The sequence below is a fragment of the Uliginosibacterium gangwonense DSM 18521 genome (assembly GCF_000373965.1).
GTDB classification, from domain to species: Bacteria; Pseudomonadota; Gammaproteobacteria; order Burkholderiales; family Rhodocyclaceae; genus Uliginosibacterium; species Uliginosibacterium gangwonense.
Genome location: NZ_KB892838.1, coordinates 1 through 115,343, shown reverse-complemented (window position 1 = coordinate 115,343; position 115,343 = coordinate 1). Strand labels below are relative to the sequence as shown.

Sequence of the window (115,343 nt, the reverse complement as noted above, 5' to 3'; positions counted from 1 at the left end):
TTTTGTTCGACCAGGGTTTCATACCGGGCGATCTGGTTGCGACCATTCTTTTTGCAGAAATAGAGCGCTTCGTCCGCACGCCCCAGGATTTCGGCAGGGGTCAAGGTGCTGTTGATGCGCACATAGCCCAGTGAGCAGGTGACCTGCCCTACTTGCGGAAATTCATGTTCTTCAACGGCTGCGCGGAAGCGCTCGAAAACCTGTTCGGCGTTTTCAGCCGTCACAAAACGGAGCAGGATGACAAATTCTTCCCCACCAAAGCGGAAGAGCTTGTCGCTGCCGCGAAAACTCTTCTTCATCAATTCAGCAACACGGATCAGGACTTCATCGCCGAACAGGTGACCAAAGGTGTCATTGATGCGTTTGAACTTGTCGATGTCTGCAACGCCCAGCCAGCAGTAACGCTCGGTATTCTCGGTCTGCTCAAAAGCGTCGGTATCCTCTTCCTGGCGCGAAGCCGCCTTCTCGGCCATGCTGATGAAGCGGTCAAAATTCTCGTCGAAGGTTTTGCGGTTATGCAGCTTGGTCAGCGTATCCAGTTCGGCGTAATCCAGCAGGCACAGGTGCTCGGCATAGATGCCCAGCAATTCATGCACGCAATCGCGCAAGTCGTCATTGGGGTGGGCATCACAGTGAACTTCGACAATGGCTACCGGCGTGCCTTGCTGGCCGATGGAGAATGCCAGCGTGCAGGCGTCTGGCGTGTCTTGTTGTACGAAACCCTCTGGGGCGAGCGCGCATTCTTCCAGTAATGGCTCTGCGTTCAGATGGGTTTCTTCAACGTCAAAGTGATCAAGATTCGTGGTGGCGGACTCGCCCCCGGCCACCGCCCAGGCCAGGGGCGCGGTCACGTATCCATGGGCCGTTGCACGAAAGCCGTGGAGGAGGGCGAAGCGGGCGTCCAGAATTTCCAGCGTTGCGACGACGACTGATTCGGCAATGCTCAGACGATCACGGGAGGCTTCCAGCGATTGGAGTTTTTTCAGCAAACGCAGTAGCGCGACTTCGGTTCTCATCTGATAGGGCTTGTACTTGAGTTGAAAAATGAGATCGCCACCAATATGGAACTTTATCGACCCCGGGTATACAAACCTTTACCCTGCAATCGGGAAAAATCGTAAAACGGCGATATAGCCGTTTGGCTGATGTCGTATGAAATTCTATTCCTGAAATATATGTTTGCTTGCTGGCAAAAGGGTAGGCACAGGGGAAAAGTGCACAGCTTGTAGAGCTTTTTTACAAAGAAAAATCGGCTACCGCCTGATAACAAGGGGTAGCCGATGTATGAGTGAAGCAGATTTTTACTGTTTTTCAGTCGATTTGCCGCCGCAGTACGCCAATGGGAGGTGCCCAACTGTCTGTAGGCTTCTTTTTCCGCGTCACCAAGGTCAGTTGTGCCGGTTGAAATACATTGGCATTGTGGGTGACTGGCGTGGTGATCAGGTACTGTGCCCGCGTTGCTCGCAGGAAGGCCCCCACTCGGTCGATATTGGCCACGTCCAAGTGGGCAAAGGGTTCATCGATGAACACAAAACCACCAGGGCGGGCATCATCCATGAGCAGACCAATCAGCAGGATCAGCGATTTCATCACCTGCTGACCACCCGAGGCTTCGCCGTCGTTGAGGGTCTGCGCACCTTTTTGGTCGAAGTCAAAAGCGACTTCCAGGCCAGCAGAGGTGAGCGTGACATCGTCGTTTTCCAGCATCGGAATCGGGCATTCCACGCCCACGCCGGCCAGCTCACCCAATGCGCGCAGGTTCTTGCCATATTGGCGCACGGTGGCGCGCAAGCGGGCAATGTAGGCGGCGCGAGCGTCGTCAACCATGGTTTTGGTGCGCTCGGAATAGGCCATGCGCTGGCCGTAATCACCTTCGCGCTGGCTTAACTCCAGGCCAAGCTTTTCTTTGACGATCAACACACTCTCATCCTGCGGCCATTCACCTTCGTTCAGGCGACGTTTCAGACGAGAAAGTTCGTTGCGGGCACCTGCCAGACCACCGTAGTGTTCAGCCAATTCGGCCAGCGCATCCGCTTGCAGCCATTGGCGCGATATACCCCTGCGCTTGTTGCGCAGCCGTTGCAGACGGGCTGCCTGTTCCAGACGCTGCGGGCGGGATTCTGCCGAGAGGCGCTTGAGCACGTCTTTGGCATGGCCCAGGTCACGGGAGCGACGGTCCGCTTCGATTGCGATGCCTGCTAGGCGTTCCTTACAGTGGTCAACTTCACCGCGTGCAGCGTTCAGATCTGCTTCAGCACGGCTCAAGGCTTCCTGCAAGGTAGGTTTGTCTTGTAAGGCAGCCTCGAATTCTGTGGCACGGGCCAGCAAAAGTTCTGCGGCCTGCATACCGAGCAGTTTTTCGCGGGCGCCTTGCATGGCGGCTTCGTGTTCGTCCTGCTTTTTGCGTGCCCAGGCCAGCTGTTTATCCAGCTCGGAGACTTCCTTTTGCAGCCCTTCCAGGCGGGTTTGGCGTGCCAGTTCGCCAAACCAGAAGTCATGAGGCACGCCCAGGTGGCGGGCGCCACGGCGCTCACGGTGGTAGCCCTCGCGGGTGATCCAATCCTGGTCACGCGGCAGTCGTGAAGCAGATTGCGCATTGTCGACACGCCGGATGCGGTTGAGCAGTTCGGCCAGCCACTTCGGGGGTTCGCCTGCAAAGCGCACGATCTCAAGCAGACTATCTGGCTGGGCCTCAGGGCAGGGCGTGCGATCGGAGACGATAAAATGGCGGAATTTTTCGCGTTCGCCCAATGCCCAGGCTTCGTGGCGCTGGCCTTCGTCTTCCAGCAGGATCAGCGAGCGGTAGGGGCGCAGAATGGCTTCCAGCGCGCCTTGCCAGCTCGGGTCCGTGACTTCGGTAATCTCCGCTAGCAGGCGGTGCGGGATATTTGCTTCATCCAGTGCCGTGCGGAAACGCTGGACTTCCTGATCCTGTGGCGACCCCGTCTTGCCCTGGGCTTCTCGCAGACGCGTGGTGACATCCTCAAAGCGGGAAGTCAGTTCCTTGACCTTGGCGCGTGCGGCCTGCCAGTCGTTATAGGCGGTAGCGGCCACATCTTCGGAATCCAGCGCGGCTGCACCGTGTTCCTTGGCTACGCGTTCGCGCAGTGCGTCGCGCTCAGCCAGTTTTTTGTCGATGTCGCGCAAGGTATCCCGAGCCGAAAGCCAAGCCGTATTGACATCATTCAGGCGAGTATTGGCTTGGTTGAGTTGTTGCTCGGCCTGAGTTCTTTCGCCTGCCAGAGCCGCCATGCGGGTGTCCGATTCCTTAACCGTCTGTGCAGCTTCCGCAACATCCAAGCGTACATGACGAAGCTTGTCGCGCCATTGGCCGATCTCGTTTTGCAGTTCGGCGACTTCCAGGCGTGGCACCGCTTCCGTCTCAAGTGTTGAGGCCTCGGTCTGCAACTCGCGCCACTCCAGGAAGCGGTCAGCCTCAAGGCGTTTGGCCTCGACCTGGGCTTTCAGGCGCTCCAGATCAAGGGCGAGGGCTTCCAGTTCGTGCTGGGCTGTTTTTTGCTCTTCGCGCGCGGCCTGATAGTTGTCCAGCACTTCCTTGTCGCCAAACACGTCGAAAACGAGGTCGAGCAAGGCGCGCGGGGAGTATTCGCAAAGTTTGTCAGTGTCGCCCTGTTCTAGTGAGAGTACCTTGGCAATGGCGGGAGTCAGCCCTGCGTAGGCGAGGCGGGACTGATAATCCCGCAGGCCGATGAACTGGGCGCTTTCTTCCAGTTGCTCGACGCTGACCAAGCCGTCTTCAATACAATACTCCCGCGTCCAATCCCCGCCTGCGCGCTTGACACGACAGGCCAGGGTGACATTGTCTTTTAGGCAGGGGAAGAATGGGCGTTTACCGGTGCTGCCAGGGCGATTCGATACGGTTGAGCGAATCCACGCAAAACCTGTATTGGAGCGGCGCACATAGCGACGGAAATCCCGTTTGCCTGAGCAGCGCAGGGCAAACAGGGTGCGCATGGCGTCCAGCAGGGTGGTCTTGCCCGAGCCGTTCGGGCCAACGATGGTAATGATCTGGGCATCCAGCGGCAGCGTGAAGCGGCGCCAGAAATCCCAGTGTACGAGTTCAATTTCGCGGATGTGAAACATCTTGGGTCCTGCGTTGGGTGATGGCCGCTTATGGGCGGCCAGATTCCTCTTCTTCGCCGAGTTCGAGGTCTTCCTCTTCCTCGGCGGTATCTTCGGTCAGACTGGCAGGCAGGTTGCGCCCGGCTGCGGCCAGCACATCGGCCAGAGTGCCGTTGATGATACGGTCTGCCAGGATGCGGTAGTCCAGCAGCACATCCAGTAGCGGGCCTTCAAAGATGAAACCGTTGCGGCGCTCGATGAAGCCAAGACGGGCGAGTTTGCCCAAAGCAAAGTTGCGGATCTTGGTACGCCCGCCCAGTTGTGTGCCGAAATCGGCCAGCAAGGATGCTTCGGAGAAGGCGCCCGAGACTTCTTCACCGTGTACGATGGGCTTATCCTGACCAAACATATCGTTCTGACCATCATCCCCACGGGTGCGGCGGCCAAGCTGACGTTCGCGCTTGGGCAGGATGATGAGCGCCCAGATTACGATCAGCAGCGCAATCTCATCCCGCGTGAGGTTCATGGTGCTGGCCTGATAGTCACGGCCGCCAAACACGACGTCAATGACTTCATTACGTAGCCCCACGGCGACGTGTTCAGCAAAGGGGTTGTCCAGCAGCTCCAGGCCGACAGCCGCCAAGCGGCTTTCGAGTTCGGCGCGGAAGGTTTCGTCCACCAGGGCGCGACGGACCTGCGCGTCCGAACGTGGCAACCAGCGGTGCGCGAGCAAGCGTGCCGTCAGAGAGGTGATATCGGTATTCATGACTGAGACTCCATCGTCGTGGTATCACGACGTACAACATTGCCTGCCGAGATGTGGGAGATTTCATCTTCCATCACTTCAACCAGGTAATCTTCAAGCAACAGGTCGTAAGGCATCTGGGTCAGGTTGGCGACCGGGCCTTCGGCCTGGGCTTCTTCATTGCCCAAAAGAGAAAGCAGGGAGAGGCGATAACTGGCCGGGCCGAAACCGCCGCCCAACACCAGCTTGCTGGCTGGTGTTGAGGCGGGGATGTCGACCAGGCGCTCGGCCAGCCTGACCAGCAGGCTCAAGTCCTCAGTAGGGGGCACTTCGTTTTCGGGGGCCTGCTCTGCGCTGGGGAGTGAGCTGTCGGCTTCCATCTGTCGTACTTCTTCAGACAGGGCCGATTCGGCACGGTCCAGCAGTTCATGCCCCCCCGCCAGGAATTGTGTTTGTGGTCCGGCGCCCAGGGCACCTTCAGCCAAGGCCGCAATGCGTCTGGAGTCCAGGCCACGCAACCATGCGGCAGCATCCGAAGATGACACCCCGGAAGCGCCCAGCGTGACGCGTTGTGATTCGATTTTGTTCAGCGCCCGCTGGAAGGCTGCATCAACCCGCGCCAAGCGGCTCTGGGCCAAGCCGATTGCATGGGCGATACGACTGGTTTCCGGGCTGATTTCCTCTTCGACGAGCAGACCACGCAGAACAGTTGTCCCTTTTTCCAGCCAGCGCACATTACTCGATAGATGCGAACGGGCTTCCAGAATGCGGAATTCCGAGCCTGAGGCGATGGCGTCCTCAAACGAGGCGGCCAGGGCGTTGAGTTTGGCCAGCAGGTGTTGCAGCACTTCAGGTGTTACCGTACCCGTGGCCTGCATGCCTGCTAATTGTGTGGTGAGAAAGCCCAACTCTGCGTCTTCGTGATCTTCAAAACGCAGGAGCATGGCCATGGCTGCAACCGCGTTGCGGCCTGCGTCCGAGAAGCGGTAGGCTCCAGCTTCGCCATACACCATCAGGCCGTTGCCGCGCAGGCGCCCCAATACGGTTTCGAGCTTGATCGGGTCAATATACGAAAAATGCCGCCGCAGCTCCTCGGGTAGCCAGGAAGGTTGATCCGCACGCGCACCAATCTCACGCAGCACATGCAGGCGGATGAATACCTCTTCCTCACCGCCCCGGAACAGGGTGATGAAGGTGTTGATCAACTCCCGTGAGCGCACCAGCGACCATAGGGCCGGTACGTCATCAAGGGCTACTTCCGGAATCAGGAAACTGGCCAGATTGAAATGGTCATGAACCAGTTGGGTTTCACTCATCGTTACTTGTGTCCTCTGATGCATCATCCTCTTCATCTGCCGGTTTGCGTTGTGCATCAGCGCGCTCACGCAAAGCAGGCATTTCACTCATGAACTGGTCCAGGGATTGATCTCCCCGGATGCGCAAAGCAGGGTCGTAGAGGGTATCCAAGGTATCGGTATCGAGCAGGCGATGCTCACTCTTCCAGGTATTCAGCGCCAGGAAAGTTGTTGGCAGCGCCAGCAATGCTACCGCCAGAGGGAAGTTCAGGCGCGGCCAGCGCATCTGCGCCAGAGAGAGGTGGCGATGCAAGGCCCATATACCGACGACCCCCATCAGGACTTTGCTTCCTTGGGCCAAGAGTGCCCATGATAGGGAAAACGCAGCAAGGGTACACAACAGGCTGCCCCAATAGATGCTCAGGTAGCTCCATCCAGCAATCGCCAGATGGGCGATGAATTGCGCCCGTCCGGCAAAAATCCGCCCCAATATCGACCAGAAAGCTGCCCACCCCAGCAGTAATGCGCCAAAGCCGAGTGCCCCACCCAGCCAGATTGTGGCGGAGATCGCCTCTAGATGGGAGAAGGGGACGTCGGCCAGCGCGGTTGCCACCGACAGGGTGAACAGCAGGATGGCTACTGGCTGCGAGAACATGCGCGAAGCGAACAGATCGATCCGCTCTGGCGCAACCTGTTCCTGAACGTGGCGCAGACGCAAGGTGGTGTGGCCGAAGCTGATTGTCTCGCCACAGCACAGACGTATCTGGGCTACACGCTTGCCATCTTTCTGCAGGCCGTTGCGGCTACCCAGATCTGTGACCAGGATGGCACCGTCAGCCTCCGGGGCGATTTCCAGGCGTAGGTGCTGGGCCGCTACATAGGGGTCATCAACGATGAAGTCGTTGTTGAGTGCCCTTCCTACTGTTGCAGGTAGTTCCCCCAGGGACTGGCGGAACAGGAATTCTCCCGCCCGGCTGGCAAATTCGATGATGTAGCCTTCTGTCATCGCAATGCCTCCAGGAAGCGGCGTGTGGCAAGGCTGGCGTCTTCAAAGCTGGCGCTGGTAACGCTCAGGCGTGAGGACAGGGCCTGGCGTTCGCCTTGGGCATCGGGTTCGCGTCGGTCCATCGAGACCGCGACCAGACGCAACTGATAGAGTTTGTCAAAACGGCGCAAGGCCCGTAAACAGCGGCCTACGCGCCAGCTATGCTCACCCAGGCGCACAAACTGGTCATCGCAACGTTCCTGCCCCGCTTGTGAAGCAGGAATCCAGGTGGTGGGTAGTTCGTACAGACTGCTTGCCAGCGTTGCGAAACGCAGACGCGACAGGGCGTTGCTGTGAACCCGGACATGCTCAATGCTGACGCTGCCTGCGCTCAGGTTGTTGCCCAGGAACAGGTCGGCGTCGACTTCACAGTTCATGCTGTCACGGGCGTAAGGCCGTGTTGCTTTTTGTGCATCGGCTTGCGACCAGCATTTGAGCAAAGGCGGCGTTTCTGCATTGATGCTGAACGGGCCTAGTTTGCGGGTGGGCAAGGCTTGGGCAAACAGTTTGCCGAGCAGCAGTTTCTGGCGGGCTGCCAGTTGCTGGTTCATCGCATTACGCAGTGCATCTGCGCTTGGCGCCGTTTTGGGGATGTTTTCCAGCAGTGTGCGGGCAAAATGTGCAGGCACCAGATAGCTGATCAGATCCCCGCGCAGATTGCGGGCGACATTGATGCCAAACACTTCGCCTGCCTGATTGACTGCCGGGCCACCACTCATGCCTGCGTTGATGGCGCCGGAGAAGTGGTATTGCTCGCGGAAGTCTCCTTCCACCAAACCGTTGTGAGTTCCTTCAACGATGTTGAACCCCAAGTCAAGCGGTCGTCCTAGCGAGAATACCCGTTCTCCCCGGCGCGGCTCGTCCGCTGCCAGCGCGTAAGGCGTATGAGCGGGTATTGCGCCCTTGAGGCGGATAACGGAAAGGTCGTGCGCAAGGTCAATCGCCAGTACTTCCGCAGGGCCGTGCTGATTATCGGTGCTGACCCATTCAAGCTGATAGCGCGTACTGGCGCTGATCCATTCCGATACGACATGGAAATTGCTCACTGCCAGATCGCTGCCAACCAGGAAGCCTGAGCCGATCACGTACTGCGACCCTCCCGAACGCGTGAGCGTGCGGATTTGCAGCAGCCGTGGGCGGGATTCCTCAAAAATGCGTTCGGCATCCGCCGAGCGTGGGGCAGAGGGCGTTGTGGCCTTGCCCGCCGCAGGTTCTGCAGCATGCGCCATGCCGCCCAGCAGCATGGCGAAACCCAGACAGATCAACAATCGGCTCATTGCGTACAGACTTCTCCGGTGCGGACGAGTGATTACACGCCTTGCTTGAGGCTGGCTTCGATGAAGTCGTCCAGGTCGCCATCAAGCACGCCCTGGGTATTGCCGACTTCGTGGTTGGTACGCAGATCCTTGATGCGGCTCTGGTCAAGCACGTAGGAACGAATCTGATGGCCCCAGCCGATATCGCTCTTGGCGTCTTCAAGTTTCTGCTGCTCAGCCTGACGTTTGCGCAGTTCCAGCTCATACAGGCGGGCGCGCAGCATCTTCCAGGCTTCGTCGCGGTTGCGGTGTTGCGAGCGGTCGTTTTGGCACTGCACAACAATACCGGTGGGAACGTGAGTCAAACGCACGGCGGAGTCGGTTTTGTTGATGTGCTGGCCCCCCGCACCGGAGGCGCGATAAGTATCGGTACGCACATCTGCGGGATTGACATCGATTTCGATGGAGTCGTCCACTTCCGGGAATACAAACACCGATACGAAGCTCGTGTGACGCCGTGCATTGGAGTCAAACGGGCTCTTGCGTACCAGACGATGCACACCCGTTTCGGTGCGCAGGTAACCGTAGGCGTATTCGCCCGTGATCTTGATCGTGCAGCTCTTGATGCCGGCCACGTCCCCTTCGGACTCTTCCATCAGCTCAACCTGAAAGCCTTTGCGCTCGCAATAGCGCAGGTACATGCGTTCGAGCATGCTGGCCCAATCCTGGGCTTCTGTTCCACCCGCACCAGACTGGATTTCGATGAACGCAGGCTGGGGGTCCATCGGATTGTTGAACATGCGGCGGAATTCAAGCTGGGCAATACGGGCGTCCGCATCGGCTACATCGGCCTCAACGGCCACAAACGTGTCCTCATCGTCTTCGAGGCTGGCCAGTTCAAACAATTCTGTACAGTCAGCCAGTTTTTGCCCGATGCCTTCCAGAGTGAGTACCACGCCTTCCAGCTCTTTTTTCTCGCGGCCCAACTCAAGGGCGCGTTTCTGGTCGTTCCAGACGCTGGGGTCTTCGAGCTGCTTACTGACTTCGATCAACTTTTCTGCTTTGTTGTCGTAGTCAAAGATACCTCCGAAGGTCTTGGACTCTATCCTTGAGTTCAGACATCTTGTTGGTGATCGCGTTAAGGCGTTCTGCTTCCATGGTGACAGTCCCTTGAATTCCGGAAAACTCATCATTATAGCCGGGGGCGGGAGTTCCGCCGAATTCTTTGCCGAGCGGTGTTGGATGTGTGTGTCAGGCATCCGCCTGATTCAGGACTCAAGGTATAAACAGGAAAACAGAGGAGACAACACCCATGCAGGCTTTTCGTACCGTTCAGTCCTGCTCGCCCGATGCGCGCGAGGCGGTGCGTGAAATTCATGAGGGCTTTGCTGGCACCGACCTGGCTTTGCTGCTGTTCTTTTGCTCCAGCGCTTACGATCTGGACACTTTAGCCGCGGAGATCAATCAGCGCTTCAAGGGCATTTCCGTGTTAGGGGGGACTTCGGCGGGCAGCCTGGGGCCCTTGGCCTATGGGCAAACGCAATCGCTGGTGGGCATCGGATTCCCTGTGCAGACCTGCAAGGTGGCGAGCGCCCATATGGAAGGTTTGCAAGACTTTAGCACGGCCCAGGCGCAACAAATGGTGAATAGCCTGCGCCAGCAATTGGAAAAGCAGGTGGCGCCTGTCAATGTGAGCAACACATTTGCCTTCCAGTTGATCGACGGGCTGTCGGTGCGCGAGGAAGTGGTGACTCGTCTGATCCAGGGGGCATTGGGCCCCATTCCCTTAGTGGGCGGCTCAGTGGGTGATAATTTGCATTTTGAACGCGCCATGGTGTTTGTGGAGGGGGCGTTTTGCCGCGATACCGTGGCTGTGCTGGCAGTTGCGACAGCGTTGCCATTCGAGATTTTCATGACCCAACATTTCATCCCTGGTGAAGAGCGCCTGGTTGTGACCGAAGCGGATGAAAAGCATCGAATCGTGCGGGAGTTCAATGGCCTGCCTGCTGTTGAAGAATATGCCCGCTGTGTTGGTGTCAGCGCGGGGGATGTCTGCGCCAGCCTGTTTGCCGACAGGCCCGTCGTAGTCAACATCGGTAACAACCATTATGTACGATCCATCCAACGAGTGCTGCCCGACAAAAGCCTGAAATTTTTCTGCGCCATTGAGGAAGGGGTTGTACTACGCGTTGCCCATGGTGCGGATATGGTTGAGAACCTGACGCAGTGTTTTGGGCAGATTCGTGAAAGAATTGGGGCGCCGCTGCTGATACTGGGCTGCGAGTGTGTGCTGCGTCGCCTGGAGGTGGAGCGCCATCCTTTTGCAGACGTGATCCAGAAACTGTACCGGGATAACTCGGTGGCGGGGTTATGTACCTTCGGTGAACAATATCGGGGCGTGCACATCAATCAGACTTTGACAGGGGTTGCAATTGGATCGCTTGCGGAGAAGGTGTGTGATAGAACCGCTTGAACCCGTGGAGACAGAAGAACTGAATCGGCTCAAGGCCGAGTGCGTGCGTCTGGGTAAGGTGGTGCGGGTGCTGATAGATAGGGCCGAGCGTAGTACCAGCCTGCAGGGGTCTGATTTCAACCTGTTTCAGACCACGGTGATGCTTGAAGAACAAGTGCATAAGCGCACTGCCGAGTTACGCACGGCATTGGCAGAGAATGAGAAGGTTAACCGTGCCTTGCAACAGGCAAAGTTCGAACTGGAGCAAGAGCAGGCCCGCCAGCAGGCCTTGATTGAGGAGCTGAAAGCCGCGCACATCTCATTGCGGTGTTCCGAGGCTGAGGTGCGTCGCCACCGCGATCATCTCTCGGAACTGGTGGCGGCCCAGACTGCTGATGTGATCCACGCCAAGGAAATTGCCGAGCGCGCCAATGCGCTCAAAAGTGAGTTTCTAGCGAATATGTCGCATGAATTCAGAACGCCCTTGCACGCAATTATTTCCTATGCCTGTTTGGGCATGGAGCGCATCGATACGGCGGGCCTTGAAAAACTCAAGAATTATTTTGAGCGCATTCATCAGAGCAGCACTCGTCTGAGCAGTCTGGTGATGGATCTGTTGGACATTGCCAGGCTGGAGGCCGCGCCCTCTCGTCCTCAGGCCATACCTTGTGATGTCGTGGGTTTGGTGTCGCGGGTTGAGAGCGAACTTGGTATCCTGATCGAAGCAAAACAGCTTAGGCTGGAGCACAGGGTATCCACCCTGGATACCCACGCCTGCGTGGAGGCGGAACGCTTCTTGCGGGTGGTGCTGAACGTGTATTCCAATGCGATCAAGTATTCGCCCAAGGGTGGTGTGCTGGAAGTGATGCTGGATGAAGCGTTTTTGCCTGGGGATGCCAAGGCCATGCGTCCAGCCTTGCGTCTGGCAATCAAAGATCAAGGTCCGGGGATTCCAAGTGGTGAGGAAGAGCTGATTTTCGACAAATTCATGCAGAGTAGTCGCACCAAGACGGGTGCCGGTGGCGTAGGCCTGGGGTTGGCCATCGCCCGGGAGATAGTGTTGCAGCATGGCGGGCAGATCAAGGCGCGTAACCACCGGGATGGGGGCGCGGTAGTCGAGATTATTGTGCCACGTTGAATGCGTGGAACACCTAGAGTTCAACAACAATAGCACCTCAACATACTGAGGCATGGGAGTTTGATGAGTTTTCGCACCTTGGGCCTGCGTGCCAAACTGATCCTGATCTTTGTTGTCATCAAGGTGGTGCCTTTGGTATTGCTGGCTTGGATGGCATGGTCGGTGGCTAGCCACCTGGGCAGCAAATTGGGCGTGCGCGCTGCAGGCATGGCTGACAACATGGTCGGCACGATCCGCCAGGTGGGGGACAAGGTCACCGGAGATGCGATCCAGGCATTGGATGATCGTTCGCGCGAATCCATCGAGCGGCTGACGACAGATACTGCACGGGCCATTGCCAACTTTTTGTACGAGCGGGATGCGGATGTTTTGCTTGCCGCCCAACTGGAGCCCACGGAAACAAGCTTCCGCAATTTCATTGCCAATCGGGTGCGCCCCCAGTATATGCACGGGGCCTGGAAACTTGCCGCCGATGGTCGGCATTGGGAAGCGGTCAAGCCCAAGGTGGCGGATAGAGCCTTGGCGGCAGACCCCAAGCAGGCTTTGCCCGATAACGCCAAGGCCTTCCACGCCCGGCCACCGGAATATCTGGGGGAGATGTCGCTTCAGCCCCTGTATGTTGAGATTACCTTCATTGATCTGCATGGCATGGAACGGGTCAAGGTAACGCATGGCGATCTCATGCAGCCAGGTTTGCGCGATGTGACTGTGCGGCAGAACACCTTTGTGAAGGCAGAGCATTATTGGCCGGAACTACAACGCCTCAAACCTGGGCAGATCTATGTGTCCGACGTGATGGGGGCCTACGTGGGCAGCCATGTGGTAGGCCCGTACACACCAGAGGCCGCAAAAAAAGCGCATATTGCGTACGAACCTGAGAAGTCTGCCTATGCGGGGACCGAGAATCCGGTTGGGAAGCGTTTCAGGGGTATCGTCCGCTGGGGGACGCCGGTTGTACGCGCCGGGAAGATCATCGGGTATGTGACCCTGGCCCTGGATCATGACCATATCCGCCAGTTTACCGACCGCATCAGGCCCACCAGCGAGCGTTATGCTTCAATCATTGATGCCACATCAGGCAACTACGCGTTCATCTGGGATCACAACAGCCGCGCAATTGCACATCCGCGCGATTACATGATCCCCGGCTACGACCCGGCCACGGGCGAGGAGGTCGCCCCCTGGCTGGACCAGCAAACCTACGCAAGCTGGCAGGCGTCCAAAAAGCCCTGGCGCGAGTTTTCGCGCCAGCTCAAGCCGTTTGCCGGACAATCGTTACAGCGTCAGGCGGCCCCTCAAATGTTGGTGGCAGGCACGATTGGCCTGGATTGCCGGTATTTGAATTTTTCGCCGCAATGTGCCGGTTGGAATCAATTGACGGAGAAGGGCGGTTCGGGCTCGTTCGAAATCTTCTTCAGCGGTTTGCACAAACTCACCACGGCGGCGGCCATTCCGTACAACACGGGTCAGTATGCCAACTCGCCACAGGGGTTTGGGTTTGTGACCATTGGCGCGAATGTCGAGGACTTCCACCACGCGGCAACAGAGTCTGCGCGGCAGATCAACCAGACGATCCAGGAGAAGGACCAAGCCTTCCGTAGAGATCGCCAGGGCTTGCTCGATATGGTGGATCAATCCATGCGGGAGATGACAAGGTCATTGGCAGGGGCAACCTTGCTGATGGTGGTATTGGTGATTGGTATTGCCGTCTGGGTGGCAGGCTTTTTGGTGCGTCACATTGCAGAGCTGGTTCAGGGAATCAGCCGTTTTGAGGCGGGGGACCTGACTCAACGCTTCCAGGTTCGCTCGCTGGATGAAATGGGGCAGCTTGCCCAGGCGCTCAACCGCATGGCCAACAGCGTGGAAGATTCCTTCCGACGCCTGAAGGACGCACGTGCCAAGGCAGAGGAAGCCAACCAGATCAAGACGGAATTTCTGGCAACCGTGTCGCACGAACTGCGCACCCCGTTGAATGGGATTCTGGGTTTTGCCGAATTGCTGGAGATGGACCTCTCCGACCCGACGCAACTTGAGCACGTTGTCACGATCAAGAATTCCGGCAAGCACCTATTAGGGGTGGTGAATGATCTGCTGGATATGGTCAAGGTGGAGTCTGGCAAGATGGTGCTGCACGTAGAGCCCTTCCCATTGGCTACTTTCCTGATGGATGTGCTGCATGCCCACCAGACACACGCCCACTCAAAGGGTGTGACACTGGATCTGATGCTGGATGAACGTGTGCCGGAAACCCTGATTCTGGATAGCCTGCGACTGCGCCAGATCCTCAACAACCTCATCAACAACGCGATCAAGTTCACCGAGGCTGGCTATGTCCGCCTGAAAGTCAGTGGGGATGATCAGCGGGTGTGTTTTGCTGTAACAGATACCGGCTGCGGGATTGCTCCGCAGGATCAAAAAGCTGTATTTGAGAAGTTTGGCGGGGTAGGGGGGAAAACCCAGCGTGACAAGGGGGGAACCGGATTGGGGCTCTCGTTGGTGCTCAAGCTCACAACCCTGATGGATGGGCATATCCATCTGGTTTCTGCGGTGGGGAAAGGCTCCACGTTCAGTGTGGACCTGCCTGCCCGGATCGATCCCTTGCAAGCAGGTCCTGCGGCGACGCTTTCTGCGCAGAATCAGTAGATTTCGCGGGTTTCCAGGAAGGTCACGTTCGGATGGCGTTCCTGGGCCATTTGTAGATTGACCCGGTTCGGGGCGAGGTAGACATAGTCGCCCGAGCCATCCAGTGCCATGTTGGCAGGTGCCTTGTCGAGCAAGGCCTTGATGTCTTCATCCTTGCCGCGTAACCAGCGTGCAGTCACCCAGGTACAGTGTTCAAAGACGACTTCGACGCCGTACTCGTTTTCCAGGCGGTGGGTTACCACGTCAAACTGCAGCATCCCGACTGCCCCCAGAATCAGATCGTTCCCAGCCAAGGGTTTGAAGAGTTGGGTCGCGCCTTCTTCCGCAAGCTGTTGCAGCCCTTTTTGCAACTGCTTCATCTTCAGCGGATTCTTGATCTGGGCGCGGCGGAAAAGCTCCGGGGCAAAAGAGGGAATGCCGGTGAATTTGAGGTCTTCCCCTTCCGTGAAGGCGTCCCCCAGGCGGATCGTGCCGTGGTTGGGAATCCCGATGATGTCGCCGGCCCAGGCTTCATCAGTGGTATTGCGGTCTTGCGCCATGAAAGTAATGGCGTTGTTGATGGCCATCGTTTTGCCTTGGGACACCTGCTTGATCTTCATGCCGCGTTCAAAACGCCCGGAACACACACGCAAGAATGCAATCCGGTCGCGGTGTTTGGGATCCATGTTGGCCTGGATCTTGAAGACAAAGCCAGAGAACTTGCCCTCGTTGGGCTCCACTCGACGGCTTTCCGCAGGGCGGGCCAGCGGAGCGGGGGAGAGATCGACGATGGCGTCCAGCACCGATTGCACCCCGAAATTGTTCACCCCGGAGCCAAAGAACACGGGGGTCTGCTTGCCGGTGAGGTAGGCGTCCTTGTCAAAGGTATGCGAGGCGCCCCGCACCAGTTCGACCTCGATGCGAAGTTCTTCGGCCTGATCACCGATCAGTTCGTCCAGACGTGGGTTAACCAGCCCTTCAATGATTTCCGAGGTGCCTTTTTCAGCATGCGGATCGAAGAAGAAAATCTTGTCACTGTAGAGGTGGTACACCCCACGGAAGCGTTTGCCCATGCCGATGGGCCAAGTCATCGGGGCGCACTGCATCCCCAGCACCGACTCAATTTCGTCCAGCAACTCAATGGGCTCACGGCCTTCACGGTCGAGCTTGTTGATGAAGGTCAGAATGGGCGTGTCGCGCAGGCGACAGACGCTGAGTAGCTTGATGGTCTGTGATTCAACGCCATTGACCGAGTCGATCACCATCACGGCGGAGTCGACCGCAGTCAGTGTCCGGTAGGTATCTTCCGAGAAGTCTTCGTGCCCCGGAGTGTCGAGCAGGTTGATGATCGCGTCGCGGTAAGGGAACTGCATCACCGATGAGGTGACGGAAATCCCGCGTTGTTTTTCCAGCTCCATCCAGTCAGATGTGGCGTGACGTGCTGCCTTGCGGGCGCGCACTTCACCGGCGACCTGGATGGCGCCGCCGAACCAAAGCAGCTTTTCGGTCAGCGTGGTTTTCCCCGCGTCAGGGTGGGAAATGATCGCAAAGGTGCGACGACGCGAAAGTTCGTGTTCGAGGGTGGTCATAGCATGCAGCTTTCGGACAAGGGGCGGATTATACGGCCTTGGCCGACAATACGGATGCTCTGACTGAGAACCAGCGCGTGATCTTGCTGCAAGTGGCGGTGGCCTGACCCCATTACTCTGGGCGCGCGAATAGGGCAGCGTCTGTTTCACGCAGGCGCAGCAAGGCTCGCACGAAGCCATGATCCGAACGGCGGCGGTCGTGCCCTTCGTTGAGGTGATCGTTAAAATAATCGACCCGGCGCACATCTCCCATGGCATAGCGGCTGCCGGCTACAAATTCTTCCGAGACCCAGATCTGGTCGAGCACTTCGGGGTTGCCCTGGTGGATATGGCTATAGCCGACATCGTGACTGAGGGCCTGCCCCGTCTGCACATCACGTGCATGCCAGAGGGCCACATCGCGGGCACTGCGGTCAAAGGCGACGATCGAGGTGGCAGCGATGATCTGGGAGGTTACAGATTCAGGCTCGTCGTTCAGGTCTCCCGCCAGGATCAGCGGTGTCGGCGAGCCTTTGAGCAACTCATACACCTTGACACGCAATGCGGCACTCTCGGCGCCCCGCATGATCAGAGAGCGTAGTGCTGCACGTGCGGCAACGCGTGGATCGTTACGATCTTCAAGTGCATTGCCTTGGGCATCAATCAGGAATTTAGGCCGCTTGGATTTCAGGTGCACGACCAGTATGTGAACCTCGGTGCCTTTGCGGGTTTGCAGCGTGGCGTGGAGCACAGGACGCTCATACTGCTCGATCAGGCCGATTTCTGGAATCTCCACACCCATACCAGCGGGGAAAGTGGTGAGCGATTTGCAGGACAGCAGTTTCAGTCGTGTAGCCAATCCTACGCGGGGCGTGCCATGGGCGCCTTGCTCTGCGCCAGGAACGGTCACATGGGCATAATGCAGCCCAGAGGCACTGACAGCATCAAAAAGCGCAGATTCGTCCCAGATTTCTTCAAAGCAGGCAATATCTGCATTCAGCCGCTTGAGTTGCTCCCCGACCCAGGTCACTTTATGGGCGTACTCTGCGGCCTCATAAGGTTTGTCATTGGCATAGAACGCATGCCCTGGGGCGGCAAAGTTGAGCAGGTTCAGATTGGCGACCTGCAGGGTGGTCCATTGCGGTGCGGTACCGCGCTCATCAAGCTGCAAAGGCATGGCAGAATTCCTTGGCGGTGCCATCATCAAATGATGATGGATAGGCATGCAGCCAGACACCTGTCTGACTGCGCCTACTCTATAGAAACCGCTCCAGGCTGGCTATTCAAAAGCGCGACCGTCAGGGTTTTCGGGCCCAGTGTTCGCCTTTTTCATCAATTAATTCATTGTCCTGGATGTTGAACTTGAGGGACATGCTGATGCCAAGTTCAAGCTGCAGGGTGTTGTCCTGCTTTTGGAATGTACCGCGATATTCACGACCATCCTGATGCAGCACGCAGCTCCCATCTGCATTCAGTTCAATCGTTTCGGAATTCCCCTTGTGCAGATAGGTGCCCCCGATTGATTGGCTGCTGCCTTGTGAGCAGGCGACCAGGGTGGCAAGAAGCCAGAAGGCAAGAAGAACAATTCGTTTCATGGCAGGCTCCGAAGCAGAATTTCTTTTGTCATATATCTAGGTGGTTTTGATCAAAACAAGGAGGAACCTGATGCAATGTGGCCTATACCTCTTTGGAAATAGTTGATTGGGTGTTGGCGGGCACTGATACAGCAACAGCAAATCCTGACGTCTAGTATGGTAGTACTGCATTTGGGCAACAAATAAGGATATTCCTGCATGCCCAATTGGCTGCTGTGTGGTTTTCCCCAGCCGTGTGGCGACTTCGCGCTACACTGCGCACTTTGCTGTTTTTGGATGTGATCGTTCTCATGATTTCTCGTCAATCCATGCCTCGGGCTGGGCTTTTCCTGTTGATGATTGTTGTACTGGGCTGGGGGGTGAGCTGGACAGTCATCAAGCATGCTGTTTACGAAATTCCTCCCCTAACTATCCGGGGGGTATCGGCGGTCATGGGGGGCGCTTGCCTCATGCTCTTGACCCGCTTGCAGGGTGTGTCTCTCGTTGTACCCAGGAAGCACTGGTTGCGCCTATCGGTGCTCGCGCTTTTCAATATTCTGATCTGGAATGTGCTCTCCACCTACGGGGTGCTTTACCTCCCTTCGGGCAAGGCAGCCTTGCTGGCTTACACAATGCCACTGTGGTGTGTACCGCTGTCCATCTGGATGCTGCATGACATGATGAGTGTGCGGCGCGCTGTGGCGCTGTTGTTGGGGTGCTGCGGGGTGGCTGTTCTGCTCGGACGCGAGGCGCTGGATCTGGTACATGCGCCAATCGGGGTGATTTTGATGCTCGCCGCTGCGCTGGTGTGGGCCTGTGGAGTGGTGATGATGAAACGCTGGTCTTTGCCCCTGGATGCGGGCGTGATGACTGCCTGGATGCTTTTACTTGGGGGCTTACCGCTGTTGCCTGCTGCGGTGATTGTAGATGGAATACCTTCTCATATGCCAAGCGCAAGTGCTCTGTTCGCTGTGTTGTTCAGCGCTGGCGTGACCTTCATGTTATGCAATTGGGCTTGGAATCGCCTAGTAATGCTGGTGCCCGTCTCTGTGTCGTCACTATCCTCGCTGCTGACTCCGTTGGTGGGCGTGGCCTCGGGTGCTGTTTTTCTTGGCGAGCGCCCTGGCTGGTCAGAAGCCCTGGCCGCCATGTTGATATTAGGCGCTGTTGCCGTGATCAATACAGCGCCCAAACCAGCTGCGGCAAAGGCCGTTACGGTTTGAAACAATCTTTCGTGATGCGGGTGTGTGCTCCTGCGAACGTACTCATGCGTTAATACTCTAAACATCCAAGTTGTTTGAAGCTAGACTCTAAATGAGTCGACGGGGAACGGTTCCAGCAGATCAATAACCGGGTTGACCCGAAAGTGAGGCTTAGCATGAAATACCTGATCCTGGGTTGTGCACTTGCTGTTTCGGCCATCAGTGCACAGGCAGCGGAGTATGGACATGTGATTTCCAGTGTGCCGGTTGTGGCGCAGGTTACATCGCCCCAACGGAGTTGCTGGACAGAGGAAACCGTGGTGCGCCAGCCGAATGGGCACGGTGGTGCTGTCATTGGCGGAATATTTGGTGCGCTACTGGGCAACTCTTTTGGCCGTGGCAGCGGCAACGTTGCGGCGACTGCCGCAGGAGCCGTGCTGGGGGCAACCGCTGGCAGCAGTGTGGATGATGCCCGTTCGGATGTGCAAACAGTGCGTCGCTGCGAAGTGACCAACAGCAGCGAGCAGCGCGCAGTGGGTTATGACGTGACCTATGAATACGCGGGGCAGCGTTATACCACACGCATGGCAAACGATCCTGGTGAATGGGTACCGGTCCGGGTCAGTGTGGAAGGCGCCTCTGTGCCCGAAACGCAGACCACCGTGGTCAGACCCAGCCAAACCGTGACAATCGTGCAGGATGATCCTGTGGTTGTTTATCGTCCCGCCCCCGTCTACATCGAACCGCCAGTGTACTTTGGTATAGGGTGGGGTTTTCATCGCTATTGGGGCGGTGGTCCTTACTGGCATCATCGCTAGTCGACACTTCCCCCATCCAGGGGCGGATTGTTCAACGGGGCTGGTTTGAGTGACTAGCCCCGTTTTGCATTGAGATGTTACCGATATTTACCTATAAACGAGTGCTTTTTGGGTATGGCAGGTTGTTTTGTAGTGGCATGACCGTACATACTTAAAAATTATTTATATCCGCGCAGATCTCATTGTATGTGCCGATTTGCGCGCACAGGTGGAGGTGTTTTTTGAATCGACGTGCAACCATTTCCGACGTGGCGTTATTGGCCGGGGTGTCCAAGCAAACCGTCTCAAGAGTGGTGAACGGGAGCGACAAGGTGCTACCTGAAACACGTCAGCGTGTTCAGGCGGCCATTGATGAACTGGATTTCCGTCCCAACATGGCAGCACGCCAGCTCTCGCGTGGGCGCAGCTTTACCCTGGGCATCGTGGGGCGTAACCGCAATTACGTCAGTACGCGGTCTTACTCCGGGGCTGCCACAACGGCAGATGAAATGGGCTATGCCCTGATCATGAAAGAGCTGGAATCCGGCGATATAGATTCGGTTCGCCAGGTTCTGCTGGCGCTGCAGGATCTGCAATGCGAAGGGATTTTGTGGACCATCCCTGAAGTGGATCGTAGCTACGCTTGGCTGGAGCAGGCCGGGATGCTGGAATTGAAGATCCCTTTGCTGTTTTTGAATGTGCGCCCGCGTGCGACGATCAAAACCGTGAGTTTCGACCACTACTACGCGGGCAAGATTGCCACTGAGCACCTTTTGAGCCTCGGGCGGCAACGGATTGCCCACATCTCTGGCCCTGATGGCTGGTGGTCGGCAGAAAGCCGGAGGCGGGCTTGGGGGGACGCATTGCTACAGGCGAAAATGCCAGCTCCCCAGGAGGCTTGCGTGATCGCCCAGAGTTGGCAGGCCGCTGCAGGGTATGAGGCGTTTAGCCAGTTGCTGGAGAATTATCCGGGTATGGATGCCTTGTTTGCCTGTAATGATCAGGTAGCGTTGGGGGCGATGCTCAAGGCACATGAGCAGGGGATTCGTATCCCTGAAGATGTTGCCGTCATTGGTGTCGACAATCTTCCAGAAAGCGCTTTCTTTTTCCCACCCCTGACTACGTTGGAGCAGGATGCCCGCCAGCTTGGCTGCAATGCGGTCAGAAAGCTGGTTGGGATGGTGGAGAGGGGATTTGGCACGGTGCCTGAGCGTAGCAACGAGGATGACAACGAGCTGCTGCGCCATACTTTGGTGGTACGGCGCAGTACCGCAGGCTAATCTGCAATTGTTGGCTTGTTCGTAAAGAAGCGCTCGGCCAGCGCTTCCAGCCCCGTTTCTATCAGCAGCGTTTCCAGGCGCTTGGCCGCCTGGGCGCGTGGCTGATTCTTGTAGCTGGCGATGATGAGTTCGTTTTTCATCGAGTGTTCCCAGCCGACCAATTCAGTCACAGTGACCTGATAGCCGTGTGCTTCGAGTTGCAGGCAACGCAGTACGTTGGTGAGGTGGCTGCCAAATTCGCGGGTATGAATGGGGTGGCGCCAGAGTTCGGCGAGCGCCGATTTACCCACGGCAGCACCTTTGGTCTTGCGCAATTCGGCAGCAACTTCTGCCTGGCAGCATGGAACGAGCACAATGAAGTGAGCCTTGCGTGCAAGTGCAAAGCGGATGGCATCGTCTGTGGCAGTGTTGCAAGCGTGTAGCGCCGTGACGATGTCGATTTGTGGCGGAAGCGCTTGGGATTCGATTGAGTCTGCAACCGAAAGATTCAAAAAGCTCATGCCGTCAAAGCCCAGCCGCGTGGCCAATTCGCGTGAACGGGTGACGAGTTCCTCCCTGGTTTCGATCCCCCAGATGTGTCCTTGGCGTGCCACCAGTTTGAAAAACAGGTCATAGAGGATGAACCCCAGATAGGATTTGCCCGCGCCATGGTCAACAAGGCTGATATCCGGGTGATCCTCGGCCACGGCTTGGAGCAGGGGCTCGATAAACTGGAACAGGTGATAGACCTGCTTGAGCTTGCGGCGGCTGTCCTGATTCATCTTGCCGTCGCGGGTCAGGATGTGCAGTTCTTTGAGCAGCTCAACAGATTGCTCGGGGCGGACTTCGTAGGTTTTATTCATGATCGGGGCTACCTGATAATCCGTGAATTATCGCACGCTGCCGGGGCTTGGATGGCTATCCCTCAAGTGCGTTGCCGGAACATGTTAGAATTCAAGGCCTAACAATCTTGCGCTGGCGGTGGTCTCGATGTCTGGAAGTATTTTCGGCTCTCTTTTTTCCGTGACTTCTTTCGGTGAGTCGCATGGCCCTGCCATTGGCTGCGTTGTTGATGGCTGCCCACCGGGGCTGGCGCTGACTGAGGCAGACATCCAGCTGGAACTGGATCGCCGCAGGCCCGGTACTTCCCGCCACGTGACCCAGCGCAAAGAGCCCGATACGGTCGAGATTCTCTCTGGTGTGTTTGAGGGTAAAACCACCGGAACCCCGATTGCCCTGCTGATCCGCAATCAGGATCAGCGCAGCGGTGATTACTCCAAGATTGCGAACACCTTCCGCCCTGGCCATGCTGATTACGCCTATGAACACAAATACGGCGTGCGTGATTATCGCGGCGGGGGCCGTTCTTCCGCCCGCGAGACCGCTGTCCGGGTGGCGGCTGGCGCAGTCGCCAAAAAGTGGTTGCGTGAGCGCTATGGCATCGTGATCCGTGGGTACATGAGCCAGTTGGGCGAGATCAAGATCCCCTTCCTGAGCTGGGATGAGGTGGGGCAGAACGCTTTTTTTGCCCCGAATGCGCAGATCGTGCCGCAACTGGAAGCCTACATGGACCAGATTCGCGCCGAGCGGGATTCCATTGGCGCCCGCATTGAGGTGGTCGCCAGTGGTGTGCCTGCTGGTTGGGGTGAGCCGGTATTTGATCGGCTGGATGCGGATATTGCTTACGCGATGATGGGCATCAACGCCGTCAAGGGCGTGGAAATTGGCGATGGCTTTGGCTGTGTCGCCCAGCGTGGCACTGTGCATGGCGACGAACTGTCGCCGGAAGGCTTTTTGTCCAATCACGCAGGCGGGGTGCTGGGTGGCATTTCCACCGGGCAAGACCTGCGGGTGTCTGTGGCCATCAAACCGACTTCCTCCATCCCACAAGAGCGTCGCTCGATTGACCGGGCAGGTAACCCTATCCTGATGATGACCACTGGGCGGCATGACCCCTGTGTGGGTATCCGCGCCACCCCGATTGCCGAGGCGATGCTGGCGCTGGTGCTGGTCGAGCATGCCTTGCGCCACCGTGCGCAATGCGCCGATGTGAAGGTGCAGGTGCCCGCAATTGCCGGCTTGGCACCCAATGCTGAGCAGGAGATTCCCAGCCCGCGTGATTGAATATGATCGGCGGTGGGTTCAGACATGTCTCCTTATAGTCGGCTGATAGCATTCTATTTTTTCTATTACGCTTTTTTTGGCATACACACCCCTTACTTCAGCCTGTTTTTGCAGCACCGTGGCTTTGGTGCTGCACAAATTGGTTTGCTGACCTCCATCTACCAGTTCACCCGGGTCTTTGCGCCCAACGTCAGCGGCTGGGTGGCTGACCGTACCGGCAAGCGTTTACAGGTGGTGAAAATATCCGCCTGTATGACACTGCTGGGCTATGCCCTGGTGATGCCTTCGCACAGCCTGCCTGCCATGGCGTTGGCGCTCGGGCTGGCGGGTTTCTTCTGGTCTTGCCAACAACCGATCACCGAGGCGCTGACGCTTGCACACCTGCGTGACGAGCCCTGGCGCTATGGCGGGGTGCGTGCCTGGGGCTCATTTGGCTTCATTGTGCTGGTGCTGGGCATGGGCTGGTGGCTGGAGCGCGCCAGCATCAATTCTGTGTACTGGGGCACGATGGGCCTCTTGGTGATCTCCCTATTTTTTGCATGGATGCTCCCCGAGATCAAAATCACATCCTCTCGCCGTGAGGCGCATGCTGGGGGTGTGTTGGCGATTCTGCGGCAAAGAGAGGTGATGGGTGTGTTTGCCGCTTGTATGCTGATGACAGCGGCACATGGCACGCTCAACGTGTTCTACTCCATCCACCTTGCCGCCGCAGGCTACAGTAAATCCGTGATAGGTGTGATGTGGACACTGGGCGTGATTGTTGAAATCATCGTGATGATGATGAGCCCACGCCTGTTGGCTCGTTTCCCGGTGCACTGGATTTTTTCGTTCGCGTTTATCTGCGCCATTGTGCGGTTTCTGGTGATCGGCTGGTGTACTGAGTGGCCTTTGGTGATGGCACTTGCACAATGCATGCACGGCATTACTTTTGGCGCTTGCCATGTATCGGCCATCAGCGTGGTGCATCGCCGCTTTGGCGAGCAGCATCAGGGGCAGGGGCAGGCGTTTTACGGCAGCATCTGCTCGGGTTTGGGCGGAATCATTGGCTCAGCACTCAGCGGCGCGATGTGGGATCGGATTGGCGCGGGCTGGAGCTTTTCCTTCAGCTCTGCTCTGGCTTTACTCGCAGGCATTGTGTATTGGCAGATTGCCCGGCCGCGTGCCAGCGCCAATGCATGATTTGTGCATCGGCGAGCAAGTGCGGGCGCGGGGCTGGGAATCGGCGTTATAATCCAAAATTCGCTGGCATCAGCCAAAACAGGCTGATCATGTTGAATCACAACCTTGCATGGGACTGATTGATGAAGATCTGTGTTCTGCCCGGTGACGGGATTGGTGTTGAGATCATCGCTGAAGCGGTGCGTGTACTCGAAGCGCTGAGAAGCGACGGTGTAAAGCTGGAGCTGGAATACGCTCAGCTTGGCGGCTGTGCGGTAGATGCCACCGGCTCCCCCTATCCGGAAGCAACGCAGAAACTGGCCCGCGCTGCTGACGCAGTGCTGCTTGGCGCCGTGGGTGGCCCGAAGTGGGACGTGTTGCCCCGCCCGCAACGTCCCGAGCGTGGTCTGCTGGGCATCCGCAAGGATCTGAACCTGTTCGCCAACCTGCGTCCGGCCATTCTGTACCCGGAACTGGCCAATGCCTCCTCGCTCAAGCCGGAAGTGGTGTCCGGGCTGGACATCCTGATCGTGCGTGAACTCACCGGTGACATCTATTTTGGTGAGCCGCGCGGCATCACCATCGAGGATGGCAAGCGCGTGGGTCGCAACACCATGATCTACAACGAAGACGAAATCCGCCGCATCGGCCGTGTCGCCTTTGAAGCCGCCCGCAAGCGCGGCAAGAAGGTCTGCTCGGTCGACAAGATGAATGTGCTGGAAACCACTCAGCTGTGGCGTGACGTGATGATCGAGCTGTCTGCCGAGTACCCGGACGTGACCCTGTCGCACATGCTGGTCGATAACGCTGCCATGCAACTGGTGCGTGCGCCCAAGCAATTTGACGTGGTGGTGACTGGCAATATCTTTGGCGACATTCTTTCGGACGAAGCCTCCATGCTCACCGGTTCCATCGGCATGCTGCCCTCGGCCTCGCTGGACGAGAACAACAAGGGCATGTATGAGCCGAGCCACGGGTCGGCCCCGGATATCGCTGGCAAGGGCATTGCCAACCCCCTGGCGACGATTCTTTCCGCTGCGATGATGTTGCGGTATAGTTTCAACAACGAAGCTGCTGCTGTACGCATTGAAAATGCTGTCAAGAAGGTGCTGGCCCAGGGTTTGCGCACGGGCGACATTTGGGAAGATGGCTGCAAGCGTGTCGGCACGCGTGAAATGGGTGATGCGGTAATCGCCGCCCTCTGATAGGAACTGGAATGCGACTGGACACGAACATGATCGCTGCACGCACCATCCGCACTGCGGAGGGGGCTGCTCGCGTCGTGTCCGTCGCTACTACGTTCACTACCACTACGACCAAAAAAACCACCACTACGGTTTAGTCCTGCCTCGTCGCTTATGTCTCCGCGGCGACGGAGACAGGGCGAAATCCAAGCGGAGGCGGTTCTGTCAAAGGTAATCAAAATGAAGCGAGTAGGTATTGTTGGCTGGCGCGGCATGGTCGGCTCTGTGCTCATGCAGCGCATGCGTGAGGAAGGCGACTTTGCACTGATTGACCCTGTGTTTTTCACCACATCCAGCATCGGCGGCAAAGGCCCGGATATTGGCCGTGATGTGCCTGCGCTCAAGGATGCCAAGTCCATTGATGACCTGCGGCAGATGGATGTGATCATCACCTGTCAGGGTGGCGACTACACCAATGAGATCTTCCCCAAGCTGCGTTCGGCTGGCTGGCAAGGGTACTGGATTGACGCGGCTTCTTCGCTGCGCATGAAGGACGATGCGATCATCGTGCTCGACCCGGTTAACCTCAATGTCATCAAGGATGGCTTGAGTCATGGCGTCAAGAACTACGTAGGCGGCAACTGCACTGTCAGCCTGATGCTGATGGCGCTCGGCGGTCTGTTCCAGAACGATATGGTCGAATGGGCAACGTCCATGACCTATCAGGCAGCTTCTGGCGCGGGTGCGCAGAACATGCGCGAACTGATTGCCCAGATGGGCAAGATTCATGAATCAGTGGCCGATTTGTTGGCTGATCCGGCCTCTGCGATTCTGGAAATCGACCGCAAAGTGGCCGAAACCATGCGTTCTGCTGAAATGCCGGTACAGAACTTCCGTGGCGTGCCACTGGCAGGCAGCCTGATCCCCTGGATTGACGTGCCCTACGAGCACGGCCAGAGCAAGGAAGAGTGGAAGGGCGGGGCAGAATGTAACAAAATTTTAGGGAAGCCCGCTTTCCGTACCCCTGGCAGCGTGCCGATTGATGGTTTGTGCGTGCGCATTGGCGCCATGCGTTGCCATAGTCAGGCGCTGACTATCAAGCTACGCAAGGATGTGCCGTTGGATGAGATCACCGAGATCATCGCCAACGCGAATGATTGGGTGCAGGTCGTTCCCAATGAACGTGAGCGTTCCGAGCGTGAATTGGCGCCCAATGCGGTGACCGGGCGACTGCATGTGCCCATAGGTCGTCTGCACAAAATGGCTATGGGTAATGACTATCTTGCTGCCTTCACGGTGGGGGATCAGTTGCTCTGGGGGGCAGCAGAACCCTTGCGTCGCATGCTGAGGATACTGCTGGAAGCCTGATTTCCAGTGTTCATGCGGGCTGCAGGGAAGCCGATTGTCGGCTGCCCTTGTGTATTTTCGCCATTTGTACAGAATCAGTCGGTCTGCCATGCTTAGGTTCAAGCCTTTGTCTGGCAGGCCGATATTGTTTTGAGGGGGCTGTTGTATTTATGAGTGCTCGTTTGTCGGCTGGCGATACTCATGAAAAGCATTAGCTTGCGACGATAACTTGTTGATGTTATTTTGATCTTACATCTCTAACTTTAAGAGACGGTGGTTGCTGTCGGCACCATTCGTAATAAATATGAAAACACCAATGCTTCGTAGCTCTTTGATTGCAGCGATGATGTTGGCCTTCTCCGGGGGCGCTGGCGCTGCAGGACTTGGCCGCATCAATGTGTTGAGCGCCTTGGGGCAGCCTTTACGGGCGGAAATCGAGATCTCCGCTTCGGGAGATGAACTTGAGTCGATGTCGGCCAAGATAGCTTCGTTGGAGGCTTATCAACGAGCCAATATCGAATACTCCAGCGTGTTTTCTGCCGTTCGAATGTCGGTTGAGAAGCGCTCTGGCAAGGGGGCCGTGCTGCGCATCCTCTCGTCCAAGCCGATCAACGAACCCTTCGTGGATATGCTGGTGGAGCTGAACTGGGCAGGTGGGCGCTTGCTGCGCGAATACACCTTCTTGCTTGACCCCACGCAGGAGCAGCCAGCAGGGCAGAGCCCCATCCTGGCAGTCGACCAGCCAGTCGCCAAACCCTTGACTGCTGCTGAGAAACGTCGGGCTGCCCGCAAGGAAAAGGAAACGCCGCCTCCCAGCTCGACAACAGCCGCCGCTGCTGCAACACCTGAGCCAGAAGCAGAGCGCAAAGCTCCGCCCGCGGAAAGTGGTGGGGCCTACACCGTCAGACGTGGGGATACACTCTCCAAGATCGCGGCCGAGGTCAAACCGGTTGAGATCAGCCAAGAGCAGATGATTGCAGCGCTCTACAAAGCCAATGCGCAGGCTTTTATGGGCGGCAACATCAATCGTCTGCGTACCGGCCGGGTTTTGCATGTTCCTGACGCGGAAGAGGCCAAACAGGTTAGTCCTCGGCAGGCTCGCAAGGTTGTCCTCAAAGCCTCCAATTTCGAGGACTATCAGCAGAAGGTGGCGAGCAGTGCTGCAGCCGCCCCAGCAAAGGAAACTGCTGCCAATCAGGCTTCTTCTGGCAAGGTAGAACCCAAGGTTGAAGACAAGGTTCCTGCCCAGACTGCGCAAAAGGATAAGGTCAAGGTCACCTCCACGCAGACGGCCAAGGCTGCCAATTCTTCCCCTGTAACGGATGATGCCGGTTCCAAGGCCCGCGTTCAGGCTCTGCAAGATACGCTGGCGACACGTGATAAGGAACTCAAGGAAGCCAATTCCCGCATTAAGGATCTCGATAAGAATATTACAGAGCTGAAGAAGCTTATCGATCTGAAGAATCAGGATATGGCCGATGCCCAGCGCAAGGCGGATGAGGCCATAAAGGCCGCAGCTGCCAAGGGCAAGAAGGGTAAGGATGCACAGGCGCCTGCAGTGGAATCACCCCCAGTGACCACTGCGGCAACGGATGCCAACAAGCCCCCGGTAGTGGAAGCCTCTGCTGCTGCGGCGACTGCAGACTCTGCACCTGCTGTGGTGAGTGCATCGGAGCCTGCTGCTGTGGATGCCACCGCGTCTGCTCCGGCAGAAGTGGCAGCTTCGGCTCCTGCTGTTACGCCCAAGGCTAAACCGATCACACCTCCGCCCCCACCGGAGCCGGAAAGCGATATCCCCTACATCCCGATTGCTGGGGGTGGGGCGCTGGCGATCCTGGCGATTCTGTTCGTATGGCTGAAGGCTCGTAAGCGCCGCAAAAGCACTGATCTGAGTCAGTTGAGCGAGGTTTCGACGGCAAGCCCAAACTCCGTGTTCGGTAGTGCAGTGGGTCAAACCATTGATACAGGTGGCACCAGCCTGCTGCATACCGATTTCAGTCAGTCTGGCATGGCGTCTATTGATGCAGATGAAGGGGTTGATCCGGTTGCTGAAGCCGATGTCTACATGGCCTATGGCCGCGATGCCCAGGCAGAGGAAATCCTGCTGGACGCATTGAAGACTGACCCCAACCGCAACGCGATCTACATCAAGCTGCTCGAAATCTACGCTCAACGGCGTAGCCTGAAGCAGTTCGAGAACATCGCCGCCGAATTGCACACCCGCACGAACGGGGTGGGTGATGATTGGGCCAAGGCAGTGGCCTTGGGGATTCAACTGGATCCCAATAACCCCTTGTTTCGTTCCCAATCCGCTCCGGTAGCGGCGCCAGCTGCCGCCGTTGTTCCTCCTCCGCCTGCAGCAGCCCCCGCGCCTGTTGCACAGGCAGTGGAAGCAGCCGCAGCGGCAGCAGGGCCTGTCACCTTCGGGACGAACAATGTCTCGCAGATGCGTTCGACTTGGACGGTGCCTGGCGAGATTGACCAAATCAACACGACTGCGGGCCCAGGTGAGATGCCTGTGGTAGATCTGTCGCAAGTCGGGACCGCCTCTGTGCCTGATTCTCTCAATCTGGATTTCAATTTGGATCTGGATTCCGCTGAGGTTGAGGAGCAACCGACCCGCATTGAACCACGGAAGGTTCCGGCTCAACCGGCTGCAGCCGCTCCCGCACCCGAGGTTCCGGTAGCGTCTCCTGCTGCTGAAATACCGCTTGAGTTTGATATCGGTTTTGACGACAGCGCGGATCAAACGGGTGGCGTGGCCGCCTCGTTGCCGGCCGAACACGCTTTTGAACCGCCTTCCGCAAACATCAAGCTGCCGTCACTGGGCGGTGAGCAGGATGATATGGATGTGGGGATCGAAAGTGCCCATCAAAGCAAGTTCGCAGAAGTTGATCTGGAAAAGACCAATTTCGAAGGAAGCTTGCTTGATTTTGATTTCGAGTTGGGTGAAGAAGAGCACAAACCTGCGCTGGATCTATCTGGCGTTGACCTTCGTGCTTCTGGCGCACCGGCTGCTGCTTCTGTAGTGAGCGCACAGACTCCGGCGACCGTTGACCTGCCTGATCTGGGTGATGATCTTGATGTGGGTGACGAAATCGGTACAAAACTGGAACTGGCCCATGCTTACGAGGAAATGGGCGATGTTGAAGGTGCCCGGGAGCTGCTTGAAGAAGTGGTCGCTGACGGTAACGCTACGCAGAAAGATGAAGCGAGAGCAATTTTGCAGCGCTTGGGAGCTTGATCGCGGCTCGATAGTGCTACGGAATTTCTTCTCAAACAGACATCCGGCCGTTTTTGTAATGGCCGGGTTTTTTTTTATATATCTTGTCCAGGTGAGCGAGGCTTGGCCTTTGTTCATCTTCACCCTGGTGCTGTGTCTTGCAGCACTTGCCTGGGCGTATAGACACTGGCTTAAGGTGCTACGGCGTCTGAAGTTTGTGGCCTTGGCCATCTGTACTCTCTTTGCTTGGCAGACGCCGGGCATTCAGGTTATTCCTGCATTGCAGGCATTCAGCCCGACCTACGACGGCCTGATGTTGGCGCTCCCCCCCTTATTGCGCTTGATGAGTGTGGCGGCGGTGGTTGCGCTGCTTAAGGAACAGCTGAATCCAGATGCTTGGGTAGGTAGCCTGTATGCTTTGAGTTGGCCATTCAAATACCTGGGGCTGGCGCGTGAGAAATTGGCGATCCGCTTGCGGTTGGTGCTGGATTATGTGGAAGAGAACGATCTGGATTGGCGAGGGCTTTTGCATTCTGCATCGGGCTCTAGCGAAGAGGCCGTGATCGTGCAGTGTGAGATCTACCCCATGTCGAGTGTTGATCGCATTTGGGTGGCTGGATTTTTGTTGATGATAATTGGGGTAGGGATGTGGTGAGAATCGCCCTGGGTGTCGAATATTGCGGCACGGGTTTTGAAGGGTGGCAGACCCAGCCTCATGGGCGCACGGTGCAAGACGCGTTGCAACATGCGCTGGGTGTGATTGCTGCGGGCCCGATAGAGGTGATCTGTGCAGGGAGGACAGACACAGGGGTACATGCCTCAGCCCAAGTCGCCCACTTTGATGTGGATGTGCCACGCCCCTTGACGGCCTGGGTTCGCGGCGTGAACGCCAACTTGCCTGCGGGGATTTCGGTCAATTGGGCGCAAGAGGTGGATGATTCTTTCCATGCCCGTTTTTCAGCACAAACACGGCGTTATCGTTACCTGCTTTTGAATCGTCCTGTACGGCCTGCCATCTTGCATGGCCGGGTAGGGTGGTTTCATGCGTCCCTGGATGTGGAGGAGATGGCTGCAGCGGCGCAATACCTGCTGGGGGAACATGATTTTTCCAGCTTCCGTGCGGCAGCCTGCCAAGCCAAGTCCCCGATCCGCACAATGTCGGATGCACGCGTTGAAGCCTGTCAGGACTGGGTGATCTTTGATTTTGAGGCGAACGCTTTTTTGCACCACATGATTCGTAATCTGGTTGGCGCCCTTGTCCATATCGGCAAAGGGGAGCAGCATGCGGATTGGATGCCTGAGCTGATGGCGGCAAAGAACCGCAAATACGCCCCCCCCACATTTTCGCCCGATGGCCTCTACCTGTGTGGTGTAAGCTATCCACCTCGGTGGAACTTGCCAGGGGATGGGCGTATCATCGCGCCCCTGTTTCTGCCCTCATCTTTGTGAGCTATGCGCACCCGAGTAAAAATTTGTGGCTTGACGCGAGTGGAAGATGTGCGGGCCGCCGTGCGGGCGGGCGCTGACGCCATCGGATTGGTGTTCTATCCCGCCAGCCCACGTGCGGTTAGCATTGAACAGGCCCAGGCATTGTGTGCGGCTGTGCCACCTTTTGTGACGATTGTTGGCCTGTTTGTCAATGAAACGCCACAAAGAGTGCAAGCTGCGCTTTCTGCTCTGCCGCTGAGTCTGCTGCAATTTCACGGTGGCGAAGATGCAGCTTACTGTGAATCTTTCGGGCGTGCCTATATCAAGGCTGCGCGGGTGAGGGTGGGCTTTGATCTGATAAACTATGCCGCTTCTTACCCAAGCGCGAGTGGCCTGCTGGTCGATGCCTGGGTAGATGGATTTGGTGGGGGCGGAGAGGTCTTTGACTGGTCTTTGCTACCGCCGGAATTTGATCGTCCCTTGGTGCTGGCAGGTGGGCTGACCCCTGCCAATGTTGGCGCAGCCATAGATCTTGTTCACCCTTGGGCTTTGGATGTGAGCAGTGGTGTTGAGGCGGCGAAAGGCATCAAGGACCCGGCGTTGATCAACGCCTTTATTGCTGGAGTTCGTAATGCAGATGGCTGGAAAGAGTGCTGAGCAAACCTACGACATGCCCGATGCCCATGGGCATTTTGGTCAGTTTGGCGGCATATTCGTTGCCGAAACACTGATCCCCGCGCTGGATGAATTGCGGGTCGAGTACGAAAAGGCCATCGCTGACCCCGAATTCATGGCTGAGTTCAATTATGAACTCAAGCACTATGTCGGTCGTCCCAGCCCCCTGTATCACGCCAAGCGCTGGTCAGAAGTGCTGGGTGGTGCGCAGATCTACCTCAAGCGTGAAGACCTCAACCATACCGGCGCGCACAAGGTTAACAACACCATCGGCCAAGTCCTGTTGGCGCGGCGTATGGGCAAGAAACGGGTGATCGCGGAGACTGGCGCGGGTCAGCACGGCGTGGCAACGGCTACCGTGGCTGCCCGTTACGGCCTGGAATGCGTCGTCTATATGGGGGCTGAGGATGTTAAGCGGCAAGCGCCCAACGTTTTCCGTATGAAGCTGCTTGGCGCGAAAGTTGTGGCCGTGGAAAGTGGCTCCAAGACCCTGAAGGACGCAATGAATGAAGCCATGCGCGATTGGGTCACCAATGTAGATTCCACCTATTACATCATCGGCACCTGTGCCGGGCCACATCCTTACCCGATGCTGGTGCGGGATTTTCAGTCCGTGATTGGTGAAGAGTGCAAAGTTCAGTGCGCCGAGCAGGTCGGCCGTCAGCCGGATGCGGTGCTGGCCTGCGTGGGTGGCGGCTCGAACGCCATTGGTATTTTTTACCCCTATATTGATGTGCCCGGTGTTCGTCTGATTGGGGTTGAAGCAGGTGGGTATGGCGTGGAAACGGGCCGCCATGCCGCACCTTTGACAGCAAATGCCAAGCCAGGCGTGTTGCATGGCAACCGCACTGCCTTGATGCAGGACGAAAACGGCCAGATTATCGAGACTCATTCGATTTCCGCCGGTTTGGATTACCCTGGCGTGGGCCCTGAGCACAGCTACCTCAAGGAGATTGGCCGGGCTGAATACGTTGCTGCTAATGATGATGAGGCCATTGCTGCCTTCCACGACCTGTGCCGATATGAAGGCATCATTCCTGCACTGGAATCCAGCCATGCGCTTGCCTATGCCAAGAAGCTTGCGCCTACGCTGAGCAAGGATCAGGTCATTGTGGTGAATCTGTCCGGCCGTGGTGACAAGGATATTCCCACGCTGGCGCGTCTTTCCGGTATCGAGCTCTGAACCGCTAACCTTTACGATTTGGCGTAAAACGACAATGGCTTCACGCATTCAAAATATCTTCGCAAGTCTCAAAGCGGCTGGGCGCAAGGCTTTGATCCCCTATATCACAGCGGGAGACCCGAACCCGGGTGCTACGGTGGGGTTGATGCATGCCTTGGTGCGCGGCGGCGCTGACATCATTGAGTTGGGCGTACCTTTTTCTGATCCCATGGCCGATGGGCCAGTGATTCAGAAGGCTGCCGAGCGCGCACTTGCATTTGGAGTGAGTCTGCGGCAGGTGATCGGCATGGTGGCCGAGTTCCGTAAGACAGATGGCAAAACGCCCGTGGTACTGATGGGCTACGCCAATCCTATCGAAGCCATGGGCTACGAAGTCTTTTCTGCGCTGGCCGCTGAAGCTGGGGTGGATGGCGTGCTGACTGTCGACCTGCCTCTGGAAGAAGCTGTTGAGCGGGTGGCTACGCTCAAGCGCCATGGCCTGGACCCGATTTTCCTGCTGGCGCCCACTACGCCCGCACAACGCGTGGCCATGATCGGCGAGCTGGCCAGCGGCTACATGTACTACGTGTCTTTGAAGGGCGTGACTGGCGCCGCGCATCTGGATATCGACAATGTTGCTGATAAGATGCGCCAATTGCGGCACAATACCGCCCTGCCGATAGGCGTAGGTTTTGGCATCCGTGATGCCGAGTCTGCCGCTGCCGTGGCCAAAGTGGCTGATGCAGTGATTATCGGCTCACGTATCGTGCAGGAATTGGAACAAGGTGAGAGTGGTTTGCAGGATCGTCTTGTGGCTTTTCTGTCCGGAGTGCGCAGCGCTGTTGATGCAGTGCGCGCTTGATGGAACTTAAAAGGAGGTAAGCTCATGAGCTGGTTGACCAAACTGTTGCCACCCAAGATCAAACGCGATCAACCCGCGCGAAAATCGATCCCTGAAGGGCTGTGGATCAAGTGTGAGGCCTGCGAAGCGGTGCTGTATCGCTCCGACCTGGAGTCCAGCCTTCATGTGTGCCCGAAATGCGGGCATCACAAGCGCGTGCGCGCCCGGCAACGCCTGGATATGTTGCTGGACCCTGAAGGCCGTTTTGAGATCGGCGCTGAGGTGCTGCCACTTGATCCGCTCAAGTTCCGCGACAGCAAAAAGTATCCTGACCGTTTGGCCGCAGCCAACGAGGATACAGGTGAGTCTGACGCACTGGTGGTGATGCAGGGCGCCATCTGCAACGTTTCTGTCGTGGTGGCCGTATTTGAGTTCGATTTCATGGGCGGCTCCATGGGGTCTGTGGTGGGTGAGCGCTTTGTGCGCGGCGTCAACGCCGCACTGGAGCAGGGTTTGCCATTTGTGTGCATGACCGCTTCGGGTGGCGCCCGGATGCAGGAAGGCCTGCTGTCCCTGATGCAGATGGCAAAAACCACAGCATCCGTCACCCGGCTTTCAGCCAAAAAATTACCCTTCATCACGATCCTGACCGACCCCACGATGGGTGGTGTTTCGGCCAGCTTTGCCTTTATTGGCGACGTGGTGATTGCCGAGCCAGGCGCCTTGATCGGGTTTGCTGGTCCGCGTGTGATTGAACAGACTGTGCGTGAAAAGCTGCCCGATGGCTTCCAACGCTCTGAATTCCTGTTGGAAAAAGGCGCTATCGACATGGTTGTGGATCGCCGCCAGATGCGCGAGCGCCTCTCCCAACTGTTGTCTCTCTTGACCCGCCAGCCTTCTCCGGTCGCCTGATTCATGCCTGTAGCATTCGCCACGCTGGCCGAGTGGCTGGCGTATATTGAAGGGCAACACACCCGCTCGATTGACCTCTCTCTGGAGCGGGTGTCCAAGGTATATCATGCGCTGGCAGCGCAAACTTCGGCGGTGGTCATCACCGTTGGTGGCACCAATGGCAAGGGGTCTACCTGTGCCATGCTGGAAGCCATCCTGACTGCGGCAGGCTACCGTACAGGTCTGTACACTTCCCCTCATCTACTGCATTACAACGAGCGCGTTCGTCTGAACCGCTCCGATGCCAGCGATGAAGATCTCTGCGCGGGTTTTGCGGCGGTTGAGCGTGCCCGGGGGAATGTGCCGCTGACTTATTTCGAGTACGGTACGCTCGCTGCCTGGTGGCTGTTCTGCCAACACAATCTGGATGCAATTATTCTGGAAGTTGGGCTAGGCGGGCGGCTGGATGCCGTCAATCTCTTCGATTCGGACTGTGCCATCGTCACCGGGGTTGCCATGGATCACATGGATTACCTTGGCGACACGCGGGAAGCCATTGGTTTTGAAAAGGCCGGGATCTATCGCGCAGGCAAGCCAGCGCTATGCGGTGACCCCCATCCGCCTGTGACCTTGCTGGAGCATGCCCAAAAAATTGGTGCCCGCTTGCTGGTGCAGGGGCGGGATTACGGTTTCAAAGGGGACAAGCAGCAGTGGAATTTCATTGGTCAGGCACAAAGGCGTAATAGTCTCGCCTATCCTGCCTTGCGTGGGGCCAACCAGTTGATGAACGCTTCGACTGTCCTGATGGCCTTGGAGACACTGGAAGAGCACTTACCCGTTCCGATGCAGGCTGTGCGCCAAGGGCTGATGGCGGTGGAACTCCCTGGGCGCTTCCAGGTCTTACCCGGGCGTCCCAGTGTGGTGCTGGATGTAGCCCACAATCCCCAGGCGGCTGGCGTGCTGGCTGAAAATCTTGCCAGCATGGGTTTCTACCCAGAGACCTGGGCGGTGTGTGGCATGCTTTCTGATAAGGATATCGCTGGAAGTCTTGCCCACCTGAGCGCTAGGGTGGATCACTGGTTGTTGTGTGACCTTCCGGGGCCTCGTGGTGCAAAGGCTGAATATTTGGCGCAGACTTTGCTGAGTCTGGCAGCCAAGGGGACGGTGGAGTGTTTTTCAAGCCCCGCACAGGCTTTTGGGGAAGCTCGAAAGCGTGCAGGTGAGGGTGATAGAATCGTAACCTTTGGTTCCTTTTTGACCGTGGCTGACGTGATGAACGCGGCCAGTGCGGCACGGTGAGCACAGTGGCGGAAAAAGATCCTCAACAGGAGTTGAAAAAGCGTGCTCGGAGGCGTCTGGTCGGTGCTGCGGCCATGGTGCTTGCAGCCGCGATCGTGTTGCCAATGGTAATGGATCGTGAGCCCAAACCCAGTGGCAACGAGTTGCAGATCCGTATTCCTAGCCAGGAAGGGGGCAACTTTACCTCGCGCACCATTACGCCTCCCAAAGTATCGGTCTCGCAGCCAGCCTCATCTGCGCCGACTTCAAATGCACAGAGCAAGCCTGCCCCGGCTGTCAGCGAACCGGTTGCTACAGCCTCTCCTCCAGTAGTGGAAGCCTCCAGTCCCAGCAAGCCCAAGCCCGCTGTGCAGGAGACCAAGCCTTCAAATACCGTAGGCAATACTGCCCAGCCAAAGAAAGACAAACAGGAAAAGCCTGAGCCCAAGAAAGACAAGGAAAAAGAAAAGGCAGAGGCCAAGGCACGGGAAGATGCACGCGCGCGTGCCATTCTTGAGGATCGGGCCAATGAATCCGCCACGGAGCCCAAAGCGGGCAGTTTCTACGTCCAGGTCGGTGTCTATCACGACGAAGAAAATGCTCGGGAAGCGCAGACCAAAGTGTCTCAGGCCGGTTTGAAGGGGCTCCTTGTCAAAGTAGGTTCCAATACCCGGGTCCGGGTGGGGCCATTCGCTGACCGCACCGCCGCAGAAGCCGCCGTGGCCAAGCTCCGGCAAGTGGGTCTGTCAGGTTTCGTGGCTGCCAAGTGACAGGCTTCGATTACGCTTTCCTGCTGATTGCAGCGCTGAGCTGTCTGCTGGGCGTGTGGCGTGGTCTATTGAGTGAAATCTTCTCCTTGTTTGGTTGGCTGCTCGCCTTGGTGGCCGCATGGTATGGCGCGGCCTTTGTGTCGGGCCTGCTGGTGAGCCACATCGCCAGTGAAAGCATGCGCTGGCTGGCAAGTTTTGCGCTGATTTTTATCCTCACATTGATCCTTCTTGCCGTGATCCGGGTTCTCCTTAAAGGGATGATGACCGCGATTGGCCTGAGTGCAGTGGATCGTCTGTTGGGGGGCTGTTTTGGATTGGTTCGCGCAGTCATTCTGGCTGTGCTGCTGGTGATGGCGGGGGGCTTGACCAGTCTACCCCGCGAAACTTGGTGGCGCGATGCGGTATTTGCGCCTCCCTTGGAAACGGCTGTCATTGCTCTGCGGCCCCGGCTGCCGGTGGCAATCGCCAAACGAATCAAGTATCGATAAACAACAGGTGAGCGTATGTGTGGAATTATCGGCGTCATGGCTACAACGCCCGTCAATCAACTGCTCTACGACGGTTTGCAAGTGCTGCAACACCGTGGGCAGGATGCTGCCGGCATTGCTACGGCAGAAGGGGGGCGTTTTCACATGCACAAAGGCTCGGGCCTGACGAGCGAGGTTTTCCGCACCCGTAACATGCGCAATCTGGAAGGGAACTGGGGTATCGGCCATTGCCGGTATCCCACCGCAGGTTCTGCTTCCAACCCAGCCGAAGCCCAGCCTTTTTACGTCAATTCTCCGTTTGGACTGATGCTTGCCCACAACGGCAACCTCACCAACTCGGACGAACTCAAGCGCGAGATGTATCTGGGCGATCTACGCCACATGAACACCAATTCGGATTCCGAAGTGTTGCTCAATGTGTTGGCGCATGAATTGCAGGTGGCCTCCAACGGCCATTTCCAGTTGGACGAAGAAACCATTTTTACCGCTGTGGCAGGCGTGCACAAGCGTGCCAAGGGTGCTTATGCCGCCGTGGTGATGATTGCGGGCTACGGCATTCTGGCTTTCCGTGACCCCTGTGGGATTCGCCCCTTGGTGCTGGGTGAACATCAGACGCCCCAGGGTACGGAATACATTGTGGCCTCGGAAAGCGTGGCAATCGACGTGCTGGGCTTCAAGCTCATCCGTGATATTGCACCGGGCGAAGCTGTGTTGATCGACAAGCACGGCAACCTGTCTTCACGCGTCTGCGCCGAAGGCAAACCTTATGCTCCTTGCATGTTTGAATACGTCTATCTGGCACGGCCGGACTCGATTATCGACGGTATTTCGGTGTATGAAAGCCGGGTTAAGATGGGGGTCTATCTGGCCGAGAAGATCAAGCGTGAGTTCTCGCATCTGAGAATTGATGTGGTGATTCCGATCCCGGATTCGAGCCGATCCTCTGCCATGGAATTGGCGGCACATCTGGGTGTGTCGTACCGTGAAGGCTTCGTCAAGAACCGCTATATCGGCCGCACCTTTATTATGCCCGGTCAGGCTGTGCGGCGTAAATCGGTGCGCCAGAAGCTCAACGCCATGCACCAGGAATTCGTGGGGAAGAACGTGTTGTTGGTCGATGACTCCATCGTGCGGGGCACCACCAGCCGCGAGATCATTAATATGGCCCGTGAAGCGGGTGCTACAAAGGTGTTTCTGGCTTCTGCCGCACCGCCAGTGCGCTTCCCCAATGTGTATGGCATTGACATGCCAACCCGTGCCGAATTGATTGCCGGTTTCCGCTCAGAGGAAGAGGTTGCAGCGGAAATTGGTGCCGATGCGCTGATCTATCAGGATATCGAAGACCTTAAAAAAGCTGTTGGCGGCCTGAATACGAAGGTTCCCCAGTTCGAATGCTCGTGCTTCGATGGTAACTACGTGACCGGCGATGTGACGCCTGAGTATCTGGATGCAGTGGAAGGTAATCGTGGCGCAGCGCGAAAGCAGAGCGATGAAGACGAACAACTGGATCTGACCCCAATGGGCGGCGAGACGGTTAATTAAGCTAAGCTTGAAACGCCCGCTTGAGACACAAAAATGCCGCTCACTGAGCGGCATTTTTATTGGCAGACGAATACAGAGTCAAGCGTTACAGCGTGCGTGTTTGCAGCCCTTGTTCGCTGGCTTCCAGCCATGTTGCCTTGCCATGCCAGTCGGATAGCACCCAGCGTTCGCAGCTTTGTCCATCAACATTCACTTGATGGGTGGCCGGGCGATGAGTATGGCCGTGGATCATCAGGTTGGTGTTATGCGTTTTGAAGCAAGCTTCTACCGCAGCGGCGTTGACGTCCATGATTTTGCTGGCTTTTTCCTGTTTGCCCATTTCGCTTTTGGCGCGCAACTCTGCCGCGAGCTTATGGCGTACCGCCACGGGCTGCGCCAGGAACTGCGTTTGCCAGGCCGGGTTACGCACCATGGCGCGGAATTGCTGGTAGGCCACATCGTCAGTGCACAGAATGTCACCATGCAGCAACACCGTGCGCTTGCCATACAGATCAATGCAGATCGGCTCGGCCACCAGTTCCGCACCGGCGGCCTTGGCAAAGGCTTGGCCCATCAGGAAGTCCCGATTGCCAACGACCACACGCACCTGGGTGCCCGTAGCGCTCAAAGCGGCAATGGCAGCAACCATTTCGGTATGGAACGGATGGGCAATATCTTCGTCACCTGTCCAGTACTCGAACAGGTCGCCCAAAATCCACAGCGTTTGTGCCTGCTTGGCCGGGCCTTGCAGGTAAGCCACAAACGCCTTGGCCGTTTCCGGCTGGGTTGGGTTTAAATGAAGATCGGAAATAAAATGCTGCATCAGGCGATTTCCGCTTTCTCAATCACAACTGCCTCGGCTGGCACGTCTTGGTGCGGGAAGGCAGACTTGGTCTTGACTGCGCGGATCTGATCGACCACATCCAGGCCTTCAACCACTTTGCCAAACACGCAGTAGCCCCAGCCGCTTGTGGATTCGCTCTTGAAGTCCAGGAAGCTGTTGTCCACGGTGTTGATAAAGAATTGGGCGGTCGCGGAGTGCGGGTCGTTGGTACGGGCCATGGCGATGCTGCCGCGCACATTCTTCAGGCCATTATTGGCTTCGTTCTTGATCTGGGCTTTGGTCGGTTTTTGGTTCATGTCGGCCGTCATGCCACCACCCTGGATCATGAAATCCTTGATCACGCGGTGGAAGATCGTGCCGTTGTAATGGCCTGCTTCGACATAGGCGAGGAAGTTCTTGACAGTTTCGGGTGCCTTGTCGGCGTCCAGTTCAAGGGTGATGACGCCGAAGCGGGTGTGCAGCTTGACCATGCAATTCTCCAGTAAAGCGCGTCGCTCTTGGCGACGCGGAAAAAATGAGTTTTTTGTTTCTTACTTCTTGGCTGCGGCCACTACGTGGACGCTCTTGATGACGACCGCCGTGGCAGGTACGTCCTGATAGGGGCCGATATTACCGGTTTTCACAGCCTTGATGCGATCTACCACATCCATGCCATCCACAACTTTGCCAAATACGCAGTAGCCCCAGGTAGCAGGGTTGGGAGCCTTGTAGTTGAGAAAATCGTTATTGACGACGTTGATGAAAAACTGGGAGGTGGCCGAATGCGGGTCGTTGGTACGGGCCATGGCTACGGTGCCACGGTCGTTCTTCAGGCCGTTGTTGGCTTCATTTTGTACAGGCGCACGCGTGGGCTTTTCTGCCATGTCGGGGGTCATGCCGCCCCCCTGGATCATGAAGCTCTCGATGACACGGTGGAAGATCGTACCGTTGTAGTGCTTGTCTTCCACATATTTGAGGAAGTTTGCCACCGTTTTGGGCGCCTTGTCCGGGTAAAGCTCCAAGGTGAAGTTGCCCATGGAGGTTTCAATCATCACATGTGGGGCAGGGGCCGGTGCGGCGGCAAACGCTTGACCGGCAAACAGGGCGATGGCACAGCCCACGAGCAAAAGACGACGACGGGTGGAATTGATAAAAGACATCTTCAGGCAGCTCCTTCAAAAATGATTTTCCAGTGACCGTCTTCCTTGATCCAGTACTGGAGTTTGCGAGATACATTGCTCAGATTGTTACTGCGGTAATCCTGTTCAAAACTTACCTGGATCAGCTCATCCTTGCCAGGGCTGCGGAAGACGCTGAGTTTGTTGAGGCTGACCTTGACCCACGTTTTTTGCGCATTGACGCTGCGTTTCTGGTTTTCCCAGGCTTGCAGATTCTGGTCTGTGCTGCGGAAGTTTTTCGAGTAGTGACGCATGTAGCGGTTGGTATCCCGGCTTTCCCAGTCCTGCCGCCATTCTTCGATTTCCTTGTCGAGCGTGGCACGCTCATGCTCCCAATCGTTGAGCTTGAGCCATTCCACGCCAGAGCTGATGATGACCGGGGTGACTCCGATCTGCATGTACGGAGAAAGCGCGGTCAGATCCTGGTTGGCCAACACCACGCAACCTTCGGATGTTTTGGGTGGGCGGGCGTAAGTATTGGCGGGTACGCCATGCAGCCAGATGCCATGACCATTGCGCCCCTGGATGCGATCCCATTCATTCGGGTAGTTGAGTGGGAAGGCATGTTTGCCGTACTCGTCACCAATTTGGGATGCGGATAGCTCAGAGGTGACGTGATAGACGCCGACGGGGGTTTTCAAATCGCCTTCACGCTGCTTGAAGTCTCCCGCGCGGCCTTGGCTGGCATAGTAATCCGCAATTAACATGGGGCGGCCCTTGTCATTGCGAAACAGATACAGGCGTGATTGCAGCGTGTCGACCACAATGGCGTAAGCCTGATCTGGCTGTAGCTGCACCAGATTGCGGGGGACGTATTCCCGAGTGGGCTTGTTTTTAAAGCCACGTAGCCGGGCGAGTGCTTCGTCACGCAGGTCTTTCAGGCGATCGGGGGGCGCATTTGGCACATTACCAAAGCCCGTGATGGCCTGACTGCGGGCGAGCAACAGATCGCCCTGGATCAGATTTGCCAAGCGAAAGTTGGGATAGAGCTTGAGCAGATTTTCCGTCCGCGCCAAGGCCACATCCAGTTTGTTTTGCGCAATATCCCGATAGATGAGCATCAGCGTGGCATCTGCCCCAGCATCCGAGACCCCCGCCATGACCCCTAGCGGGGCCCTGGCGTTATAGCTGACAAAGATTCCCAGGCAGATTGCCAGCCGGGAAAAAATGCGAAAAAGTAGCTTGAATGACATCCGTCTTAACGCCCAATCCGCTCCTGCTGGATTTGCCAGCGGCCATTGCGCTGAACCATGATCAAAGTCTTGCCACTCGATGAGGTAAAGGAAGCCGAAGTGTAGTTTTGCTTGAAGCGCACGGTAGCCTGATCGCCCTTGATGCGGATATCAACGTCAGCGAGCGCCACCTTGATTTTGCCGGGTTTGTCGATACGCTCAGTACGTTCCTTCTCCCAGGCGCTGCGCGACTTGCCATCCGGTACACTGAAGTCCTTGGCGTAGACATTCAGATAAGCGCGAACTTCCTTGTTGGACCAGGCAGACGCCCAGGCATTGACCGCCGCATGCACGGCCTTGCTTTCGTCTTTGGCTTCCACAACAGGTTCAGATTTGGCTGGCTTGGCAGGCTCTGCTTTAACCGGTTCCGACTTGGCAGGCGCCTCAAGCTTGGCGGGCTCAGGTTTGGCAGGTTTTTGCGGTGTCGCAGCCACCACCGGTGGTTGAGGTGTTGCGACAGGTTTTGTCACAGCGGGCGGTGGTGCTACAGGGATGACCTGCACGCCCGGCTTGGCGACGGAGGCTGCTGTGTTTTGAGCAAGCACGGTTTTCTCTGGCGTACGGGCTGTGGTCGTGCCTGGGCGGGAACTGACAGAGATAATATCCCGGATCAGGTTGAGCTTGGTCTGGGCCGTGGAATTGCCTGCGTCGATCTGCAAGGCACGGTCATAGGCTTGGCGAGCCATCTTGGCGTAGAGGTCCCCCAGGTTCTCATGCGCCACAGCATAGGAAGGATGGGTGCGGATGGCCATTTCCAAGGCTGCCCGTGCCTTCTCGTATTGCTTCTGCTGTGCGTAGATGACAGCGAGGTTGTTATAAGGCTCTGGGAGTTCCGGTGCTTCTTCACTGAGTTTGATAAAGACGGCGGCGGCATCGTCGAGCTTGTTCATCTCTGCCAGAATCACACCTTTGAGAAAGCGTGCCTGCCGATCTTTGCTGTTGGCAGCCAGAACCTTGTCAACCTGCTCAAGTGCCTGGGCATGCTGCCCTTGTTGAAGATAGGTTTGGGCTTCAGCCATACCAGCCATGGCGGCGTGTGGGAGCAGGGCACAAGAGGTGGCGATAGCGACACCGATGAGCAGGCGAAGACTGGAATAGGGTGGGCGGAGCATTGTGGTAGAGTTTTTGCCAAGTAGTTCGTCGTAGAATCTCAATGATTTTACTTTACAACGGCCCTGAATTCCCAACCCATTGTTAGCATTGGGTGACTGAAGGTGGCTGTGAGACCACGATAGTTTCGAAACATTCAAAAATTTAGAAATGCTCAAAATCTATAATTCGCTGGCGCGTGAAAAGCAAGAGTTTGTACCGATCGAACCCGGCAAGGTGCGCATGTATGTGTGCGGGATGACGGTGTATGACTACTTCCACATCGGTAACGCCCGTACTTTGACCGTATTCGACATGGTCTACCGTTGGCTCAAGGTGGTGGGATATGACGTTAAATTCGTGCGAAACATCACGGATGTGGACGATAAGATCATCGAACGTGCTAATCGCAATGGTGAGACGATTGCCCAGCTGACCGAGCGCATGATTGCCGCTTTGCATGAGGATGGCGAACGCCTGGGGATTTTGCTCCCCACGGTGGAGCCCCGCGCAACCCGCCATATCGACAACATGCTGTCCCTGATCGGGCAGTTGGTTGAGAAGGGCAAGGCGTATCCGGCAGATAACGGTGACGTTTATTACGCTGTTCGTGAGTTTCCTGGTTATGGCAGACTTTCGGGCAAGTCTATTGATGATCTGCGCTCGGGTGAGCGCGTGGCAGTGGATCAGCACAAGCGTGACCCGCTGGACTTTGTACTCTGGAAGGCGGCCAAGCCGAACGAGCCGCACTGGTGCTCCTGCTACGGGGAAGGGCGCCCCGGCTGGCACATCGAATGCTCGGCCATGAGCCGTGCAGAGTTGGGCGACACCATCGACATTCACGGTGGCGGCTGGGATTTGCAGTTCCCGCACCATGAGAACGAAATCGCCCAGAGCGAAGGCGCCTCAGACAAGCCTTTTGTGAACTACTGGATGCATGCGGCTTTCCTGAACATGGATAGTCAGAAGATGTCCAAATCGCTCGGCAATGTGTTCACCACGCGTGAGATTCTGGCCAAGCTTGATCCGGTACAGGGCGGCGAGGTGGTGCGCTACTTCTTGCTGCGTGGCCATTACCGTTCAGAAATCAACTACACCTGGGATACGCTGCAAGACGCGCGCGCCTCTTTGCTGGCGATCTACACTGCCTTGCGTGATGTGCCCCCGGCAGAGGTGGCACTGGATTGGAGCAACCCCTTTGCGGCACGCTTCAAGGCGGCCATGGATGATGACTTCGGCACACCGCAGGCTGTGGCGGTGCTGCATGAATTGCGTGGTGAAGTGCAGCGTACCCGTTCGGCTGAACTGGCCGGGGTGATGAAGGCACTGGGCGGCTGCATCGGGTTACTGCAGGCTGATCCGGCTGCCTTTGTACAAGGCGCTGCGCAAGGTGATGATGCGGTGGAGATTGATGCCATGGTCGTGGCACGCAATGCCGCCAAGAAGGCGCGTAACTTTGCAGAGGCAGACCGCTTGCGTGATGAGCTGAAAGCGCGTGGCATCGTTCTGGAAGATGGTGCGCAGGGGACGACCTGGCGTAGGGCGTAGCACTTTGATCGGGAGGTAGGGTATGGGGGCGAATGTGGTCTTGGTTGCCAATCCGAAGGGTGGGGCAGGCAAGAGTACGCTGGCCACCAACCTTGCCGGGCTTTTGGCTGTACGAGGGCGTGAGTGCGGGACGATTCAGGTCATGCTCGGCGACGTGGATCGCCTGCAATCTTCCCGCCATTGGCTGGAGCGCCGCTCGGCCAGCGCTGCCCCTGTGTCGGGTTGGGACTGGACGCCCGGCAACCCGGCGCGTCCGCCCAAAGGCACCACCCACATCGTGCTGGATACGCCTGCCGCATTGCATGGCGATAAGCTTAAGGAGCTGTTGAAGCTTTCCTCCTGTGTGATGGTGCCGGTGCAACCTTCTGTGTTCGATATGCAGGCGACCGAGGGTTTTTTGGCACAACTGGCTGAGATGAAATCTGCGCGTGGTCTGCCAGTAGGTTTGATCGGAATGCGCGTGGATGCCCGCATACGCTCTGCCGAGCAGCTCCAGCAGTTCGTGGAGCGCCTGGGCCTGAGTTTGCTGACCTGTCTGCGGGATACACAGAACTATGTGCAGCTGGCCAATCAGGGTTTGAGCCTCTTTGATGTGCCTGCTTCCCGAGTCGAAAAAGACTTGGCGCAATGGGAGGCGATTGAGCGCTGGATCTTCCCGTTCTGATCCGGGACGCGACTGAAAGGGCTATTCCGGGCTAAAATGCCAGACTTTCGTACCTTCTGGCATCGTTTAGCATGAGTACCCCTGTCCGCACCCGCTTTGCCCCCAGCCCCACTGGGTATCTTCACATTGGTGGCGCACGTACTGCGCTATTTTCCTGGGCGTTTGCCCGTCGTCATGGCGGCAGTTTCGTGCTGCGCATTGAAGATACCGATGTGGCCCGTTCTACGCCTGAGGCGGTTCAAGCCATTCTGGATGGCATGAAATGGTTGGGTCTGGAGCACGACGAGGGGCCCTTCTACCAGATGCAGCGCATGGACCGGTACAAGGAAGTGCTCACCAAGATGCTGGCAGAGGGCACTGCGTACTATTGCTATACCTCGCCCGAAGAGCTGGAAGAAATCCGCGAAGCCCAGCGCACCCGTGGCGAGAAGCCGCGTTACGATGGCCGCTGGCGACCCGAACCCGGCAAAACCTTGCCGCCGGTGCCTGCTGGCATTGAGCCCGTGGTGCGCTTCAAGAACCCGAAGGATGGCTTGGTGAGCTGGAACGATCTGGTCAAAGGCCATATCGAAATTGCCAATGCCGAGCTGGATGACTTGATCATCGCCCGCCCGGATGGCACCCCGACCTACAACTTCTGCGTGGTGATTGATGACTGGGACATGGGCATCACTCACGTGATTCGGGGGGACGACCACGTCAACAACACCCCCCGCCAGATCAACATCCTGCAAGCGCTGGGCGCCACCGTGCCGGAATACGCGCATCTGTCGATGATTCTGGGTGACGATGGCCTAAAGCTCTCTAAGCGTCGCAACTCTGTGGCAGTGACCGATTTTGATGACAAGGGCTATCTGCCTGAAGCCATCATCAACTATCTGGCCCGCTTGGGCTGGAGCCACGGGGACGACGAAGTTTTCTCGCGCGAGCAGTTTGTCGAGTGGTTCGATCTGGATCACATCACGCCTTCGGCTGCGCAATTCAACACCGAGAAGCTGAACTGGCTGAACGCCCACTACATCAAGCAGGCCGATCTGGCGGTGCTGGCCGCTGATATCAAGCGTCGTTTGGCCGCGCGTGGCGTGAATCTGGAAAACGGCCCTGAACTGGAGCCCTTGATTGCACTGTACCGTGAGCGCGTCTCCACGATGGTGGAACTCGCCGATGCGCTGCAAGCGTTTTACGTGCAACCGGAAGTGAGTGAAGAGCTGGCAAGCAAGCATTTTACCGAGCCCGCCATTGAGGCGCTGGCGGCTTTGGCCACCAAGCTCAAAACGGTGGAATGGGAAAAAACCGCGCTGAACGCAGCGATCAAGGAAATCTGTGCCGAAAAGGGCTTGAAGATGCCCCAGGTGGCGATCCCCTTGCGCGTGCGTTTGCTGGGCGTGCCGCAAACGCCGTCAATTGATGCTGTGCTCGAAGTCATGGGGCGTGACCGGGTGTTGGCGCGTTTGTCTGCATAATATACAGACAGTCAAAAGCCGACCTTCGGGTCGGCTTTTTTATGCTCGCGCTGGCGCGTAAATCAGGGGCACTTCAGGCCATGAGCGCGGAAAATCAGTTTGGCATCCTGCGTTTGCTGTGGTGTGGGCGTGGCAGCGTCTCCCAGCTCGTACTTCATCTCCATCTTCTCCCACTTAAATTTTCCAAGTTGATGGAAGGGGAGTATGTCGACGCGTTCAACATTGCCCAGCGTGGCGACAAATTTGGCGATGCCTTCAATGTTTTCCGGCGCATCCGTGTAACCGGGCAGCAGCACAAAACGAATCCAGGCTGGGCGTTTGCGTTCAGCAATCCGGCGGGCGAAATTCAGAACCGGTTCGACAGGTTTGGCCGTGACCTTCAAATGAGTTTCCGGGTCCCAGCTCTTGATATCCAGCAGGAAGAGGTCAATGTCATCCAGATCGGCGTCTGATAGGCGATCACCCAGGAAGCCATTGGTATCCAGTGCGGTGTGAATCCCCATGGCTTTGGCGCCACGGATCAGATTCATCACAAAAGGTGCCTGCACAAGTGGCTCTCCACCTGAGACGGTAAGGCCACCGCCGGTGAAGCGCAGATAATCCTTGTACTTCTTCAACTCATCCAGCAAATCATCTACGCAGGTGAGCTGGCCGTTCTTCATCTTCCAGGTGTCGGGGTTATGGCAATACAGGCAGCGGAATTCGCAACCCGTTGTCCAAAAGACCACGCGTATGCCTGGGCCATCGACGGCGGAGCCGGTTTCTTCTGAGTGTACAAACCCCCAGCGGCCTTCATGGGTGAGGCGATCTACGTCGGCGTCGTCCATCGAATTGTCGACCTTGCGCAATTCGAAACGGCTGCCGATGAGAGAAGTGTGATGATTGCTGTCGGGTGTTGTCATGAAAGTCGGGCTCTAGTAAACAAAAATCCCGGCACCACAAGCGCAGTGCCGAGATTGGATTGTGGCGGTTTTTTGAATCACCGTCACGAAAAATGGGGTAACGCCTGGTTACCCCATCAGTCTGCCGGCTTACATCAGGCCGTGGAACGTGCGGCTGATTACGTCTTGTTGCTGCACCTTGGTGAGCTTGATGAAGTTCACCGCATAGCCCGAGACGCGAATGGTCAGTTGCGGGTACTTTTCCGGGTGATCCATAGCGTCCATCAGCGTGTCACGGTTGAGCACGTTGATGTTGGCGTGGAAGCCGGTGATACCGAAGAAACCGTCCAGCGAACGAGCCAGGTTGACGATCTGGTCTTCACGGGTGGCACCCAGACCGCTCGGAACAATCGAGGAGGTCATGGAGATACCATCCTGGCACTCACCATACGGCAGCTTGGCAACCGACATGGCCGAAGCAGCGAAGCCCAGCTTGTCACGGCCGTGCATCGGGTTGGCACCCGGTGCGAACGGTTCGCCCTTGCGGCGGCCGTCCGGCGTGTTACCCGTGTTCTTACCGTACACCACGTTGGAGGTGATGGTCAGGATCGACTGGGTATGCATGGCGTTGCGGTAAGTCGGATGCTTACGCAGCTTGTTCATGAAGGTTTCAGCCAGCCAGGTAGCGTATTGGTCGACCTTGTCGTCGTTGTTGCCGAACTTGGGGAAGTCGCCTTCGGCCACGAAGTCGGTAATCAGACCGGTTTCGTCACGCACAACCTTGACCTTGCTGTACTTGATGGCAGATAGGGAGTCAGCCACAACCGACAGACCGGCAATACCGAATGCCATGGTGCGCAGTGGGTTGTAGTCGTGCAGCGCCATTTCGATGCGTTCGTAGGCGTACTTGTCGTGCATGTAGTGGATGCAGTTCATTGCATTCACGTAGGTACGCGCCAGCCATTCCATGGCGATGTCGTACTTCTTCATCACGTCGTCGAAGTCGAGGTAATCACCCTTGACCGGTTCGAACGCAGGCATGATTTGTTCGCCGGTGATTTCGTCGCGGCCGCCGTTGATTGCGTACAGCATGCACTTGGCGAGGTTCACACGAGCGCCAAACAACTGCATTTGTTTGCCCACGCGCATGGCGGACACACAGCAGGCGATGGCGGTATCGTCGCCCCAGGCCGGACGCATCAGTTCGTCAGATTCGTACTGGATCGAGCTGGTGTCGATGGAGACCTTGGCACAGAACTTCTTGAAGCCTTCGGGCAGCTTCGGGGTCCAGAACACGGTCAGGTTGGGTTCCGGAGCCGGGCCAACGTTGTACAGGGTTTGCAGGTAACGGAAGCTGTTCTTGGTCACCATCGAACGGCCGTCTTCAGACACGCCACCGAGAGATTCAGTCACCCAGGTCGGGTCGCCAGAGAACAGATCATCGTATTCCGGCGTGCGCAGGAAACGGACGATACGGAGCTTGATGACGAAGTCATCAATGATTTCTTGGGCTTGCGATTCGTTCAGGGTGCCTTCGGCCAGATCGCGCTCGAAGTACACGTCCAGGAAGGAGGACGTGCGGCCCAGTGACATGGCAGCGCCGTTTTGTTCCTTCACAGCGGCGAGGTAGCCGAAGTACAGCCATTGCACGGCTTCCTTGGCGTTGGCAGCAGGCTTGGAAATGTCAAAGCCATACTTTGCAGCCATCTGCTTGATTTCGTTCAGTGCCTTGAGCTGTTCAGACAGCTCTTCGCGGTCACGAATGATTTCGTCGGTGGAGTGAGCGCCGTCGATGGACTTCTTCTCAGCCTTCTTGGCTTCGATCAGGCGATCAACACCGTACAGCGCGATGCGGCGATAGTCACCGATGATACGGCCACGGCCATAGGCATCAGGCAGACCGGTCACGATGTGGGAGGAACGGGCCTTGCGCACGTCATCCGTGTAGGCATCGAACACGCCATCGTTGTGGGTCTTGCGGTACTTGGTGAAGATTTCCTTGATCTTGGCGTCAACCGGGAAGCTGTAGGCCTTCAAGCTGGTTTCAACCATGCGCCAGCCGCCATTCGGGAAAATGGCGCGCTTGAGCGGAGCATCGGTTTGCAGGCCAACGATCACTTCGTTGTCACGGTCGATGTAACCAGCGTCGTGAGCGGTGATAGAAGACGGAATCTGCGATACGTCGAGCACGCCGCGTTCGCGCTCTTGCGCGAACAGATCGCTCAGCTTGTTCCACAGAGCGGTGGTACGAGCGGTGGGGCCAGCCAGGAAGCTGTCGTCACCTTCATACGGGGTGATGTTCGATTGGATGAAGCTACGCAGATCGATCGCTTGTTGCCATGCGCCCGGCTTGAAGCCGCGCCATGCCTGTGCAACCGCGCTATCGAGGGAGAGATTGTCGCGTTCTGACATTAAAGCCTCCTGTGTATTGTGGTGTTGTGTCTGAACCAGTTTGCCCTGGTAAGGCTATTTTTCCGGCGGCCTGTTGTGCAAACAGCCGAAACGATAATCTGACATTATCATAGGCCTACAACTGCAGTATTTTTGACTCACATCAAGAATACTCGGGCATCGCCTGTCTGTTTGCAAAATTAATGATTTTGTACAATTTTTCCTAATTAAATTGCTCAGGAATTATTGCTCGTAGACCATCATTTTTGTGTTGGCAAGCGGCTTGACCGTAATCGTAGTAGGTGATTGGTCTTATGCCGAATTGAATGTTCGGATACTCTGATAAAGGATTGTGAAGGTGCACTGCACAATTGTTTAGGGCGTATTAAGATCTTTTTATTTCTATGTTTTTTTTATTGCGGTTTGCGGTGCAGCAAAATTTTATACGTCTAAATCATCGGTAGTAAGACTACTTTTAAAGTTGTCTTACTTTTGTTTTTCTAGCAATTTTTTAAAGTTTAAAAGCGCTCGATTTTCAAGTATCGCAACGCCTATTTGTGTGCGCTGAAAGCAAGCCCAAATGGGCAAGGAAAATATATTTGTGATGGTCGTTTTAATTGCGGGTGGCATAAAAAAGTAAAAAAAAACGCCAAGGCCCGCATCCGGTCTTGGCGCTTGGCTGAATTTTGATTGTTGATCAATTAAATCAGCCAGTTACAAATTCCGTAAAGAGTCTTCCTACATGGCGATCAGTGTCTGCCTTCCCCACCAAATCCCGCCTGCTGCAAGCTCGATGGGCGTTTCAATTGCGGCGGCTTCCACGCAGAGCATGCGGCGAAAATCCTTGGGTGGCATGTCGGTAAAATTCTTGACGCTATGTTCCCAAGGGTTCCAGACCACGATATCAGGCATGTTTTCCGCATTGATGCCGACAGATTGACGGGATTCCCGTAGTAGCAGAGGGCGCTCTACCTGATGGTAGATACGGTCTGTTTCGGCTTCAACGGCCAGGAAAACACCGGTATCGGTACGCTGTGGGCGCGCTGTATCGGTGCAGTCGGTATACCGGTGACCATTTAATCCTTCCAGGTGCGCCTCTTCCACCTCTTTGACGCGCAGGTAGGTGTGAAGCGCACAGGTGAAGGTGAAGGCGTCCTCCCCCTCGTTCTGCACTTCGAGTTCTATATCAAAACGATTACCTGTAACGGAAATAGAGAGTTCCAATGCAAAAGCATGGGGCCAGATGGCTCGGGTGCTTTCATTGGCGGCAAGACGCAGGGTGAGCATCGCATAGTCGGCCTCTGCGCGAAGGGATTGCCTTTCCCATGCCTGGGTACGGGCAAAACCATGCCGGGGGAGGGGGCCAAGGGTGGAGAACTGTGGGAAAATCACCGGGATCCCGCCGCGCACGGCTTTGCCGGGGGCGATCTGCGCCAGTTCCGACATGTAGAGCCGTTCCTGGCCCCCAGCCGGAATCCAGGAGACAACCTGTGCGCCATGCAGCAGGATGATGGCACTGGCACCATCCGGGGATTGCAGACGTAGGGCTGGGGCATCGTGATAGAGAATGTCTTCAACAGTGGCTTGAGGCATGATGGGTCAGGTGTACTCAAATGGAGTCAAGGGTGTGGGGGCTGGCTCAAGGCCAGGATTTCATCGTGACGATAGCAGTCCGTGGTGTGGTCATTGACCATGCCGACGGCCTGCATGAAGGCGTAACAGATGGTTGTACCCACAAAGCGGAAGCCGTGCTTTTTCAATTCTTTTGAGAGCGCATCAGAGACCGCCGTGGAGGCGGGAACTTCTGCCATGCTCTGCCAGGCGTTCTGAATGGGGGTGTGGTCGACACACTGCCAAAGCCACGCGGCTACATCGCCATGTGTGGTGCGTAGCGCGAGCCATGCGCGGGCATTGCCAATGGCTGCGTTGATCTTGGCACGATTGCGAACGATACCGGGATTGGCAAGCAGGCGCTCAACATCCTGTTCGCCAAAGGCAGCAATGACTTCGGGATCAAAGTTGCAGAAAGCCTCACGATAGGCTTCGCGTTTTTTCAGGATGGTGATCCAGGACAGCCCAGCTTGCGCACCTTCCAGCAGCAGCATCTCAAAGAGATGATGTTCGTTGTGGCTGGGCACACCCCATTCTTGATCATGGTAATGGCGATACAGCGGATCTGCTGCGCCTGCCCAGCTACCCAGCCAGGCGCATCGATGATGGTAGGGGTCTTTCATCAGGACATTTCACTCAGTGGCGTGAGTATACGGATGTCTGGCAGGCCTTTGACCTTGCCTATCAGCATGAGTACCCCACGCCCCACCAAAGTTGAGTTGAGGTGGCGGGCATGGGCATCAAGGCTGTCCCACACTTCAATGGTGTTGAGCCGACATGGATGGTTGGTGTCACAGTACAGGTCAAAACGCAAACACCCCTCTTCCTGGCGGCAGAGTTCCGCCAGCTCGCACAAAACCGACAGCACCTCTTCCCGGTATTCTGGCAGGGCTTCTGCCACGGTTAAAACGTGTACGGGGGGGAACAAGGGCATGGCAGCAGTTTCAGTGTGTTGAGGGCGAGATTTTCAGGCGTTCTTCTGTACTTTGGCAAGGCTCAATATGCCATGTTTCATAGTGGGGTCCTCTGGATCGCTATGCAAAACAAAGCCCAGACGTTCCACAAAACGTAACATATGGTCGTTATTGGCAAGGAAGATTCCTTTCATGACCCGCAACCCACGTTGTCGAGCGATATCAATCAATGTTCGCATCAGATGTTTGCCCAGCCCAGTACGCTGATGGGCATCGGCCACGACGATTGCAAATTCGCAGCTTGCCCCATCGGGGTTGGTAGCGTAGCGGCATACCCCGATCATGTGCTCTTCTTTCTCACCCGGGCTGAGCGTGGTGGCAATCAGTGCGATTTCCCGGTGATAGTCAATCTGTGTGAGCTTGGCGAGCATGGCGGGCGATAGCTCACGCATGGCACTCATAAAGCGCAGGTATTTGGTCTCTGCCGATAGCCCGCGCACAAAGTTTTGATTCATTTCGGCATCTTCAGGCTTGATTGGCCGGATGGTGACGGGGCTGCCATCACGTAGTTGCCAATGCGAAACCAAGTCCGCAGGGTAGGGGTGGATTGCCATGTGTTCATACCGCCCGTGGTGATGGGCGATCTGCCCCACCTCAATACGTGCGTCGACCACCACGGCATCGCGGTCATCCACATAGAGGGGATCAAGTTCGATGGAGCGCAGCCAGGGTAGCTCGCAGAGTAGCTCCGAGAAGCGCAGCATCAGGTTTTCTACTGCGGTAATGTTGGCTGCGGGCATACCGTTCAGGGAGCCAAGCAGTTTGAATGCGCGGGTGTCATGCATCAGATCGCGGACGAGGAAGGCATTGAGCGGCGGTAGGGCAATGGCGCGATCCGGCCAATAGCTGGGGTCCAGGCTCCGCTCCCCGAAGCCGATGACCGGGCCGAAGACCGGGTCGCGCCAAGCGCGCAGAGAGAGTTCCCGGGTGTAAGCGTTGAAGTGAGTGGACTCAATGCAGACGCCTGCCTCCACCGCGCTGGGCATGCGCAGTTCAAGTTCGGAATGGAGTTTTTCGCAGGCAAGGTGAAGTGCTACGGCACTGGCAAGGTTTTCCCGGCTGCTGCCATATTGCAGGCGCGAGCCGGTAATCGGCGCGTTGGGGCGGATTGACACCGGGAAGCCCAGGCTCATGGCAATTTCAAGCGCTTCCTCACTGCTGTGGGCCACTTTCAATGGGATAGTGGGGATGTGGAAGGCTGCCAGCAATTCCATGGCTTCATGGCGCAGCAGTACCGTACGGCGCATGCTCAGTGCCTGCTCAATGATGGCCTGCGCACCACGGATATCTGGCGGGCGGTCATCACTCAAGGGCGGGGGAAGCTGTGAGAGCAGTTGTTGGTTGCGATAGTAGGAACTGATGTGGGAGAACACGTCTACCGCGCTCTCCGGTGTGCGCAGGGTCGGGATGTTGGCCGAGCCGAAAATCTCGCGTGCCTGTTTGCAGAGGTCGTCCCCCAGCCAGCAGGTGAGGATGGGCTTATCGGTTTGCGTGCGCAAGGCAACAATCCGGTCTGCCACCTCATTGGGATGGCTTTGTGCTAGTGGTGCCAGCAGGCAGACCACGCCATCGACGCCATCGTCGGCCAGCAGAATGCTGAGTGCCTGGGCGTAGCGATCTGGCTCCCATTCCCCAACCAGATCCACCGGGTTTTCTCTCGACCAATGCGGGGGCAGGATTTCACCCAGGCGGTTGATGGATTCCGGCGACAGTTGTGCCAGGGGGATGCCCAGATCTCCGGCCCGGTCGGCAGCCATTACGCCAGGACCGCCGCCATTGGTGATGATGGCCAAGCGATTGCCACGCGGGCGGATGCGCCAGAAAAGCCCCTTAAGGTTGCTATAGAGCTGGGTCAGCGTTTTGAGCCGAACAACTCCTGAGCGGCGTAACGCTGCTTCGAATACAGCATCGTCTCCCGTGATTGCCCCGGTATGTGCCTGCGCCGCCCGTGAGGCCATGGGGTGACGCCCTGCCTTGAGCACCATGACGGGTTTTACCCGGGCGGCGGCACGCAATGCACTGAGAAAGCGCCGGGCATCCCGGATGCCCTCCACATGCACCAGGATTGCGCTGGTGCGATAGTCCGAGACTAGGTAATCAAGTACTTCGCCAAAGTCCAGTTCGGCAGAAACCCCCAGGGATACGATGCAGGAGAACCCCAAACGGTTGGCGCGTGCGTAGTCAAGCACGGCTGCGCATAGGGCGCCAGACTGTGAGACAAAGCCAATTGAACCCGGGAGTGCAGAGCCTTCGGCCAGTGTGGCGTTCAAGCCAAGCCAGGGACGGGCGACCCCAAGGCTGTTGGGTCCAAGAATGCGCATGCCATGCAGCTTGGCTGTGTGGAGCATCTGTTGCTCCAGATACAGACCTTCTGCGCCACTTTCACTGAAACCCGCTGAGAGAACGACCGCGCAGCGCACCCCCGCGTGGGCACATTCTTCTACCAGTGCCGGGACACTGGAGGCAGGAGTAGCGATGACGGCCAGATCAACTTTTTCCGGGACTTCGGAAATATGATGAAAGCACGCAATGCCGCCAATCGTGCTGTATTTCGGGTTGACCGGGTAGAGGTGACCACGATAGCCCGCACCCTGCATGTTGTGCAGCAGCACGGCCCCCAATGCGCCCTCGCGCTCTGTTGCGCCAAGAATGGCGACACTCCGTGGTTCGAACAGAGGCGAAAGATAGTGTTTCTCGTCCATTGCCGAATCCTCGTCTGCAGGGCTGGAAGGGCTGTTTGGGTTGGATCTTGTTTTTGTTCGATCTGATGCTGTCAATTATGCTGGGTTGTGCACTGCACATATAGCCTTGACGGAGGCCATAGCCAATCATTCAATCGCAAATATGACCAAAATCCTTGTTACGGGCTGATCAAGAGAGTTTGCGCTTTTGATAAAAGGCTTGGATCTCTGCCACGATATCCGGCAGCGCGTTGGCAATGTCGTGTTCCCACTGGGCCAGATTCTCACCATCTGCTACGAGGGCTTCACGGGCCTCATCGTCTGAACAATCAAAGATCGGCTCAAGTAGGGCGCCCGAGTCTTCGTCGTCCAGAAGGGCTGTCCAGGCTTCTTCCTGCAGCCAGATGCCTTGGGTGAAACCAAAGCACCAAGGGCGGGCGATATCCAGATGGTCATTTTCATCAACGTACAGGATTGGAACAAAGTCACTGTCGCTCAGCCCCTGCTTGACTTGGATAGACAGACACTCCAGCAGGCTTTCAATCTGGTGCTGTTGTGCTGGCGAGGTAAATTCAGGCTGTCGAAGATCTTCCCCCCACACGGTGGGGAGCCACTCTTCCAGTGGGGCTGGGCTTGGCGACAGGGCCAAGGCAGTCAGAAAACCGTGGAGCATGGAGATGTCCATGGTCTCTTCCGGCACCACGTCAGAGTCCAGAAAATCTGCCAGGTCGTCCAGCTCTTGATCGCTCAGGGGAGCAAGGGCTGGCAAAGAAGATGCTGTCATGACAGGGTCCGTTTCTGGGGTAAATACACGAATGGATCATGATACTCCGGGAAGCATGGTTTTTGCGTAGTCCACATCGGGCCACAACCAGAAAACCATGCGCCGCCACCCGGTTGGCGCGGGACATGCTTGCAGGGTGGGATGTTCAATACTTTTGGGGCTGTGGATGAAACCCGTCGCTATCTTTCGTCATTCGCCCCTGGTTGGGCCGGGATATTTTCTGGAGTTTCTTAATGCGCAGGCAATTCCCTGGTGTCTGATCCCGGTTGATGAGGGGGCTTCGATTCCAAGGTCGCCCGCAGAATTTAGTGGCTTGTGCTTGATGGGTGGGCCGATGAGCGTTAATGATCCACTTCCCTGGATCGCCGAAGAGTTGCGTCTGATCCAGGATGCGGTTGTGCTCAACGTTCCGGTGATCGGCCATTGTCTGGGCGGGCAGTTGCTGTCCAGGGCTTTGGGTGGGCGGGTTACGCTCAACCCGGTCAAAGAGTTTGGCTGGTCTGCACTCCAGGTTGAGCCCCCAGGCTTGGCTCGTGACTGGCTCGGTGTAACCGAGGGGGCTTTCCCCGCTTATCAATGGCATGGCGAAACCTTCAGTTTGCCAGAGGGGGCTGTGCGCATCATGACGAACGAGGTGTGCGCCAATCAGGCCTTTGTTATTGGGCCTCATTTGGGTATGCAATGTCATGTTGAAATGACGAAATCATTGATTGAGGAGTGGATACGCAATTGGGCGAATGCGTTTGGTGATCAGGCGGGTTTGCCCGATTCGGTGCAGATGCCTGAAGAACAACTATTACATTTGCAAACAAATCTGCGCGAGATGCGAACACTGAGCACGCGCCTGTATACCCGGTGGGCGAAGGGGCTTTGTGGCTATTCAGGCTAACCTGCCCCTTGGTGCATATTGCCCCCTGCTGCGCTGGCCCTACACTCAGCAAGCCATGTGGCAGATTAGCCTGGGGGAGCGATAGATGCGTACCTTGTTGATTGCATTGAGCATCATGGTGGTGGCAGGTCCTGTTTATGCTGCAAAAAGCTGCGACGAACTGAAAACCGGGATCGAGGCCAAGATCCAGGGGCACGGAGTCAAGTCCTTTACGCTTGAGATCATTGACGCCAACCAGGTCAAGGATCAGAAGGTGGTAGGCTCCTGCGAGGGGGGGAGTAAAAAGATCGTGTACAAAAAAGGAGCCTGACCGCTTCTTTGGAAACAACCGCAAGCATGGCAAGGAGCGTGCACACTTCAACCGGGGTGCCACGCTCCAAGTGTTGTTGCTTTGTGCATACAAATTGCCTGATGGTCTGGTGTTGTCATGCGGAAGCAACGTAAATTGTGATCAACGGTAGGTCTGTTTGCATGAACGGATGCTTATTTACGTCTTTTAACATCGTTAAATTTGCTTACATATCTTCTCTGGAATCTGTAGGCGTGTGACGCCTAGAATCTGCAATATGCATGCTATGCAGGACATTGACATCCCCTTATGGTCCTGTAAAAAATAATTATGGCGTGCCGAGAGGATTTGTATCATGAAGCATGCCATCGGCAACTCTCATGTGCACTTGATCAATCCACTATGGGATTCCTGTGGTGGCGGTGATCGACGTACTATTGCTACATTTGAGAACATTCGCGGTGTGGTGCCAGCCACGCTGTGGTCTCCTGCACGACCCGCTGAATACTTTACATCCAGTCATCAGATTGAACGCATTCGTCCCTGGCTTGGCAGATGGCCCCGAGGGGGAAGTCTGGTCATTATGGGCGTGTACTTCCGCATTGGGCATTGGATTCGCTGGAGTAATCCAGAGAAGATTGTAGTACTCTACAACACAGACCAGCCTGATCGGCTCGATAAGGTCCTCGCGCGCGCTCAGCTTTCTGGTGCTAAAGACATCTCCATTGTCTTCACTTCTCATGAGTTGAAAGCCCGGACCAAATATACCGGTGAGGTACTGGAGAGTCTGATTGATCTGCGGCCTTTTGTGGATCTGCCGATTGAGCGTTCTGTCGGAAAGCCTTTTACGGTTGGGCGCCTGAGCCGGGATACGCTGAAAAAGCATCATGCTGAAGACATTGCCCTGTATCGCCAGTTGGCGGCGGCAGGCGTGAGGGTGCGGGTGATGGGCGGAACCTGCCTCGCTCCTGAATTGGAAGGGACTCCCAATATCGAACTTTTGCCCGAGGGGGCAGAATCTTCCGCACAGTTCCTCTCCAGCCTGGATTGCTTCTTTTATCGCACCCGGGATGATTGGTTTGAGGCTTTTGGCCGGGTTATTTTCGAGGCCATGGCCGCAGGGCTACCTGTGGTGGCGTCTTCTCGCGGGGGGTATGCCAACTATCTGCACAACGGGGAAGATAGTCTTGTATTTAGTGATACGGCGGAGGCTCTCGCTCATCTCTGCGTACTCAAGGCTGATCCATTGCGGCGACGCACCCTGGCCAACAACGCACGGCATACGGCAGTGGAGTTGATGACCCAGATCGTGCCAGGAAAAACGCGGCGGCTCTTGTTGGGCTGATTGAACCCTGTCATCGTATTCAGATAACAGTCCCTGTGTGCATTGTGCACACAGGGACTGTTTTTTAGCGGTAACCCATGAAACCCTGTAGTAACCAGATGGTGGCTTCGCGCCGCAAGCCCGGCTCCACTTCGACCGCTACCTTGGCAAGCATCTGGTGTTCGGTAAAGCGTTGATTGACTGATATGTCATCAGACTGCGTAATGAGCAGTACCGGGCGCAGGGTATGTTCTTCCGGCAGCGGTATTGTCAATTGGTAATGATCCGCTGCATGTGTGTGAGGCGCCCATGCGGCAAAGTCCCGCTTGAGGCCACGTAACTGATAGAGCATGTGGGCCATTACCGTGCGATCTTCGGCCAGGATTACGGCATCTGGGTAGCGGACTAGAATCGGGCGTATCGCATTGGCCAGTTTGTCCCAACCTTTCGCACGTTTGAGTGGATCAATGTGGGCGGTCATTGGTTTTCCGGCCACGTGCAGAATGTCTTGCTCATGATAAGCAATCAGCATAATAGCAATATTGATGCCCAATGCAATGGCCCACCAGCGCAGGCGCAGACGTGCCAGCCACACACATGCAAGCATCAGGGCGGTAAGCAGCGCAGGCGCAGCCCAGTTGCCGTTGGCCTGCGAACGCAGGGCCTGGATAAATACCAGACCGAGTAGAGGTAGAGAGAAACAAAGCAGGAACTGGTAGCGTGGTTTGTGCCAGCGCTTGAAAGCAAGCACAAGACCACCGACAAAGGCAATGGCAAAGGCAGGCCCAAGCGAGCCGATCTGAGCAAGCAGGAATTCGCCAAAATTCCCACTTTTATCATTCATGCCTTCGACATGAGTGATTTCTGCCGTGTGGCGCAGAGTGGGGAAGTCATGCGACCAGTTCCACAAAATATTGGGCAGCACAAGCAAGGCCGCAAGCGTTACCGCACACCATAGTTTGGGGCGCGTCAGGACGCGACGACGGACAGGGTCCAGCGCGAGGTAGAGTAGTGCCGATGCACCAAAGGCCGCCATCGTGTATTTCGACATGATGCCAAGCCCTACCGCTGCGCCCAGCAGTAGCCAGTCACTCCAGTGGTCACCCTTAATGGCGCGTAGCAGACAAAGCATTGCTGCCGTCCAGAAAAACATCAATGGTGCATCGGTTGAGACGGCAAGCCCAAGCGCGGAGACAATAGGTATCAGGGCAAAGGACAAACCGGTGCGAAATCCGATACGTACATCAAACAGATTTTTGCCGAGTAAAAAGAGTAACCATGCCGTAGCGGGATAAAGCAGCAGGGAGGGCAGCTTGACAGCCAACAGGCCGTCGCCAAACAAAGCCGTACTCAGCGCAATCAGCCATGCTATGACGGGCGGTTTGGAGAAGTATCCCCAGTCCAGATTTTGTGCCCAGGTCCAGTACTGCGCCTCATCAATATACAGCGTGACGCCCAAACGAGGGATGACCCACAAACGATAGAACGTCAGCAAGGCCAGTATGCCAAGCAACAGAATGGGCTGTGGCAAGGCGGTGCTGGGGCGCTTCTTCGGCGGCGGGGGAACCTTGTTCCAGTCCTTGGGGATGATCTGGCTTTGTGGCCACGGCGTGGCTTGATTTTGGCTGGACATCAGGGGAGCCTCACCAGCAAAACTCCGCCTTCGCGGAACAGTATTTCAACAGGCTTATCTGCAGGTAGACGATCCACACGGGTCAGCGCGATCTGACCTGATTGGGCCTGACGCGGCGGAGTGACTTGTTGCCGGTACACGCTGAAGCTGGGCGAATGGAAATTCCACTGTACTCCAGGCTCAGTATAGTTTCGTGCGACCAAGCCTGCGCGTTTGACCGGGCCTTGCAGCAGATCCCCTAACAGGGGGGCGACGGCCAATGCCAAAAGCATGGTTTGCACACAGGCGACAGCCAGAATTCTTATCGAGAGATCCTGCTTCCAGCGTGTGAGCAGCAAGGCGATCACCAAGGCTGCACTGGTCAGAGCAAGGTAGGCTGTGGGGACCGCATCGGGCAGTCTGCTCAGTTGCGCAAGGTAAAAGGGGTTCTTCACCCAGTTCTGTGAGGTGGCTTGCTCAAGCAGAGCAGGCAGGGCAATGAAGGCAATCAGCAAGATCAAGGCGGGCAGGATTGCCAGCCATACATTGCGCACACGATCACGGTGAATGGCCATGAGGATGAACAGCGGTGTACACCCATAGAGTGCATAGTGCGGCAATTTGGTGCCAGACAATGAGAAAAATACGGTGACGAACAGGAACCAGATCCACAAGAAGCGGCGCAATGGATGAGACCAATCTGCGGGAGCCTGACGCACACTGGCCACCAACCAGGGCAACCACGGCAGCAGTAGTGCCGGGATCATCAGCAGGTAATAGAACATGCTGCCGGAATGCCCTTCGAGTGGGCCGGAAAAGCGTTGCAGGTTGTGTTTGAGGATAAAGCCGTCAATAAAGGCCTGCCCATGAATGCTTAACTGTGCCGTATACCAGGGGACGGTGATGACAAGCAAAATGATCCAGCCGACAGGATCGAAGACGCTGCGCAGCCAATCTCGCAGACGCCCAGCCGTCAGGCAATAGAGCAAGGTGCTTGCCCCTGGCACCAACAGGGCAACCGGCCCTTTGGTCAGCACCCCAAGGCCGATCCACAGGTAGCTTCGCAGCAATGGTGCACGGCGTCCACTTTCCAGATGGCGCCAGCTATCCAACAGCGAAAGTGCCAAAAGCATATTGAGCAATGCATCGGCAGTGGCCGCCCGCCCGATGATGTGTACGCCAATGCAGGTTGCGGCGATGCCACAGGCCAACAGACCGGCTTGTCGCCCGAAACGTTGCCAGGCGAAATGCCCCGCCGCAAAACACCAGGTGGATGCCGCCAGCGCAGAGGGCAGGCGGAAGGCCCATTCGTTGGGCCCGAGCAGCCACATGAAGGCGGCCTGACACCAGTAGATCAGAATGGGTTTGTCAAAACGAGGGTCGCCATTGAGCCATGTCGAGAGGAAATCGTGCCGCACGAACATTTCACGCGTGGCTTCCGAAAACGCCCCTTCGTCAACATCAAATAATGGAGCCCCCCCCAGGTTGAGCAGGAAGAGCACAACCGGCAGCAAAAATAGCGGCCATAGTTCGCGCAGGCTGGGAGCGTAGGGGTTTTGGGTGGGAAGATTCATTGTTTGAAGTGATGAATTTCAGTCCGCTTATGAGAGAAGCCAGAGTAGCGAAATGAGGAGAAATGGCAATCCAATGTAGAGTGCGTTATTTAGTTTAATGTCATGCCGTTTGAGGCTGATATTGTGCTCAGGATAAGAGACGTCCCACCTTTTGGCCTGGGCAAAATGATGGAGATGCCCAAGCGTGATTGAAATGCGTTCCACTTGTTGATCTGGGGTAGGGAAGAACCATGCACCCAAATTGCTGCCAAGTGGTTCTTCCTTGCAGTGGAAATACCACAGAAAATGTTCGGTATTGACATCAAACCGGTGCGAAAAATCGTCAACCAGCTCAAAGTAATCATCACCGGTAATGTCCAAATCTTCTTCCAGGCGTAAAGAAGCCGCCAATGGCCGCTTGCGGCCGGTTTGTTCTTGAACGAATTGTTCTATTTCAACAAACTCGACCATGGACTGCTGGTTGCTTCCTTTGCCTGGCCATTGGGCATTCCGTTCTGCGGCAATAGCACACGGTCAGGCGTGCCAGGCTTCATCATTGGTCGGACTGTCCGGATTGCGTACCTGATAGAGCGTAGCGCTGCCGGATTCAAAATAGATGCGGGCCAAGGTTTCGGCCAGCACGCCGGTCAGGATGAACTGAACAGCCATGATGACCGCAAAGAAGCCGACCATCAGCAGGGGGCGGGTGCCGATATCGTGGCCCAGAATCTTGAGTACGGCCATATAGGCCAGAATCAACCCGCCGATGGTGCCCAGCGCCAGACCGGCGCCCCCGAAGAAGTGACCCGGGCGTGCGCGGAAGCGCATGAAGAAGAACACCGAGATCAAATCCAGGATCACGCGGAAGGTGCGGGAGATACCATACTTGCTTTGCCCAAACTGGCGGGCGTGGTGGGTGACGACCTCTTCAGAGATGCGGCGTGGCGTGGTGACAGTTGCCAGCCATGCCGGGATGAAACGGTGCATCTCACCATACAGGCGCACGCTCTTGATGACATTGGCACGGAAAGCCTTGAGGCTGCAGCCATAGTCATTGAGTTTCACGCCGGTGATCTTGGCAATCAGGCGGTTGGCGATGCGAGAAGGGATCTTGCGCAGGAACAGGCCGTCCTGACGGTTCTTGCGCCAGCCGGAGACCAGATCCAGGTCTTCGTTGAGCAGGCGGGCGACCATGCGGGGGATGTCCTTGGGGTCATTTTGCAAGTCGCCATCCATGGTGACGATCACGTCGCCACGGGCGGCGTCGATCCCCGCCTGCATGGCGGCAGTCTGCTTGAAATTGCGCATCAGTTCAACCGTGCGCACATGGGCGCCGAATTTGGCACCTACGCGACGCAGTTCGGCAGGGGTGGCATCGGTACTGCCGTCATCAACCAGGATCAGTTCCCAAGGATGCGGGTAACCAGCAAGACCTTCGTGCACCCGGGCAATCATGGGTTCAACGTTTTCTGCCTCGTTGTACATCGGGATGACGACGGACAGGCGGTGTGCCGGGCAGGAGGGGGTTTGTTGAGCAGGCATGTTCATGTCGAAGGGGTGTTGTTATCTGCGGTCGAAGGGGTACCCGGCAGCAAGGCTGCGGCCAAGCCGCCTGCAATCAGCGAGCAGGCGATGACGAAAAGGTGCAGGGCCAGTGCTGCATTGAGCCCTTGCTGGAAAGTGATTCCGTGGGTGCGAAGCAACGCCGCGCCCCCAGCTTCATAGGTGCCAAATCCGGCGACACCCTGAATCGGGAGGATCGAAGCCAATTCGACTCCAAGCGCCCCGGCGAGCCCGGATGAAAGCGAAATAGAGAGTAGCGCCGCCAGCAGCCAAGCTTCAGCGAGCAGTTTGAGACTCCAGTTGGCCAATGTCCAGAGCCAGCCTCGGCCATTGTTTTGCGTGGACTCTGCCAGTGCTTCACGAATCTTATGGACACTGGCGGCAAAGCGCCCTGATTGGGTTTCAATTTCCGGGTGTCGTGCTGCCCAGGCGGGAATCAGCCAAGCGGCAACCACCACGCCGCCAATCCATAGCACGCGCAGCGCCGGGTGTAGTCCAGGCCAAACGAAGGCTGCCAGTGCAAGCACAACAAAAGCGTCCTGAATGCGCAACCAGAGCAGGGCAACGACCGCCCGGGTGCTGGGTACATTGAACCAGCGGGCGAGTAGAACGGGGAAGGCGGCCTCGCCACTGCGGAAAGGCAGAATGTTGATCATGGCGTTGTGCACCAGGGTCAGGCGCAGGATGGAAGCGAAGCGTACCCCTGGTGTGGCGCGGAATTCGTCGTATACCCGTCCGGCACGTAGCAGGTAGGTACTGGCAAAGGCCAGTATGGCCAGCGCCAGGGCAAGCGGATTTAGGCCAAGCAGGCTGGTTAGCGAGTCGTGCCAGCGTACACCGCTGCTCAGTATCCAGGCCAGAAAGCCCAGCGTGATCAGCAGGCCCAGGCCGCGTTTGAGCAGATTTTTCAAAGGATAGGCCCCACGTTGCCATGGACAGCAGACGTAGTTGCGCTAAAACAACAGTGTAAGAGCATCAGAATTTGTGTGGACTAGAGATTGCTTAATCTATCAAGTGTACCATTTGCCAAACCCATAGTCTTTGGGGGCATCGCAAGGTTTTAGTATTTCTTAAGCCTTGGCTGAGGTGTGCAAGGTTTGGTGGGCTTGTTTGGGCACGTTGTGGCAACCGTTCTTTACCGTCTTCCATCATGAGTGATCAGAATAGAACTCCCATCACCCCGGAACCCGGCAAACTCAATGTCGAATCCGATGAGTTGCGTTTCATCCAGCGTGCCGCCCGGCTGCTGTTGCACTACAACATGCGCACCGAATCATTGCGCAAACGCTTGCAGGAGATTGGCGAGGCGCTATGGGTGCCTGTACAGATCCATGTCGGCTACAGAACTGTGACTGTTTATACCCCTGATGGCTTGCACGTACATGCGCAGGCACCGGAATTCCGGATCAACATTGCAGTGAGCGCCGAGGTTAATCGCACCATCGACAAGGTGTGTGCGGGGAAGCTGCCCTTGCCCGAGGCGATTGAGATTCTCGATAAGGTGGAGGTCAGCGCCGGACGCCACAGTCGCTGGACCTTGTCACTGATGTTTGGTTTGGCGGCAGGGGCTCTGGCCTGGCTGCAATCTGCGGATTGGGGAGGCATGGCTGTGATATCGCTTGCCTCTGCACTGGGCATGCTGGCGCGGCAAGAGATGCATCGTTTCCATCCCGTGCTGTTCGCCTTGCCTTTCGTGGCGGCGTTGATTGGCTCCTTGATGGGGGGGCTGGTCATCCAACAGGGTTGGACACATACGCCGGGCATATGCCTGATCGTGCCTGCATTGATGCTGGTGCCGGGGCCTCATCTGATCAATGGCCTGTACGACATGATTGAAAACAATATGCAAACAGGTATCCCCCGGTTGGGTTTGGCAGCGGGCATCCTTGTAGCGGCCGCCTTGGGGATTTTTCTGGGCGGCTGGCTCACCTTGGGGATGACGACCGTGCCGCCCTGGAAGGGTTCTGCGGTGCCAATCCCGCTCTGGCTTGATGTGTTTTTGGCGGGCGTGGCTTCCTGTGGCTTCGGTGCGTTCTACAATGCGCCCTGGCGGGTATTGTGGACATCTATTCTGTGCGGCATGGTGGGGCATGGTATCCGTTACCTGTGTCTGGCCAGGGGGATGGATCTGGAGATGTCTACTCTATGGGCCTGTGTGGCGATAGGGTTCATGGCTATCCGCTGGGTGGGCAGCATGCGTATTCCATTTGCTGCGGTGGCGTTTGCCGGGGCTGTGCCGATGATGCCTGGGGTCTTGATGTTCCGGGGCATTGGCGGCGCGATGGAAATTGCCTTCGCAGGGGCGAATTCCTCTCTGCCTTTGGTGGCAGGAACACTGGCCAGCATCTTCAAATCTGCATTTGTAGTGGGCAGTATGGGGATGGGGTTGTTGGCAGGTGCATGGTTGGGCGAGATATTTTTCCGCCACGTTTTCAAGGTACATAGATGAAGCAGAAGATTGCATTGATTGGCGCACCGTGTGACGTAGGCGCCGGGACGCGTGGGGCTTCGATGGGGCCGGAAGCCCTTCGGGTGGCATTGCTCAAATCCACCCTGGAAAGCCACGGGCTGGACGTGCAGGACACGGGCAACCTCAGTGGCCCAGGCAATCCCTGGCAGGCGCCTGTGAACGGATATCGCCACCTTGAAGAAGTGGTCGCCTGGAATCGTCTGGTGTTTGATGCCATGAGCAACGCCTTGGGGCAGGGGCGCCTACCTATCCTGCTGGGGGGCGACCACTCTCTGGGGATTGGTTCCATCAGTGCGGTAGCCAAGTATTGCAGGCAGACACGCAAGAAGCTGCGCGTGCTGTGGCTGGATGCGCATGCTGACTTCAATACGTCTGAGATCACTCCGAGTGGCAACATTCATGGTATGCCTGTTGCATGTCTGTGTGGTTACGGTCCGCTTGCGCTGACCGTCCTGTCAGGCGAGACCCCGGCGCTACCTGTGTCGGCATTTCGCCAGATCGGGGTGCGCTCGGTGGATGAAGGGGAGCGTCAGTTCGTACATCAGGCTGATCTGGAAGTGTTCGACATGCGCTACATTGATGAAAATGGCATGCGCTACACCATGGAACAGGCTTTGGCGGGGATGGATGACAACACCCATCTGCATGTGAGCTTTGATGTCGACTTTCTTGAACCCGAGATTGCCCCAGGTGTTGGAACGCCCATCCCAGGGGGGCCGACGTATCGAGAAGCGCAGTTGTGCATGGAGATGATCGCAGACACCGGGCGGATGGCTTCGCTGGATGTGATGGAGCTGAACCCTGCGCTGGATGTGCGCAATCAGACTGCAGACTTGGTTGTGGATCTGCTCGAAAGCCTGTTTGGCAAAAGCACCTTGATGCGCAAGCCGCGCGCGTAGAATCCGTCCGCGCTCTTGTTATTCTTTGGTTTGCGCTGCTTTTTGCTTGGGGCGGAAGGCGCAGAATCCTGGGCGCGGCCCTTTCATGGGATGGTTGCGGCAGGTGTGCGGGCGACGTTCATAAATCGTACACAAGCGTGTGTCTGCATCAAGAAAGATGCAGTCTCCATTGGCGCGGCGTGCCAGGGTAAATATGCCATGAGCGTGATTGAACTGCGCAACCACGCGCGCCTGCTGTAGACGTTTGGCGATTTGTTTGAGCGGCTCACCCGCTTCAAATTCGTCGATGAGCTGCATGGTGAGCAGGTCTTTCAGCCACACCTCGACAGGCATGGTGCAACAGCTGGCATGGCAGACTTCGCACAGACCCTTCTTGTATTTGAGCCAAGTGTCTGTGTCGTCCAGAATCGAGATGTGACTGAGAGAGAATTTCATTGCGATACCCAATACCAAGGGGCGCAGCATATAACGTTTGAGCGGCAAAGGCGAACGCCTTCATTTGAATGAAAAAGGGCAGACGCCCGGTAGGTCGTCTGCCCTTTGTGTGGAACCCTGCCTTGGAGAAAGCAGGGTGCAAGCTTGTTATTGACCGCTGGCCAGTTGTTGGCTCAAGCGCTTGGCGCGTTCGCCTGAGGCGGGGTGGGAAGATAGTGCACTTGAATTGTCACCCAGCTTGGCGATTTTCTCGAGTGCAGACACTGAAGCAGCGGGCTTGAAGTGGTATTTCTTTGTAAAGGCCAGACCAAAATCGTCGGCTTCTTTTTCTGCCCCTTGGGAATATTGGGCATTGATCAGCGCTTCGGTAAAGCCGCCGAGTTCCGAGGCAGCCAGATCGCCTGCTACGCCGCTGGTGGCGGCAACGCCCTTGCGTGCGGCGGAGGTGAGCAGCGCGGTCTTCATCTTGGCAGCGGTGTGACCAAGCTTGACGTGGCCGATTTCGTGGCCGAGTACAAAGCGCAGTTCATCGTCGGTCAACATGTCCATCAGCGCGGTCGTGACACGGATAGAGCCATCTGCGAACGCGTAGGCGTTCGGTGTGCTGGTCGGGATCACCTTGAAGTTGAGCTTGAGGCCTTCCACGGTGGTCATCTTGGAGGTCAGCTTGACCAAACGTCTGCCGTACTTGCCCGTGGTGGTGGCGTTGTTCTTCTTGTCATCGTACTTGGCAGCCTTTGCCGAAGCGGTCTGTACATCCTTGTCAGAGATGTTGGCAGCATTGATCGCATCGCCTGCTGTCATAGCCGCCAAGCCAACATCGTTACCCTTTGCGGTAACCCCGGCCTTGTTGGCGGCAGTACCCGCCGCACCCAGCACACTGGCGGTGTTGCTGGCAGAGGAGGAAGAAGTCGATTGGCCACCGTTGGAGGCGCAGGCTGTAATCAACAAAACGCAAAGAATGGGAGACAGATATTTGAATTTCAAGATGTAGCTCCGGGGAGTGTTTGGCTGGAGGCCAAGATTGGTAGCACCCATTTGGTGCTATCGCGATAGGCCGCTAGTTTAACAACTAGACACATAAAACTCTTGAGCTATGGCATTGGATCTACTGCCGTTCGTCTGGAAAAGTGGTAAATCTGTTAAATTCGGCTCTTTGGAGTAAGGGTGAAAGAGGCGAGATGTACAAGTTTTCTTTCACATCATGTCAACTTGTAATGTTTGCCATGCGTTATTGGGCTCATGGTGCACAAGACACCGTGATTCAGATGGAGATTGAGATGGGCAGACGTTGCGATGAAACAATTGGCCAGTTCCTTGAGTCCCTTAAAAAGGCTGGCGTAGAGATCAGTAATGAAAATGCGTTGCGTGAGCGCCTCGAGGAAGTTCAGCGCTGGCATTATGCGTTCATTACGTTGGCCTCAAATGGACGCTTGATCGGTATTTCGTTCTCTGAACGTCGGCACGGTGTTAATGAAGGCAAGTTGCGCGAAACCTTTGAGCGTTACAACTTCCCTGACCATACCGAATCAGTGTTTGCGGCCGCGCTCAAGGCAACCCACTGATATTGCGTCGGCCCTTGTTGGTGTGCCAAAGCCCGCCCTAAATGCGGGCTTTCTTGATCTGATCAGCCAGACCTAGAATCTATTCAATCGCCCCGCGTTGTGCCAAACACCGGTTTAGGTGCTGGACAGGGCGCTGCTGAGTAAACGTGCAGTCACATCAACAATTGGAATAACCCGTTCGTAGGCCATGCGGGTGGGGCCGATGACGGCGATGGTACCCAACACTTGACCATCTGCCTCATAAGGGGCGGAAACCACCGAGCACTCATCCAGAGGGGTGATCCCCGATTCCCCGCCGATAAAGAGCTGCACCCCTTCAGCGCGGCTGGACATATCCAGCAACTGAACGAGGCCTGACTTCTGTTCGAATAATCGGAACAGATCGCGCAAACGTCCCATATTGGACGATAGATCGTCGACTTCCAGCAAATTACGTTCGCCAGAAAGCAGATATGGAGTGCTGTTGTCTGCCATGGCTTCCTGGCCTATGTTGATGGCGGCACTCATCAGGTCCGTCATGTCTTGACGCAATTGCACCAGATCGGCGCGCAGGCAATCGACCATCTCTCCGAAAGCCAGCCCCACGCAATGGTGGTTCAGGTAGTTGGAGGCAGTGACCAACTCATCCCCGGTGTAGGCGCGTTGGGTAAACAGGATACGGTTCTGGACGTCGCCATTGTCGGTCACGATAATGAGCAGCACGCGCATCTCTGATAGCGATACGAATTCAATCTGCCGAATCTTGACGCCTTCCCGGCGCGGAGCAATCACAATGCCCGCAAAGTGAGTCAATTCCGAGAGCAGTTGTGAAGCCGTGGAAAGTACACGCCGTGGCTCGTCGGGCTGGATATGATGTTCCAGTTCCAACACCTCGGTTTGGGCCAGGGGCTTGACGGTGAGTAGGGTGTCTACAAACAGGCGATAACCCAGTGCTGTCGGCACGCGCCCCGCAGAAGTATGGGGGCTGGTGATGAGCCCCAACTCTTCCAGATCGGCCATGACATTGCGAATGGTGGCTGGAGACAAGTCCAGCCCGGACTGACGCGACAAGACCCGCGAACCGACGGGTTGGCCATCTGCAATGTAGCGTTCAACCAAGGTCTTGAGTAATACCTTGGCGCGTTGATCGAGCTGCTGGGTCATGATTGGATTCTATTTTAGTGGGACTCTCCTGCCTAGGGCCAGTTTGCCATTCCAGGCATGAAGCTACGAACGATCACACATGAGGCAAGTTGGCGGAGGCTGCCTGCTATCGAAAAATCCCGGTCGGCGGCTATATGGGTAGCGCCTGGCTGTGGTTAAATGCAAAGTTATGGACAAAGAATTTGGCATTGTCGCCCTTGTTGGGAAATACCAGAGCACGGAGGTCGCCGAGGCATTGGCGCAGACGGCTGCTTTCTTGCTCCAACGCGGGCAGGATGTCTGGCTGGAACATGACACGGCACGGGCCGTTGGGCACGATGGATCTGTACGTGTTGCCACGATCGAAGAGATCGGGGAGCAGGCCGACTTGGTCGTAGTGCTGGGGGGCGATGGCACCATGCTGGCTACTGCGCGCCGATTGGCAGGGCATAGTTTGCCCTTGGTCGGGGTCAATCAGGGGCGCTTGGGCTTTTTGACGGATGTGCCGCGTGAGCGCATGTTTGCCTGCCTGGGTGATATTCTGGATGGTCGCTATCTGCGTGAGCGCCGTGTGCTGCTACAGGCCGATGTCTGGCGTAGTGGTGAGGCGATTTTTTCCACCATGGCGTTGAACGATGTCGTGCTGTCACGCGGCGAATTTGGACGAATGATCGAGTTCGAGTTGCATGTGGATGGTGAATACATCTACACCCAACGCTCCGACGGCATGATCGTCTCGACGCCGACGGGGTCTACCGCGTATGCGCTATCCGCCAATGGGCCGATTTTGCATCCGCGTCTGGCTGGTTTTGTGGTTGTGCCGCTGTGCCCACATGCGCTGACGTATCGTCCCCTGGCCCTGGCTCACGAAAGCACGGTGGAACTGGTGGTGTTGCCGCGCTTTGATGCCCGCCTGTTCTGCGATGGGCAGACCTTGTTTGAAATACAGGGTGGGGATCGCGTCTATATCAAACGCGCACCCTTGGGCGTGACTTTGCTTCACCCCCAGGATTACAGCTATTTTGCCGTGCTGCGTGAAAAGCTCCACTGGAGCGCTGCGCCGCGCTCATGATGATTGAACTGTCTCTAATCTAGTTTCTGTGGGAATCCCTGACCATGTTGCGTCGTTTGCTGATCCAGGATTTCGTACTGGTTGATCGCCTTGAACTCGATTTTCATTCCGGCTTTGGTGCGCTGACGGGCGAGACGGGCGCGGGCAAGTCTATTCTGCTGGATGCACTGTCCTTGTTGTTGGGCGAGCGTGCGGAGGGAGGCGTCGTGCGCACCGGGCGGGATAAGGCAGATCTGATGGCTGAGTTCGACCTGGTTGCTGATTCTGAGGCCGCGAAGTGGTTGGCTGAACAGGATCTTGGCTCAGACGAACCTTTTGTTCTGGTGCGCCGGGTGGTGGACAACAACGGGCGTTCCCGTTCCTACATCAATGGCATGCCTGCCACGGCGGCGCAATTGCGGGAGTTGAGTGAATTCTTTGCTGATATTCACGGTCAGCATGCCCACCATGCTCTGCTCAAGCCCGAGGCGCAAAGGCAGATGCTGGATACCCTGGCCGGGCAGTTGGGCGTAGCACGTGAAGTCTCGGCGCATTATCGGGAATGGCAGACGGCACGGCAAGCACGGCAGGATGCGGAAAAGGGCGTGGAAGCACTGGTACATGAGCGCGAGTTGCTGAACTTCCAGATCAAGGAGCTTGCCGCCTTGGAATTCAGTGCGCCTGATTGGGAAAATCTGAACCAGGAGCATGCCCGTCTGGCTAATGCAGCAGCACTACTGGAAGGTGCAGGCACAGCCCTTGATGCGGTGAGTGAGGGCGAGATGCCCCTGGCAGGAGAAACCAGCCGGATTGCGGCGCGCCTTGAAGAGCTATCCGGCTTTGACCCGGCGATGGCGGAAATTGCGGAACTGCTCTCTGATGCGGCCATCCGCCTGGAAGAAGCCGCGCATGCACTCCGCCGTTATCGGGATCGCGTGGAGTTGGACCCCGCAAGGCTGACAGAGGTGGAGCAGCGCATAGAAGCTATTGTTGGCGCTTCCCGCAAGTATCGGGTTCAACCAGAAGGTTTGCCTGAGTTGCTGGCTAAATGCGAGGCTAGATTGGCAGAAATTACAGAGTTGGCTGATCCAGAAGCCTTGCGTGTGCGTGAGGACGCCGCGCATCGCGTGTATGAGGCAAGAGCCAAACAGCTTTCTGAAGCGCGTCTTGCCAAGGCCATATCGTTGAGCGAATCGGTTTCTGAAGCCATGCAGGAACTTGCCATGGCAGGGGGGCGCTTTGAAGTGGCCTTGCTGCCAGAAGCAGAGGGGACCGCGAACGGCTTTGAGCGCGTGGAGTTCCAGGTGGCGGCTAACCCGCATCAACCCGTGCGCCCACTTGCTAAGGTGGCCTCTGGTGGGGAATTGTCTCGTATTGGTCTGGCGATCCAGGTGATTGCTTCAGAGGCGCAATCCGTACCCACGCTGATTTTTGATGAGGTCGATGTCGGGATCGGGGGTAGCGTGGCGGAAATTGTAGGGCGGCGCCTGCGGGAGTTGGGGTGTAATCGTCAGGTGCTCTGCGTGACCCACCTGCCACAAGTGGCGGCACAAGCCGATTGGCAGTGGAAGGTACTCAAGGAAACCCACAACGGCGTCACTTTGTCGCGCCTGCAAGTGTTGGACGAGCAAGGACGTGTTGAAGAAATCGCACGTATGCTGGGTGGGGTCAATATTACCGAAACGACTCGAAGCCACGCCGCAGAGCTATTGGGGAACCGGGTGTGAGCTATCTGCCTGAACGCATACGGTTGTGGCCCGCCGATGCACCGGGCAGCGAAGGGCTTGAACTCTTTGAATGCATTGAAGAGCGCAGCCCAGACCCTGATAATTATGGTGATCGGGCGATCAGTTCGGTACAGATACCGGAGCTGAGTGTGTGGCGTGCTAAACGCCCCAATGGCGTGAGCATTATCCTGGCGCCGGGTGGCGGGTATCGCCGCATTGTCGTAGATAAGGAAGGCAGTGACATCGCCCGTTGGTTGAATGACCTGGGCATTACCGTCTTTGTACTCAAATATCGTTTGCCCGGTGAAGGGCATGCGCAAAAAAGCGATGTGCCGCTTCAGGATGTGCAGCGCGCCTTGCGTTTGGTGCGTAGCCACGCGGCTACCTGGGGGCTTGATCCCGCCCGGATGGGTGTGATGGGCTGTTCGGCAGGCGGGCATGTGATGGCAAGCCTCGCCACTCGCCATGCTGCGCAGGTTTATGCTGCTGTGGATCATGTCGATCAGCAATCGGCCCGACCAGATTTTGTTATTTTGCTTTACCCGGTGATAACCATGCGCCTGCCGTTTGCGCATCAAGGGTCTCGCTTGGCATTGTTGGGGGACGATCCAGACGAAGGCGCTTTGGCGCTTTACTCTTGTGAGGCGCAGGTCAGTGCAGGCATGCCACCGCACTTTATTAGTCTGGCAAATGACGACGCATCCGTTCCCGCTGAAAACAGCATCAGCTATTACCACGCACTGCGCCGCCATAAGCTAAGTGTTCAGCTTCATGTTTTCGAGCAAGGCGGGCATGGGCATGCTATCCGCCATGCGACGGGGCCGGTCACCGCCTGGACTGCCTTGCTTGAAGCTTGGTTGACGACGCGAGTCTTCGAGCCGTCTTGACGAGTTTCAGGGCTTTCTTGCGCAGAGCAGATAATTGACATCGCAGTTCTTGCCTAGCTTGTAGACCTGGGTAAGCGGGTTGTAGGTCATGCCCAGCAATTCTTCTATCCCTAAATCAGCTTGGCGGGCCATGCCGCTCAGTTCAGAAGGCTTCAGAAACTTGCGATAGTCATGAGTGCCGCGAGGCAGCATGTTGAGTACATATTCAGCGCCGATCACTGCCAGCGTATAGGCTTTCAAGTTGCGGTTGATTGTCGAGAAGAAAACGTAACCGCCAGGTTTCACCAATTGCGCACAGGCTTTGACGATACTGGCCGGGTCGGGCACGTGCTCAAGCATCTCCATGCAGGTGACCACGTCAAAAGCTTGTGGCCGTTCTGCAGCCAGGGCTTCGGCGGAAATCATCTGATAGCCCAGGTTTTGTTGTCCGCTTTCCAGCATATGCAGTTTGGCGACGGAGAGCGCTTTCTCCGAAAGGTCGATCCCTGTTACCTGTGCACTGCGTGCGGCCATGCTCTCCGACAGGATGCCGCCCCCACACCCGATATCCAGCACCTCTTTCCCTGCCAAATGCGCGTGTGAGTCGATCCAACTCAGACGAAGCGGATTGATTTCATGCAAGGGGCGAAACTCGGACTCAGGGTCCCACCAACGATGGGCAAGATCGCTGAATTTGGCAACTTCGCGTGCGTCAGAATTGGTGTGATTCATGGCAATAGGTTTTGTTGGGGTAGGTAGTAGTGTGACACAAGAAAAAAGCCCAGCCGAGGCCGGGCTTTTCTTAATGCAACAAAGCGGGATTACTTGCTGCCGACCGCTTCCAGTTCCACGCGGCGATCCGGAGCGAAGAAGTCGACCATCTTCTTGTTCTTGCCGTTCAGAGCGCCCAGCTTCTTATAGTCGTCGCCAGTCTTCGGCTGGGACTTGCCCTTGCCTTCGGTGTAGACCTTGTTGGCGGGCAGACCTTGGGAGATCAGGAAATCCTTGACGGTTGCTGCACGCTTTTCCGAGAGCTTTTGGTTGTAAGCGTCAGAACCGATACGGTCAGCGTGACCGACGGCGATCACCACTTCCAGTTGCTTCAGGTTCTTGGCTGTGTCGGCGAAGGCTGCCAGCGCTTCCTTGCCTTGTTCCATCAGTTCAGCCTTGTCGAAGGCGAACAGGGCGTCAGCCGGAATGGTGACCTTTTCAGCAGACGGCAGGGCTGTCGGGGCTGCAACGGGTTCGGGCGCCTTGACCGGGGCTTGAACGGGTTCGGGCGCCTTCACAGGTTCCGGTGTCTTCACAGGTTCCGGAGCAGCCTGGCAGGCTTCCTTGGGCAGTTGGTCTGCATCGCAATAGCAGCCTACCGGCAGCTTGTCGCCATCGAGCGTCTTGACGGACAGGGCCAGTTCTTTGCTCCAAATGCTGGCAGCACGCCAGCACAGACCACTGGATGAGCGCTCAACGATGCCGTTGCCATCAATGGCGTAGGGGATTACGCCATTTTTGTCGATACGGATCTGGCTGGATTGAGCCTGAGCGCCAGCAGAGAAAAGGGAAGCCGCAATAACGGCCAGAACGAACGAATAGGATTTTTTCATATGCTCCTCGTTGCAAGGCTGGTTGTGTTGGTAACAGCTTAGGACGGATCGGGGGAGATCGCTAATGTCCACAAGCATGGGATTCTGATGAGCGTCTGGATGTGGGATTTGACAACTGAACAAGCCTGAAGAACGTGTTTTTCCAAAAAAATACCATTGCATCAAGCCTGATGCCAAACCAATCCAAGTCCATATCATACCACTTTAGGGCCGGACAGCATTTTGCCACATGCGACTTATTCTCTGTAGCTCTTTGTTGTGCATGTGCAACAATCTGCCCTCATGTACTTTTTTTTCACCTCCCACCCATACGTGACTGACGGCGTTTCTGCCCAGCACATAGACCAGATGTGACACCGGGTCGTAACAGGGGCCGACAATCGGATCGGCGAGCGAGGCCGCGCAAAGATCGGCTGCCTTGCCTGGGGTGATCGAGCCTATTTTTTGCTCCAGCCCCAAGGCGCGTGCGCCTCCCAGGGTTGCCATGTGGAGCGCTTCGTGGGCGGATAGGGCAGAGGCGTCCGATTCGCGTAGTTTTGCCAGCAGGGCGGCGTGGCGCATTTCCTGGAAGATGTCCAGGCGGTTATTGCTTGCTGCCCCATCCGTGCCCAATCCGACATTCACGCCGCGTTTAAGCATGCCCGTGATGGGGGCTGCGCCACTGGCCAATTTCATGTTGGAGGTGGGGTTGTGGATGACATGGGCGCCGTAGTGCGCAAGGGTATCCAACTCGTGTTCGGTGAAATGCACACCGTGGGCGATGCAAAGATTGGGGCCGAGGAGCCCCAGCTTTTCAAGCCGGGCGAGCGGGCGAACGCCAAAGCGCTTCAGGCTGTCTTCAATTTCCGTTTGGGTTTCATGCAGGTGGATGTGGACGGGGCAGTCCAACTCCACAGCCAGTGTGGCAATCTGCTCAAAACTGGAGTCGCTGACGGTGTAAGGCGCATGAGGGGCGAGTGCAAACTGGATCAGCGGATCTCCCTTCCACTCGTCCCGTACCCGCAGCCCTTTGCGCAGATAGTCTTCTGCATCGGTGGCAAAGGCGCTTGGGAACTCGATCATGATCATCCCGACTGTTGCGCGAATGCCTGCCTCGGCGAATGCTTGGGCGGATGAGTGAGGGAAAAAATACATATCGTTGACGCAGGTAATGCCGCCAAGCAGCATTTCCGCCGCAGCCAGCAGTGTGCCGTCGCGCACGAAATTCGGGCTGACGTGTTTGCCTTCTGTCGGCCAGATGGCTTCCTGCAGCCAGCGCATCAGCGGGAGATCATCTGCCAAGCCTCGCATCAGGCTCATGGCCGCGTGAGTGTGCGTATTGACGAACCCTGGAAACAGGATGTGTTCATCCAGGGTGAGGGTTTCTTTGGCGCTCAAGCCCAAATCACGAGCATGCTGTGTGGGGAGTACCTGCTGGATGACCCCCTGGCTGATGACTACGCAGTGGTGCTCCAGCACGGTGTTGTCCGGCTCCACGGGCACCAGCCAGCGGGCTTCGATGATCAGGTCTGCTTGGGTTTGTGTGTGCATGGATCGGTCCAGGTTCCTGTGTGCCGGTTCGGGTGAGGGTGGGCATGGTACAATCCCATCCTTTCGTGCAGTGCTTCCGCACTGCACCATAACGCCCGAGCGCCAGCCATGAATTCGTTTGCCAAAGAAACGCTGCCGATCAGTTTAGAGGAAGAAATGCGTCACTCCTACCTCGATTACGCAATGAGCGTGATCGTGGGGCGTGCGCTACCGGATGTGCGAGACGGCTTGAAGCCGGTGCACCGCCGTGTCCTCTACGCGATGCACGAAGCCAATACTGTTTGGAATCGCCCCTATGTGAAGTGTGCACGGGTGGTTGGTGAGGTGATGGGGAAATTCCACCCACACGGTGACTCCGCCATCTACGACACCTTGGTGCGCATGGCGCAGGAATTTTCCTTGCGCTACACCCTGGTCGACGGTCAGGGTAACTTTGGTTCCATCGACGGCGATGCCGCCGCCGCAATGCGTTACACGGAATGTCGCCTGGAGCGCTTGTCCAACGATCTGCTTGCAGATATCGACAAGGAAACCGTTGACTTTCAGCCCAACTACGACGGCAAGGAACTGGAACCTACAGTACTGCCTACCCGCTTGCCGAACCTGTTGATCAATGGTTCTGCCGGTATCGCGGTGGGGATGGCGACCAACATTCCGCCGCACAACCTCTCCGAAGTCATTGAGGCTTGTCTGAGCCTGTTGGCCAATCCAGACATGGATATCGAGGAGCTGATCAAGATTGTCCCCGCACCGGATTTCCCGACTGCAGGGCTGATCTACGGTCTGCATGGGGTGCATGAGGGCTACCGTACCGGTCGTGGTCGGGTGGTGATGCGCGCGCGCACCCATATCGAGGATATGGAAAAGGGCAATCGTCAGGCGATCATCGTCGATGAAATCCCTTACCAAGTGAACAAGAAGACCTTGATCGAGAAAATTGCTGAGTTGGTTGGCGATAAGAAGATCGAGGGGATCTCTGATCTGCGCGACGAGTCGGACAAGTCCGGCATGCGCATGGTCATTGAACTCAAGCGTGGCGAAGTGGCTGAGGTGGTGCTGAACAACCTGTTCAAGCAGACCCAGTTGCAAGACACCTTCGGCATGAACATGGTGGCGCTGGTAGATGGCAAGCCGCGTCTCCTGAACCTCAAACAGATGCTGGAATGCTTCCTGGCCCACCGCCGGGAGGTGGTGACCCGCCGCACGATCTTTGAATTGCGCAAGGCGCGTGAGCGTGGCCACATTCTGGAAGGGCTGGCGGTTGCACTCTCGAACGTTGATGAGATCATTGCGCTCATCAAGGCTGCGCCGACGCCGGCAGATGCCAAGGTCGAGTTGATGGGGCGCCTCTGGCACTCTCCCTTGGTGGAAGAGATGCTGGCGCGGGCCATGTCCGACAGTTACCGCCCAGAAGGCCTGGCACCCGAATTTGGTTTGTCCAAACAGGGTTATCGCCTCTCCGACGTTCAGGCTCAACGCATTCTGGAAATGCAGTTGCAACGCCTGACCAATATGGAGCAGGACAAGATTGTCGGCGAATACCGCGATGTGATGGCCGAGATTGCCGATCTGCTCGACATTCTGGCCAAGCCCGCACGGATCACTGCCATCATCGACCAGGAGCTGCGTGCCATCCGCGAGCAGTTTGGCGATCCGCGCAAGTCCGAGATCGTGCTGAACACGGCGGACATCAATATTGAGGATCTGATCACCCCGGAAGACATGGTGGTGACCCTTTCGCACACAGGCTACTTCAAACGCCAGCCGCTTGCCGACTACCGTTCGCAAAAGCGTGGCGGGCGGGGCAAGCAGGCTGCATCGATGAAGGAAGACGATTTCCTCGACCAGCTTTTCGTGGCCAACACCCACGACACCATCCTGTGCTTCTCCAACCGTGGGCGCTTGTATTGGCTCAAGGTCTATGAGGTGCCAGAAGGCAACCGTACCTCGCGCGGCAAGCCCATCGTCAATCTCTTCCCGCTGGTAGAGAACGAAAAGATCACTGCCGTGTTGCCGGTCAAGGAATTTGACGAAGGCCACTTCATCTTCATGGCTACCTCACAAGGGACTGTGAAGAAGACGCCGCTGACCGATTTCTCCAACCCGCGCAAGGCTGGGATCATCGCTGTGGGGCTGGATGAAGGAGACTTCCTGATTGGTGTGGCGATCACCGACGGCGATTGCAACGTGATGCTGTTCTCTGACGCAGGCAAGGCCGTGCGTTTTGCCGAAAGTGATGTGCGTCCGATGGGCCGTACCGCCCGTGGCGTGCGTGGCATGATGCTAGAGGATGGGCAATGTGTGCTGTCGATGCTGGTGGCGCAAGGTGAAACTCAGTCTGTGCTGACTGCCACAGAGAACGGTTTCGGCAAGCGTACCGCAATTGGCGAATACACCCTGCATGGCCGTGGAACCAAGGGCATGATTGCCATCCAGGCTTCTGAGCGTAACGGCAAGTTGGTGGGGGCCGTGCTGGTCGACCCGACTGATCAGGTGATGCTGATCTCCGACAATGGCGTGCTGATCCGCACCCCAGTGGCGGATATCCGTGAGCTGGGCCGCTCGACGCAAGGGGTGACGCTCATCAATCTGGATGCAGGCTCCAAGCTGTCTTCCATCGTCAAAATCATCGATAGCGAAGACGAAAATGGTGAAGGTGAAACGGATGTAGTTTCCGAAAGCGGGGATACCGAGTAATGAGTGATGAGCTGCTGAAACTTCGTGCTGAGATCGATCGTCTGGATGGTGAGATCCTGGAACGCCTTGCTGCGCGCGCCCGTTGCGCCAAGCGGGTGGGCGAGGTTAAACGTGGCCCCCTGTATCGCCCGGAACGCGAGGCACAGGTGTTGCGCAGCATTGCAGAGCGCAATCCTGGGCCTTTGCCCGATGAGGCCGTACAGCGCATCTTCCGTGAAATTATGTCCTGGTGCTTGGGTCTGGAGCAGCCGCTCAAGGTGGCACACCTGGGGCCAGAAGGCACCTTCTCGGAAGCCGCCGCATTCAAGCACTTCGGCGGTTCCCCCGCGCTGATGCCGCAGCAGACCATTGATGAGGTGTTCCATGCTGTAGAGGCTGGCGCCAGCGCATATGGTGTGGTGCCGGTCGAGAATTCGACCGAGGGTGCTGTCAGCCGCTCGCTTGATCTCTTGCTCTCAGGCAATGTCTCTGTGTGTGGTGAAGTCAGCTTGCGCATCCGCCAGAATCTGATGAGCCGTGCCAGTGGGATTGACGCCATCAAGCGGATCTACTCGCATTCCCAATCTTTGGGGCAATGCCATGACTGGCTCGAACATCATGCGCATGGCATCGAGTGCCACCCGGTTTCCAGCAACGCAGAAGCGGCCCGCATGGCTTCAGAAGATCCTGAGTCTGCGGCTATTGCCGGAGACATGGCTGCGCAGCGCTATGGTTTGAACATCCTATTCGCCAATATCGAAGACGACCCCAGCAATACCACGCGCTTCCTGGTGATCGGGAAGCATGATGCAGGGCCTTCGGGGCATGACAAGACTTCCTTGATCTGCTCTGCGCCCAACCGCCCCGGTGCGGTCTACACCTTGCTGCAGCCTTTTGCGGATCAAGGCGTGAGCATGACCAAGCTGGAGTCCCGCCCCTCACGCACGGGGTTGTGGGAGTATGTCTTCTATGTGGATGTAGAAGGGCACCGCGAAGATCCCGATGTGGCGACAGCCTTGAAGGCGTTGCAGGATCGCGCCGCCTTCGTCAAGGTATTGGGCTCATATCCCGTCGCCGCCATTTGAACCGGGCTCTTGTGCCTTGTTTGTTGTAACCCCGGAGTTGGGTCATGAGCATCGAGCAGATAGCCCCGGAATACATTCGCAGCATCAGCCCCTATGTGCCCGGCAAACCGATTGCCGAGTTGGCGCGTGAAATGGGGCTGGATGAAGCGCAGATCATCAAGCTGGCTTCCAACGAAAACCCCTTGGGTATGAGCCCCAAAGCACGGCATGCCATGCACGCCGTGCTAGATGATCTGGCACGTTACCCGGATGGCAATGGCTTTGCCCTCAAGGAGACGCTTTCCCGCAAGCATGGCCTAGGTGTTGGGCATTTCGTGCTGGGCAATGGCTCAAATGACGTACTGGAACTTGCCGTGCGAGCTTTTCTTCCCGCTGGCAGCAGTGCAGTCTATTCGCAATATTCCTTTGCTGTGTATCCATTGGCAACACAAAGCGTAGGCGGACGTGGCATCGAGGTTCCCGCGCGGGCCTATGCACATGATCTGGCCGCGATGGCGGATGCCGTTGCTGAAGATACCCACATCGTGTTTCTGGCCAACCCGAATAATCCGACGGGCAGTTTTATCCCGGCATGGTTGCTCGAATCTTTTCTGGAACAGATTCGACGCGATGTAATTGTCATTCTGGATGAAGCGTATAGCGAATACCTGCCGCCAGAACTGCGTTACGACAGCATGGCCTGGGTCAAGCGCTTCCCGAATCTCATTGTGACCCGCACCTTCTCCAAGATCTATGGTCTGGCGGGTTTGCGGATTGGTTACGCGGTGGCTGATGCCAAGGTTGCGGAGTTGATCAATCGTGTGCGTTCTCCATTCAATGCCAACAGCGTGGCATTGGCAGCGGCTGAAGCTGCACTGGGGGATGAAGCGTTCATCCAGAAAAGTTATGAGACCAACCGGGCAGGCCTGGCGCAGATTACGCGTGGATTGGGTGAATTGAATCTGGTGCATCTGCCCTCTGCAGGTAATTTCGTCACTTTCCGGGTGGGAGATGGGGCCGGCGTCAATCGTCGCCTATTGAAACAAGGCGTGATCGTGCGCCCCATTGCCAGCTACGGCATGCCTGAGTGGTTGCGGGTGACGATTGGACAAACAGAAGAAAACGCGCGCTTCCTTGAAGCGCTGGCCATTGCGCTGAAAGGATAGGGATGTGTTGAAACGCGTTGTGGTATGCGGAGTGGGGTTGATTGGTGGCTCATTTGCGCTGGCGCTCAAGCGTGCTGGCAAGGTGGAAACGGTGGTTGGCGTCGGGCGGCGTCCGGAAACGTTGGAAGAAGCCAGGCAACTGGGCATCATCGACGAGATTGCTACAGACTGGGCTGTGGCTCTGAAGGGTGCCGATCTCCTGTTGCTGGCGATGCCTGTGGGGCAGATGGGGGCGGTAATGGCCGCCGCCGCGCCGTATCTGGAGCCACAAACCCTGGTAACCGATGCGGGCAGCACCAAGGCGGATGTGTTCGAGGCCTTGTATTCGCATCTGGGGCATCGCCTGGATGTGGTCGTGCCTGCGCATCCGATTGCGGGAGCAGAAAAGAGTGGTCCCTCGGCTGCAACGGCAGACCTGTTCCAAGGCAAGCGCGTGGTGCTGACCCCAATGCCGGAAAACAAACCTGAGGCCATTGATCGGGTGCGTGAAATCTGGCAGGCCTGCGGTGCGCAAGTCACCCAGATGAGCCCGCTGGATCACGACCGCGTATTTGCGGCAGTGAGTCACCTGCCGCATCTGCTGTCCTTTGGGCTGGTGCATGAATTGCAGGGGCGCGGCAATGCCGAACAGTTATTCAGCTTTGCCGCCTCGGGTTTTCGGGACTTCACTCGGATTGCTGGTAGCCACCCCGAGATGTGGCGTGACATCTGCATTGCCAACCGCCATGCCTTGCTGGCTGAACTTGACGCCTACCTCACCGAACTGGCTTATCTGCGCGCTTTGCTGATGCAAGGTGAAGCCAAGGGGCTGGAGCGTTTGTTTACCGAAGCCAGCTGTGCACGTAATGAATGGGCTGAAAAATATCTCAAGTGATGATTATGGAATATATCGATCTCTCCCCTTTGAGTCATGCACAAGGCACTGTGCGCCTGCCCGGCTCCAAGAGCATTTCCAACCGTACCTTGCTGCTAGCGGCGCTGTCTGAAGGTACGACGGACATTCGTGATCTGCTCGCCTCCGATGATACGGATCGGATGCTGGATGCCTTGAAGTGCTTGGGCGTGAGCGTCGAAAAAACAGGCGAACGTGATTACCGCGTGATGGGGGCGCCGCAAGGTTTTGCCAACAAGAATGCCGATCTGTTCCTGGGGAATGCAGGCACTGCTTTCCGCCCCCTGACGGCAGCACTGGCGCTGGCGGGTGGTGCTTACAAGCTGCACGGCGTGCCGCGTATGCACGAGCGCCCGATTGGCGATCTGGTGGATGGTCTGCGCCAGATTGGTGCCGAGATCGAATATCTGGGCAACGACGGTTTCCCGCCCTTGCAGATTCGCCCGGCCACGATTCAACCCGGCGGTGTGGTACGTATAAAGGGGAATGTTTCCAGCCAGTTCCTGACGGCCTTGCTGATGGCATTGCCCACCACGGGCGTGGAAACCACGATTGAAGTGATCGGCGAGCTGATTTCTAAGCCTTACATCGAAATCACCCTGCGCCTGATGGCGCAATTCGGGGTGGAGGTGCGGCGTGAAGGTTGGCAACGCTTCATCGTCCCCGGTGGCAAGCGCTATGTGTCGCCGGGCACGGTATTTGTAGAAGGCGACGCGTCTTCCGCATCCTACTTCCTCGCTGCGGGTGCCATTGGTGGCGGGCCTGTGCGTGTTGAAGGGGTGGGGCGCAACAGTATTCAAGGCGATGTGGCGTTTGCACAGGCACTTGAAGCAATTGGCGCACAGATTGAAATGGGCGAAAACTGGATCGAAGCCAAGGCGCCTGCGCAAGGCAAACTGCGTGCATTCGATATGGATTTCAATCATATTCCAGACGCTGCCATGACGCTGGCCGTGGCGGCATTGTTCTGCGACGGCCCCTGCAAGCTGCGCAATATTGCCAGCTGGCGCGTCAAGGAAACCGACCGCATTTCTGCGATGGCAACTGAATTGCGTAAATTGGGCGCCACGGTGGAAGAGGGCGAGGACTGGCTCAGCGTGAAGGCTCCCGACCAGTTGTTGGCAAATGCCGCAATCGATACCTATGATGACCATCGCATGGCGATGTGTTTCTCGCTGGCTGCGTTGGGGGGCGTGCCAGTGCGGATCAATGATCCGAAGTGTACGGCCAAGACTTTTCCTGAATATTTTGACGTGTTTGCTGCCGTGACACGCTAATTCATAAATGGAAATCGAGCGGCTTAAGCGTCAGCGTCGTAAGAATGTTCAGGAGCAAAATGCTCTAGTAGAAGATCGTGTGCGGCAAACTGCAATGCACTGGAGGAGTAATCCTCTTCCTGGCGCATTGAAAAGGCTTGGGTTGGAGCGGGGTATTGATTGGGATCGTGCGGTGATTCTCCAGCTAGGGCTGGATCACCCTGGAGAACCCAGTATTTTTGGTGTTCTGCTTGATCGGAGTGGAACGTTTATATCGTTCGAGATGGATACTGATGTCGATCATGTGACCCTCATTGAGCTATATGAGTGGAAAGACATCAGTCTTGAGCAAAATATATCTTTGCGTAACAAAGGGTTCGGGGTTGGATTTGGCGCTTTAGCCCTCAAAGTCTTACATGAATTGAATGGTTAGTTATTTATGAAACAGACCCTGATTGAATTGCTGGATGAACGTGTGCGGGCTGCGTTGGATGCCGCTGGTTGTGAAGGCGCGCCTGCCGTGGTGCAGGTGTCTGGCCGCCCCGAGTTTGGGGACTACCAGGCCAATGGCGTGATGGGTGCCGCCAAGGCCCGCAAGATGAATCCACGTCAATTGGCCACCCAGGTTGTCGAAAAACTCGATCTGGTTGGGATTGCGGGCAAGGTGGAGATTGCCGGGCCGGGCTTCATCAACATCACCCTGGATGATGTCTTTCTTGCGCAGCAGATGGATGCCGCCCTGAATGACGAGCGTCTGGGGGTGCCTGCCGTGGAAGCCAAGCGGGTGGTGGTGGATTACTCTTCACCTAACCTCGCCAAGGAAATGCACGTGGGGCATTTGCGCTCCACCATCATAGGTGACGCGCTGGCGCGTGTGCTGCGCTTCCTGGGACATACGGTGATTGCGCAGAACCATGTGGGGGACTGGGGCACCCAGTTCGGCATGCTGACAGCCTACCTGATCGAAGCCGAGCAGGGGGGCGACGCCACGGTGGCGCTTACTGATCTGGAAGATTTTTATCGTCGTGCCAAGCAGCGTTTTGATGAGGATGAAGCGTTTGCAACCCGTGCCCGTGAGTACGTGGTGAAGCTGCAAGGGGGCGACCCGGAGGTCAATGCCCTGTGGCGCAAGTTCCTGGATGTCTCACTTCATCACTGCGAAGCCGTGTATGAGAAGCTGGGCGTGGGCCTCACGCGTGAAGACGTGATGGGCGAGAGTGCCTATAACGATGATCTGGCGCCCGTGGTGGAGGATTTGCGTGCCAAGGGGCTGGCGGTGGAAAGCGATGACGCCATCGTCGTGTATGTGGATGGCTTTGTGAACCGGGAAGGTGACCCCCTGGGCTATATCGTCCAGAAAAAGGATGGTGGCTTCCTGTATTCCACCACCGACTTGGCAGCCGTGCGTTACCGCGTTTCCAAGTTGCATATCGACCGCTCCCTGTACGTGGTCGATGCCCGCCAAGGCCAGCACTTCCAGCAGATGTTTGCGGTGAGTCGCAAGGCGGGTTATGCGCCTGACTCGGTGCAACTTGAGCACGTTGGCTTCGGGGTGATGCTGGGTGAGGACAACAAGCCCTTCAAGACGCGTAGTGGTGGCACCGTCAAGCTGGCAGATTTGCTGGCCGAGGCTGAAGAACGTGCATATGCCCTGGTGAGCGAAAAGAATCCCGATCTGCCTGAGGCAGAGCGTCGGGCAATTGCCCAGGCGGTGGGCATTGGCGCGGTGAAGTATGCCGATTTGTCCAAGAACCGTAACAGTGATTACGTGTTTAGCTGGGACACGATGCTGGCATTCGAAGGGAATACCGCCCCCTATATGCTGTATGCCTATACGCGTGCAGCAGGGGTGCGCCGCAAGGCAGAGGATTGGAACCCCAAGGCCGCCATCAGCCTGACCGAGCCTGCCGAGCATCAACTGGCGCTGGCATTGAGCCGGTTTGCCGATGCGCTGCAAGCTGTGTCGCGGGAGACCATGCCGCACTTCCTGTGTGGCTATCTGTATGAACTGGCAACTCAATTCATGCGCTTCTACGAAGCCTGCCCGGTTCTCAAGAGCGAAGGGGACGTTCGCGCCAGCCGTCTGCGTCTGTGCGAATTGACGGCTCGTACCCTGAAAACGGGTCTGGGGCTGTTGGGCATTCAAACTTTGGAGCAGATGTGATGGCGGCCTCGACTCCCGTGATTGCCATTGATGGCCCCACTGCATCGGGCAAGGGCACTGTCGCTGGTCTGGTGGCTGAAAAGCTCGGCTGGCACTATCTGGATTCCGGCGCGATTTACCGTGTGCTGGCCTTGTCGGCCATGAAGCGCGGTGTTGATCTCGCCAATGAGGCGGGCGTGGCCGAATTGGGGCGCAATCTGAATGTCGAATTTTCCGCTGGCAAGGTCTGGTTGGATGGGGACGATGTTTCCCTTGACCTGCGCCGCGAAGAAACCGGCAATGCCGCCTCCAAAATTGCAGCGTTGCCTGCGGTGCGGGAGGCCTTGCTGGCCCGTCAACGCGCTTTTTGTGCCGCCCCCGGCCTTGTGTCGGACGGGCGTGACATGGGCTCGGTGGTGTTTCCACAGTCCTTTTTGAAGATTTTTTTGACTGCCAGCGCCGAGGCGCGTGCAGAAAGACGCTATAAGCAGTTGATCGCAAAGGGATTGCCTGCTAACATCGAAGATCTCTTGCGTGATCTGATGGAACGTGACGCCCGCGATGCCTCGCGGGCTGTGGCGCCCCTCAGGCCATGTGAGGATGCCGTCTTGCTTGATACCACCGCAATGTCTATCGACCAGGCAGTGCTGTTTGTGCTGGATCTGGTTGCCAAACGGGGCAGCGGGAGTAGCGGGCAAGTTGTGTAAGGGGTTGTCAGCCACTTGGGGCAAGTGCTTCAAGTGTTTTGCTTTGGCAACGGTGTTTGAAAACTTAACCTTTATCGCCGTGCTTGCACGGTACCGAGTCCTTTAACCTATGTCCACCTCTGTAACTGAAAGCATGGAAGGCTTTGAAAGCTTTGCCGCGCTGTTTGAAGAAAGCCTTAATCGTCAGGAAATGCGTGCTGGCGAAGTCATCACGGCTGAAGTCATGCGTATCGACCAGAACTTCGTGGTCGTCAACGCTGGCCTGAAGTCTGAGAGCTACATTCCGCTGGAAGAGTTCCGTAATGACCGTGGTGAGCTGGAAGCCAATCCTGGTGACTACGTTCAAGTTGCTATCGAATCCCTGGAAGACGGCTACGGCGAAACCCGCCTGTCGCGCGACAAGGCCAAGCGTATCGCTGCCTGGAACTTCCTGGACAAGGCACTGAACGAAGGCTCGCTGGTCAAGGGCGTTGTGACCGGCAAGGTCAAGGGTGGTCTGACCGTCATGACCAACGGCATCCGCGCATTCCTGCCGGGTTCCCTGGTTGACATGCGTCCTGTTAAGGACACCACGCCGTTCGAAGGCAAAGAATTTGAATTCAAGGTTATCAAGCTCGACCGCAAGCGCAACAACGTTGTTGTGTCGCGCCGTGCAGTGCTTGAAGTGACCATGGGCGAAGAGCGTCAAAAGCTGCTCGAAACCCTGCAGGAAGGCACCGTCGTCAAGGGCGTGGTCAAGAACATCACCGACTACGGTGCGTTCGTTGACCTGGGCGGCATCGATGGCCTGCTGCACATCACCGATCTGGCCTGGCGCCGTGTTCGTCACCCGTCCGAAGTGCTGGCCGTGGGCGACGAAGTCACCGCCAAGGTGCTCAAGTTCGACCAAGAGAAGAACCGCGTCTCCCTGGGTATGAAGCAACTGGGCGAAGATCCGTGGGTCGGCATCTCCCGTCGTTACCCGCAAAGCACCCGCCTGTTCGGCAAGGTGACCAACATCACCGACTACGGTGCATTTGTTGAAGTTGAACAAGGTATCGAAGGCTTGGTGCACGTCTCCGAAATGGACTGGACCAACAAGAACATCCACCCGACCAAGGTTGTCCAGCTGGGCGACGAAGTCGAAGTGATGATTCTGGAAATCGACGAAGAACGTCGCCGTATCTCCCTGGGCATGAAGCAATGCATGGCCAATCCTTGGGATGAATTCGGTCAGAACCACAAGAAGGGCGACCGTGTGAAGGGTGCGATCAAGTCGATCACCGACTTCGGCGTGTTCATCGGCCTGCCTGGTGGGATCGACGGTCTGGTTCACCTGTCCGACCTGTCCTGGAGCCTGCCTGGCGAAGAAGCCATCCGCAACTTCAAGAAGGGCGACGAGCTGGAAGCCGTGGTGCTGGCGATCGACATCGAGAAGGAACGTATCTCCCTGGGCGTCAAGCAGCTGGATGGGGACCCGTTCACCTCCTTCGTGGCCACCCATGACAAGAACAGTCTGGTCAAGGGTTCTGTGAAGAGTGTTGACGCCAAGGGCGCTGTGTTTGATCTGGGCGGCGATGTGGAAGGTTACCTGCGTGTTTCCGAGTTCTCTCGTGACCGCGTGGAAGACCTCTCGCAGGTGCTGAAGGTTGGCGAAGAGATGGACGCTATGATCATCAACGTGGATCGCAAGTCCCGCACGATCAATCTGTCCATCAAGGCCAAGGATCAAGCCGAGCAGAACGAAGCAATGCAAAAGCTGGCTTCGGACAGCTCCGCTGCAAGTGGTACCACCAATCTGGGGGCGCTGCTCAAGGCTAAGCTCAACAACGCTCAACAGCAGTAAGCATCTTGTCCGACATGACTAAATCCGAGCTGATTGAGCAGTTGTCTGCGCGTTTCCCGCAGCTTGGTGTCAAGGACGCGGATCTTGCTGTAAAGATGATCCTCGATGAGATGTCCGCGTGCTTGGCACGCGGGCAGCGAATTGAGATTCGTGGATTTGGCAGTTTTGGCTTGAATTACCGGCCGCCACGGGTTGGGCGTAATCCCAAGTCTGGCGATAAGGTGATGGTGCCCGAGAAATACGTGCCCCATTTCAAAGCCGGCAAGGAACTGCGTGAGCGCGTGGATTGCCCCGGCAGCTAGTCTGCTGTAGCAATTCTGAAGAAATACTGAAAGGCGGCCGATGGTCGCCTTTCTTTTTTTGTCGTGACTAGCGGATAATTGCCAACCATGCGAATACTACTCTGGATACTTCGTGTCACCCTGTTCTTGCTCTTGTTGGCGTTTGCCATCAAGAACGATCAACTGGTGCGCCTGCAAATGTTTTTCGATTCGGCCTGGGATGTGCCTCTCGTGGTGGTGATCTTCGTCTCCTTTGTGCTGGGAGTGTTGATCGGTGCCGGGGCATTGTTGAACACCATTATCGGTTTGCGTCGGGAGTTGGCTGCGGCCAAAGAACAGCAACCCGCCCCCTTGTCTGCTGTAACGCCAACACGCCTGCGCGGGCAGTTCAGCGATCTTCCCGATTCTTTCTAAAGGGCCTGTATGGATTTTGAATTCTGGTGGCTGCTGAGCTGGCCACTGTTTTTTGTCATGGGTTGGTTGGCTGCACGTATCGACATCAAGCATGTGATCGCTGAAGCCCGTAGCCTGCCTCGCTCTTATCTGACCGGCTTGAACAATCTGCTGGCGGAAAAGCCGGACAAAGCCATTGATGCCTTTCTGGAAGCTGTGCAGGTTGACCCTCAGACGGTTGAACTGCATTTCGTGCTTGGGCATCTATTCCGCCGCCGGGGGGAGGTGGATCGCGCCATCCGCATTCACCAGAGCCTGATTGATCGTGATGACATTGAAGCCGGGCAGCGTCTGCAGGCACTCAATGAGTTGGGCGAAGACTATCGGAAGGCAGGTCTGCTGGATCGTGCCGAGGCGGTGTATCTCCAGCTTCGTGACACAGACCGGGATGAGGTTGCCAAGGAAGCGCTGCTACAGATTTATCAGCAGGAAAAGAACTGGCTCAAGGCAATCGAGATTGCACGGGCCATGCCTGCGGACAACAGCCACCGCTGGGATAGTGTGATTGCCAATTTCTATTGCGAGATCGCTGCGGCAGCGTTGGCTTTGTCGCGGTTTGATGAAGTCCGCGAGCAAATTGGGTTGGCCCTGGCCTGTAACCGCAAGTGTGTGCGGGCGAATATTCTGCTGGGGGATAGTTATGCAGCCCAATCCCAGGATGACAAAGCCATTGAGGCTTGGCAACAGGTGGGCCTGCAGGATGCTGGCTATATGGCCTTGGTGGCAGAGCGCCTGATTCTGGCCTATCGTCGCCTCAATAGCGAAGAGAAGGGCATCCAGTTGTTGCGTTCTTACCTGGAGCAGACCCCGTCATTGGATCTGATGGACGTGGTGTTCAACTGGGAAATGAAGAAGAACGGGGCGGATGCTGCGTATGCGCTGGTGCGTGACCAACTCAAGCGCAATCCCACCTTGTTGGGGCTGGAAAAATTGTTGGAGGCCGCCATACATACCGCGCCGGTGGAAAAATCGATGGATATCGAGTTGATTCGCGGCATGATCCATGGGCATACCCGCAAGGTAGCCCGTTACTGCTGCAATGAATGCGGCTTCAAGGCGCGCCAGTTCTACTGGCACTGCCCCGCCTGCGGTGGATGGGAAACCTACCCGCCACGGCGTACCGAAGAGTTTGATCTTACTCTCTGAATAAACAGGAATTGAACCGAGTATGAAAATCACCGTGGTTGGAACCGGCTATGTAGGCTTGGTCTCTGGTGCTTGTCTGGCTGAAGTTGGTAATGACGTGCTGTGCCTGGATGTGAATCCGGAAAAAATCCGTATTCTGAAAGAGGGCGGCATTCCCATCCATGAGCCCACCCTGGATCAGGTCGTGAGCCGCAATGTGGCTGCCGGTCGCCTGCATTTCACGACAGATATTGAAGAAGCCGTGCGTCATGGCACCATCCAGTTCATCGCTGTAGGAACCCCGCCTGACGAAGATGGCTCCGCCGACCTGCAATATGTGTTGGGCGCTGCACGCAACATTGGTCGGCATATGACGGACTACAAGGTGGTGGTCGACAAGAGCACTGTACCGGTAGGCACCGCAGATCGTGTGCGTGCTGCCGTGGCTGAAGAGCTGGCTGCGCGTGGCGTGGAGATCCCCTTCGGCGTGGTCTCGAACCCCGAGTTCCTCAAGGAAGGTGCGGCGGTTGAAGATTTCATGCGCCCAGATCGGATTGTGGTGGGGGCGGAAGACGAGCAGGCCATTCATCTGATGCGGGCTTTGTATGCGCCTTTCCAGCGCAATCACGAGCGCCTGATGGTGATGGATGTGCGCAGCGCCGAGCTGACCAAGTATGCCGCCAATGCAATGCTGGCCACCCGGATCAGCTTCATGAATGAGCTGGCCTTGTTGGCTGAGCGCCTGGGTGCAGACATCGAACATGTCCGTCAGGGTATTGGTTCCGACCCCCGTATCGGTTGGAATTTCCTCTATGCCGGTTGCGGTTATGGCGGATCGTGTTTCCCCAAGGATGTGAAGGCCTTGATCAAGACCGCTGCGGACGCAGGGCAGGGCTTGAAGGTGCTACAAGCCGTGGAAGATGCGAATGACGCGCAGAAGCAGGTGTTGGTCGAGAAAATCGTCAAGCGCTTTGGTGCAGACCTGAACGGCAAGCGTTTTGCAATATGGGGTTTGGCTTTCAAGCCGAATACCGATGACATGCGCGAAGCAGCCAGCCGTGTGATTATTTCCGAATTGTTTGCGCGGGGTGCTACGGTGACGGTGTATGACCCGGTTGCCATGGATGAATCCAAGCGCATTTTTGGCGATGAACCGCGCATGCGCTATGCAGACCGGCCCATGCAGGCACTGGAAGAAGCCGATGCATTGGTTATCGTGACTGAATGGAAGGAATTCCGCAGCCCTGATTTCGAAGTGATCAAGAGCAAGCTCAAGAGCCCGGTGATTGTGGATGGGCGCAATATGTTCGCACCGGAATTGCCGCGTTCGTTCGGGCTTGAGTATTACGGGATTGGACGTCGATGAGTGTCAAAAGCCATTCTCTGAATATCCCGGACACGCGATCTGCTCGCGTGCTGGTCGTGGGCGATGTGATGCTGGATCGCTACTGGTTTGGGGAAGTCAGCCGTATTTCTCCAGAGGCGCCTGTTCCTGTTGTCCATGTCCAGCGCACTGAAGAGCGCCCCGGTGGCGCTGCCAACGTGGCCCGAAATGCGGTGGCGCTGGGCGCCTCATGCACATTGCTGGCCGTAGTGGGTAAGGACGAACCTGCAGACGCCCTGGAGCGCTTGTTGCTGGGGGAAGGTGTTCATGCCCGCCTACATCGTGATGAGAGCCTGTCCACCACGATCAAGCTACGCGTGATCGGGCGTCAGCAGCAACTACTGCGGATCGATTTTGAAAACACCCCGGCTTATGAGGTGCTACAGGGCAAGCTGAGTGAATTCAAAGCCTTGTTGGCTGATTATGACGTGGTGGTGCTGTCTGATTATGGTAAAGGCGGACTCGCGCATGTGGCCGATATGATCAAGGCTGCGCGGGAAGCGGGCAAGCCGGTGCTGGTGGACCCCAAGGGGGAAGACTACGCCCGATACCGGGGGGCCAGCCTGCTGACGCCGAATCGCTCGGAACTGCGTCAGGTTGTGGGCAAGTGGCGTAACGAGGAGGATCTTGTTGCGCGTGCCCAGGGGCTGCGCGCTGAATTGGATCTGGATGCCTTGCTGGTGACCCGCTCTGAGGAGGGGATGACGCTCTTCCGTGCCGAAGGCTCCGTGCATGAAGGTACGCGTGCCCAGGAGGTTTTCGATGTGTCTGGTGCAGGCGATACTGTGATTGCCACCTTGGCTGTCATGCTGGCCAGCGGGGCTGACATGGTTGAGGCAATGCGTATTTCCAATCATGCTGCTGGAATTGTGGTTGGCAAGCTGGGTACTGCAAAGGTTACCCTTGAAGAAATGCTTACGGAGAATTGAGAACAATGTCCCGTTACTATGTAGTGACCGGCGCCGCCGGCTTCATCGGCTCCAACATCATCGCCGGGTTGAATGCTCGTGGCATCAGTAATATTGTTGCAGTTGATAACCTGAAAAAAGGTGACAAGTTCCGCAATCTGGTCGACTGTGAAATTGCGGACTATATGGATAAGCACGACTTCATCGACGCCCTGCGTGGCGGGATGTTCGATGGCAATGTCGAAGCAGTGATCCATCAGGGCGCATGTTCCAACACGATGGAGCACGATGGCCTGTACATGATGGAAAACAACTTCCGTTATACGGTCAGCATCCTGGATTTCTGTATCGAAGAAGCCATTCCGATGCTCTACGCATCGTCAGCCGCCACTTACGGTGCCAGCACAACCTTCGTGGAAGATCCGCGTTATGAGAGCCCCCTGAATGTCTATGGCTACTCCAAGGTTCTGTTTGATCGCGTGCTGCGCCGCCGCTGGCAGGAACTGACGGCTCCGGTGGTTGGTTTTCGCTACTTCAATGTGTATGGCCCACGTGAGGAGCATAAGGCCGGGGCGGGGTCTTCAGTGGCCTTCAACTGCTTCCATCAGTATCGCAAGGAAGGCAAGGTCAAGCTCTTTGAAGGCTGTGATGGCTACGCCAACGGTGGCCAGCTACGGGACTTCATCTTTGTGGAAGACGTGGTGCGTGCCAACCTGCATTTCCTGGAGCATGCCAAAACATCGGGCATCTACAATCTGGGCACGGGCAAGGCACAGAGCTTCAACGATGTGGCTGCTGCGGTGATCAACACCTGTCTGGTGGCGGAGGGCAAGCAGGCTTTGTCGTTGGAAGCATTACAGGCACAGGGTTTGATTGAGTATGTTCCGTTCCCGGATGTCCTAAAGGGCAAGTACCAGAGTTTTACCCAGGCTGATATCAGTGCCTTGCGTGCAGCCGGGTATGATGCACCGTTTCATGACGTGTCAACCGGAGTGGGTAAGTACTGCGTTAAGCTCTTGGAATCCACCCGCTAGGGTTGATTCATCCCACTACTTATATAGAAGGAGTCTGGAATGCTGAAGAAATTGCTGCTTGTGCTGGTTACTCTTGTTGCATCCATTGGTATGGCCTTTGCGGCGGTGAATATCAACACCGCAACAGAGCAGGAATTGCAGACCCTTCCAGGCGTTGGCCCAGCCAAGGCCAAGGCGATCATTGACTATCGCACGACCAAGGGTAATTTCAAGACAGTTGATGACCTCAAGAACGTCAAGGGGATTGGCGACAAGACCTTTGATAAGTTCAAGGGGCAACTGACTGTTTCCGAACCTACCCAGCTTGATCCGAAAGCCCAGAAAGCCGCGCCTGCAGACAAGGCTGGCAAGAAGGATGCTGCTGCTCCTGCTGCCACAGCCAAGGACGCTCCCAAGGCGACCCAATCCCCGGCTGCTACAAGCAAGAAAAAGTAATTCTTGTTCTACTGACATCTTGACGCCCTGCCAAGAAGCGCAGGGCGTTTTGCATTGCGTGGCCCACGGCCCTTGCTTGGGTTATGCAGGTATTACCCGGCAGGCGGGTACGCAAGCGCTACAATCAGCTATATTCAAGTGCTGTTGCCCCATTTGACTAAAGAGAGATGAACTCATGGCCTACGTCGTTACCGAAAACTGCATCAAATGCAAGTTCACTGATTGCGTGGATGTCTGCCCGGTCGATTGCTTCCGTGAAGGCCCCAATTTCCTGGTGATTGATCCGGACGAGTGCATTGATTGCACGCTGTGCGTGGCCGAGTGCCCCGCAGAGGCTATCTTTTCGGAAGATGATCTGCCTGCCGAGCAAGCCCACTTCATCACCCTGAATGCCGAGTTGGCTAAGTCCTGGCCCGCGATTGTCGAGCGCAAGGACCCGCTGCCGGATGCCAACGAGTGGGTGGGCGTCAAAGACAAGTTGGATCAGCTCGTCCGCTGATCATGCGCTAGAATGGGGCATTGCCCCAGACCGCTTTGCTTCATTGGCTCAGCCTTGTGTTGTACAAGGTTGGGCCTTTGTGTTTGGAACCTGTCCATGTACCAAAATGATGGTGCGGGCCGGTTTATCAGGGGCTTTCTGCGATCTTCAATATGAGTCTGCTCATCAAACGCCTCGCCCCGGATGCCAAATTTCTGTCGCATGCCGCCGCCTTGCTCCTTGATTTTGCGCATCAAGCCGGGAATCCCTCCGATCTCTCTGCAGCTACGCTGATTCTACCGAACCTCAAGCTTGCCCAGCCGCTTTCCCAGCACATGGTTGAGCAGGCGGGTAGCGCCTTGTTGCTGCCCCGCATGCAGACGTTCTCCAGCTTCGTCGAGCCCTGGGTGGCAGGCTTGAACGCCTTGCCGGATTCCCGCCGCCAGCTTGTTCTGCATGCCCTGCTGCGTGGTAAAGGCTGGTTTGATGAGGCTTTGCTGTGGGATGTGGTGGCTGAACTCATCCAACTCTTTGATGCACTGACCGAGGCCAGTGTCAGCCTACCGATTGACGAAGGCGAATTGCTGGCGAAGTTGGAAGCCGCCTTCGAACTGCATGATTCGGCTTCACTGGCATTTGAGGCCAAGCTCGTCAATACGCTGTGGCTGGCAGAAGCACAGGGACGCCCCTCCCGGATCATGGCGCGTCTGCTCGCTTCCCGCATGGCGGTGGCTTCGCTGCAAGGTCCATTGGTTGTCATGGCGGAGCATCGTGATTACGCTTTGATCGAGCCGATGCTGAATCTGGCTGCGGAGCGTGTGCCAGTGCTGTTGATGGTGCCGGATCGCACTGAAGCACGTGATCTTCTGGCGCATACACTTGCTGCGGTTTGGCCTCAAACAGACAGTGTGTGTCTGCACGAGCGCATGGCTGATGTTGCAACGCAAGAGGCGGAACAGTTTCTTGAGCGAGTCAAATTCATTGCCTGCGAAAACCTGGAATCCTTGGGGCAGGCGGTAGCTGACCAAGTCCTGGCGTGGTTGCACGCAGGCAAGCGTGACATTGCGCTGGTCGCTGCCGACCGCTTGGCCGCACGCCGTGCCCGAGCTTTGCTGGAGCGCAAAGGCGTGCTTGTGCTGGACGAAACCGGCTGGAAGATGGCGACGACCCGGGCCGCCGCCGTGGTGGATGCATGGCTGGAGGTGCTGGCTTCTGATGCCTACCATCGGGCCGTGGTCGATTTGTTACGTGCCCCGCTGGTGTTTGCCGATGTCCCTGCATTGCAGCGTGGAGCGGCTAGCCATCAACTGGAGGCCTTGATTCGGGAACGCAGTCTTGCTAGCGGGCTGGATCGCTTGTTGGCTGAAGCCGGGCCCGAGCACGCCGATGCGGCCGTATTGCTCTTGCGGCTGCGTGAGGCGCGGGAAGTCATGGCGCCGCATCATACCTGTGGGATGGCTGAGTGGTTGCGACGCCTGGAAAAAAGCCTGCAGATTCTGGGGGCAGGTGAAAGTCTGGCGGCAGACATGGCCGGGCGCCAATGGCTCGAATGGTTGCAGGTGCGGATGGGGGAATTGGCTGGGGATGACGAAGGTTTCAGCTTCAATAGCTGGCGAACCTGGTTTAACCGGCAGATGGATGCAGTGTTGTTCCGTGATGAGAGCATCACCAGCCCCCTCATCATGACCCACTTAGCGGCTACACGCCTGCGCCCTTTTGAGGCGGCGATCGTGATCGGCGCCGATTCCGAGCACATGGCGCCCCCAAGCGCTCCGGCTTGGCTGAGCCATGCCGGGGTCCGTCGTCAGCTTGGCTTGCCTGGATTAGAGCTGCAACGCCAACAGTTGCGGGAAGACCTCGCTGGGATGCTGTTGGCAGCAGGGGAAAGTGTGATCGCATGGCAACGCATGCGTCGGGATGAAGAACTGATGCCTGCTGTTGATGTTGCCGTTTTGACTGCAGCGATGCAACTGGCGGCAGGCAGGGAAGTTGTTAAAACGCCCACCACGCATGTGGTGGAAGCCAGTACAGAGATTGCGCCGCCTCTTCCTGCGTGCCCCGCGGTGCCCGAAGAGCGTGTGCCTGAGCGCCTCTCAGCCAGTGCCATGCAGACCCTGCTTGCCTGCCCTTATCGCTACTTTGCCCGTTACGTGCTGCGTCTGGCCGAAATGGATGAGTTGAGCGAGGCGATGGAGAAAAGCGATTTTGGTGAGCAGTTGCATGCCATTTTGAATATTTTTCACCGTCGCTTCCCCTGTCTGGCAGGGCAGGACGATGACCAGTTGTTGTCCGCACTTGAAACGATTACCGAAGAGGCTTTTGCTGAGGTGGTCGCACGTAATTTTCAGGATCATGCTTGGCGGTTGCGTTGGCGGCAGCATCTGGCCAGCTATATCCATTGGCAACGCGAGCGCGAAGCCCAAGGCTGGCGTTGGGTGGAAGGTGAGGTGGACATCCAGCGTGAACATGAATTGGGGCAGCAGCGGCACCTGCGTCTGCAAGGGCGCATTGACCGTAGTGATCGGCGGACGGGTACGGATGGTGAGGAGACCGCTGTGCTGGATTACAAGTCCCGTAGCCAGAGCGCCTTGAAGCGTCAGGTGGCAGACCCGGATGATACGCAATTGGCCTTTTACGCCTTGCTCAAAGGTACGCGCATTGGCGAGGCGGCTTATGTTGCACTCGATGACGAGACTGTGGCAGCTGTGAGCCTGGATGAGCCGGAATCCCGTGCCGAGGCTTTGCAGGACTGCATCACCATGAGTTTTGTTGCCATGTATGAAGGCCAGGGGATGCCTGCCCACGGTGCCGAGAGTGCCTGCGTCTGGTGTGAAATGCGTGGTATCTGCCGCAAGGAGTGGCTGGCATGAGTGCCTTGCAACGCCAACAACAGCGTTTCCATGCCCTGGTCCCCGCTCACAGTGTTGCCGTGGAAGCCTGCGCCGGGAGTGGTAAAACCTGGTTGTTGACTTCGCGCCTGCTGTGTCTTCTGCTTGATGGTGCGCGCCCTGGGCAAATCTTGGCGATTACCTATACCCGTAAGGCCGCACGCGAAATCGAAGCCCGCTTGCGTGGTCTCCTGGCAATGTTGGCGACCGCCGAGGATGGGCGCATCGTCAAAGAACTCTGTGAGCGTGGGCTGTCGCAAGATGAGGCGCAGAGCAAGATCGTAAGCTGCCGCAGCCTGTTTGAAAGTGTCTTGCACGCAGACCCCCCTATTACCATCACCACCTTCCATGGCTGGTTTGCCCGTTTGCTGGGCGGGGCGCCGCTCGATAGTGGGCTGGCTGGTAGAAGCCTGGATGAAGGTGGCGCCAGCCTGCTCGATGAAGCCTGGGTGGTGTTGGCGGCAGAATGCAGCCGCGCACCCGAAAAACCCATGGCCCAATCTCTGCTCTGGCTCTATGCCGAGTTAGGTGCCTGGAATACCCGCAAACTGTTGCGCCGTTTTGTTGACCGCCGTGCAGAGTGGCATGTCTGGCAGAACAAACAGGGTGACACCGAAGGAGCCCTGGCTTGGAGTGACGCTGTATTTGGCGTCGGCTTCGATGTGTTGGCGAGGTTTTTCAATCCTAACCGCCTGCAGGATTTTGCAGACTTTGCCACGGCTTTGACAGGAACCGGTGCGGCAGGCGCCAAAATGGCGACGGCTATCCAGGAGGCATTGGCCTGTGCTGAATGGCCCGAAGCTTTTGCAATACTGGCGTCGGGTCTATTGACGGGTAAAGGTGAGCCGCGTGCGCTCAAGCCTGTCAAGGCCTATCAGGCTTTGCATGGTGAAGCCGGGGTGGAACAACTGCTGCGCCGGTTTGCCGAATTATGCGAAGCCTTGACCGAGGCTCAGGGAGCTTTGCGCGATCAGGATACCGGGGAGTTGAACCGCCACGCCTTGATGGTCGGAGACGCCTTGTTGGCCAAACTCGCGCATATCAAGCAGAGTCGCCGGATCATGGATTTCTCCGATCTGGAAGCGGAAATTGATGGGCTGCTCGCACGCGAGGGGTCCGCCGCGTACCTGCAAGCTCGCCTGGACGCACGCTACAAACATATTCTGCTGGATGAGTTCCAGGATACCAACCCGCTGCAATGGCGCATTCTGCGTGGTTGGCTGGATGCCTATGCCAGTGCGGGCGTGACGCCGCCCAGCGTGTTTCTGGTCGGAGACCCCAAGCAATCCATCTACCGCTTTCGCCGTGCCGAACCCAAGTTGTTTACTGCGGCCGCAAGGTATTTTGAAAAGGAATTCGGAGCCAGCCACCAGAGCAATGCGCACACTTTCCGTAATGCACCGGTGATTGTCGATCTGGTCAATGAACTGTTTGCCGCCGAGCCTTTGTTTGAAGGCTTTACCCCACAAACGACGGAATGGGAAGCGTTACCGGGCAAGGTGGAAGTATTGCCATTGATTCCGGTCAATGCGGCAGACGCTTCCGCTGGCGGAGCTGAAGATACCGGTTTCCGTTTGCCACTCGAAAGCCCCAGGCTTGATGTGGAAGACCAGCGCCGCGCTGCCGAAGCCGCCATCCTGGTGGAGCGGGTTCAGGCTATGGTTGGGGAAGCCGGGCCTGCGATGGCTGTGCGCGGTAAGGACAGGCAGGAACGGCCTGCACGCTATAGTGACATCCTGATCCTGACCCGTCGTACCACTCAACTGGCCGTGTATGAGGCCGCACTGCGCCACGCCGGGATTCCCTTTGTCAGCCCAGGGCGTGGTGGCCTGCTCAATACGCTTGAGGCGCAAGACCTGCTCGCTACGCTGCGTTTCCTGGCCGACCCCGGAGACAATCTGGCCTTGGCGCAGGTATTGCGCATGCCTGCATTTGGCTTGGGAGACGATGTTTTGCTTGCCTTGTCTGCACAGCCTGGGCAGGCTTGGTGGCACTGCTTGCAGAAGCGAGCCAAGCAGGAGGATGTAGGGGAGGAAGTAGGGGATATGGCAGCGCAGGAAGGCGCTGAACGTCGAGCTGTCCGCCTGCTGAGGCGTTGGCTGGATGCCTCACAGTACCTGCCTGCACACGATTTGATCGACCGCATGTTTCATGAGGCACAGTGGCTGGAGCGTTGTCGGGCAGTGTTGCCACCCGCCTTGTGGCCCGGTGTGCATGCCAACCTGGAAGCGCTGCTGGAACTCTCGTTGAATGTGGATGCAGGGCGTTACCCAAGCCTGACCCGCTTTGTCGATGAGCTGCGACGCCTATCGAGCACGGATGAGGAGGCGCCGGACGAAGGCTTGATCGCCAGTGTTTCCGAAGGGCTTGGGCGGGTTCGCATCATGACGATCCACGGCGCCAAAGGTTTGGAAGCGCCGATTGTCTGGCTGATTGATGCAAACAGCAATGCGCGGCCACCGGAAGGCTTTGATGTGGCGCAAGACTGGCCTGCGGATGAACTCTCGCCAGAACATTTTTCGCTGATAGGTAGTCTGGGAGCGGTCGGGCAGGTGCATGTGCCGATCTTGACGAGAGAGCGTGAGGCGGCTCTGCGTGAGGAGTTGAATCTGCTATACGTGGCGATCACCCGTGCCGAGCAGGTTCTGTTTGTGAGTGGTGTGGAATCCGCCCGCAATACAACTGCCGCAACAGCATACAGTCGTGTGGCAGCCGCAGTTGAGCGCTTGGGAAGTGAAACGGGGGTTTGGGGTGACATGCCGGAGCAAGCATTGGCATCTCCGGCAGAACCGCAAACGGCAGGGGATGGCAGCGGGTACGTACCGATCCGCATTGGGGAGCAGCGGCCCGCTCAAGTGCAGATCGACCATGTTGGCATGGCTTTTGGTACGGCACTGCATGCTTGGCTGGAAGCCTATACGCGGGGTGTGCCGACGCCGGAAAGTGTTCCTGAGGTTGTGGCGGCTGCCCGTGGTATCCTCCGCCGCCCACATTTGGCGAAGTTTTTTGATCCGGCAGGGGCATACAAATCGGGCAGTGAGGTAAGTTTCGTGGCCGAAGATGGTTCCATCGGGCGGATTGACCGCTGGGTGGATGATGGTGAGATGATCTGGATTCTGGATTACAAGAGCGGCGGGCGTCCTGAACAGGCGTTGTTGGACAGTTACCGCAGCCAGCTTGCCACCTATTGTAGAGTCATGCGGCAGATTTTCAGCGGCCGGATCGTCAAGGCCCTGTTGATCTTTACTGACGCAGGCGAGCTAGAGGTATAGAGGAGAGCGGATGGAGAAGGCTTGGTTGGCAAGCTACCCCCCAGGGGTGCCTGCCGAGGTGGATGTTGCGCGTTTTTCATCGATTGGCGCGTTGTTTGAGTATGGTGTGGAGCGTTGGGGTGACCGTACCGCCTACTACTGCATGGGCGGGCAACTGAGCTTCCGCCAGGTAGGGGTATTGGCGCGACAGTTTGCCAGCTACCTGCAAAATGAACTCAAGTTGCCCAAGGGCACGCGCATTGCATTGATGATGCCCAACGTGTTGCAGTACCCCGTCAGCCTGTTTGGTGCGATGCTGGGGGGCTACACGGTTGTCAATTGCAACCCGCTCTATACTCCGCGCGAACTGGAACACCAGTTGAAGGATTCGGGTGCCCAGGTGATCGTCATCATCGAGAACTTCGCACATACCTTGCAGAAGGTGATCGACCATACGGTGGTCAAACATGTGGTGGTGGCAAGCCTGGGGGATATGCTGGGGACGGTGCGGGGCGGGCTGATCAACTTTGTGGTACGGCACGTCAAGAAGATGGTGCCGAAGTGGTCTTTACCCAATGCCGTGCGGTTTAACAAGACCCTGAGTCAAGGCGCACGCCAAGCGTTCAAACCCGTGGATGTGAGTTTGCAGGATTTGGCGTTTCTGCAATACACGGGGGGGACGACCGGGGTGGCCAAAGGCGCGATGCTGCGGCACGGCAACCCGCTTGCCAACGTGCTGCAGGCCCATGCCTGGGTGCAAGGTAACTTGTGCGAGGGGCAGGAAGTGGTGGTCACGGCTTTGCCGCTGTATCACATCTTTTCGCTGACCGCGAACTGCATCTTCTTTTTCATGATCGGTGCCAGCAACGTCCTGATTCCCAATCCGCGTGACATTCCCGGCTTTATCAAGGAACTGGCGAAATATCCCTTTACGGTGATTACGGGCGTCAACACACTTTTCAACGCGCTACTCAATCACCCTGACTTTGCCAAGCTGGATTTCTCGCGCCTGCATCTGTCATTGGGCGGCGGCATGGCCACGCAGAAAGCCGTGGCGGACCGCTGGCAACAAGTGACGGGTGGTATGCTGCTGGAAGCCTATGGGCTGACTGAAGCTTCGCCCGCGTTGTGCATCAACCCGGTCAACCTGAAGGCATTTAATGGCGCAATTGGCTTGCCCCTGCCTTCTACCGAACTTTCTTTGCGCGATGAGGATGGCAAGGAAGTCCCTCCTGGCAGCCCCGGCGAATTGTGTGGCCGTGGCCCCCAGGTGATGCTTGGCTATTGGAATGCCCCGGATGAAACCGCCAAGGTGATGACCGAAGATGGTTTCCTGCGCACCGGGGACGTGGCAGTGATGGATGAAGGTGGTTTCTTCCGAGTAGTGGATCGCAAGAAAGATATCATTGTGGTGTCGGGGTTCAACGTCTATCCAAATGAAATCGAGGATGTAGTTGCGACCCACCCTGGTGTGGCAGAGGCGGCTGTGATTGGCGTACCGGATGCTCATTCGGGTGAGGCGGTCAAATTGTTTGTAGTGCGTAAAGACCCCAAGCTGACCGTGGATGACATCATTCGCCATTGCAAGAAGGATCTGACTCGCTACAAGGTTCCACATTTTGTGGAATTTCGTGACAGTTTGCCTAAAACCAATGTAGGAAAAATTCTACGTCGGGCGCTGCGAAACGAGGTCGAAAAGGGCTGAAAGCCTTTCTGGCTGTATGTTATGACGGATGCAGATGGGAGCCGAAAGCTTGATGGGCTCCAAGCGGTACATGCCTTGGGGCACTTGAGGTCGCCGTTTATCTGTGCTTCAATGGAATTGCGTTTCTCACTTCGGTTTAATTTTTCTCCGTGAACTCTGTTTATTGCTCCGCTCCGATCACTGCTGCTGCCCCCGTGGTAGCAGACGTAGTCGTACGCGTAGTAGTAAGCGTAGTCGGCAACGCGCCGTAACGGGGACCAGTTAGACTTAAGGATTTCAACCCCCGCCGGCGCTAGCCGACGGGGGTTTTTCTTGCCCCCTCCGGCTGTCGGCCTAGACAGATTCAGGAGCATTGCGATGCAGATTTCAGGGGCGCAGTTGATTGTTCGCCTGCTTGAGCAGCAGGGCATCACTACCGTGGCAGGCATTCCCGGTGGCGCGGCTTTACCGCTGTACGACGCTTTGGCGGGCAGCACCAAGATTCACCATGTCTTGGCACGCCACGAGCAGGGTGCCGGTTTTATCGCCCAAGGGATGGCACGAGTCAGTGGCCGGGCAGGGGTGTGTATCTCATCCAGCGGGCCAGGGGCGACCAATCTGGTCACGCCGATTGCAGACGCCAAGCTCGATTCCATTCCGCTGGTGTGTATCACCGGGCAAGTGCCTTCATCCATGATCGGTACCGATGCCTTTCAGGAAGTGGATACCTACGGCATTTCCATCCCGGTCACCAAACACAATTGGCTGGTTCACAGCGTTGAAGAGCTGCTGCATGTGATTCCCGAGGCATTCCGCATTGCCGAATCGGGCCGCCCCGGCCCGGTGTGGGTAGATATCCCGAAGGATGTGCAGACGGCCATGATCGAAATTGATGAGCTGCCTGCACCAGGCAAGCGGGATGAGCCTTCCGCAGTCAACATGACGCAGATCCAGCAGGCCGCAGCAATGATCAACGCGGCTGAACGCCCTGTGCTCTATATCGGTGGCGGGGTGATTGCTGCCGAAGCGGCTGCCCAGACCATGATGTTGGCCGAGCAAGGAGGTTTGCCTACGACCATGACGCTGATGGCGCTGGGGGCCATGCCGGTCGATCACCCCTTGTCGGTGGGCATGCTGGGCATGCATGCAGCACGCTATACCAACTATGTGCTGGAAGAGGCAGATCTGTTGATCGTGGTGGGCGCCCGCTTTGATGACCGGGCTATTGGCAAGGCCGAGAAATTCTGCCCGAATGCCTCTGTGATCCACATCGACGTGGATGCTGCCGAACTGGGTAAAATCCGCCGCCCCCATATTGGTATCCAGGCTGATGTGGCGACTGCGTTGGCTGCTTTGCTGCCGCACATCCAGGTCAAATTGCGTGAAAACTGGCTCGAACGGGTTCGTTTGTTGAAGGCTCAGTTCCCGATGCAAATGCTGGACTCGGAAGACCCACGTAGCCATTATGGCTTGGTGCTTGCGGTGGCGGAGGCTTTGGACGATGAAGCTGTCATTGCGACCGATGTGGGGCAGCACCAGATGTGGGTGGCCCAAGCCTACCCCTTGCGACGCGCGCGCCAGTGGCTGACTTCGGGTGGCCTGGGGACCATGGGTTTCGGCATGCCTGCCGCGATTGGGGCCGCCCTGGCTGAACCAGAACGCACCGTGGTCTGTTTCTCGGGCGATGGTAGTCTGAAGATGAACATCCAGGAAATGGCCACCGCCGTGGAAGAAGACGTCAACATCAAGGTGGTGCTGATGAACAACCAGTCGCTAGGCTTGGTGCATCAACAGCAGAACATGTTTTATGGGGAACGTTATTACGCCTCGGATTATCGCAAGAGAACCGATTTTGTGAAGATCGCCGAAGGTTTCGGCATGCACACTTTCGATCTGGACAAGGCGGCCGATCCACGTGCCATGCTTGCCCAGGCGCTGGCAACCAAGGGGCCATGCCTGATCCATTGTTCCATTGACGTCAACCAGAAAGTGTTGCCCATGGTGCCACCGGGGGCAGCCAATACAGAAATGATTGGAGACTGACAGAATGAATGCTGCAATGAAACTGGAGCCTGCGGATAAGGTGATTCTGGAACTGAATGTGCGCAACCATCCGGGTGTAATGACGCATGTATGCGGCCTGTTTGCCCGGCGCGCCTTCAACGTGGAGGGGATTTTGTGCATGCCGGTGGGCGATGGTACAGAGAGCCGCATCTGGCTGCTGGTGCGCGAGGATGAGCGTCTCTCACAAATGATTGCACAGGTGGAGAAGCTGGAGGATGTGATCTCAGTCATCAGGCATGGCGCCAGCCATCTTGTGTTCGACCGTTTAGAAGAATTCTTTGCGTGATCAATGGGGCTGCGGCCCCATTTAATGGGTTAGCCGGGATTCGTGCAAAAACGGGCAGAACCCATTTGAGTATATGATTTGCATACTAAATCCTAGCGCGTGATCTGGCTCAGATCAATGCCCACGAAATACCAGAGCACTGAACCATCGGGCAGCGCATCCTCACGCGCGCATCGGCCAGATTGAACCAGTGTTGCACGAAGTGCTGGTTGGCCGACGATATTTTTCAGTGCCCTCGTGTTGATCTACAACCATAGAAAGTTTCAGTCTTGCCCCCCGGCTGCCTGCTCATATCGGCACGCAAATTACGCGTCTGATCGGAACTCATTCAGCGTTGCCTTGATGCAAAAATAGAAGTCGGATCATTTTTGCTGGCTAGCGAAACGCCAAGCGCTTAACTCAGGTTGGCCGGTAATCGCATGTCAAGACATATTTGTGTCATAGATGTACATGTTATTTCATGCGATATATATGGATATTTCAATTAAAATAGTCGAAATATGGAGTGTTTGTTAGAATGCCGTTCGTCGAATAAATATTATGATTTGTTATTTTTGAATGCTATTGTTGTATGCATATTCAAAGTTTAACGCCAATCAGGTGTTTTCCTTTAAATAAATTCATTGGTGCATTCAAGAGGAGTTGTCGTGATAAACATTGGGCAATGGCGTGTCCGCGAGCTTATACTTCCATCTCTGCTTGGCTTGTTCTGTTTGTATACAGTGCAAACGGAAGCGCAGGTTGTGAGTATCAATCCTGCGACTGAATATCAAACAATCCGAGGTTTCGGAGGCATGAATGGCGCTGGATGGATTAGCGACCTTACGACAGCTCAAGTCGATACTGCCTTTGGTAGTAACCAAGGCCAGCTTGGCCTGTCGATCATGCGGATGCGAATTGACCCCTCGTCCGCCAACTGGGGCACTCAGACCCCCTCCGCAGCACGTGCCCACTCGCTAGGGGCAATTTTACTTGCCACGCCCTGGTCTGCACCTGCCAGCATGAAGTCCAACAAGAGTCTGGTCAACGGCGGCAAGCTATTGCCTGAATATTACAGTGCATATGCTACACACCTGCTAAATTTCACGAACTTCATGGCCCGTAACAATGCGCCGATCTATGCCTTGTCTTTGCAGAATGAACCGGACTGGCATCCGAATTATGAATCAGGAGATTGGGCGGCGAGCGACTTTGTTAATTTTCTTGGTAGTCAGGGCTCACGCCTGAGTTTGCTGAAAGTACTGGCGGCAGAATCTTTGAACTTCAACCAAGCGCTGACCGATCCAATCCTCAAGAGCCCAACGGCCAGCCCTTACGTAAGCATCATAGGCGGACATCTCTACGGTAAAGCGCCACAGGATTACGCGCTTGCGCGCAGCAAGGGTAAAGAATTGTGGATGACCGAACACTACACAGACAATAGTGACGGGAATGCATGGCCCTCCGCCGTTGATGTTGGCACCGAATTGCACAAGTGCATGGCTGCGAACTTCAATGCCTACATCTGGTGGTATATCAGGCGCAGCTATGGCCTGCTGAGCGAAGACGGCAAGGTGAGCAAACGCGGCTATATCATGTCTCAATATGCTCGCTTCGTGCGCCCGGGCTACAAGCGGATCGGTGCTACCGAGAACCCATATCCAGATGTATTTGTCACTGCCTACAAGAGCCCGGACGACAAGATTGTGATGGTCGTTGTAAATAATGGCACGTCTCAACGCACTCTGAATGTAACGCTGCAAGGCAGCAAAGTGAGTTCATTTACCAAATACAGTACCACGCAGGTGCTCAACGTAGGGTACGGTGGTACCTACAAGCTTGTCAGCGGTACAAGCAGCTTTGCAGTTGACCCCAAAAGTGTGACAACTTTTGTGGGGGAGGCCGCCGCAACCACGCCTTCGTTGAGTGCGTCGTCCAGCAGCAGTTCTTCGTCCTCTGGCGGCAGTTCGGTCAGCCAACCACTGACCAAGTCGGCGGCAAGTGTTAGCGCATCCAGCACAACGGCAGCTTCGGTCGAGGCGAGTAATCCCCTGGTCTGGGCAGACGTTCCCGACCCTGATGTGATTAGGGTCGGAAATGTCTACTATATGACCAGCACGACGATGCATATGAGCCCCGGTGTGCCAATCATGAAGTCGACTGACCTAGTAAATTGGAGTGTAGTCAATTATGCCTACGACACACAGGCTGGTGTTAATTTGGAAAATGGCAAGAACGCCTACGGTAAGGGCTCTTGGGCAAGTAGTATCCGCTATGTAAATGGCACCTACTACGTCAGCACTTTTTCATACACTAGCAACAAGACCTACATTTTCAAGACCAAGGATATTGAGAATGGGCCCTGGACTACGTCCACACTCAACGGTGTTTACCACGACAGTTCCTTGTTTTTTGATAACGGCCGAGTGTTTCTTGCTTACGGGAGTGATGACATCAAGCTCATCGAACTCACCGCCGACGCTTCAGCCATCAAACAAGGTGGCTTGAATCAAACGATCATTGCGAAGGCATCTTCCGTTGCAGGCTCTAGCTTCATCGTTGCAGCCGAAGGTACCCATCTTCAAAAGATCAATGGCCGATATTATATTTCGCTCATCAGTTGGCCCTCGGGTAAGGGGCGCTCGCAAATCATCTATCGTGCCAGCAATCTAACCGGTCCGTATGAAGGGCGGGTTGCATTGCAAGATCAAGGCGTCGCACAAGGTGGCCTAATCGATACCCCGTCAGGCACATGGTATGCATTTCTGTTCCGCGATAGTGGTGCAGTGGGGCGTATCCCCTACCTCGTCCCAGTCTCATGGCAGGATGGGTGGCCGGTAATGGGAGTCGCGGGCAAGGTACCACAAAAGCTCGGTTTCTACGTTGCAGGCCAAGGAGTGAATGGTATTGTCAGCTCCGACGAGTTCAACGAGGGGCAGCAGAGCATTTACAAGCTTCCTTTGGTTTGGCAATGGAACCACAACCCGGATAACAACGGCTGGTCACTTGCCAAAAAGCCTGGCTATCTGCGCCTGACTACGACGCGGGTGGATGCTGATTTCCTCAGTGCCCGCAACTCCCTGACACAACGCGCCTACGGCCCACAAAGCTCTGCAGTCGTTGCGTTGGAAACTTCAGGCATGAAGGATGGTGACTATGCGGGCCTCGGCGCTTTGCAGACCCAATATGGACTGATTGGGGTCAAGAAATCGGGCAATGCCACCGCCGTGGTCATGACAGACGCAAGCACCGGCACTCCAAAAGAAGCGGCTACAATTGGTTTGACCCAAAACCGGATTTATCTGCGCATTGATATGGACTTCCGCAACCAAACCGATCAAGCGAAGTTTTACTACAGCCTTGATGGAACAAGCTGGAAGGTGATTGGCAATACGCTCCATATGACATATGACCTCAAGCAATTCATAGGCTATCGGTTTGCCTTATTCAACTTTGGGACAAAATCCGCTGGGGGATCGGCTGACTTCGACTATTTCCGACTGCAGTAAAATTCCCCGATCACAGGGAAAAATCAGCCGTATCTGCTTCAATCTGGACGGGAAGAAGCTCTACGCAGCCAGTTGGAGCGGCAGGGGGTACGGGAGTCTTTGTTTGAGGCGCGGCAGTCATTTTGTGACGACGTCATCAAGCACTTACACACGGGAGACCATTCAGCAGTCTCCCGTGTGGTAGGTGTTTGCTGCGTTAGCGATTACTGCTTGAGGCTGTTTTCATCCAGCAAACTCGTTACCCAAACCAGGGGGGCGTTCCAGTTGACGGCGACTTCATTCATCGTCCAGGCGCCAATATCGTCAGTCCAGCAGGTCTGTTGTACACATTTTCCCTTGAGGCGGATGGCAACAGGGTCAGTGAAGTTGATCGAGTTGGGCCCACCAGCAATGACTCCAGGTGGCACCAGTGGCGAGGACGCGTCGTTCTGGTGAGACCAGAAGCGATGGTGCGGATTCCGCAGCGGGCGATAGCCGTAGCCGGAGATATAGGATTGATCCAACGGATTGCGGCCCAGGAGGTAATCCATTGAGTCGGCCAGAAGTTGCAGGTACTTGCGCTCACCCGTAAAGTCATAAGCCTGCGCCAACACCAGACCACGATTCAGAATCGCAGAGTTGGACCCCCAGGAGTACTCCTTCGCCTTGAAGGGAATGACGTAACCCTCCTGCTCAGCCTGTTTGGCATAGCCCTGTGCAGTCGCAACCAGGTTTGCACGTGCCCGGCTCACATCAGCAGGTGCCAGCTTGTTGGGGATTGATGCCAGCGTAATGGTCCCTGCCAGATGCATGTCAGCCCAGAACAGGTCGCCAGCGCCACTGATGTCGCCACTGGCGGCGGCCAGATAATACGGCGAGGCCTTCATTGCCTTCTCGTATTCGGCTGCGCCCGTGGTGGTGAAGAGTTCTGCTGCGGCCCAGTAGAATTCATCCTTCAGATCGTAGTCTTCATAGGGACCGGAGCCTGTGAAGTTGTCATAGGCATACACTTCTGGGTTCTTCGTGGCAGCCTTCCAGGCGCGTTCGGCGGCGGTGAGGCAACGCTTGGCATATTCCGGGTCCTGGGTCTTCCAGACACGGGCGCACTGTGCAGCAGTACCAGCGAGGTTCAAGGTGGCTGCCGTCGTCGGATAGCTCAGGTAGCGCGCTTGCGGATCCTTGTGCGGCGGGGTCGGGAGCCCGGTCCACTTCTCGTCAGCAACCTTGTGAAAGACCATGCCGGAGGCATCAATCTTGCTCAGTTCGAGCTTGTTGATTCTGTTGAGCTGGTTGCCCACAGGCACCGCAACTTGCTTGCCTTCTGGCACCTGCATGGCGAGCATGAAGTCCATCTGCCAGCGTGCTTCGTCAAGCAGATCATTCTTCCCATTGGCATTTTCGGGGATTTTTGCCTTGCCATCGGAGAAAGCGTCCTTGTCGCTGGTTTTCACCAGCTGGCTACGCTCATAGAGGTTCATCAGGGTCCAGGTGGCAAGCCCGCCATTGACCACATACTTGCCCTGATCACCCGCGTCGTACCAGCCACCGGTTACATCCAGCGAGAAATCGCAGCCTGGCCACTTATTGCCTTTGTCATCAAGCTTGTCAAAGCATGTGACCTTTTCCGGTTTGTGGCCTGCCGGGCGCGCCAGATCAGGGCGCTGCACGTATTGGGCTGCGATATCGATACCACTGCGCTGTTGGTAGAAAAACGACAGGGCGTCGAATTTCAGCTTGTGATAGACATCATTTCCGATTGCAAATGGATGGCTCTTTTTGCCTGCAACGTCCAGCACCAGACCATTTGCTTGGGTGGTGACACTGCTGAAATCCGCGATATGGAGGAACTCGCCAGAAGCTTCATTCTGGCCAAACACTGTTGTTTGCCCTTGTGTCACCACTTTGCCGTTGCTATCGAAAAGAGACCATGGTTGCGGTGCCTTTTCGTTACTGGCGATCGTTGCACGCTTGAGTGCATGGGTGAGATAGCCGACCTGATTGACGCGTACCGTTGGCAGCTTGGCGGCACTGTCATCCGCCTTGGCCGTGATGTGCGGCCCAATAATGGAGACATCACCTACGCATATGGTATTGGGCTTTTGCGCGCCCATCTGGAACTGGAAGACACCTTTTTCGTCGTTGACGGGCTGGGTGAAGTCAAATTCGTAACTGTTATCATCCTTGCTAACTGCAATGTCTCGCACGATGTAACTGGTGTAAGGAGCTGTTTCGTGTTGCACCAGCATCTTCATTGAAGTACCCAGTTGCGCCCGGGTCTTGAACCGCACAACATAATGAGCGCCCTTGTGCAGGTTCAGGCCGGACTGCCCCAGGATCACATCCCAAGGGGTGCTACCAGCTTGCCCGAATGAGGCACAACCCATTTTGTCCTGAGCCTTGAGGGTCGCGCCTGCAGTCCACCACGGATCAGTGCCTTGACTGAAATTTCCATTCAGCAAGAGTTCTTCGCTTGCCCCCTGAGTTGCCATGTTTGTACCCGCGCAGCCTTGCAGGCCCGCCATACAAGACAGAGCCAGCGTCAGGCTCGTCAATTTCAGAGAATTCACTCTCAAGTCATCCACGATTTGTCTCCAGTACTATTATTGATAGGGTAAACGCGGGGAATAGCGGCGCAATGATGGCGCTTGAGGGATTATCCTTCCCCCGAAGTACCACGGCCGCACACTCCACGACAACACGCCTGGGCGCTGTTCGACGCATACTAAGACGGGCAAACGGACTTGCCCATGCGCGGATCAATGCTCGGTTTACCCTTTTCGCGGATCGCAAAAAGTGTGTTGTAATGAGTAGGGGAAAAAACGGAGTACCACGTTCATGCAAATATTGCCTTTGGGTACGGAAGGTGCGTTGGAGAATATTTTCCAGCAAAACCTCTCTACCACCTTTGAACTACGTGCTGCACATTTCCGTCGCGTGAGCGCGGGCTGGGCTTATCCGCGCCATAGCCATACCGATTTTGAGTTGATCTACGTTGTTGAGGGTGAGCAGGAGGTCTTGCTTTCGAACAGCCGTATTCTGCAAAAACAGGGGGATCTTCTGCTCTATACCCCTGGGGAGTCCCATGTGAATCGTAACGCAGGCGCTGAAACACTCAGCTTTTACTGCCTGCATTTTGATATTGACGATCCGATGATGCGGCAGATCCTGTGCCTTTCCGGAACATGCCATTACCGCGCAGGCGAACCGGTGACACAGGCTCTGTCCGCCAAAATACAGCGGTTGATTGAACTGGTGCGGCAGCCTTCCACGTTCCTGCTGGCCGACAGGTTGGAATCAGTCTCTGCGCTGTGCGAATTCCTTGCTGAACTGGCCCGCACCCTTGCGGCGCAGCTCGATAATGCCCAACCCTTGCAGTTGCAGGTTCTCCAGATGACCAGGCAACTGGCCGACTGGATTACCATGCAGGTCGAGTTGCCTGAGACCGAGCAAAGCATTGAAGCGCTGATTACGAAATTGGGGTATAGCACGGCGCATGGCTGTGCCTTATTCAGTAAGGTATACGGCATGTCGCCCCGGCGTTACCGTTCACAGATGAAACTCAAACGTGCGCGCATGCTGCTCTTCGACAACAATTTGTCGATACAGCAGGTTGGCGAGAAACTCGGTTATGCCGATGTGGCGCATTTTTCACGCCAGTTCAAGCGATGGACTTCTATTTCGCCGCAGGCATATCGTCAGCAGATGAGTTCAGCGAACTCCATCTCCAGCTAAGGCACAAACTGCTTTTTTCAGCTCTTTCCGTGTGTTGGGTGTCGCTTCCAAGGGGATTGCGTTTTCCTGAATTGTGAAATGCACATAGTTTAGAAAGCGCAGAAAGACAATCCCCACTATTTTCTACTACACATTTTTACGATCCGGGAAAAGGGTAAACCGAGCATTGATCCGAACATGGGCAACACTCTGCAGCAGTCTTACCATGCAGCGGGCAGTGTTGTGAAGTGTGATCATTATGCCGTATGGGAAACATAGATTTCCCGGTGCCAATGCTGCATGCTGCACTGCACGCTTACCCAATCGATAACAATTCTGGAGACAAATCGTGGATGCCTTGAGAGTGAACTCCCTGAAGTTGACGAACGTAGCATTGGCTGTGCTGGCCTGTAATACCTTGGTGGCATGTGGTGGTAGCAGTAGTGATTCTGCACCCGCAACTTCTTCTTCAACGCCTTCCGGTTCATCCGGAGGAAGCGGAACTTGCACGGGGTGCGTTGCGTTCGCTACTCCGTCGTCAGCCTCTACAACGGCTGAAGGAGGATTTATTGACACCTATGGCTATGCAGATACTGCAGCCACAAAGCAGGTTATTACACCTGTGGCATTTTCATCCGGAATTGTGACGTACAGTGAAGTTCTGTCGGGCGACCCGACGTATGCGGGTATTGCGCTGCGGTTTTCCGCACCTGGCAATGCAACAGCGGCAGGTTCTACTACCTACAATGCAGCCAGTTACGGCAATCTGAAAATCAAACTGACCACGACCAATACCGGGGATTCTGTAATCAAGGTCATGTTGCAGCCCCATCCTGTCGATACAAGTGGCTGCGCATACACGGGGTCAATCAACGTAACGCCTGGTGCTACCTTGCAGGAATATACGCTGCCTCTTACAACGGCTTCTTTCACTTTCCCGAATACCGGCGCCTGCACCAGCGTAACCCCGCCAACCCTGGCTTCGATCAAGGCTGCTCTGTATGCCATTGATGTTCGCAATGAAGCAAACAGCAATGGCTCACATGATGTAAAGGTTGAGTATGTGAAGCTGTCTAACTAAATGTAGTCGCTACATACACTTATAAAATACAGGAGACAAAAATGCATAAAAACGTGATTACTGCTGCGTTCGTGGTAGCTGCTGCGGTTTCTGCTATGCCTGTACACGCCACTAATTTCTTTGAAGGCTTTGATGGAACGGGTGGGGCAGGTTCTGCATGGGAAACCGCCAACTGGGCCAATGGTGACATTTTCGGTTGCACCTTTGCTTACAGCGAGGTCTGGCGCACCGGCCAAGGGACGCTTCAGCTCAATGTAAATTCGAGCAACTCCAGTAATATGCGTTGTGCAGAGATTCGTACCTGGCAGTCGTTTACATACGGTAAGTTCGTCACGCGTATGCAACCAGGCACTATTCAAGGGGGAGATAGCTCATTTTTTCTGTATACAGGAAACGCTGGCACATCCAATCACTTTGAAATCGATATTGAGTTCATCAATGCTGGCCGTACCTTGCACACCAATGTCTGGACGGCAGGCAAGCAGAACTATCAGCAATTTGCAGTGGCCACAGGCTGGCGTACCATCGGTTTTGAATGGCGCCCTACCTTTGTGCGTTGGTTCAATGTGGATGACGCTGGCGTGGAGCATGAATTTCGTCGTGTAAACACCAGTATAACGGCCCCCATGCGTTTGATGCTGAACCATTGGGTCGGCAACAATTCTGCTGGCGCCAAGAACTTTGTAGGCACCTACACAGGTGGCGGTGGTGGCGCTCTGTATGATTGGGTGAAGGTTAGCGATTAATCAGGCGTTGCGTCGTTCAAGAACGCGTCAACGCAATGAAGAAAGCCTATCCGAATGTGGGGCTTGGCATTGCGTTGAACATCAGCGCCAAAGTTAACAAAGGAAATGCATGAGCCTAGCCTGAATAGAGCTTCATGGCCGGTCTGAAAGCTAGATCGGCCATTTTTCCGTATGCAGGTCAATGGCTGATAAAGACGAATTTCAGCCCAACCATCTCCCTATAAAGTACTACTGACATCTTGCCTCTAACTTTTAGCCGAAGTTATTAAGCGTATTTTACATATTCATCAACATCTCACCCAGTCATTGATTGAGTGGGATGTTTGTCATTTTGCGGTTTCTTCATCTCATTTTTTATTCAGAAGTTCTTGTCATGAAACTTGGCCATGCCATCCGACTTGTCCCTACATGGGGATGAGCGGTTGTGCGTCTGTCGTTGCGGGACTGGTGCGTCGGAGTCTGCCGGATTGAACACCTTGTTTGTCGAACTGATCGGTTTTCGGCGCCAGCGCGAGCATCTGGAGTTTCTGGAAGAAATCAACCAGCGCCTAAAATTGTGCTCGCAGGTGTCAACCTAGTTCAGGACGGGTCAGGTTTATCCCTCTATTTCAACCATCAGTCAGAGTTGCAAACAAGTGTAAATGATGCTCGGATATAGTCGTATGCTAGGAGGGTTGCTATGGCCATGAGTTTATTCAAAAGTTCCCGTGCCTTGACAGTCAAGAGCGCCGCGATCCCCGAAGTGATGGGCCAAGCGGCCCTGGTGCCGCTGAAGCTCGAAGGTCACGAAGGCATCAATAGCCTCTTCGAATACACCCTCACGCTGCAGACCCCGGATGCACTCAACTTCAAAGCCGGACTGGGCAGCAACTACGCGCTGGAGACCTTCATTGGTCAAGAGATCAGCTGCCAGATCGAACTCGAAGGCTATGGGCACTTCATGGAAGGGCTCTCGGGTGCGGCGGGTGCTGTTAATCAAGGTGCAGGCGTGCGGGAGATCAACGCACTCATCACCGATGCCCGTTTCCTGGGCGAAGACAGCCGTCATGCCCTCTATGAACTCACGCTCCGTCCCTGGCTGCATCTGGCTACACTGACCACCGACTGCAAAGTCTTTCAGGACCAAACCCCTGTCCAGGTCATTGACGCCGTCCTCGCCGACTATCCCTTCCCCGTTGAAAAACGCCTGATCGAAACCTATCCCGTCCGCGACTACTGCGTCCAATACAACGAAACCGACTACGACTTCCTCACCCGGCTCCTGCAAGAGTGGGGCATCAACTACCACTTCGAACACCAAGACAGCCACCACCGCCTCATCCTCGCCGACCATAACGGCGCCTACCGCCCCAACCAACCCGATGAGGCCACCAGCGCCTACCACCGCATCCCCT

94 protein-coding genes and 1 pseudogene (1 of these 95 running past the window's edge) are annotated in these 115,343 nt (G+C 56.4%); 60 read left to right on the top strand and 35 right to left on the bottom strand.

Features of this window, described 5'->3' with window-relative positions; all coding sequences use genetic code 11:
- The 7 genes from B145_RS24840 to prfB form a co-directional block, all read right to left on the bottom strand.
- A protein-coding gene (locus B145_RS24840; protein WP_018606453.1) for a GGDEF domain-containing protein crosses the window boundary here: on the bottom strand, positions 1-1,016 show its 5' portion. The gene continues 73 nt to the left of window position 1, outside the view; only the first 1,016 of its 1,089 coding nucleotides appear in the window; the start codon lies at positions 1,014-1,016; the stop codon falls past the left edge of the window.
- Between the two features lie 295 nt (positions 1,017-1,311).
- Positions 1,312-4,104 (bottom strand): AAA family ATPase, encoded by a 2,793-nt coding sequence (locus tag B145_RS0107875; RefSeq protein ID WP_018606452.1) that lies wholly within the window; start codon positions 4,102-4,104, stop codon positions 1,312-1,314.
- A gap of 28 nt (positions 4,105-4,132) precedes the next feature.
- Positions 4,133-4,849, bottom strand: a complete 717-nt coding sequence (locus B145_RS0107870; RefSeq protein WP_018606451.1) for a DUF4194 domain-containing protein — start codon at positions 4,847-4,849, stop codon at positions 4,133-4,135.
- On the bottom strand, positions 4,846-6,144 hold the full coding sequence (locus B145_RS0107865; protein WP_018606450.1) for a hypothetical protein: 1,299 nt from the start codon (positions 6,142-6,144) through the stop codon (positions 4,846-4,848). The genes B145_RS0107870 and B145_RS0107865 overlap by 4 nt, the downstream gene beginning before the upstream one ends.
- On the bottom strand, positions 6,137-7,129 hold the full coding sequence (locus B145_RS0107860) for an FHA domain-containing protein (RefSeq protein ID WP_018606449.1): 993 nt from the start codon (positions 7,127-7,129) through the stop codon (positions 6,137-6,139). Before B145_RS0107860 ends, B145_RS0107865 begins: the two co-directional genes overlap by 8 nt.
- Positions 7,126-8,445 (bottom strand): S1 family peptidase, encoded by a 1,320-nt coding sequence (locus B145_RS0107855; protein ID WP_018606448.1) that lies wholly within the window; start codon positions 8,443-8,445, stop codon positions 7,126-7,128. The genes B145_RS0107860 and B145_RS0107855 overlap by 4 nt, the downstream gene beginning before the upstream one ends.
- Positions 8,446-8,477: 32 nt before the next feature.
- Positions 8,478-9,582 (bottom strand): peptide chain release factor 2 gene (prfB, locus tag B145_RS0107850; RefSeq protein ID WP_157288320.1). Its coding sequence is split into 2 segments (ribosomal slippage): positions 8,478-9,500 and positions 9,502-9,582, totalling 1,104 coding nucleotides; the frame shifts between segments, so codons are not numbered across the junction.
- A 154-nt stretch (positions 9,583-9,736) separates the two neighbouring features.
- On the opposite strand from prfB, the gene B145_RS0107845 reads away from it, so the two are divergent.
- The 3 genes from B145_RS0107845 (at position 9,737) to B145_RS0107835 (ending at position 14,657) form a co-directional block, all read left to right on the top strand.
- Positions 9,737-10,897, top strand: coding sequence for an FIST signal transduction protein (locus tag B145_RS0107845; protein WP_018606446.1), 1,161 nt, complete (start codon positions 9,737-9,739; stop codon positions 10,895-10,897).
- Between the two features lie 139 nt (positions 10,898-11,036).
- A complete protein-coding gene (locus B145_RS24835) occupies positions 11,037-12,014 on the top strand; it encodes a sensor histidine kinase (RefSeq protein WP_425425568.1) in 978 nt (325 codons plus the stop codon).
- A gap of 63 nt (positions 12,015-12,077) precedes the next feature.
- Positions 12,078-14,657 (top strand): sensor histidine kinase, encoded by a 2,580-nt coding sequence (locus B145_RS0107835; protein ID WP_018606444.1) that lies wholly within the window; start codon positions 12,078-12,080, stop codon positions 14,655-14,657.
- Here the strand turns inward: B145_RS0107835 and B145_RS0107830 are convergent.
- The 3 genes from B145_RS0107830 to B145_RS0107820 form a co-directional block, all read right to left on the bottom strand.
- Complete coding sequence (locus B145_RS0107830; RefSeq protein ID WP_018606443.1) at positions 14,651-16,225, bottom strand: peptide chain release factor 3; 1,575 nt, start codon at positions 16,223-16,225, stop codon at positions 14,651-14,653. The genes B145_RS0107835 and B145_RS0107830 overlap by 7 nt on opposite strands.
- A gap of 112 nt (positions 16,226-16,337) precedes the next feature.
- Positions 16,338-17,381, bottom strand: coding sequence for an endonuclease/exonuclease/phosphatase family protein (locus B145_RS0107825; RefSeq protein WP_018606442.1), 1,044 nt, complete (start codon positions 17,379-17,381; stop codon positions 16,338-16,340).
- A 121-nt stretch (positions 17,382-17,502) separates the two neighbouring features.
- The gene (locus B145_RS0107820) at positions 17,503-17,799 is read right to left on the bottom strand and encodes a hypothetical protein (protein WP_018606441.1); all 297 of its coding nucleotides are present in this window, start codon (positions 17,797-17,799) and stop codon (positions 17,503-17,505) included.
- Between the two features lie 290 nt (positions 17,800-18,089).
- Between B145_RS0107820 and B145_RS0107815 the strand changes: the two genes are divergently transcribed.
- The 3 genes from B145_RS0107815 (at position 18,090) to B145_RS0107805 (ending at position 21,057) form a co-directional block, all read left to right on the top strand.
- Positions 18,090-19,001, top strand: coding sequence for a DMT family transporter (locus tag B145_RS0107815; protein ID WP_157288319.1), 912 nt, complete (start codon positions 18,090-18,092; stop codon positions 18,999-19,001).
- A 155-nt stretch (positions 19,002-19,156) separates the two neighbouring features.
- Positions 19,157-19,798 (top strand): glycine zipper 2TM domain-containing protein, encoded by a 642-nt coding sequence (locus B145_RS24830; protein WP_018606439.1) that lies wholly within the window; start codon positions 19,157-19,159, stop codon positions 19,796-19,798.
- Between the two features lie 221 nt (positions 19,799-20,019).
- Positions 20,020-21,057, top strand: a complete 1,038-nt coding sequence (locus tag B145_RS0107805; RefSeq protein WP_018606438.1) for a LacI family DNA-binding transcriptional regulator — start codon at positions 20,020-20,022, stop codon at positions 21,055-21,057.
- On the opposite strand, the gene B145_RS0107800 is transcribed toward B145_RS0107805, so the two are convergent.
- Positions 21,054-21,899, bottom strand: coding sequence for a class I SAM-dependent methyltransferase (locus B145_RS0107800; protein WP_018606437.1), 846 nt, complete (start codon positions 21,897-21,899; stop codon positions 21,054-21,056). The two genes, B145_RS0107805 and B145_RS0107800, sit on opposite strands and share 4 nt — an antisense overlap.
- 127 nt (positions 21,900-22,026) lie before the next feature.
- Here B145_RS0107800 and aroC point away from each other — a divergent pair, with 127 nt between their 5' ends.
- The 15 genes from aroC (at position 22,027) to purF (ending at position 39,147) form a co-directional block, all read left to right on the top strand.
- Positions 22,027-23,160, top strand: coding sequence for a chorismate synthase (gene aroC, locus B145_RS0107795; RefSeq protein ID WP_018606436.1), 1,134 nt, complete (start codon positions 22,027-22,029; stop codon positions 23,158-23,160).
- A 24-nt stretch (positions 23,161-23,184) separates the two neighbouring features.
- Positions 23,185-24,339: an MFS transporter gene (locus B145_RS0107790; RefSeq protein ID WP_018606435.1), complete on the top strand. Its 1,155-nt coding sequence runs from the start codon at positions 23,185-23,187 to the stop codon at positions 24,337-24,339.
- Between the two features lie 122 nt (positions 24,340-24,461).
- The gene (gene leuB, locus B145_RS0107785; protein WP_018606434.1) at positions 24,462-25,523 is read left to right on the top strand and encodes a 3-isopropylmalate dehydrogenase; all 1,062 of its coding nucleotides are present in this window, start codon (positions 24,462-24,464) and stop codon (positions 25,521-25,523) included.
- 219 nt (positions 25,524-25,742) lie between these two features.
- Positions 25,743-26,870, top strand: coding sequence for an aspartate-semialdehyde dehydrogenase (asd, locus tag B145_RS0107780; protein WP_018606433.1), 1,128 nt, complete (start codon positions 25,743-25,745; stop codon positions 26,868-26,870).
- 295 nt (positions 26,871-27,165) lie between these two features.
- Entirely contained in the window at positions 27,166-30,093 is a 2,928-nt protein-coding gene (locus B145_RS0107775) for a motility hub landmark protein FimV (RefSeq protein ID WP_018606431.1), read from the top strand.
- 109 nt (positions 30,094-30,202) lie between these two features.
- Positions 30,203-30,727 carry a hypothetical protein gene (locus B145_RS27340; protein ID WP_157288318.1) on the top strand — a complete coding sequence of 175 codons (525 nt, stop codon included), beginning with the start codon at positions 30,203-30,205 and terminating at the stop codon, positions 30,725-30,727.
- The gene (gene truA, locus B145_RS0107765; protein WP_018606428.1) at positions 30,721-31,521 is read left to right on the top strand and encodes a tRNA pseudouridine(38-40) synthase TruA; all 801 of its coding nucleotides are present in this window, start codon (positions 30,721-30,723) and stop codon (positions 31,519-31,521) included. The genes B145_RS27340 and truA overlap by 7 nt, the downstream gene beginning before the upstream one ends.
- Before the next feature lie 3 nt (positions 31,522-31,524).
- Positions 31,525-32,157, top strand: coding sequence for a phosphoribosylanthranilate isomerase (locus B145_RS0107760; protein WP_026258938.1), 633 nt, complete (start codon positions 31,525-31,527; stop codon positions 32,155-32,157).
- Positions 32,132-33,358 carry a tryptophan synthase subunit beta gene (trpB, locus tag B145_RS0107755; protein ID WP_018606425.1) on the top strand — a complete coding sequence of 409 codons (1,227 nt, stop codon included), beginning with the start codon at positions 32,132-32,134 and terminating at the stop codon, positions 33,356-33,358. The genes B145_RS0107760 and trpB overlap by 26 nt, the downstream gene beginning before the upstream one ends.
- Positions 33,359-33,392: 34 nt before the next feature.
- Positions 33,393-34,199, top strand: coding sequence for a tryptophan synthase subunit alpha (gene trpA, locus B145_RS0107750; RefSeq protein ID WP_018606424.1), 807 nt, complete (start codon positions 33,393-33,395; stop codon positions 34,197-34,199).
- A 24-nt stretch (positions 34,200-34,223) separates the two neighbouring features.
- The gene (gene accD, locus B145_RS0107745; RefSeq protein ID WP_018606423.1) at positions 34,224-35,090 is read left to right on the top strand and encodes an acetyl-CoA carboxylase, carboxyltransferase subunit beta; all 867 of its coding nucleotides are present in this window, start codon (positions 34,224-34,226) and stop codon (positions 35,088-35,090) included.
- A gap of 3 nt (positions 35,091-35,093) precedes the next feature.
- Entirely contained in the window at positions 35,094-36,368 is a 1,275-nt protein-coding gene (folC, locus tag B145_RS0107740; protein ID WP_018606422.1) for a bifunctional tetrahydrofolate synthase/dihydrofolate synthase, read from the top strand.
- A gap of 5 nt (positions 36,369-36,373) precedes the next feature.
- Positions 36,374-37,117: an SPOR domain-containing protein gene (locus B145_RS0107735; protein WP_157288317.1), complete on the top strand. Its 744-nt coding sequence runs from the start codon at positions 36,374-36,376 to the stop codon at positions 37,115-37,117.
- A complete protein-coding gene (locus B145_RS0107730) occupies positions 37,114-37,605 on the top strand; it encodes a CvpA family protein (protein ID WP_018606420.1) in 492 nt (163 codons plus the stop codon). The genes B145_RS0107735 and B145_RS0107730 overlap by 4 nt, the downstream gene beginning before the upstream one ends.
- A gap of 15 nt (positions 37,606-37,620) precedes the next feature.
- Complete coding sequence (gene purF, locus B145_RS0107725) at positions 37,621-39,147, top strand: amidophosphoribosyltransferase (RefSeq protein ID WP_026258936.1); 1,527 nt, start codon at positions 37,621-37,623, stop codon at positions 39,145-39,147.
- A gap of 85 nt (positions 39,148-39,232) precedes the next feature.
- Here the strand turns inward: purF and B145_RS0107720 are convergent, their stop codons facing one another.
- Genes B145_RS0107720 through B145_RS0107700 form a run of 5 tightly spaced genes read right to left on the bottom strand, consistent with a single transcriptional unit; the run spans position 39,233 to position 43,471 of the window.
- The gene (locus B145_RS0107720) at positions 39,233-39,949 is read right to left on the bottom strand and encodes a UDP-2,3-diacylglucosamine diphosphatase (RefSeq protein ID WP_018606418.1); all 717 of its coding nucleotides are present in this window, start codon (positions 39,947-39,949) and stop codon (positions 39,233-39,235) included.
- A complete protein-coding gene (locus tag B145_RS0107715; protein ID WP_018606417.1) occupies positions 39,949-40,440 on the bottom strand; it encodes a peptidylprolyl isomerase in 492 nt (163 codons plus the stop codon). The genes B145_RS0107720 and B145_RS0107715 overlap by 1 nt, the downstream gene beginning before the upstream one ends.
- Positions 40,441-40,500: 60 nt before the next feature.
- Positions 40,501-41,109, bottom strand: coding sequence for a peptidylprolyl isomerase (locus B145_RS0107710; protein WP_018606416.1), 609 nt, complete (start codon positions 41,107-41,109; stop codon positions 40,501-40,503).
- A gap of 2 nt (positions 41,110-41,111) precedes the next feature.
- The gene (locus B145_RS0107705) at positions 41,112-42,320 is read right to left on the bottom strand and encodes a L,D-transpeptidase family protein (RefSeq protein ID WP_018606415.1); all 1,209 of its coding nucleotides are present in this window, start codon (positions 42,318-42,320) and stop codon (positions 41,112-41,114) included.
- A 5-nt stretch (positions 42,321-42,325) separates the two neighbouring features.
- Positions 42,326-43,471 carry a nuclear transport factor 2 family protein gene (locus B145_RS0107700; protein WP_018606414.1) on the bottom strand — a complete coding sequence of 382 codons (1,146 nt, stop codon included), beginning with the start codon at positions 43,469-43,471 and terminating at the stop codon, positions 42,326-42,328.
- Positions 43,472-43,619: 148 nt separating this feature from the next.
- Here B145_RS0107700 and cysS point away from each other — a divergent pair, with 148 nt between their 5' ends.
- The 3 genes from cysS to gltX all read left to right on the top strand — a co-directional run bounded on the left by cysS (position 43,620) and on the right by gltX (position 47,123).
- On the top strand, positions 43,620-44,996 hold the full coding sequence (gene cysS, locus B145_RS0107695) for a cysteine--tRNA ligase (protein WP_018606413.1): 1,377 nt from the start codon (positions 43,620-43,622) through the stop codon (positions 44,994-44,996).
- Between the two features lie 22 nt (positions 44,997-45,018).
- The gene (locus B145_RS0107690; protein ID WP_018606412.1) at positions 45,019-45,660 is read left to right on the top strand and encodes a ParA family protein; all 642 of its coding nucleotides are present in this window, start codon (positions 45,019-45,021) and stop codon (positions 45,658-45,660) included.
- A gap of 71 nt (positions 45,661-45,731) precedes the next feature.
- Complete coding sequence (gene gltX, locus B145_RS0107685) at positions 45,732-47,123, top strand: glutamate--tRNA ligase (RefSeq protein WP_018606411.1); 1,392 nt, start codon at positions 45,732-45,734, stop codon at positions 47,121-47,123.
- Between the two features lie 62 nt (positions 47,124-47,185).
- Here gltX and pflA read toward each other — a convergent pair whose 3' ends face one another.
- The 7 genes from pflA to B145_RS0107650 all read right to left on the bottom strand — a co-directional run bounded on the left by pflA (position 47,186) and on the right by B145_RS0107650 (position 56,445).
- Positions 47,186-48,025, bottom strand: a complete 840-nt coding sequence (gene pflA / locus B145_RS0107680; protein WP_018606410.1) for a pyruvate formate-lyase-activating protein — start codon at positions 48,023-48,025, stop codon at positions 47,186-47,188.
- A gap of 129 nt (positions 48,026-48,154) precedes the next feature.
- Complete coding sequence (gene pflB / locus B145_RS0107675; RefSeq protein ID WP_018606409.1) at positions 48,155-50,416, bottom strand: formate C-acetyltransferase; 2,262 nt, start codon at positions 50,414-50,416, stop codon at positions 48,155-48,157.
- A gap of 717 nt (positions 50,417-51,133) precedes the next feature.
- Entirely contained in the window at positions 51,134-51,988 is an 855-nt protein-coding gene (locus tag B145_RS0107670) for a D-hexose-6-phosphate mutarotase (protein WP_018606408.1), read from the bottom strand.
- Positions 51,989-52,014: 26 nt separating this feature from the next.
- The gene (locus B145_RS0107665) at positions 52,015-52,629 is read right to left on the bottom strand and encodes a DNA-3-methyladenine glycosylase I (protein ID WP_018606407.1); all 615 of its coding nucleotides are present in this window, start codon (positions 52,627-52,629) and stop codon (positions 52,015-52,017) included.
- Positions 52,629-52,940, bottom strand: a complete 312-nt coding sequence (locus tag B145_RS24820; protein ID WP_018606406.1) for a putative quinol monooxygenase — start codon at positions 52,938-52,940, stop codon at positions 52,629-52,631. The genes B145_RS0107665 and B145_RS24820 overlap by 1 nt, the downstream gene beginning before the upstream one ends.
- A 33-nt stretch (positions 52,941-52,973) precedes the next feature.
- Positions 52,974-55,682 carry a bifunctional acetate--CoA ligase family protein/GNAT family N-acetyltransferase gene (locus B145_RS0107655; protein WP_018606405.1) on the bottom strand — a complete coding sequence of 903 codons (2,709 nt, stop codon included), beginning with the start codon at positions 55,680-55,682 and terminating at the stop codon, positions 52,974-52,976.
- Between the two features lie 169 nt (positions 55,683-55,851).
- Complete coding sequence (locus B145_RS0107650) at positions 55,852-56,445, bottom strand: UPF0149 family protein (protein ID WP_018606404.1); 594 nt, start codon at positions 56,443-56,445, stop codon at positions 55,852-55,854.
- Between the two features lie 166 nt (positions 56,446-56,611).
- Here B145_RS0107650 and B145_RS24815 point away from each other — a divergent pair, with 166 nt between their 5' ends.
- From B145_RS24815 to B145_RS27335, 3 genes are all read left to right on the top strand, one after another.
- The gene (locus B145_RS24815; RefSeq protein WP_033406603.1) at positions 56,612-57,334 is read left to right on the top strand and encodes a type 1 glutamine amidotransferase; all 723 of its coding nucleotides are present in this window, start codon (positions 56,612-56,614) and stop codon (positions 57,332-57,334) included.
- Between the two features lie 85 nt (positions 57,335-57,419).
- Positions 57,420-57,644, top strand: a complete 225-nt coding sequence (locus B145_RS0107640; protein WP_018606400.1) for a DUF1161 domain-containing protein — start codon at positions 57,420-57,422, stop codon at positions 57,642-57,644.
- A gap of 334 nt (positions 57,645-57,978) precedes the next feature.
- Positions 57,979-58,968: a glycosyltransferase family 4 protein gene (locus B145_RS27335; RefSeq protein WP_018606398.1), complete on the top strand. Its 990-nt coding sequence runs from the start codon at positions 57,979-57,981 to the stop codon at positions 58,966-58,968.
- Positions 58,969-59,032: 64 nt separating this feature from the next.
- Here the strand turns inward: B145_RS27335 and B145_RS24805 are convergent, their stop codons facing one another.
- The 5 genes from B145_RS24805 to B145_RS0107610 all read right to left on the bottom strand — a co-directional run bounded on the left by B145_RS24805 (position 59,033) and on the right by B145_RS0107610 (position 64,586).
- Positions 59,033-60,580 carry a glycosyltransferase family 39 protein gene (locus tag B145_RS24805; RefSeq protein WP_018606397.1) on the bottom strand — a complete coding sequence of 516 codons (1,548 nt, stop codon included), beginning with the start codon at positions 60,578-60,580 and terminating at the stop codon, positions 59,033-59,035.
- Positions 60,580-62,133, bottom strand: a complete 1,554-nt coding sequence (locus tag B145_RS0107625; protein WP_018606395.1) for an ArnT family glycosyltransferase — start codon at positions 62,131-62,133, stop codon at positions 60,580-60,582. The genes B145_RS24805 and B145_RS0107625 overlap by 1 nt, the downstream gene beginning before the upstream one ends.
- A gap of 27 nt (positions 62,134-62,160) precedes the next feature.
- Positions 62,161-62,583, bottom strand: a complete 423-nt coding sequence (locus tag B145_RS0107620; protein ID WP_018606393.1) for a DUF1493 family protein — start codon at positions 62,581-62,583, stop codon at positions 62,161-62,163.
- Positions 62,584-62,646: 63 nt separating this feature from the next.
- Entirely contained in the window at positions 62,647-63,654 is a 1,008-nt protein-coding gene (locus B145_RS0107615; RefSeq protein ID WP_245541839.1) for a glycosyltransferase family 2 protein, read from the bottom strand.
- A 2-nt stretch (positions 63,655-63,656) separates the two neighbouring features.
- On the bottom strand, positions 63,657-64,586 hold the full coding sequence (locus tag B145_RS0107610; RefSeq protein ID WP_018606389.1) for a lysylphosphatidylglycerol synthase domain-containing protein: 930 nt from the start codon (positions 64,584-64,586) through the stop codon (positions 63,657-63,659).
- Positions 64,587-64,825: 239 nt separating this feature from the next.
- Here B145_RS0107610 and B145_RS0107605 point away from each other — a divergent pair, with 239 nt between their 5' ends.
- Entirely contained in the window at positions 64,826-66,124 is a 1,299-nt protein-coding gene (locus tag B145_RS0107605) for a threonine/serine exporter family protein (RefSeq protein WP_018606387.1), read from the top strand.
- Positions 66,121-67,044: an arginase gene (gene rocF / locus B145_RS0107600; RefSeq protein ID WP_018606385.1), complete on the top strand. Its 924-nt coding sequence runs from the start codon at positions 66,121-66,123 to the stop codon at positions 67,042-67,044. The genes B145_RS0107605 and rocF overlap by 4 nt, the downstream gene beginning before the upstream one ends.
- 18 nt (positions 67,045-67,062) lie before the next feature.
- Here the strand turns inward: rocF and B145_RS0107595 are convergent, their stop codons facing one another.
- Both B145_RS0107595 and B145_RS0107590 read right to left on the bottom strand, forming a co-directional pair.
- On the bottom strand, positions 67,063-67,479 hold the full coding sequence (locus tag B145_RS0107595) for a YkgJ family cysteine cluster protein (protein WP_026258935.1): 417 nt from the start codon (positions 67,477-67,479) through the stop codon (positions 67,063-67,065).
- A 147-nt stretch (positions 67,480-67,626) separates the two neighbouring features.
- The gene (locus tag B145_RS0107590) at positions 67,627-68,466 is read right to left on the bottom strand and encodes a M48 family metalloprotease (RefSeq protein ID WP_157288316.1); all 840 of its coding nucleotides are present in this window, start codon (positions 68,464-68,466) and stop codon (positions 67,627-67,629) included.
- A 194-nt stretch (positions 68,467-68,660) separates the two neighbouring features.
- Between B145_RS0107590 and B145_RS0107585 the strand changes: the two genes are divergently transcribed.
- Positions 68,661-69,044, top strand: a complete 384-nt coding sequence (locus B145_RS0107585) for an NAD(P)/FAD-dependent oxidoreductase (protein WP_018606380.1) — start codon at positions 68,661-68,663, stop codon at positions 69,042-69,044.
- A gap of 114 nt (positions 69,045-69,158) precedes the next feature.
- Here B145_RS0107585 and hrcA read toward each other — a convergent pair whose 3' ends face one another.
- On the bottom strand, positions 69,159-70,187 hold the full coding sequence (gene hrcA / locus B145_RS0107580; RefSeq protein WP_018606377.1) for a heat-inducible transcriptional repressor HrcA: 1,029 nt from the start codon (positions 70,185-70,187) through the stop codon (positions 69,159-69,161).
- Between the two features lie 169 nt (positions 70,188-70,356).
- On the opposite strand from hrcA, the gene B145_RS0107575 reads away from it, so the two are divergent.
- The 3 genes from B145_RS0107575 to B145_RS24800 are packed head-to-tail and all read left to right on the top strand — an operon-like array spanning position 70,357 to position 73,831.
- Positions 70,357-71,238 (top strand): NAD kinase, encoded by an 882-nt coding sequence (locus B145_RS0107575; protein ID WP_018606375.1) that lies wholly within the window; start codon positions 70,357-70,359, stop codon positions 71,236-71,238.
- 44 nt (positions 71,239-71,282) lie between these two features.
- The gene (gene recN, locus B145_RS0107570) at positions 71,283-72,944 is read left to right on the top strand and encodes a DNA repair protein RecN (protein WP_018606373.1); all 1,662 of its coding nucleotides are present in this window, start codon (positions 71,283-71,285) and stop codon (positions 72,942-72,944) included.
- Positions 72,941-73,831, top strand: a complete 891-nt coding sequence (locus B145_RS24800) for an alpha/beta hydrolase (RefSeq protein WP_018606371.1) — start codon at positions 72,941-72,943, stop codon at positions 73,829-73,831. Before recN ends, B145_RS24800 begins: the two co-directional genes overlap by 4 nt.
- Before the next feature lie 6 nt (positions 73,832-73,837).
- On the opposite strand, the gene ubiG is transcribed toward B145_RS24800, so the two are convergent.
- The 3 genes from ubiG to B145_RS0107550 all read right to left on the bottom strand — a co-directional run bounded on the left by ubiG (position 73,838) and on the right by B145_RS0107550 (position 76,944).
- Positions 73,838-74,542, bottom strand: coding sequence for a bifunctional 2-polyprenyl-6-hydroxyphenol methylase/3-demethylubiquinol 3-O-methyltransferase UbiG (gene ubiG / locus B145_RS0107560; protein ID WP_018606369.1), 705 nt, complete (start codon positions 74,540-74,542; stop codon positions 73,838-73,840).
- A gap of 89 nt (positions 74,543-74,631) precedes the next feature.
- Positions 74,632-75,414 carry an OmpA family protein gene (locus tag B145_RS0107555; protein ID WP_018606367.1) on the bottom strand — a complete coding sequence of 261 codons (783 nt, stop codon included), beginning with the start codon at positions 75,412-75,414 and terminating at the stop codon, positions 74,632-74,634.
- A gap of 204 nt (positions 75,415-75,618) precedes the next feature.
- Positions 75,619-76,944: a TRZ/ATZ family hydrolase gene (locus tag B145_RS0107550; protein WP_018606366.1), complete on the bottom strand. Its 1,326-nt coding sequence runs from the start codon at positions 76,942-76,944 to the stop codon at positions 75,619-75,621.
- A 108-nt stretch (positions 76,945-77,052) separates the two neighbouring features.
- Here B145_RS0107550 and gyrA point away from each other — a divergent pair, with 108 nt between their 5' ends.
- From gyrA to B145_RS28040, 23 genes and pseudogenes are all read left to right on the top strand, one after another.
- Positions 77,053-79,641, top strand: coding sequence for a DNA gyrase subunit A (gene gyrA, locus B145_RS0107545; protein ID WP_018606365.1), 2,589 nt, complete (start codon positions 77,053-77,055; stop codon positions 79,639-79,641).
- Positions 79,641-80,705, top strand: coding sequence for a prephenate dehydratase (gene pheA / locus B145_RS0107540; RefSeq protein ID WP_018606364.1), 1,065 nt, complete (start codon positions 79,641-79,643; stop codon positions 80,703-80,705). The genes gyrA and pheA overlap by 1 nt, the downstream gene beginning before the upstream one ends.
- A 44-nt stretch (positions 80,706-80,749) precedes the next feature.
- A complete protein-coding gene (gene hisC / locus B145_RS0107535; RefSeq protein WP_018606361.1) occupies positions 80,750-81,850 on the top strand; it encodes a histidinol-phosphate transaminase in 1,101 nt (366 codons plus the stop codon).
- A gap of 4 nt (positions 81,851-81,854) precedes the next feature.
- Positions 81,855-82,724, top strand: a complete 870-nt coding sequence (locus tag B145_RS0107530; protein WP_018606358.1) for a prephenate dehydrogenase — start codon at positions 81,855-81,857, stop codon at positions 82,722-82,724.
- Positions 82,725-82,729: 5 nt separating this feature from the next.
- A pseudogene (gene aroA / locus B145_RS0107525) lies at positions 82,730-84,016 on the top strand (3-phosphoshikimate 1-carboxyvinyltransferase); the annotation flags it as partial.
- Positions 84,017-84,026: 10 nt separating this feature from the next.
- On the top strand, positions 84,027-84,431 hold the full coding sequence (locus tag B145_RS0107520) for a hypothetical protein (protein ID WP_018606354.1): 405 nt from the start codon (positions 84,027-84,029) through the stop codon (positions 84,429-84,431).
- Positions 84,432-84,437: 6 nt separating this feature from the next.
- Entirely contained in the window at positions 84,438-86,162 is a 1,725-nt protein-coding gene (argS, locus tag B145_RS0107515) for an arginine--tRNA ligase (protein ID WP_018606352.1), read from the top strand.
- Positions 86,162-86,848 (top strand): (d)CMP kinase, encoded by a 687-nt coding sequence (cmk, locus tag B145_RS0107510; RefSeq protein ID WP_018606350.1) that lies wholly within the window; start codon positions 86,162-86,164, stop codon positions 86,846-86,848. The genes argS and cmk overlap by 1 nt, the downstream gene beginning before the upstream one ends.
- A 109-nt stretch (positions 86,849-86,957) precedes the next feature.
- The gene (rpsA, locus tag B145_RS0107505) at positions 86,958-88,673 is read left to right on the top strand and encodes a 30S ribosomal protein S1 (protein ID WP_051082557.1); all 1,716 of its coding nucleotides are present in this window, start codon (positions 86,958-86,960) and stop codon (positions 88,671-88,673) included.
- Positions 88,674-88,687: 14 nt separating this feature from the next.
- Positions 88,688-88,975 carry an integration host factor subunit beta gene (locus tag B145_RS0107500; RefSeq protein WP_018606346.1) on the top strand — a complete coding sequence of 96 codons (288 nt, stop codon included), beginning with the start codon at positions 88,688-88,690 and terminating at the stop codon, positions 88,973-88,975.
- 87 nt (positions 88,976-89,062) lie between these two features.
- Positions 89,063-89,368 (top strand): lipopolysaccharide assembly protein LapA domain-containing protein, encoded by a 306-nt coding sequence (locus tag B145_RS0107495; protein WP_026258930.1) that lies wholly within the window; start codon positions 89,063-89,065, stop codon positions 89,366-89,368.
- 9 nt (positions 89,369-89,377) lie between these two features.
- On the top strand, positions 89,378-90,553 hold the full coding sequence (gene lapB, locus B145_RS0107490) for a lipopolysaccharide assembly protein LapB (RefSeq protein WP_018606341.1): 1,176 nt from the start codon (positions 89,378-89,380) through the stop codon (positions 90,551-90,553).
- A 22-nt stretch (positions 90,554-90,575) separates the two neighbouring features.
- Positions 90,576-91,898 (top strand): UDP-glucose dehydrogenase family protein, encoded by a 1,323-nt coding sequence (locus B145_RS0107485; protein WP_018606339.1) that lies wholly within the window; start codon positions 90,576-90,578, stop codon positions 91,896-91,898.
- Entirely contained in the window at positions 91,895-92,845 is a 951-nt protein-coding gene (gene rfaE1, locus B145_RS24795) for a D-glycero-beta-D-manno-heptose-7-phosphate kinase (protein WP_018606338.1), read from the top strand. Before B145_RS0107485 ends, rfaE1 begins: the two co-directional genes overlap by 4 nt.
- A 5-nt stretch (positions 92,846-92,850) precedes the next feature.
- Positions 92,851-93,858, top strand: coding sequence for an ADP-glyceromanno-heptose 6-epimerase (gene rfaD / locus B145_RS0107475; RefSeq protein WP_018606337.1), 1,008 nt, complete (start codon positions 92,851-92,853; stop codon positions 93,856-93,858).
- Positions 93,859-93,897: 39 nt separating this feature from the next.
- Entirely contained in the window at positions 93,898-94,293 is a 396-nt protein-coding gene (locus B145_RS27330) for a ComEA family DNA-binding protein (protein ID WP_018606335.1), read from the top strand.
- 175 nt (positions 94,294-94,468) lie between these two features.
- Entirely contained in the window at positions 94,469-94,792 is a 324-nt protein-coding gene (gene fdxA, locus B145_RS0107465) for a ferredoxin FdxA (RefSeq protein WP_018606333.1), read from the top strand.
- A 152-nt stretch (positions 94,793-94,944) separates the two neighbouring features.
- The gene (locus B145_RS24785; RefSeq protein WP_018606332.1) at positions 94,945-97,641 is read left to right on the top strand and encodes a PD-(D/E)XK nuclease family protein; all 2,697 of its coding nucleotides are present in this window, start codon (positions 94,945-94,947) and stop codon (positions 97,639-97,641) included.
- Positions 97,638-100,931 (top strand): UvrD-helicase domain-containing protein, encoded by a 3,294-nt coding sequence (locus B145_RS0107455; RefSeq protein WP_018606331.1) that lies wholly within the window; start codon positions 97,638-97,640, stop codon positions 100,929-100,931. Before B145_RS24785 ends, B145_RS0107455 begins: the two co-directional genes overlap by 4 nt.
- 10 nt (positions 100,932-100,941) lie before the next feature.
- Entirely contained in the window at positions 100,942-102,615 is a 1,674-nt protein-coding gene (locus tag B145_RS0107450; RefSeq protein WP_018606330.1) for a long-chain-fatty-acid--CoA ligase, read from the top strand.
- A 357-nt stretch (positions 102,616-102,972) separates the two neighbouring features.
- Positions 102,973-104,637: an acetolactate synthase large subunit gene (gene ilvB, locus B145_RS0107445; RefSeq protein ID WP_018606329.1), complete on the top strand. Its 1,665-nt coding sequence runs from the start codon at positions 102,973-102,975 to the stop codon at positions 104,635-104,637.
- Positions 104,638-104,641: 4 nt separating this feature from the next.
- Complete coding sequence (gene ilvN, locus B145_RS0107440; RefSeq protein ID WP_018606327.1) at positions 104,642-104,944, top strand: acetolactate synthase small subunit; 303 nt, start codon at positions 104,642-104,644, stop codon at positions 104,942-104,944.
- A gap of 647 nt (positions 104,945-105,591) precedes the next feature.
- Entirely contained in the window at positions 105,592-108,432 is a 2,841-nt protein-coding gene (locus B145_RS28040) for a family 43 glycosylhydrolase (RefSeq protein WP_211209780.1), read from the top strand.
- 203 nt (positions 108,433-108,635) lie between these two features.
- Here the strand turns inward: B145_RS28040 and B145_RS0107430 are convergent, their stop codons facing one another.
- On the bottom strand, positions 108,636-110,993 hold the full coding sequence (locus B145_RS0107430) for a glycoside hydrolase family 9 protein (protein WP_018606323.1): 2,358 nt from the start codon (positions 110,991-110,993) through the stop codon (positions 108,636-108,638).
- Positions 110,994-111,246: 253 nt separating this feature from the next.
- Between B145_RS0107430 and B145_RS0107425 the strand changes: the two genes are divergently transcribed.
- From B145_RS0107425 to B145_RS24775, 4 genes are all read left to right on the top strand, one after another.
- Positions 111,247-112,143, top strand: coding sequence for a helix-turn-helix domain-containing protein (locus B145_RS0107425; RefSeq protein WP_018606322.1), 897 nt, complete (start codon positions 111,247-111,249; stop codon positions 112,141-112,143).
- A gap of 328 nt (positions 112,144-112,471) precedes the next feature.
- Positions 112,472-113,203 (top strand): hypothetical protein, encoded by a 732-nt coding sequence (locus tag B145_RS28570; RefSeq protein ID WP_157288315.1) that lies wholly within the window; start codon positions 112,472-112,474, stop codon positions 113,201-113,203.
- 41 nt (positions 113,204-113,244) lie between these two features.
- Positions 113,245-113,949, top strand: coding sequence for a family 16 glycosylhydrolase (locus tag B145_RS0107415; protein ID WP_018606320.1), 705 nt, complete (start codon positions 113,245-113,247; stop codon positions 113,947-113,949).
- Between the two features lie 685 nt (positions 113,950-114,634).
- Positions 114,635-115,343, top strand: a 709-nt coding sequence (locus tag B145_RS24775) for a type VI secretion system Vgr family protein (RefSeq protein WP_245541838.1), incomplete at its 3' end; no start/stop codon positions are given.

Bases quoted from the DNA above. Each gene is read 5' to 3' on its own strand.
- B145_RS0107875 (WP_018606452.1), bottom strand. From the start codon at position 4,104: ATGTTTCACATCCGCGAAATTGAACTCGTACACTGGGATTTCTGGCGC.
- B145_RS0107870 (WP_018606451.1), bottom strand. From the start codon at position 4,849: ATGAATACCGATATCACCTCTCTGACGGCACGCTTGCTCGCGCACCGC.
- B145_RS0107865 (WP_018606450.1), bottom strand. From the start codon at position 6,144: ATGAGTGAAACCCAACTGGTTCATGACCATTTCAATCTGGCCAGTTTC.
- B145_RS0107860 (WP_018606449.1), bottom strand. From the start codon at position 7,129: ATGACAGAAGGCTACATCATCGAATTTGCCAGCCGGGCGGGAGAATTC.
- B145_RS0107855 (WP_018606448.1), bottom strand. From the start codon at position 8,445: ATGAGCCGATTGTTGATCTGTCTGGGTTTCGCCATGCTGCTGGGCGGC.
- B145_RS0107845 (WP_018606446.1), top strand. From the start codon at position 9,737: ATGCAGGCTTTTCGTACCGTTCAGTCCTGCTCGCCCGATGCGCGCGAG.
- B145_RS24835 (WP_425425568.1), top strand. From the start codon at position 11,037: ATGCTTGAAGAACAAGTGCATAAGCGCACTGCCGAGTTACGCACGGCA.
- B145_RS0107835 (WP_018606444.1), top strand. From the start codon at position 12,078: ATGAGTTTTCGCACCTTGGGCCTGCGTGCCAAACTGATCCTGATCTTT.
- B145_RS0107830 (WP_018606443.1), bottom strand. From the start codon at position 16,225: ATGACCACCCTCGAACACGAACTTTCGCGTCGTCGCACCTTTGCGATC.
- B145_RS0107825 (WP_018606442.1), bottom strand. From the start codon at position 17,381: ATGCCTTTGCAGCTTGATGAGCGCGGTACCGCACCGCAATGGACCACC.
- B145_RS0107820 (WP_018606441.1), bottom strand. From the start codon at position 17,799: ATGAAACGAATTGTTCTTCTTGCCTTCTGGCTTCTTGCCACCCTGGTC.
- B145_RS0107815 (WP_157288319.1), top strand. From the start codon at position 18,090: ATGATTTCTCGTCAATCCATGCCTCGGGCTGGGCTTTTCCTGTTGATG.
- B145_RS24830 (WP_018606439.1), top strand. From the start codon at position 19,157: ATGAAATACCTGATCCTGGGTTGTGCACTTGCTGTTTCGGCCATCAGT.
- B145_RS0107800 (WP_018606437.1), bottom strand. From the start codon at position 21,899: ATGAATAAAACCTACGAAGTCCGCCCCGAGCAATCTGTTGAGCTGCTC.
- aroC (WP_018606436.1), top strand. From the start codon at position 22,027: ATGTCTGGAAGTATTTTCGGCTCTCTTTTTTCCGTGACTTCTTTCGGT.
- B145_RS0107790 (WP_018606435.1), top strand. From the start codon at position 23,185: ATGTCTCCTTATAGTCGGCTGATAGCATTCTATTTTTTCTATTACGCT.
- leuB (WP_018606434.1), top strand. From the start codon at position 24,462: ATGAAGATCTGTGTTCTGCCCGGTGACGGGATTGGTGTTGAGATCATC.
- asd (WP_018606433.1), top strand. From the start codon at position 25,743: ATGAAGCGAGTAGGTATTGTTGGCTGGCGCGGCATGGTCGGCTCTGTG.
- B145_RS0107775 (WP_018606431.1), top strand. From the start codon at position 27,166: ATGCTTCGTAGCTCTTTGATTGCAGCGATGATGTTGGCCTTCTCCGGG.
- B145_RS0107760 (WP_026258938.1), top strand. From the start codon at position 31,525: ATGCGCACCCGAGTAAAAATTTGTGGCTTGACGCGAGTGGAAGATGTG.
- trpB (WP_018606425.1), top strand. From the start codon at position 32,132: ATGCAGATGGCTGGAAAGAGTGCTGAGCAAACCTACGACATGCCCGAT.
- trpA (WP_018606424.1), top strand. From the start codon at position 33,393: ATGGCTTCACGCATTCAAAATATCTTCGCAAGTCTCAAAGCGGCTGGG.
- accD (WP_018606423.1), top strand. From the start codon at position 34,224: ATGAGCTGGTTGACCAAACTGTTGCCACCCAAGATCAAACGCGATCAA.
- folC (WP_018606422.1), top strand. From the start codon at position 35,094: ATGCCTGTAGCATTCGCCACGCTGGCCGAGTGGCTGGCGTATATTGAA.
- purF (WP_026258936.1), top strand. From the start codon at position 37,621: ATGTGTGGAATTATCGGCGTCATGGCTACAACGCCCGTCAATCAACTG.
- B145_RS0107720 (WP_018606418.1), bottom strand. From the start codon at position 39,949: ATGCAGCATTTTATTTCCGATCTTCATTTAAACCCAACCCAGCCGGAA.
- B145_RS0107715 (WP_018606417.1), bottom strand. From the start codon at position 40,440: ATGGTCAAGCTGCACACCCGCTTCGGCGTCATCACCCTTGAACTGGAC.
- B145_RS0107710 (WP_018606416.1), bottom strand. From the start codon at position 41,109: ATGTCTTTTATCAATTCCACCCGTCGTCGTCTTTTGCTCGTGGGCTGT.
- B145_RS0107705 (WP_018606415.1), bottom strand. From the start codon at position 42,320: ATGTCATTCAAGCTACTTTTTCGCATTTTTTCCCGGCTGGCAATCTGC.
- B145_RS0107700 (WP_018606414.1), bottom strand. From the start codon at position 43,471: ATGCTCCGCCCACCCTATTCCAGTCTTCGCCTGCTCATCGGTGTCGCT.
- cysS (WP_018606413.1), top strand. From the start codon at position 43,620: ATGCTCAAAATCTATAATTCGCTGGCGCGTGAAAAGCAAGAGTTTGTA.
- B145_RS0107690 (WP_018606412.1), top strand. From the start codon at position 45,019: ATGGGGGCGAATGTGGTCTTGGTTGCCAATCCGAAGGGTGGGGCAGGC.
- gltX (WP_018606411.1), top strand. From the start codon at position 45,732: ATGAGTACCCCTGTCCGCACCCGCTTTGCCCCCAGCCCCACTGGGTAT.
- pflA (WP_018606410.1), bottom strand. From the start codon at position 48,025: ATGACAACACCCGACAGCAATCATCACACTTCTCTCATCGGCAGCCGT.
- pflB (WP_018606409.1), bottom strand. From the start codon at position 50,416: ATGTCAGAACGCGACAATCTCTCCCTCGATAGCGCGGTTGCACAGGCA.
- B145_RS0107670 (WP_018606408.1), bottom strand. From the start codon at position 51,988: ATGCCTCAAGCCACTGTTGAAGACATTCTCTATCACGATGCCCCAGCC.
- B145_RS0107665 (WP_018606407.1), bottom strand. From the start codon at position 52,629: ATGAAAGACCCCTACCATCATCGATGCGCCTGGCTGGGTAGCTGGGCA.
- B145_RS24820 (WP_018606406.1), bottom strand. From the start codon at position 52,940: ATGCCCTTGTTCCCCCCCGTACACGTTTTAACCGTGGCAGAAGCCCTG.
- B145_RS0107655 (WP_018606405.1), bottom strand. From the start codon at position 55,682: ATGGACGAGAAACACTATCTTTCGCCTCTGTTCGAACCACGGAGTGTC.
- B145_RS0107650 (WP_018606404.1), bottom strand. From the start codon at position 56,445: ATGACAGCATCTTCTTTGCCAGCCCTTGCTCCCCTGAGCGATCAAGAG.
- B145_RS24815 (WP_033406603.1), top strand. From the start codon at position 56,612: ATGAAACCCGTCGCTATCTTTCGTCATTCGCCCCTGGTTGGGCCGGGA.
- B145_RS0107640 (WP_018606400.1), top strand. From the start codon at position 57,420: ATGCGTACCTTGTTGATTGCATTGAGCATCATGGTGGTGGCAGGTCCT.
- B145_RS27335 (WP_018606398.1), top strand. From the start codon at position 57,979: ATGAAGCATGCCATCGGCAACTCTCATGTGCACTTGATCAATCCACTA.
- B145_RS24805 (WP_018606397.1), bottom strand. From the start codon at position 60,580: ATGTCCAGCCAAAATCAAGCCACGCCGTGGCCACAAAGCCAGATCATC.
- B145_RS0107625 (WP_018606395.1), bottom strand. From the start codon at position 62,133: ATGAATCTTCCCACCCAAAACCCCTACGCTCCCAGCCTGCGCGAACTA.
- B145_RS0107620 (WP_018606393.1), bottom strand. From the start codon at position 62,583: ATGGTCGAGTTTGTTGAAATAGAACAATTCGTTCAAGAACAAACCGGC.
- B145_RS0107615 (WP_245541839.1), bottom strand. From the start codon at position 63,654: ATGCCTGCTCAACAAACCCCCTCCTGCCCGGCACACCGCCTGTCCGTC.
- B145_RS0107605 (WP_018606387.1), top strand. From the start codon at position 64,826: ATGAGTGATCAGAATAGAACTCCCATCACCCCGGAACCCGGCAAACTC.
- rocF (WP_018606385.1), top strand. From the start codon at position 66,121: ATGAAGCAGAAGATTGCATTGATTGGCGCACCGTGTGACGTAGGCGCC.
- B145_RS0107595 (WP_026258935.1), bottom strand. From the start codon at position 67,479: ATGAAATTCTCTCTCAGTCACATCTCGATTCTGGACGACACAGACACT.
- B145_RS0107585 (WP_018606380.1), top strand. From the start codon at position 68,661: ATGTACAAGTTTTCTTTCACATCATGTCAACTTGTAATGTTTGCCATG.
- hrcA (WP_018606377.1), bottom strand. From the start codon at position 70,187: ATGACCCAGCAGCTCGATCAACGCGCCAAGGTATTACTCAAGACCTTG.
- B145_RS0107575 (WP_018606375.1), top strand. From the start codon at position 70,357: ATGGACAAAGAATTTGGCATTGTCGCCCTTGTTGGGAAATACCAGAGC.
- recN (WP_018606373.1), top strand. From the start codon at position 71,283: ATGTTGCGTCGTTTGCTGATCCAGGATTTCGTACTGGTTGATCGCCTT.
- ubiG (WP_018606369.1), bottom strand. From the start codon at position 74,542: ATGAATCACACCAATTCTGACGCACGCGAAGTTGCCAAATTCAGCGAT.
- B145_RS0107555 (WP_018606367.1), bottom strand. From the start codon at position 75,414: ATGAAAAAATCCTATTCGTTCGTTCTGGCCGTTATTGCGGCTTCCCTT.
- B145_RS0107550 (WP_018606366.1), bottom strand. From the start codon at position 76,944: ATGCACACACAAACCCAAGCAGACCTGATCATCGAAGCCCGCTGGCTG.
- gyrA (WP_018606365.1), top strand. From the start codon at position 77,053: ATGAATTCGTTTGCCAAAGAAACGCTGCCGATCAGTTTAGAGGAAGAA.
- pheA (WP_018606364.1), top strand. From the start codon at position 79,641: ATGAGTGATGAGCTGCTGAAACTTCGTGCTGAGATCGATCGTCTGGAT.
- hisC (WP_018606361.1), top strand. From the start codon at position 80,750: ATGAGCATCGAGCAGATAGCCCCGGAATACATTCGCAGCATCAGCCCC.
- B145_RS0107520 (WP_018606354.1), top strand. From the start codon at position 84,027: ATGGAAATCGAGCGGCTTAAGCGTCAGCGTCGTAAGAATGTTCAGGAG.
- argS (WP_018606352.1), top strand. From the start codon at position 84,438: ATGAAACAGACCCTGATTGAATTGCTGGATGAACGTGTGCGGGCTGCG.
- cmk (WP_018606350.1), top strand. From the start codon at position 86,162: ATGGCGGCCTCGACTCCCGTGATTGCCATTGATGGCCCCACTGCATCG.
- rpsA (WP_051082557.1), top strand. From the start codon at position 86,958: ATGTCCACCTCTGTAACTGAAAGCATGGAAGGCTTTGAAAGCTTTGCC.
- B145_RS0107500 (WP_018606346.1), top strand. From the start codon at position 88,688: ATGACTAAATCCGAGCTGATTGAGCAGTTGTCTGCGCGTTTCCCGCAG.
- B145_RS0107495 (WP_026258930.1), top strand. From the start codon at position 89,063: ATGCGAATACTACTCTGGATACTTCGTGTCACCCTGTTCTTGCTCTTG.
- lapB (WP_018606341.1), top strand. From the start codon at position 89,378: ATGGATTTTGAATTCTGGTGGCTGCTGAGCTGGCCACTGTTTTTTGTC.
- B145_RS0107485 (WP_018606339.1), top strand. From the start codon at position 90,576: ATGAAAATCACCGTGGTTGGAACCGGCTATGTAGGCTTGGTCTCTGGT.
- rfaE1 (WP_018606338.1), top strand. From the start codon at position 91,895: ATGAGTGTCAAAAGCCATTCTCTGAATATCCCGGACACGCGATCTGCT.
- rfaD (WP_018606337.1), top strand. From the start codon at position 92,851: ATGTCCCGTTACTATGTAGTGACCGGCGCCGCCGGCTTCATCGGCTCC.
- B145_RS27330 (WP_018606335.1), top strand. From the start codon at position 93,898: ATGCTGAAGAAATTGCTGCTTGTGCTGGTTACTCTTGTTGCATCCATT.
- fdxA (WP_018606333.1), top strand. From the start codon at position 94,469: ATGGCCTACGTCGTTACCGAAAACTGCATCAAATGCAAGTTCACTGAT.
- B145_RS24785 (WP_018606332.1), top strand. From the start codon at position 94,945: ATGAGTCTGCTCATCAAACGCCTCGCCCCGGATGCCAAATTTCTGTCG.
- B145_RS0107455 (WP_018606331.1), top strand. From the start codon at position 97,638: ATGAGTGCCTTGCAACGCCAACAACAGCGTTTCCATGCCCTGGTCCCC.
- B145_RS0107450 (WP_018606330.1), top strand. From the start codon at position 100,942: ATGGAGAAGGCTTGGTTGGCAAGCTACCCCCCAGGGGTGCCTGCCGAG.
- ilvB (WP_018606329.1), top strand. From the start codon at position 102,973: ATGCAGATTTCAGGGGCGCAGTTGATTGTTCGCCTGCTTGAGCAGCAG.
- ilvN (WP_018606327.1), top strand. From the start codon at position 104,642: ATGAATGCTGCAATGAAACTGGAGCCTGCGGATAAGGTGATTCTGGAA.
- B145_RS0107425 (WP_018606322.1), top strand. From the start codon at position 111,247: ATGCAAATATTGCCTTTGGGTACGGAAGGTGCGTTGGAGAATATTTTC.
- B145_RS0107415 (WP_018606320.1), top strand. From the start codon at position 113,245: ATGCATAAAAACGTGATTACTGCTGCGTTCGTGGTAGCTGCTGCGGTT.